General features: G+C 69.8%; 104 protein-coding genes (2 of these 104 running past the window's edge). 46 read left to right on the forward strand and 58 right to left on the reverse strand.

What is annotated here, in order from left to right; all coding sequences use genetic code 11:
- Positions 1–1,091, reverse strand: the 5' portion of a protein-coding gene (locus tag U5K29_05450) for an MFS transporter (GenBank protein MDZ7677974.1). The gene continues 88 nt to the left of window position 1, outside the view; 1,091 of the gene's 1,179 nt are visible here — the first part of the coding sequence; its start codon is at positions 1,089–1,091; its stop codon lies beyond the left edge, outside the window.
- Between the two features lie 16 nt (positions 1,092–1,107).
- Positions 1,108–2,118, reverse strand: coding sequence for a hypothetical protein (locus U5K29_05455; GenBank protein ID MDZ7677975.1), 1,011 nt, complete (start codon positions 2,116–2,118; stop codon positions 1,108–1,110).
- A gap of 113 nt (positions 2,119–2,231) precedes the next feature.
- Between U5K29_05455 and U5K29_05460 the strand changes: the two genes are divergently transcribed.
- From U5K29_05460 to U5K29_05470, 3 genes are read left to right on the forward strand one after another with little or no spacing between them, the layout of a single operon-like run.
- Positions 2,232–3,107, forward strand: a complete 876-nt coding sequence (locus tag U5K29_05460; protein MDZ7677976.1) for an alpha/beta hydrolase — start codon at positions 2,232–2,234, stop codon at positions 3,105–3,107.
- 15 nt (positions 3,108–3,122) lie between these two features.
- Positions 3,123–3,647 (forward strand): orotate phosphoribosyltransferase, encoded by a 525-nt coding sequence (pyrE, locus tag U5K29_05465; GenBank protein ID MDZ7677977.1) that lies wholly within the window; start codon positions 3,123–3,125, stop codon positions 3,645–3,647.
- A 37-nt stretch (positions 3,648–3,684) separates the two neighbouring features.
- A complete protein-coding gene (locus tag U5K29_05470; GenBank protein ID MDZ7677978.1) occupies positions 3,685–4,425 on the forward strand; it encodes a class I SAM-dependent methyltransferase in 741 nt (246 codons plus the stop codon).
- 18 nt (positions 4,426–4,443) lie between these two features.
- Here U5K29_05470 and U5K29_05475 read toward each other — a convergent pair whose 3' ends face one another.
- Genes U5K29_05475 through U5K29_05485 form a run of 3 tightly spaced genes read right to left on the reverse strand, consistent with a single transcriptional unit; the run spans position 4,444 to position 7,448 of the window.
- Positions 4,444–5,631: a DUF222 domain-containing protein gene (locus tag U5K29_05475; protein ID MDZ7677979.1), complete on the reverse strand. Its 1,188-nt coding sequence runs from the start codon at positions 5,629–5,631 to the stop codon at positions 4,444–4,446.
- A gap of 29 nt (positions 5,632–5,660) precedes the next feature.
- The gene (locus tag U5K29_05480; protein ID MDZ7677980.1) at positions 5,661–6,464 is read right to left on the reverse strand and encodes a crotonase/enoyl-CoA hydratase family protein; all 804 of its coding nucleotides are present in this window, start codon (positions 6,462–6,464) and stop codon (positions 5,661–5,663) included.
- 6 nt (positions 6,465–6,470) lie between these two features.
- Positions 6,471–7,448 (reverse strand): fatty acid desaturase family protein, encoded by a 978-nt coding sequence (locus U5K29_05485; GenBank protein MDZ7677981.1) that lies wholly within the window; start codon positions 7,446–7,448, stop codon positions 6,471–6,473.
- A 35-nt stretch (positions 7,449–7,483) separates the two neighbouring features.
- Between U5K29_05485 and U5K29_05490 the strand changes: the two genes are divergently transcribed.
- The 8 genes from U5K29_05490 to U5K29_05525 all read left to right on the forward strand — a co-directional run bounded on the left by U5K29_05490 (position 7,484) and on the right by U5K29_05525 (position 17,862).
- Positions 7,484–8,260, forward strand: coding sequence for a PaaX family transcriptional regulator C-terminal domain-containing protein (locus tag U5K29_05490; protein ID MDZ7677982.1), 777 nt, complete (start codon positions 7,484–7,486; stop codon positions 8,258–8,260).
- Between the two features lie 46 nt (positions 8,261–8,306).
- Positions 8,307–9,392: an ABC transporter ATP-binding protein gene (locus U5K29_05495; GenBank protein ID MDZ7677983.1), complete on the forward strand. Its 1,086-nt coding sequence runs from the start codon at positions 8,307–8,309 to the stop codon at positions 9,390–9,392.
- Complete coding sequence (locus U5K29_05500) at positions 9,389–10,345, forward strand: sugar ABC transporter permease (protein ID MDZ7677984.1); 957 nt, start codon at positions 9,389–9,391, stop codon at positions 10,343–10,345. The genes U5K29_05495 and U5K29_05500 overlap by 4 nt, the downstream gene beginning before the upstream one ends.
- Complete coding sequence (locus tag U5K29_05505) at positions 10,335–11,195, forward strand: carbohydrate ABC transporter permease (GenBank protein ID MDZ7677985.1); 861 nt, start codon at positions 10,335–10,337, stop codon at positions 11,193–11,195. Before U5K29_05500 ends, U5K29_05505 begins: the two co-directional genes overlap by 11 nt.
- 41 nt (positions 11,196–11,236) lie before the next feature.
- Entirely contained in the window at positions 11,237–12,673 is a 1,437-nt protein-coding gene (locus U5K29_05510; protein MDZ7677986.1) for an ABC transporter substrate-binding protein, read from the forward strand.
- 90 nt (positions 12,674–12,763) lie between these two features.
- A complete protein-coding gene (locus tag U5K29_05515) occupies positions 12,764–13,645 on the forward strand; it encodes a DUF4328 domain-containing protein (GenBank protein ID MDZ7677987.1) in 882 nt (293 codons plus the stop codon).
- An 81-nt stretch (positions 13,646–13,726) separates the two neighbouring features.
- Positions 13,727–17,506, forward strand: a complete 3,780-nt coding sequence (locus U5K29_05520; GenBank protein MDZ7677988.1) for a diguanylate cyclase — start codon at positions 13,727–13,729, stop codon at positions 17,504–17,506.
- A 35-nt stretch (positions 17,507–17,541) separates the two neighbouring features.
- Entirely contained in the window at positions 17,542–17,862 is a 321-nt protein-coding gene (locus tag U5K29_05525) for a chorismate mutase (protein ID MDZ7677989.1), read from the forward strand.
- A gap of 30 nt (positions 17,863–17,892) precedes the next feature.
- Here the strand turns inward: U5K29_05525 and U5K29_05530 are convergent, their stop codons facing one another.
- The 3 genes from U5K29_05530 to U5K29_05540 are packed head-to-tail and all read right to left on the reverse strand — an operon-like array spanning position 17,893 to position 21,025.
- Positions 17,893–18,396, reverse strand: a complete 504-nt coding sequence (locus U5K29_05530) for a DUF4395 domain-containing protein (GenBank protein MDZ7677990.1) — start codon at positions 18,394–18,396, stop codon at positions 17,893–17,895.
- Between the two features lie 33 nt (positions 18,397–18,429).
- Complete coding sequence (locus U5K29_05535; GenBank protein MDZ7677991.1) at positions 18,430–20,142, reverse strand: Na/Pi cotransporter family protein; 1,713 nt, start codon at positions 20,140–20,142, stop codon at positions 18,430–18,432.
- Positions 20,143–20,176: 34 nt separating this feature from the next.
- Positions 20,177–21,025 (reverse strand): hypothetical protein, encoded by an 849-nt coding sequence (locus tag U5K29_05540; protein MDZ7677992.1) that lies wholly within the window; start codon positions 21,023–21,025, stop codon positions 20,177–20,179.
- A gap of 102 nt (positions 21,026–21,127) precedes the next feature.
- Here U5K29_05540 and U5K29_05545 point away from each other — a divergent pair, with 102 nt between their 5' ends.
- The gene (locus tag U5K29_05545; GenBank protein ID MDZ7677993.1) at positions 21,128–22,579 is read left to right on the forward strand and encodes a DUF389 domain-containing protein; all 1,452 of its coding nucleotides are present in this window, start codon (positions 21,128–21,130) and stop codon (positions 22,577–22,579) included.
- Here the strand turns inward: U5K29_05545 and U5K29_05550 are convergent.
- Complete coding sequence (locus U5K29_05550) at positions 22,566–23,324, reverse strand: 5'/3'-nucleotidase SurE (GenBank protein ID MDZ7677994.1); 759 nt, start codon at positions 23,322–23,324, stop codon at positions 22,566–22,568. The genes U5K29_05545 and U5K29_05550 overlap by 14 nt on opposite strands.
- Positions 23,321–24,283: a PfkB family carbohydrate kinase gene (locus U5K29_05555; GenBank protein MDZ7677995.1), complete on the reverse strand. Its 963-nt coding sequence runs from the start codon at positions 24,281–24,283 to the stop codon at positions 23,321–23,323. Before U5K29_05555 ends, U5K29_05550 begins: the two co-directional genes overlap by 4 nt.
- A gap of 137 nt (positions 24,284–24,420) precedes the next feature.
- Here U5K29_05555 and U5K29_05560 point away from each other — a divergent pair, with 137 nt between their 5' ends.
- A complete protein-coding gene (locus tag U5K29_05560; protein MDZ7677996.1) occupies positions 24,421–25,182 on the forward strand; it encodes a GntR family transcriptional regulator in 762 nt (253 codons plus the stop codon).
- Between the two features lie 33 nt (positions 25,183–25,215).
- Here U5K29_05560 and U5K29_05565 read toward each other — a convergent pair whose 3' ends face one another.
- The 3 genes from U5K29_05565 to U5K29_05575 are packed head-to-tail and all read right to left on the reverse strand — an operon-like array spanning position 25,216 to position 27,902.
- On the reverse strand, positions 25,216–25,848 hold the full coding sequence (locus U5K29_05565) for a class I SAM-dependent methyltransferase (protein MDZ7677997.1): 633 nt from the start codon (positions 25,846–25,848) through the stop codon (positions 25,216–25,218).
- Positions 25,849–25,850: 2 nt separating this feature from the next.
- On the reverse strand, positions 25,851–27,230 hold the full coding sequence (locus tag U5K29_05570) for an MBL fold metallo-hydrolase (GenBank protein MDZ7677998.1): 1,380 nt from the start codon (positions 27,228–27,230) through the stop codon (positions 25,851–25,853).
- A 45-nt stretch (positions 27,231–27,275) separates the two neighbouring features.
- On the reverse strand, positions 27,276–27,902 hold the full coding sequence (locus tag U5K29_05575) for a rhodanese-like domain-containing protein (GenBank protein ID MDZ7677999.1): 627 nt from the start codon (positions 27,900–27,902) through the stop codon (positions 27,276–27,278).
- 134 nt (positions 27,903–28,036) lie between these two features.
- Between U5K29_05575 and sulP the strand changes: the two genes are divergently transcribed.
- Positions 28,037–29,722, forward strand: a complete 1,686-nt coding sequence (gene sulP, locus U5K29_05580) for a sulfate permease (protein ID MDZ7678000.1) — start codon at positions 28,037–28,039, stop codon at positions 29,720–29,722.
- A gap of 55 nt (positions 29,723–29,777) precedes the next feature.
- A complete protein-coding gene (locus U5K29_05585) occupies positions 29,778–30,128 on the forward strand; it encodes a cupin domain-containing protein (protein ID MDZ7678001.1) in 351 nt (116 codons plus the stop codon).
- Positions 30,129–30,344: 216 nt separating this feature from the next.
- Here U5K29_05585 and U5K29_05590 read toward each other — a convergent pair whose 3' ends face one another.
- Positions 30,345–30,467 (reverse strand): hypothetical protein, encoded by a 123-nt coding sequence (locus U5K29_05590; GenBank protein MDZ7678002.1) that lies wholly within the window; start codon positions 30,465–30,467, stop codon positions 30,345–30,347.
- A gap of 486 nt (positions 30,468–30,953) precedes the next feature.
- On the opposite strand from U5K29_05590, the gene U5K29_05595 reads away from it, so the two are divergent.
- From U5K29_05595 to U5K29_05605, 3 genes are all read left to right on the forward strand, one after another.
- Entirely contained in the window at positions 30,954–31,664 is a 711-nt protein-coding gene (locus U5K29_05595; protein MDZ7678003.1) for a hypothetical protein, read from the forward strand.
- Between the two features lie 123 nt (positions 31,665–31,787).
- The gene (locus U5K29_05600; GenBank protein ID MDZ7678004.1) at positions 31,788–32,627 is read left to right on the forward strand and encodes a GGDEF domain-containing protein; all 840 of its coding nucleotides are present in this window, start codon (positions 31,788–31,790) and stop codon (positions 32,625–32,627) included.
- A 36-nt stretch (positions 32,628–32,663) separates the two neighbouring features.
- Entirely contained in the window at positions 32,664–33,245 is a 582-nt protein-coding gene (locus U5K29_05605; protein ID MDZ7678005.1) for a DUF4389 domain-containing protein, read from the forward strand.
- On the opposite strand, the gene U5K29_05610 is transcribed toward U5K29_05605, so the two are convergent.
- From U5K29_05610 to U5K29_05620, 3 genes are all read right to left on the reverse strand, one after another.
- A complete protein-coding gene (locus U5K29_05610) occupies positions 33,221–36,634 on the reverse strand; it encodes an AAA family ATPase (protein MDZ7678006.1) in 3,414 nt (1,137 codons plus the stop codon). The two genes, U5K29_05605 and U5K29_05610, sit on opposite strands and share 25 nt — an antisense overlap.
- Positions 36,634–37,875: a DNA repair exonuclease gene (locus U5K29_05615; GenBank protein MDZ7678007.1), complete on the reverse strand. Its 1,242-nt coding sequence runs from the start codon at positions 37,873–37,875 to the stop codon at positions 36,634–36,636. The genes U5K29_05610 and U5K29_05615 overlap by 1 nt, the downstream gene beginning before the upstream one ends.
- Positions 37,876–38,034: 159 nt before the next feature.
- Entirely contained in the window at positions 38,035–38,814 is a 780-nt protein-coding gene (locus U5K29_05620) for a hypothetical protein (GenBank protein ID MDZ7678008.1), read from the reverse strand.
- Positions 38,815–38,894: 80 nt separating this feature from the next.
- On the opposite strand from U5K29_05620, the gene U5K29_05625 reads away from it, so the two are divergent.
- Entirely contained in the window at positions 38,895–39,977 is a 1,083-nt protein-coding gene (locus U5K29_05625; GenBank protein ID MDZ7678009.1) for a calcium/sodium antiporter, read from the forward strand.
- Between the two features lie 16 nt (positions 39,978–39,993).
- On the opposite strand, the gene U5K29_05630 is transcribed toward U5K29_05625, so the two are convergent.
- On the reverse strand, positions 39,994–41,631 hold the full coding sequence (locus U5K29_05630) for a LuxR C-terminal-related transcriptional regulator (protein ID MDZ7678010.1): 1,638 nt from the start codon (positions 41,629–41,631) through the stop codon (positions 39,994–39,996).
- Between the two features lie 168 nt (positions 41,632–41,799).
- On the opposite strand from U5K29_05630, the gene U5K29_05635 reads away from it, so the two are divergent.
- Together U5K29_05635 and U5K29_05640 are read left to right on the forward strand one after the other, a co-directional pair.
- Positions 41,800–42,639 carry a class I SAM-dependent methyltransferase gene (locus U5K29_05635; protein MDZ7678011.1) on the forward strand — a complete coding sequence of 280 codons (840 nt, stop codon included), beginning with the start codon at positions 41,800–41,802 and terminating at the stop codon, positions 42,637–42,639.
- Positions 42,640–42,727: 88 nt separating this feature from the next.
- On the forward strand, positions 42,728–43,981 hold the full coding sequence (locus tag U5K29_05640) for a TrpB-like pyridoxal phosphate-dependent enzyme (protein ID MDZ7678012.1): 1,254 nt from the start codon (positions 42,728–42,730) through the stop codon (positions 43,979–43,981).
- A gap of 115 nt (positions 43,982–44,096) precedes the next feature.
- Here the strand turns inward: U5K29_05640 and U5K29_05645 are convergent, their stop codons facing one another.
- Positions 44,097–44,738, reverse strand: coding sequence for a class I SAM-dependent methyltransferase (locus U5K29_05645; GenBank protein MDZ7678013.1), 642 nt, complete (start codon positions 44,736–44,738; stop codon positions 44,097–44,099).
- 93 nt (positions 44,739–44,831) lie between these two features.
- On the opposite strand from U5K29_05645, the gene U5K29_05650 reads away from it, so the two are divergent.
- Together U5K29_05650 and U5K29_05655 are read left to right on the forward strand one after the other, a co-directional pair.
- Complete coding sequence (locus U5K29_05650; GenBank protein ID MDZ7678014.1) at positions 44,832–46,154, forward strand: D-arabinono-1,4-lactone oxidase; 1,323 nt, start codon at positions 44,832–44,834, stop codon at positions 46,152–46,154.
- A gap of 4 nt (positions 46,155–46,158) precedes the next feature.
- On the forward strand, positions 46,159–47,166 hold the full coding sequence (locus U5K29_05655) for an alanine racemase (protein MDZ7678015.1): 1,008 nt from the start codon (positions 46,159–46,161) through the stop codon (positions 47,164–47,166).
- A gap of 32 nt (positions 47,167–47,198) precedes the next feature.
- Here U5K29_05655 and U5K29_05660 read toward each other — a convergent pair whose 3' ends face one another.
- Positions 47,199–47,399 carry a (2Fe-2S)-binding protein gene (locus U5K29_05660; protein ID MDZ7678016.1) on the reverse strand — a complete coding sequence of 67 codons (201 nt, stop codon included), beginning with the start codon at positions 47,397–47,399 and terminating at the stop codon, positions 47,199–47,201.
- Between the two features lies 1 nt (position 47,400).
- Positions 47,401–47,622: a hypothetical protein gene (locus U5K29_05665; protein ID MDZ7678017.1), complete on the reverse strand. Its 222-nt coding sequence runs from the start codon at positions 47,620–47,622 to the stop codon at positions 47,401–47,403.
- A 120-nt stretch (positions 47,623–47,742) separates the two neighbouring features.
- Between U5K29_05665 and bfr the strand changes: the two genes are divergently transcribed.
- A complete protein-coding gene (gene bfr, locus U5K29_05670; protein MDZ7678018.1) occupies positions 47,743–48,213 on the forward strand; it encodes a bacterioferritin in 471 nt (156 codons plus the stop codon).
- A 67-nt stretch (positions 48,214–48,280) separates the two neighbouring features.
- Positions 48,281–48,664, forward strand: coding sequence for a lipopolysaccharide assembly protein LapA domain-containing protein (locus tag U5K29_05675; GenBank protein MDZ7678019.1), 384 nt, complete (start codon positions 48,281–48,283; stop codon positions 48,662–48,664).
- Here the strand turns inward: U5K29_05675 and U5K29_05680 are convergent.
- A complete protein-coding gene (locus tag U5K29_05680; protein MDZ7678020.1) occupies positions 48,638–51,214 on the reverse strand; it encodes a cation-transporting P-type ATPase in 2,577 nt (858 codons plus the stop codon). The two genes, U5K29_05675 and U5K29_05680, sit on opposite strands and share 27 nt — an antisense overlap.
- 110 nt (positions 51,215–51,324) lie before the next feature.
- On the opposite strand from U5K29_05680, the gene U5K29_05685 reads away from it, so the two are divergent.
- From U5K29_05685 to U5K29_05705, 5 genes are all read left to right on the forward strand, one after another.
- On the forward strand, positions 51,325–52,341 hold the full coding sequence (locus U5K29_05685) for an LLM class flavin-dependent oxidoreductase (GenBank protein MDZ7678021.1): 1,017 nt from the start codon (positions 51,325–51,327) through the stop codon (positions 52,339–52,341).
- A 65-nt stretch (positions 52,342–52,406) separates the two neighbouring features.
- The gene (gene pta / locus U5K29_05690; protein MDZ7678022.1) at positions 52,407–54,494 is read left to right on the forward strand and encodes a phosphate acetyltransferase; all 2,088 of its coding nucleotides are present in this window, start codon (positions 52,407–52,409) and stop codon (positions 54,492–54,494) included.
- Positions 54,491–55,678 (forward strand): acetate kinase, encoded by a 1,188-nt coding sequence (locus U5K29_05695; protein ID MDZ7678023.1) that lies wholly within the window; start codon positions 54,491–54,493, stop codon positions 55,676–55,678. Before pta ends, U5K29_05695 begins: the two co-directional genes overlap by 4 nt.
- 62 nt (positions 55,679–55,740) lie before the next feature.
- Entirely contained in the window at positions 55,741–55,884 is a 144-nt protein-coding gene (locus tag U5K29_05700) for a hypothetical protein (protein MDZ7678024.1), read from the forward strand.
- Between the two features lie 34 nt (positions 55,885–55,918).
- Entirely contained in the window at positions 55,919–57,019 is a 1,101-nt protein-coding gene (locus U5K29_05705) for a CapA family protein (GenBank protein ID MDZ7678025.1), read from the forward strand.
- Between the two features lie 6 nt (positions 57,020–57,025).
- On the opposite strand, the gene U5K29_05710 is transcribed toward U5K29_05705, so the two are convergent.
- From U5K29_05710 to U5K29_05735, 6 genes are read right to left on the reverse strand one after another with little or no spacing between them, the layout of a single operon-like run.
- A complete protein-coding gene (locus tag U5K29_05710; protein MDZ7678026.1) occupies positions 57,026–57,658 on the reverse strand; it encodes an HPP family protein in 633 nt (210 codons plus the stop codon).
- A complete protein-coding gene (locus tag U5K29_05715) occupies positions 57,655–57,912 on the reverse strand; it encodes a hypothetical protein (protein MDZ7678027.1) in 258 nt (85 codons plus the stop codon). The genes U5K29_05710 and U5K29_05715 overlap by 4 nt, the downstream gene beginning before the upstream one ends.
- Positions 57,909–58,472, reverse strand: a complete 564-nt coding sequence (locus tag U5K29_05720; GenBank protein ID MDZ7678028.1) for a Rieske 2Fe-2S domain-containing protein — start codon at positions 58,470–58,472, stop codon at positions 57,909–57,911. Before U5K29_05720 ends, U5K29_05715 begins: the two co-directional genes overlap by 4 nt.
- Entirely contained in the window at positions 58,469–59,164 is a 696-nt protein-coding gene (locus U5K29_05725) for a 4Fe-4S dicluster domain-containing protein (GenBank protein ID MDZ7678029.1), read from the reverse strand. The genes U5K29_05720 and U5K29_05725 overlap by 4 nt, the downstream gene beginning before the upstream one ends.
- Positions 59,161–61,476: a molybdopterin oxidoreductase family protein gene (locus U5K29_05730; GenBank protein MDZ7678030.1), complete on the reverse strand. Its 2,316-nt coding sequence runs from the start codon at positions 61,474–61,476 to the stop codon at positions 59,161–59,163. Before U5K29_05730 ends, U5K29_05725 begins: the two co-directional genes overlap by 4 nt.
- Positions 61,476–62,516, reverse strand: coding sequence for a hypothetical protein (locus U5K29_05735; protein MDZ7678031.1), 1,041 nt, complete (start codon positions 62,514–62,516; stop codon positions 61,476–61,478). Before U5K29_05735 ends, U5K29_05730 begins: the two co-directional genes overlap by 1 nt.
- Before the next feature lie 102 nt (positions 62,517–62,618).
- Here U5K29_05735 and U5K29_05740 point away from each other — a divergent pair, with 102 nt between their 5' ends.
- Positions 62,619–62,972 carry a DUF1801 domain-containing protein gene (locus tag U5K29_05740; protein ID MDZ7678032.1) on the forward strand — a complete coding sequence of 118 codons (354 nt, stop codon included), beginning with the start codon at positions 62,619–62,621 and terminating at the stop codon, positions 62,970–62,972.
- Between the two features lie 32 nt (positions 62,973–63,004).
- Here U5K29_05740 and U5K29_05745 read toward each other — a convergent pair whose 3' ends face one another.
- Complete coding sequence (locus tag U5K29_05745) at positions 63,005–63,184, reverse strand: hypothetical protein (protein MDZ7678033.1); 180 nt, start codon at positions 63,182–63,184, stop codon at positions 63,005–63,007.
- A gap of 180 nt (positions 63,185–63,364) precedes the next feature.
- Here U5K29_05745 and U5K29_05750 point away from each other — a divergent pair, with 180 nt between their 5' ends.
- Together U5K29_05750 and U5K29_05755 are read left to right on the forward strand one after the other, a co-directional pair.
- Positions 63,365–63,565: a cold-shock protein gene (locus U5K29_05750; protein ID MDZ7678034.1), complete on the forward strand. Its 201-nt coding sequence runs from the start codon at positions 63,365–63,367 to the stop codon at positions 63,563–63,565.
- 170 nt (positions 63,566–63,735) lie between these two features.
- Entirely contained in the window at positions 63,736–64,197 is a 462-nt protein-coding gene (locus U5K29_05755; GenBank protein ID MDZ7678035.1) for a hypothetical protein, read from the forward strand.
- A gap of 39 nt (positions 64,198–64,236) precedes the next feature.
- On the opposite strand, the gene U5K29_05760 is transcribed toward U5K29_05755, so the two are convergent.
- Positions 64,237–64,629 (reverse strand): nuclear transport factor 2 family protein, encoded by a 393-nt coding sequence (locus U5K29_05760; GenBank protein ID MDZ7678036.1) that lies wholly within the window; start codon positions 64,627–64,629, stop codon positions 64,237–64,239.
- A 126-nt stretch (positions 64,630–64,755) separates the two neighbouring features.
- Complete coding sequence (locus U5K29_05765) at positions 64,756–66,849, reverse strand: FAD-binding oxidoreductase (protein ID MDZ7678037.1); 2,094 nt, start codon at positions 66,847–66,849, stop codon at positions 64,756–64,758.
- Positions 66,850–66,988: 139 nt separating this feature from the next.
- Between U5K29_05765 and U5K29_05770 the strand changes: the two genes are divergently transcribed.
- Complete coding sequence (locus U5K29_05770) at positions 66,989–69,808, forward strand: BTAD domain-containing putative transcriptional regulator (GenBank protein MDZ7678038.1); 2,820 nt, start codon at positions 66,989–66,991, stop codon at positions 69,806–69,808.
- 57 nt (positions 69,809–69,865) lie between these two features.
- Here U5K29_05770 and U5K29_05775 read toward each other — a convergent pair whose 3' ends face one another.
- From U5K29_05775 to U5K29_05790, 4 genes are all read right to left on the reverse strand, one after another.
- Positions 69,866–70,702, reverse strand: a complete 837-nt coding sequence (locus U5K29_05775; GenBank protein MDZ7678039.1) for an alpha/beta hydrolase — start codon at positions 70,700–70,702, stop codon at positions 69,866–69,868.
- A gap of 87 nt (positions 70,703–70,789) precedes the next feature.
- Positions 70,790–71,185, reverse strand: coding sequence for a PIN domain nuclease (locus U5K29_05780; GenBank protein ID MDZ7678040.1), 396 nt, complete (start codon positions 71,183–71,185; stop codon positions 70,790–70,792).
- Complete coding sequence (locus tag U5K29_05785; GenBank protein MDZ7678041.1) at positions 71,182–71,385, reverse strand: type II toxin-antitoxin system VapB family antitoxin; 204 nt, start codon at positions 71,383–71,385, stop codon at positions 71,182–71,184. Before U5K29_05785 ends, U5K29_05780 begins: the two co-directional genes overlap by 4 nt.
- 40 nt (positions 71,386–71,425) lie before the next feature.
- Positions 71,426–72,610 (reverse strand): hypothetical protein, encoded by a 1,185-nt coding sequence (locus tag U5K29_05790; protein MDZ7678042.1) that lies wholly within the window; start codon positions 72,608–72,610, stop codon positions 71,426–71,428.
- A gap of 153 nt (positions 72,611–72,763) precedes the next feature.
- Between U5K29_05790 and U5K29_05795 the strand changes: the two genes are divergently transcribed.
- The gene (locus U5K29_05795) at positions 72,764–73,186 is read left to right on the forward strand and encodes a Fur family transcriptional regulator (protein MDZ7678043.1); all 423 of its coding nucleotides are present in this window, start codon (positions 72,764–72,766) and stop codon (positions 73,184–73,186) included.
- 55 nt (positions 73,187–73,241) lie between these two features.
- A complete protein-coding gene (gene katG / locus U5K29_05800) occupies positions 73,242–75,446 on the forward strand; it encodes a catalase/peroxidase HPI (GenBank protein ID MDZ7678044.1) in 2,205 nt (734 codons plus the stop codon).
- A gap of 77 nt (positions 75,447–75,523) precedes the next feature.
- Here katG (U5K29_05800) and U5K29_05805 read toward each other — a convergent pair whose 3' ends face one another.
- Both U5K29_05805 and U5K29_05810 read right to left on the reverse strand, forming a co-directional pair.
- Positions 75,524–76,219, reverse strand: a complete 696-nt coding sequence (locus tag U5K29_05805; protein MDZ7678045.1) for a ZIP family metal transporter — start codon at positions 76,217–76,219, stop codon at positions 75,524–75,526.
- A gap of 86 nt (positions 76,220–76,305) precedes the next feature.
- Positions 76,306–77,112: a hypothetical protein gene (locus U5K29_05810; GenBank protein MDZ7678046.1), complete on the reverse strand. Its 807-nt coding sequence runs from the start codon at positions 77,110–77,112 to the stop codon at positions 76,306–76,308.
- Positions 77,113–77,189: 77 nt separating this feature from the next.
- Here U5K29_05810 and katG (U5K29_05815) point away from each other — a divergent pair, with 77 nt between their 5' ends.
- Positions 77,190–79,184 (forward strand): catalase/peroxidase HPI, encoded by a 1,995-nt coding sequence (gene katG / locus U5K29_05815; GenBank protein MDZ7678047.1) that lies wholly within the window; start codon positions 77,190–77,192, stop codon positions 79,182–79,184.
- 76 nt (positions 79,185–79,260) lie between these two features.
- Here the strand turns inward: katG (U5K29_05815) and U5K29_05820 are convergent, their stop codons facing one another.
- Together U5K29_05820 and U5K29_05825 are read right to left on the reverse strand one after the other, a co-directional pair.
- Complete coding sequence (locus U5K29_05820) at positions 79,261–79,956, reverse strand: ZIP family metal transporter (protein ID MDZ7678048.1); 696 nt, start codon at positions 79,954–79,956, stop codon at positions 79,261–79,263.
- 86 nt (positions 79,957–80,042) lie between these two features.
- A complete protein-coding gene (locus U5K29_05825; GenBank protein ID MDZ7678049.1) occupies positions 80,043–80,849 on the reverse strand; it encodes a hypothetical protein in 807 nt (268 codons plus the stop codon).
- A gap of 97 nt (positions 80,850–80,946) precedes the next feature.
- Here U5K29_05825 and U5K29_05830 point away from each other — a divergent pair, with 97 nt between their 5' ends.
- Positions 80,947–81,582 (forward strand): hypothetical protein, encoded by a 636-nt coding sequence (locus U5K29_05830; protein ID MDZ7678050.1) that lies wholly within the window; start codon positions 80,947–80,949, stop codon positions 81,580–81,582.
- A gap of 35 nt (positions 81,583–81,617) precedes the next feature.
- Here the strand turns inward: U5K29_05830 and U5K29_05835 are convergent, their stop codons facing one another.
- From U5K29_05835 to U5K29_05850, 4 genes are all read right to left on the reverse strand, one after another.
- Entirely contained in the window at positions 81,618–82,553 is a 936-nt protein-coding gene (locus U5K29_05835; GenBank protein ID MDZ7678051.1) for a septum formation family protein, read from the reverse strand.
- 278 nt (positions 82,554–82,831) lie between these two features.
- Positions 82,832–83,779, reverse strand: coding sequence for a hypothetical protein (locus U5K29_05840; protein MDZ7678052.1), 948 nt, complete (start codon positions 83,777–83,779; stop codon positions 82,832–82,834).
- Between the two features lie 456 nt (positions 83,780–84,235).
- Complete coding sequence (locus U5K29_05845; GenBank protein MDZ7678053.1) at positions 84,236–85,762, reverse strand: RNA-directed DNA polymerase; 1,527 nt, start codon at positions 85,760–85,762, stop codon at positions 84,236–84,238.
- 157 nt (positions 85,763–85,919) lie between these two features.
- Complete coding sequence (locus tag U5K29_05850; protein ID MDZ7678054.1) at positions 85,920–92,414, reverse strand: LAGLIDADG family homing endonuclease; 6,495 nt, start codon at positions 92,412–92,414, stop codon at positions 85,920–85,922.
- 388 nt (positions 92,415–92,802) lie between these two features.
- Between U5K29_05850 and U5K29_05855 the strand changes: the two genes are divergently transcribed.
- Positions 92,803–93,525 (forward strand): sulfite exporter TauE/SafE family protein, encoded by a 723-nt coding sequence (locus U5K29_05855; GenBank protein MDZ7678055.1) that lies wholly within the window; start codon positions 92,803–92,805, stop codon positions 93,523–93,525.
- A 285-nt stretch (positions 93,526–93,810) separates the two neighbouring features.
- On the opposite strand, the gene U5K29_05860 is transcribed toward U5K29_05855, so the two are convergent.
- Complete coding sequence (locus tag U5K29_05860) at positions 93,811–94,083, reverse strand: YceI family protein (GenBank protein MDZ7678056.1); 273 nt, start codon at positions 94,081–94,083, stop codon at positions 93,811–93,813.
- Between the two features lie 222 nt (positions 94,084–94,305).
- On the opposite strand from U5K29_05860, the gene U5K29_05865 reads away from it, so the two are divergent.
- Entirely contained in the window at positions 94,306–95,622 is a 1,317-nt protein-coding gene (locus tag U5K29_05865) for a YibE/F family protein (GenBank protein MDZ7678057.1), read from the forward strand.
- 38 nt (positions 95,623–95,660) lie between these two features.
- Positions 95,661–96,440 carry a dihydrofolate reductase family protein gene (locus U5K29_05870; GenBank protein ID MDZ7678058.1) on the forward strand — a complete coding sequence of 260 codons (780 nt, stop codon included), beginning with the start codon at positions 95,661–95,663 and terminating at the stop codon, positions 96,438–96,440.
- A 276-nt stretch (positions 96,441–96,716) separates the two neighbouring features.
- Here the strand turns inward: U5K29_05870 and U5K29_05875 are convergent, their stop codons facing one another.
- Positions 96,717–97,046, reverse strand: coding sequence for a toxin-antitoxin system HicB family antitoxin (locus tag U5K29_05875; protein ID MDZ7678059.1), 330 nt, complete (start codon positions 97,044–97,046; stop codon positions 96,717–96,719).
- A complete protein-coding gene (locus tag U5K29_05880) occupies positions 97,043–97,297 on the reverse strand; it encodes a hypothetical protein (protein ID MDZ7678060.1) in 255 nt (84 codons plus the stop codon). Before U5K29_05880 ends, U5K29_05875 begins: the two co-directional genes overlap by 4 nt.
- A 447-nt stretch (positions 97,298–97,744) precedes the next feature.
- Here U5K29_05880 and U5K29_05885 point away from each other — a divergent pair, with 447 nt between their 5' ends.
- Positions 97,745–98,701: an alpha/beta hydrolase gene (locus U5K29_05885; GenBank protein ID MDZ7678061.1), complete on the forward strand. Its 957-nt coding sequence runs from the start codon at positions 97,745–97,747 to the stop codon at positions 98,699–98,701.
- A gap of 27 nt (positions 98,702–98,728) precedes the next feature.
- Here the strand turns inward: U5K29_05885 and nrdR are convergent, their stop codons facing one another.
- Positions 98,729–99,196 (reverse strand): transcriptional regulator NrdR, encoded by a 468-nt coding sequence (gene nrdR, locus U5K29_05890; GenBank protein MDZ7678062.1) that lies wholly within the window; start codon positions 99,194–99,196, stop codon positions 98,729–98,731.
- Positions 99,197–99,246: 50 nt separating this feature from the next.
- On the reverse strand, positions 99,247–99,528 hold the full coding sequence (locus tag U5K29_05895) for a hypothetical protein (GenBank protein MDZ7678063.1): 282 nt from the start codon (positions 99,526–99,528) through the stop codon (positions 99,247–99,249).
- Positions 99,529–99,775: 247 nt separating this feature from the next.
- Between U5K29_05895 and lexA the strand changes: the two genes are divergently transcribed.
- Genes lexA through purE form a run of 3 tightly spaced genes read left to right on the forward strand, consistent with a single transcriptional unit; the run spans position 99,776 to position 102,187 of the window.
- Positions 99,776–100,408: a transcriptional repressor LexA gene (lexA, locus tag U5K29_05900; protein MDZ7678064.1), complete on the forward strand. Its 633-nt coding sequence runs from the start codon at positions 99,776–99,778 to the stop codon at positions 100,406–100,408.
- Between the two features lie 48 nt (positions 100,409–100,456).
- The gene (locus tag U5K29_05905; protein MDZ7678065.1) at positions 100,457–101,638 is read left to right on the forward strand and encodes a 5-(carboxyamino)imidazole ribonucleotide synthase; all 1,182 of its coding nucleotides are present in this window, start codon (positions 100,457–100,459) and stop codon (positions 101,636–101,638) included.
- A 51-nt stretch (positions 101,639–101,689) separates the two neighbouring features.
- On the forward strand, positions 101,690–102,187 hold the full coding sequence (purE, locus tag U5K29_05910; protein MDZ7678066.1) for a 5-(carboxyamino)imidazole ribonucleotide mutase: 498 nt from the start codon (positions 101,690–101,692) through the stop codon (positions 102,185–102,187).
- A 57-nt stretch (positions 102,188–102,244) separates the two neighbouring features.
- Here purE and dapE read toward each other — a convergent pair whose 3' ends face one another.
- Both dapE and U5K29_05920 read right to left on the reverse strand, forming a co-directional pair.
- Positions 102,245–103,318 carry a succinyl-diaminopimelate desuccinylase gene (gene dapE, locus U5K29_05915; GenBank protein MDZ7678067.1) on the reverse strand — a complete coding sequence of 358 codons (1,074 nt, stop codon included), beginning with the start codon at positions 103,316–103,318 and terminating at the stop codon, positions 102,245–102,247.
- A complete protein-coding gene (locus tag U5K29_05920) occupies positions 103,315–104,151 on the reverse strand; it encodes a 2,3,4,5-tetrahydropyridine-2,6-dicarboxylate N-succinyltransferase (protein MDZ7678068.1) in 837 nt (278 codons plus the stop codon). Before U5K29_05920 ends, dapE begins: the two co-directional genes overlap by 4 nt.
- An 84-nt stretch (positions 104,152–104,235) precedes the next feature.
- On the opposite strand from U5K29_05920, the gene U5K29_05925 reads away from it, so the two are divergent.
- Entirely contained in the window at positions 104,236–105,531 is a 1,296-nt protein-coding gene (locus U5K29_05925; GenBank protein ID MDZ7678069.1) for an acetyl-CoA hydrolase/transferase C-terminal domain-containing protein, read from the forward strand.
- Between the two features lie 28 nt (positions 105,532–105,559).
- Here the strand turns inward: U5K29_05925 and U5K29_05930 are convergent, their stop codons facing one another.
- The 8 genes from U5K29_05930 to U5K29_05965 all read right to left on the reverse strand — a co-directional run.
- A complete protein-coding gene (locus tag U5K29_05930; GenBank protein ID MDZ7678070.1) occupies positions 105,560–107,833 on the reverse strand; it encodes an EAL domain-containing protein in 2,274 nt (757 codons plus the stop codon).
- Positions 107,834–107,954: 121 nt separating this feature from the next.
- The gene (locus U5K29_05935) at positions 107,955–109,067 is read right to left on the reverse strand and encodes an aminotransferase class I/II-fold pyridoxal phosphate-dependent enzyme (GenBank protein ID MDZ7678071.1); all 1,113 of its coding nucleotides are present in this window, start codon (positions 109,065–109,067) and stop codon (positions 107,955–107,957) included.
- 29 nt (positions 109,068–109,096) lie between these two features.
- Positions 109,097–110,443, reverse strand: coding sequence for a GTPase HflX (gene hflX / locus U5K29_05940; protein ID MDZ7678072.1), 1,347 nt, complete (start codon positions 110,441–110,443; stop codon positions 109,097–109,099).
- Positions 110,436–111,266: a diaminopimelate epimerase gene (dapF, locus tag U5K29_05945; GenBank protein ID MDZ7678073.1), complete on the reverse strand. Its 831-nt coding sequence runs from the start codon at positions 111,264–111,266 to the stop codon at positions 110,436–110,438. The genes hflX and dapF overlap by 8 nt, the downstream gene beginning before the upstream one ends.
- Before the next feature lie 44 nt (positions 111,267–111,310).
- A complete protein-coding gene (gene miaA / locus U5K29_05950) occupies positions 111,311–112,222 on the reverse strand; it encodes a tRNA (adenosine(37)-N6)-dimethylallyltransferase MiaA (GenBank protein MDZ7678074.1) in 912 nt (303 codons plus the stop codon).
- Between the two features lie 4 nt (positions 112,223–112,226).
- The gene (locus U5K29_05955) at positions 112,227–113,018 is read right to left on the reverse strand and encodes an APH(3') family aminoglycoside O-phosphotransferase (GenBank protein MDZ7678075.1); all 792 of its coding nucleotides are present in this window, start codon (positions 113,016–113,018) and stop codon (positions 112,227–112,229) included.
- A gap of 6 nt (positions 113,019–113,024) precedes the next feature.
- The gene (locus U5K29_05960) at positions 113,025–114,491 is read right to left on the reverse strand and encodes a MiaB/RimO family radical SAM methylthiotransferase (GenBank protein MDZ7678076.1); all 1,467 of its coding nucleotides are present in this window, start codon (positions 114,489–114,491) and stop codon (positions 113,025–113,027) included.
- A protein-coding gene (locus U5K29_05965; GenBank protein MDZ7678077.1) for an SDR family oxidoreductase crosses the window boundary here: on the reverse strand, positions 114,488–115,343 show its 3' portion. Its footprint extends 50 nt past the window's final position; the window shows 856 of its 906 coding nt (coding positions 51–906); its start codon lies off the right edge, out of view; it ends in the stop codon at positions 114,488–114,490. Before U5K29_05965 ends, U5K29_05960 begins: the two co-directional genes overlap by 4 nt.

Raw genomic sequence — 115,343 nt, forward strand, 5'->3', positions numbered from 1 at the left:
GCCGTCCATGCCAGCGAGTACGACCAGCGGTCGGCGATGACGCCGAACAGGGCCGGGCCTCCCGCTCCCCCGGTGGCCAACCCGGTGAGGACGATCCCCGCCGCGACGGCCGGGGCGTGGGGCCTGGCCCTGACGGCGCTGAGGAACGCGAGCCCGCTCCAGCCCCAGCCGGCTCCGAGCACGAGGATCGCCCCCGCAACCACGAGGACCGCGACCTCTCCGATGATCAGCATCACCGCGCCCACCGCGCCCAGCGCCAGCGATCCGGTCAGCATCAACCAGGTGGCCGACGGCGCCTTGTCGCTCAACCAGCCGAGCGCGAACCTGGCGATGACACTGGCTACGCTGGCCACCGCGAGCAGGGTGCCCGCTGCCCCCGCGCTCCAGGTTCCGTCGTCGGTGACCGCCGGGACGAACAGCGTGGCCGCAGCCGACGAGGCGGCCGACCCGGCGGCCACCCCGACCGCGAACAGCACCAGCCCACCCCGGTTGTCGGGCTGATCGGATGTGGCAGGAGCAGCGGGCGGGCGGCCCCCACGAAGCTGCGGGGGCACCACGAACAGCACCAGCGCAGCCATGCCCGCGCCCACGAGGAACGCCGAGCTCCAGCCGGAACGCTCGACGAGCAACGGGATCGACAGACCGGCGAGCATCGACGCCGCCGGGACGCTGGCCTCCTTGGCGCCGAAGGCGGTGCCGTGGCGTTCGGCGCGGATCGCGTCGGCGAACGAACGGGCCCCGCCGGTGTCGATCAGCCCGATGGCGCTCCCGCCCACCGCGAGGAGCGCCGCGAGGTGCCACCAGGCGTCGGCGACAGTGCCGAGCGCGAGCAGCACCACGGCGCTCATGATGACCCCGAGCCGCATGGCGCTGGTGGCACCGATGCGTTCGGTGACCCCGCCCATGACGACGGCGGTCAGAGCGCCGCTGGCGAAGAAGATGGTGATGGCCAGCCCCGCGCCCGCCGACCCGAAGCCCATGTCGTCGCCGATGTCGCCCGACAGCGCGCCGACGAGGAACACCGGCATGACCCCCATGGTGAGGGTGGCGCTGGCCGCCGCGGTGATGCGGAGCTGGTAGGGAGTGGGCACAGGATCCCCGATGGTGTCAGGCGCGAAGCCCGCGACGTGAACCCATTGCACCGACGGCGCCGCCGACGAGACCGCCGGACACCAGGACCAACATCGCGATCCGCAGCGGACCCATGAGCTCGGCGATGACCACCCTCGCAGCGCGCCGGAGGCCCGGATCGTCGATCAGGTGCTCGATGTCGACCGCCACCCGCCACCAGTAGAGGAAGGCCAGGGCGGCCAGCACCGCCACCGCCAACCCGAACACCGCTCCCGAGCGCCACCGGTCCGGATCCATCAGTGCGGCGGCGGTTCCGGACACGGCGAGGAGCAGCACCCACGCGAACAGTGGAAGATCGCCGGCACCGGCGGCCCCTCGCGCCGATCGCAGCGCGAGGCCTCCGTCGTCGACCGTCGACGTCTCGTAGACGACGACGGTGCCGACGTCTGCGCCCACGTCAATCCCCGCGTTGTCGGCCAGCCAGGAGCGCAGCTCGTCGAGACCGTCGCGAAGCGCGTCCTGGAGACCACCGAGCGCCCTGGGGGCGAGCCCCCGACCCACGAGGCCGTCGAGACCGGCGGCAACCACGCCGGTCAGGTCGAGCCGCACGACCTCGTCATCCAGGGCGAGCATCCCCGACGGGGAACGGCCGTCCCTGATGACGGTGACCACCTCCGAGTGGGTCTGGCGCACCGCTCCCCGGAGCCAGCCCTGGACCGTGTCGGTCTCGACCACCCGTTCCATCTGCTCGGCCAGCTGGTCGCGGACGAACCGTTCGGCGCCTTCGCCGATCCCGCTGAGGGGCCAGGGGAGCAGATCGCCGGGATCGACCACCAGCAGCATCAGATCGACGGTCTGGTCGGTGGCTGCCCGCGAGACAGCGGTGACCACCTCGGGATCGTCGAGCACCCCTGCCACCGTGTCGGCGAAGCGGTCGCTGTCGAGCGGGTGGCGTTCGGCCCAGATCGAGGTCACCACGGCGACAAGGCTCACCGCCGCGACCACGGCGAGCACGTCGACCAAGCGGGGCGGGACTCGTCGTGGCATCGTCACAGTCTGTCCACCCGAGGCGACCGACGCGCCGTCACGACGACCTCAGCTGCGATGATCACCGCAGTGCCCGGACTCGGCTGGCTGGGCAGTTCCGAAGGAGTCCGATCATGACCAGCCCGACGACCTGGAAGCAGTGGAGCGAGACAGCTCGGTTCGTGCGCAGCGGGCCGGTGCAGGTGGCTGTCCACCAGCGTGGCGCCGACGACGGGCCGGTCCTGACCTTCCTGCACGGGTATCCGTCGTCCTCGTTCGACATCGAACCTGTGCTCGGCCACCTCGATCCCGCCTGGCGGGTGGTCGCCGTGGACCTGCCCGGCTTCGGGGCCTCGGACAAGCCCGCGGATCACCCCTACTCGATCCCCGGCGCGACCGACGCCGTCGAGGACGTCTGGCGAGATCTCGACATCTCGACCACGGTCGTGGCGGCCCACGACTACTCGGTGTCGGTCGCCCAGGAGCTCCTCGCCCGCCACACCGAAGGATCAGGCGGCGGCACGGCCCTCGATGCCGTGGTCCTCATGAACGGTGGCCTCTATCCCGATCTGCACCGGCCGACGCGTGGCCAGCAGGCCCTGCTCGATCCCGAGCACGGCGCCGAGTTCGCGGCAGCGATCGACGAGGCCGCCTTCGTCAAGGGGATCGAGCGCACCTGGGGACAGCGGGTGCCGCTCGATGTGCACGCCGCGACCGAGATGTACGCCTCGATGGCCGAGCACGGCGGCGTCGCCATGATGCACACCCTGTTGCATTACATCGCCGATCGCCGCGAGCACGCCGATCGGTGGAGCCGTGCGCTCGAACACACGGAAGTCCCGCTCTCCTTCGTGTGGGGCGATCTCGATCCCGTCTCCGGTGCACACATGATCGAGCGGGTCGAAGATCGGTGCTCCACCGCCCGCGTCGTGCGCCTGGCCGACGTCGCCCACTGGCCACCGCTCGAGGCCCCAGACGTGGTCGCCGCCGAGATCGACCGTTTGCTGTAGAGGGAGACTGCTGCCGTGACCGACCCCACCATCGATCTGGCCAGGCAGGTGAACGAGCGCTGCCGGCTGACCGGCTCCTTCGCCCTGCGCTCGGGCCAGGGGGCCACGACCTACTTCGACAAGTACCTGTTCGAGGGCGACCCGGCGATCCTGCGCGAGGTGGTCGAACAGATGGTTCCTCTCATCCCCGACGGCTCCGAGGTGCTGGGCGGGCTCGAGCTCGGCGGCATACCGGTGGCGACCGCTCTGTCGCTGGCCACCGGCCTGCCGGCGGCATTCGTACGAAAGGAAGCCAAGACCTACGGGACCGCCAAACTGGCCGAGGGCGCAGACATCGCCGGCAAGCGCGTGCTCATCGTCGAGGACGTCATCACCACCGGCGGCCAGGTTGTGGCCTCGACGCTCGAACTACGGCGCCGGGGCGCGACCATCGACGACGTGCTGTGCGTGATCGACCGCACCGACGGCGACCACTCCAAGCTCGACCAGATCTCCCTGCAGGTCCGTTCGCTCTTCACCAAGGCGGACCTTGGCGACTGAGGTGCATGGCGCTCGTCTGGCCGCAGCACGATCGACCATGATGCTGGGCATGGTGTCCTTCGACACGGTCGCCGACGAGTACGACGCGGCGCGGCCCTCATATCCCCCGGCGCTGTTCGACGCCCTCGGGGATCTCGACGGGCTGCGCGTGCTCGACATCGGCGCCGGGACCGGTATCGCGACCCGGGATCTGCTGGACCGTGGAGCGAGCGTCATCGCGGTGGACACCGGTGCCGAGGTGCTCCGCCGCGCCGTGACCCGATCCCCGGACCTTCCGGCGGTGGTCGCGGACGGTGCCGTCCTGTCGGTGCGCGCCGGCAGCATCGACCTCGCCTGCTTCGCCCAGGCCTGGCACTGGTTGGATCCGGCGACCCGGGTTGCCGAGATGCATCGGGTTCTGCGCCCGAGCGGCCGATGGGCCGGCTGGTGGTCACATGCCCGAGCCGACGACGAGGCGTGGTTCGACCAGTACTGGTCGACGATCGAGCGATCCTGCCCTGGCACCCATCGCGACCAGCGCGACACCGACTGGGGAGCGACGCTCGCCGACGCCGAGCTGTTCGACGTCGAGGCGCGCCGCGACCTCGCGTGGACACGTACGATCACCACCGACGATTGGATGGCCGACCAGGCGAGCCACAGCTACGTCATCGGCCTCGACGCCGCAGCGCGAGCCCAGCTCCTCGGCGAGCTGCGCGCCATCGTCGCCGCGTCCTTCCCGGCGGGCACGATGTCGGTGCGATACGAGACCTGGCTCTGGATCGCGACCAGGGCCTGAACCTTGCCCACCTCTCAGTCACCAGTCGTCGTCTTGGTCGTCGGGGTTGGGTGGGCGTCGTCGGCGTCGGCCGCTGTGGTGGGCGGGACATCGGAGGCGTCCGTTGGTCTGGATGGTGAGCCCGTCGGGTTCGTAGGGTTCGATGTGGTCGACGTCGCAGCGATGGGCGGGGGTGGTGCAGGTGTCGGTGTCGCAGCGCCGGTCCCGGACCTGGACGGCGCGGCGGGTGGCGCCGGTGAACAATCGTTGGCGTTCACCGACATCGAGGACTCGTGATGGGCCGTCGAACACGACCCGTTCGACATCGGCACCGTTGAGCAGGGGCAGGATCTCACCGGGGGTGACCACCGGGCCGGTGGAGAGCTCACACACCCGGCCGGCCAGGGTCGGGTAGTCGACCAGCACGGTGATGAGTGGCCGGGGTTGTTTCGCGCCCTTGGGGGCACTGGTGGCCCGGCGGGCCATCTCGATCAGCGCGTCATAGCGGCGCTGGGCGCCGCTGCGGGCCAGATCCGTGTCGGTGGCCGCCTCGCCCAGGCGGTCGCGGGCCTCGGCCCAATCGTGCTTCCACAGTTCGTTCTCGATGCGTTCCAGCGCGGTGCGGAACTCGGCGAGGCCGATCGGGTCGAACCAGGCGTCGAGGGCCCCGGTGCCATCGAGGGTCTCGGACAGATGCAGCCGCCGGGCCTCGTACCGATCCCTCGCCTGGTCCTCGGTGCCGTCGGGATCATGGAGCTGACACCAATAGGCGATGGCCCGACAGAAGTCGTCGAAGCGCAAGCTGCGGGCCTGGTCGACCAGCATCTCCTCGTCGACTGCGAACGCGTCGCGATCGACCCTGGCCGCACCGATCAACCGCTGCACATGAGCCACCGCGATCTCCCCCGCCCCATGGGCCCGGTCGGTGACCGGCATGTGCCGCAGGCGCCGGGCGCGACGCACCACCGAGCGGGCTTCGCCCACCGGCCGACCAGCAGCACGGCCCAACCAGCCCGAACACGACTTGGACCCGTCACCAGCCCAGATCCGCCGCGCATCGGCCTCCCCCGCCAGATGCGCCACCGCCGCATCCAACGCCGACCCCGCCCGCATCGCCGCCACCAACGCCCCGGCCAGCTCGTCGTCACCCAACCCGGCAGGGTCGAGCTCGCCCAACCCGGCCAGGGTGGTGTTCAGTTCGTCGAGCAGCTCTCGAACCATCTCCATGCATCGAGTATCTCATGGGGGTGTGACAGTCAAGACCGCCCCGAATCGTGCCATGCCGGCTCTCCATGGCGGCCCTCGCCGGCGGCGAAGCGGGCGGCGCCCTCGAGCGTCTCGCCCGACCGGATCACCTCGAGCCCCAGGCGGGTCTCGTTCGCCATCGCCGAGGCGTGGTCGAGCGACCACTGGTCGATCGCCGAACGCCGGTCGCTGCGCAAGCAGTTCTGGGGACGCGCGGCCAGCTCGTGAGCGAGGGCAACCGCGGCCGACCGCGCCTCGCCGGGCTCGACCACCCGGTCGGCCAAGCCGATCGTGTGGGCCTCGTCGGCTCCGACCCCACGACCGGTCAGGATCATGTCCATGGCCCGCCCGTGGCCGACCAAGCGGGGGAGGCGAACCGTGCCACCGTCGATGAGGGGCACACCCCACCGGCGGCAGTAGACCCCGAAGGTGGCGTCGCGGGCCGCGACCCGGAGATCGCACCACACCGCCAGCTCGAGCCCGCCGGCGACCGCGAACCCCTCGACCGCGGCGATCACCGGCTTGGAGAGATCCATCCGCGTGGGACCCATCGGGCCGTCGACCGCCATGTCGGGGTCGACCCGGTTGCCCCGCCCATCGGAGACGCCACGGAGGTCGGCACCCGAACAAAACGTGTCACCGGTCCCGGTGAGCACCGCCACCGCCAGCGAGTCGTCGCCCTCGAAGTTGCCGAAGGCCTCGGCCAGGGCATCGGCGGTGGGCCGGTCGACCGCGTTGCGCACCTCGGGCCGGTCGATGGCGACGACCATCACCGGGCCGTCGGTGGCGACCACGACCGTCGGGTGATCGGACACCGATGCCTACTCCTGGTCGGAGGGGCGCGACGCCAGCGCCTGCCACAGCGACCGGTAGGTGCGGTACTCGAGGTCGGGGGTGACCCAGCCCGAGGTCACCAGCTCGTGGTGGAGGGCCGGGAGCTGGGTCCACGGCACCCCCATGTCGACGTGGTGGGCCAGGTGCCACCCGGTGTTGTAGGGCACGATGGTGAGCCGGGGCAGCAGCGACTGGCGGACGTGGTGGGTGGTGCGACGACGATCGTCGCTGCGCTCCATGCCCGCGTGCTCGGCGATGGCCCGCAGACGGTTCATGACCCGCCACGAGGTCATCCACGGCAACAGCCACAGCAGGAGGTACAGCTCGGGTCGGCCGGCCAGAGCGAACGCGGTCGCCAGCACCACCTGCACCCCGAGGATGCGCAGCGCCAACGGCCGGGCCGTCGGCGACAGGGTGGCGCGCAACAGCGGGGTGAGGTTCTTCCATCCCGAGATGCCGACGGCGTCGCGCACCAGCTTGCGGCGCAGGCTCGACCGGGTGACGGGATAGCCGGCATAGAGGCCGAGGTCGGGCTCGTTGGGACCGAACTCGTCCTTGTGGTGGGCGAAGTGGCTGCGGCGGTAGGCCTCGAGGGGGATGAACGCCGGGTACGCCAGCAGCCAGCGACCCACCAGGTCGTTGACCGACTTGTTGGTGAACAGAAGCTTGTGGGCGGCCTCGTGGGCGAGGATGGCCAGACGGGCGAAGGTGGCGCCCATGGCGACGACTGCAACGAGGTAGGCGACCGGGTGCGCCAGCCAGGCGGCCAGCGCGATCACGACCAGCGCCTGCAGCCACGCGACGGCGACGGCCCACACGTTGCGGCCGTTGGAGATCCGTCGCAGCTCGGCCCGCAGGGCGGGCACCGGCATGCCCGATGCGGTGAGCCGCTCGGTGGGCAACACCTCGGGCAGGTGCTCGACTGGGGGCACCATCGTCGGGGCCGGCGGGGTCGTCGTGGTCATACCTCGACTGTAGTACAACTATTGGACAGATGTCGATGGAACGTAATGCCACCGCCGGTGCCCGCACCCTGACCGCCCGCTCGGTCCTGCTGTCGGTCCTGTTGGGTACCGATCCGCCTCGGTTGCCCGTTGGCCTGCTGGTGCGCACCACCGAGCTGTTCGGCATCGCCGAGGGCACCACCCGCACCGCGCTGTCGCGCATGGTGGCCACCGGCGAGCTCACCACCACCGACGGCTGGTACGAGATCGCCTCCCCCCGCCTCCTGCAGCGCCAGAGCCGCCAGGCCCAGAGCCGCGTGGGCGCGACGAAGCCATGGCCCGGCGAGTGGGTGCAAGCCACGGTGGTCACCGACCGGCGGCGCCCGGCGGCGGAACGGGCCGCGTTGAGGGTCGAGCTCACCGAGGGTCGCTTCGCCGAGCTGCGCGAAGGCGTGTGGCTGCGACCGGACAACCTCGACCACGCGCCATCCGCCCACGGGGGCGACCTGGTCTGGTTCCGTTCCCGCCCAACCGGCGACGCGACCGAGCTCGCCCGGCGTCTCTGGGGCCTCGACGGCTGGGCCGCCCAGGCCGACCGGCTGCGACGACGCATCGCTGACCTGGTGACCCCGCTCGAGGCGGGCGACCGCACCGCGCTCGCCGACGGGTTCGTCCTGTCGGCCGAGGTGCTCCGCCAGCTGCAGGCCGATCCGCTCCTCCCCGACGAGCTGCTCCCCGACCGGTGGCCGGGCACCGAACTGCGAGCGGACTACGAGCGGTACGACACGGCCTACCGGGGCGTTCTCCGCACATGGTTCGCCGAGCACCGGTGAGCAGCGCCTAGCGTGTTGGCGTGTCGAACCAGACGGGGTGTCCACCGTGGCGGATGTGACCTTCGAGGCGGTCTCCAAGCACTTCGGTGAGGTGGTGGCGGTCGACGACCTCACCCTGGCCGCCGGCGATGACGACTTCCTGGTGCTGCTCGGCCCGTCGGGGTGCGGGAAGTCGACCGCACTGCGGATGCTGGCTGGGCTCGAGACCCCGACGGCGGGCACGATCCGCATCGGTGGTGAGGTGGTCAACCACATCGAGCCCAAGCAGCGCGACGTGTCGATGGTGTTCCAGAGCTACGCGCTCTATCCCCACAAGAGCGTGTTCGCCAACATCGCGTTCCCCCTCCGGGCCCGCGGCGCGTCGAAGGCGGAGCAACGCAGCCAGGTCGAGTCCGCCGCCACGATGCTGGGGCTCGACGAACTGCTCGACCGCAGGCCCGGCCAGCTGTCGGGCGGTCAGCGCCAGCGGGTCGCGCTGGCCCGAGCAATCGTGCGCCACCCACAGGTGTTCCTCATGGACGAGCCGCTGTCCAACCTCGACGCCAAGATGCGGACCCAGACCCGCGCCGAGCTCGTCGAGCTGCACCAGCGGCTGCGCACCACCTTCATCTACGTCACCCACGACCAGGTCGAGGCCATGACCATGGGAACCAAGGTCGCGGTGATGGAGTCCGGACGGCTGCAACAGCTCGGGCCGCCCCAAGAGGTGTACGAACGCCCGGCCAACGTGTTCGTCGCCCGGTTCATCGGCAGCCCACCGATGAACACCCTGGGCGGTGCGATCATCGACCGCGACGGCCAGCGCGTGCTCGTGCTCCCCTCGTTCGAGATCGTGCTCCCAGAGGAGCTGGCCCACCAGCTCGAGGTGGGCGACCACGCCGAGGTGATCGTCGGGGTGCGGCCCGAGCACCTCCGGATCGCCGACGAGGGGCTACCCGCCAAGCTGCGGGTCGTCGAGTCGCTCGGCCACGAACGCCACCTGGTGTGCGAGTCCGGCGACGGCGAGATGCTGATCGCCCGCGTCCCCGCCGACGCGCCGCTTCCCGCCGAGGGAACGACGGTGCACCTGTCCACCACCGTCGAAGCGCTGCACCTCTTCGATGCCGCGACCGGCGACCGGATCATCCCGTGAGCACCACCGGCTCCTCGATCCCCGGGACCGCGCCACTCCGCGGGGCGGGCGGGATCGAGGACCGGTCCGTCTCTCCGGCAGGATCGAGGCCGCGCCGCGAGTGGCCGCTGGCACTGCTCATGTTGTCGCCGTCGATCGCCGTGTTCGGGGTCTTCATCTTCTACCCCCTCCTGCGCACGATCTGGCTGGGGTTCTACGAGATCAACATCTTCGGCGATGCGCGGTGGGTGGGGTTCTCCCAGTACGCCGAGGTGCTCACCTCGCCCCAGTTCCGCGAGAGCCTGTGGGCCACCGTCCTGTTCACCTTTCTCACGGTGCCGCTCGGCATGGTCGCCGGGCTGGCGCTCGCGGTGCTGGCCCACCAGCGCCTCCGCGGGATCGGGGTGTTCCGCACGATGTTCTCGTCCACCGTCGCCACCTCGGTCGCGGTGGCGTCGCTGATGTGGCTCACGCTGCTGAACCCCTCGGTCGGCATCATCAACCAGTTCCTGCGCGGCGTCGGCCAGGACCCGATCAACTTCCTGCAGCACCCCACCTGGGCGTTGCCGTCGGTGGCGCTGGCCACCGTGTGGCTGCACCTCGGGTTCACCTTCATCATCATGAGCGCGGGCCTGCAATCGGTCCCCGACGAGCTGCTCGAGAGCGCCGTGGTCGACGGCGCCAGCCCCTGGATGCGCTTCCGCGAGGTGACCCTGCCGCTGCTTTCTCCCACCATGTTGTTCGCGCTCGTGGTGCTGACGATCAACGCCTTCCAGTCGTTCGGCCAGATCGACCTGCTCACCCAGGGAGGGCCGCTGGGCCGCACCAACGTGTTGGTGTACTCGATCTTCCGCCAGGTGCCCACCAACCCCGGTGTGGCATCGGTGCAGGCCTTCGCCCTGTTCGGGATCGTGCTCACCCTCACCCTCGTCCAGTTCAAGGTGCTCGAACGGCGGGTGTTCTATGGCGATTGACGTCGACAACCTGCCACCGCCGTCGCCGCTGTCGGCGAAATGGCGGATCGCCGGTCGCTACGCGCTCCTCGTCGTCGCGGCGGTGGTTGTGGTCTTCCCGATCTACGTCGCGATCGCGGTGGCCATCCAACCGTCCTACCGGTTGCTCGACTTTCCCGCGGTCCTGTTCCCCAGCGACGTCGACCTCGGGGTGTTCGAGCGGGCGTTCTCCCAGGCGAACCTGGGCGGGTACCTGTTGAACAGCGCGATCGTGGCGGTGGTCATCACCGCCGGCCAGGTCGTCACCTCGATCCTGGCGGCCTATGCCTTTGCCTTCCTGCGGTTCCCGGCCAAGAACCTGATCTTCGTGGCGTTCCTCGCCACGCTCATGGTGCCCACCGAGGTCACGATCGTCGCCAACTTCGAGACCATCCAGCACCTCGGCTGGCTCGATTCGTACCAGGCGCTCACCGTGCCGTTCCTCGCGTTCGCCTTCGGCACCTTCCTGCTGCGCCAGACGTTCCTGCAGGTGCCCCAGGACCTGCGCGACGCCGCCGCGCTCGACGGATACGGCCACTGGGGCTTCCTCTTCGGCGTCGCGGTCCCCCTCGCCCGCCCCATGATCGCCGCCCTGTCGGTCTTTTCGTTCCTCATGGCGTGGAACCAGTACCTGTGGCCGCTGCTGGTCACCAACGACGACCGCTTCCGCACCGTGCAGATCGGCCTGAAGGCGCTGTCGTCGGCCAACATCGACCAGCTCAACCTCATCATGGCGGGCACCATCGTGGCGGCGGTGCCCATCTTCGTGCTCCTGATCGCCTTCCAGCGCCAGCTCGTCCGGGGTCTGACCTCGGGGGCGGTCAAGGGCTGAGTAGCGTTCGTCCCAACACCCTGGTCACCAAGGAGTCCCACGTGCTTCGACCCAGCAACGCCCGGCGAACGCTCGCCATCGTCTCGGCGCTCGCGCTCACGCTGGTGGCGTGCGGCAACGACGACGGCGACGGCGACGCAGCCCCGCCCGCCGACGGCGACGGCTCCACGACCACCGAGGCGACCGTCGACCCCGAGCGGTGCCCCGTCGATGCGCTCGAGGACGCCTCCGGCCCCGTCACCATCGACTTCTGGCACGGCATGACCGCCGAGAACGAGACCACACTCGAAGCGCTCACCGACGAGTACAACGCGTCGCAGGATCGGGTGCAGGTCAACCTCGTCTACCAGGGCAGCTACGACGAGACCGCCCAGCAGTACTTCGCCGCCGCCCGTGGTGGCGAGCTCCCGTCGCTGGTGCAGATGGAAGAGACCCGCCTGCAGATGGCGATCGACAGCCAGACGATGCTGCCGGTGCAGGCCTGCATCGAAGCCGACGGCTACGACACCTCCGACCACCTCCCGGTGGTGATCGACCAGTACACCGTCGAGGGCCAGCTCTGGCCGATGCCGTTCAACACCTCGGGGCCGGTGCTCTACTACAACACCACGATGTTCGACACGGTCGGACTGACCGACGACGACGTGCCCACCACCCTCGAAGAGCTCCGCACCGTGTCCGAACAGGTCGTGAGCTCGGGCGCCGCCCCCTACGGGTTCGCGCTGGAGCTCTCGCCCTGGTACCTGGAGCAGTGGTTCGCCATGGCCGGCGAGCCACTGGTCGACAACGACAACGGTCGCACCGGTCGCGCCGCCACCACCAACCTCGACAGCGAGACCGGCCAGATGATCTTCGCCTTCGTCGACGACATGGTCGAGGACGGGTTGGCCACCAACATCGGCCGCAACACCTCGGCGGTCGACGCGCTCCTCGCCATCGCCAACGAGGACGTGGCCATGACCTTCGGCACCTCGGCCGCCCTCGGCTCGATCCTCTCGGTGCTCGAGTCCGGTCAGTTCCCCGACGTCGGCGTCGGCGTCGCCCCCCTCCCCGGCCCGACCGGAGGCGGCATCCTGGTCGGTGGTGCCGCCATCTGGCTGGTCGAGCGCGAGCAGACCGACGCCGAGCGGGCGGCGGCGTGGGACTACGTCCGCTTCCTCAACGAGCCCGAGCAGCAGGCCACGTGGCACACCGGCACCGGCTACATGCCCATCCGTCAGGCGGCCATCGACCTCCCCGAGGTCGCCGAGCTGTGGGCCGACCAACCGTTCTTCCGGGTTGCCTACGACCAGCTCCTCGCCTCCGAAGCCGACTTCGGCGGCCCGGTCGTCGGCGACTACGCGGGCATGCGCGACGCCATCGTCCAGGGCCTGGAACGCATGCTGTTGCAGGACATCGCTCCCGAGGTCGTCACCGCCGAGGTCGCCGAACAGGCCGAGGCCGCCATCGAGGCCTACAACAGCAGTGTGGACCGCTGACACCGGGTGGCCGACTGCTAGGTTGCCGGTCGTCGATGCACCGTCGCGCCCAGCGAGCGGCGGGGTCGATGGCGGGAAGGAGCCCCAGCGTTGAGTGACAATCCCATGGGCCCCGACTGGTGGCTGGCCTCGGACGGCAAGTGGTACCCACCGACGTCGCGGCCCGGTGCCGGCCCCACTCCGATGGTCGAGCAGGGTCCCGCCGATTCGCCGCCCTCGCCCGACTGGTGGTTGGCGTCGGACGGCAAGTGGTACCCACCGTCGCTGCGTCCGGGCGCGTCGATGCCGGGCTACGGGGCACCAGCCTCGGTCAACCCCATGCTGGCGGGCTGGCTCCAGGGCCTGCTCTATGCCTCGGCGGCATTGGCGGTGTTGGCCCTGGTCTTCACCCTGCGCGCCCTCTCGACCTTCAACGACTACCAGGACGGCCAGAGCCGGTTCAGCGCCTGGTCCGACGCCCATGACGGCCAGGTGGCGGGCCTGGGACTGCTCTACCTCGTGATGCTCGCCACCGGCATCCTCATGATCATCTGGACCTACAAGGCCAGCCAGACCGCCGACCGGCTGGGCCCCGGTGGCCGCACGTGGGGACCGGGGTGGGCCATCGGTGGCTGGTTCATCCCCTTCGCCAGCCTGGTCATCCCCAAGCTGGTGCTCAACGAGATCGAACGCGTCGCCACCGCTCCCCGCTCGGGTGCACAGGTCGTGGCCGCGTGGCGTCGCCAGTCGACCTCGGTGCTCGGTTGGATCTGGTGGCTCACCTTCGTGGCCGCTTCGGTCCTGCTGGCCGCCTCGTTCGCCTTCGAGGACCCCGACACGCTCCTGCGCAGCGCCTCGGACATCCGTGCCGGCTACACCCTTGCCGCCCTGGCAACCGGGTGCTTCGCGGTGTCGGGGGTGCTCGGCGCCCTGTTCGTGCGCAGGCTCAGCCAGTACCTCTCACCACACTCCGTCGATCACGACTGGTCGTGACCTTCGGCTCCACGGGGGCCGTTCGCACCATTCTGTGCACCGGGGTCATGGCGATTGCGGCGACGCCGATGCACTACCTGCATGTCTGCCATCGCCCACCGCCGCCGATCGAAGGGGTCCGCTGCCGGCGCGCGGACCCGGTTCGGTCTCCTGGTACCACTCCTCGCCGGCGCCGCCATCCTCGCGGTGGTGGTCGCCGGCGCCCTCGCGACGGGGCGGTCCAACCTGGCGGCCGCCAAGGAGGCCCGGCTCCGGGACCGGACCGAGATGGTCGCCCGCTTCGACCAGACCGGGTCCCAGACCTACCGCAACGAGGTCGGGGGTCGGTACGAGGCGGTCGCCCCGTTCTCGCCCACCGACATCGACCAGAACGAGATGCTGCTGAGAGCGGTCCGGGCCAGTCCGGCCGGCCAGGAGCTGGTCGCAGCCGCGGTCGTCGACCGCGACGGAACGGTGGTGGGATCCCGTCCCAGCGACCTGGACCTGCCCACGGGAGCGATCGACGAGGCCATCGACCGCGCGCTCACCGGCGGCACCGCCGTGACCAACGTGTTCACCCTCGACGGCGAACCGGTGTGGGCGGTCCTGAACCCCGTCGGCTTGGACCAACCCTGGGGCGCGCTGGTGATGATCGAACCGCTCACCACCGGATGGTTGCACCACCTCTACGACGCGCTGGGCCCACTCGGAACCGGCGCCGGCGGCCTCACCGCGATCGACCGCAACGGTGTGGTCGTGGCCTCCTGGGACGGGAGCTCGATCGGCGAGCCGTTCGGCGACATCCCCCCTACGGGGATCACCCCTGAACCGCTGACCACCGTCACCGAGGTCGACGGCGAGACCGTCGTGCGGATCGCCACCTCGACCCCCGGACATGCCACCACCCTCATCTACGAGCAGTCCGAGGACGCGCTGTACGCGGATCTCGTCGAAGCCCAGCAGCGCCACGACCGGCTGGTCATCGGTGCGGCGCTGCTCGCGATCCTGTTGCTCGTCGCGTTCAGTTCGGCCCGCCAGCGGGCACTGCGACGCTCCGAAGCCCGGACCACCGAGCTGCTCAGCCACGCCCGTGACGTGGTGCTGGTGGTCGACGGCGACGGGACCCTGCGGTTCGTGAGCCCAGCGCTCACCACCATGCTCGGCTACGACCCCGACGACCTGGTCGGCGCCCGACTTCCGGATCTGTTGACCCCTCATGCCGCGGATGCGGTCAGCGCCGGGATCGCGGAGGCGGTGGCGACCGGACACTGCTCGGTCCTGGGGGTCGAGGTTGCCCATGCCAACGGTCGTCCCCTCTGGTTCGACCTCCACCTCGCCGACCGGCCCCATCCCGACATCGACGGGGTGCTGGTCACCTGCCACGAGATCGGGGATCGTCGCCAGCTCGAGGAGGAGCTCAGCTTCCGGGCGCGCCACGACGCGCTGACCGGCCTCGGCAACCGCGCCACCTTCGACGCTGCGCTGGCCGACCTCGCCTCCGGTGACGGACCACTGGCGGTCATGATGATCGACCTGGACCGGTTCAAGCAGCTCAACGACAACCTGGGCCACGACGCCGGCGACGCCGCGCTGCGAGTCATCGCCGACGCCCTCCGCCAGGGGGTGCGGGCGAGCGATGTGGTGTGCCGTCTCGGTGGCGACGAGTTCGGCGTGATCACCCCGAACACCGACGTGGCTCAGGCGGTGCAGCTGGCGGAGCGCCTGGTCGACCGGGTGGAGGATGCCTGGCCGCCGATCGAGGACACGGTCCGGCTCGGGGCGAGCATCGGCGTGGTGACGGCTCACGCGCCGATACATCACCCCGAGCGTCTGCTCCGCGACGCCGACAGCGCGATGTACCAGGCCAAGCTGCGAGGCGGTAGCCAGGTGGAGAGCGTCGAGGCTTCGCCGGAGCCACCGGGGAGGTCCCATCGGTCGTCGAGCACCGACGACGACGCCGACGCCGACGCCGATCACGCCGACGCCGACGCCGATCACGCCACCAACGACGCCGATCACACCACCAACGACGCCGAGGTCGAGACCGTCGTCGAGCACTCACGGACAGCCGCCGCGGGTCCGGTGCAGCCGCATCGACGTCGTCGCCGCCACGGTGCGGTCACCTGGGGACTCACCCTCGTGGTGGCGGTGGCGGTGGTGGCCGCCGGCGTCTCCCGCAGCGAGGCCCGCATCGACGAGCTCGAACAGGACCGGATCTCGGACCGCACGGCGGTGAGCTCGGCCATCGCCGAGAACGTCGCCGCCCTGGTCGATCTGGAAGCGCTCATCCCGCTGGTGGCGTCCACGCCCTGGCCCTTCGAGGAGTCACCGGCGATCGTCGACTACGTGTTGAGCCGCTACGCCGACACCGGCGCGCTGGGCGACGGGGCGCTCGCAGCGGTCGCCACCCGCGACGGCACCGTGGTCGCCTCGCACCCCTCTGGCACCCACCTCGCCATCGAGCCCGACGACGAGCTGTGGCAAGAGGCCTTCGACGGAACGCCCTACGCCAGCCCGCTCACCCACGACGGCACCAACCCCCGCATCTACTACGTCATACCGATCACGACCGACGACCCGATCGAGCTGGTGCTGGTCATGGGGGCCGACCCGACCCAGACGTCGTGGTCGGAACCGCTCGCCACCCTCGGCGCCCTGTCCCCGGGGCCCGGCGGCCTGTCGATCGTGGACGTCAACGGCGTGGCGGCCAGCTCGTGGGACGAGAGCCTGGTCGGCGAGCAGCTGATCGATCCCGCAGACCTGACCACCGTGGACCGGGATGTTCCCTTCGTCGACCGCGACGGAGGCGACGACGGCGACCAGGTCCACATCGCCGTCGAGATCCCCGACTCTCACAGCCCCACCTTCGCGGTCTGGACCCAGTCCCACGCCTCACTGTTCGGCGACCTGCACGCCGGGCAGCGGCCCCGCGACGTGGCGTTGGTGGTGGTGCTGCTCATCGCCTTCGCGGGGCTCACGTTCGTGAACCATCGCCGGGAGCGACAGCTTCGGCGCAGCGACGAGCTGATCGACACCTTGTTGCAGGAGGCCCACGACGTGCTGGTCGTCACCAGCCCGGAGCTGAAGGTCCGCTTCGTGAGCGCAGCCGCGTCGCGTCACCTCGGCGTCGACCGTCACTCCCTCGTCGATCGGCCCCTCGACGACCTGCTGGGTGCCGAGGCCAGCGAGGCGGTGGCCGCCCAGGTGGCCGACGCCTCGCCCGGCCAGTCGTTCGCGGTCGACCGGGTCATGGTCCCCGCGTCCGACGGCACCGAGCGTCACTTCGACATCGACATCGCCGATCTGTGCCGCCATCCCGGCATCGGCGGCTACCTCCTGACCTGTCACGAGGTGGGTGACCGCACCAAGCTGGAGGTCCTGCTGTCGCGCCTCGCCAGCCGTGACCCCCTGACCGGTCTGGTGAACCGGGCCCAGTTCGGGGTCCACCTGGACGAGCTCTCGGGTCGGCGGGAGACCCAGACCGGCACCGACGCGGTGGTCTTCGTCGACCTCGACCACTTCAAGCCGGTGAACGACGAGTTCGGCCACCAGGCCGGCGACCACCTGCTGCAGATCATCGCCACCCGGTTCGAGGAGGCGGTGCGCGCCGAGGACATCGTGTGTCGCCTGGGTGGTGACGAGTTCGCACTGCTGCTCACCGACTGCGATCTCGAGACCGCCGAGGCCACGGTCCAACGGCTCCTGGCGACGATCCGTCACCCGGTGGCGCTCGACCAGGGCGTGGTCGCCCTCGATGCCAGCATCGGAGTGGCGCTGTCGCACCACGACATCACCAACGCCGAGCAGCTGGTCCGCGAAGCCGACCAGGCGATGTACGCCGCCAAGCGGGCGGGACGGGGGCGCTACGTCCTCGAACCGTGATCCTCGCCACCGCGCTGGTGCCCTATCGTGAGACGATGGGCCCTGAGCTGAACCGGCGTCCCGATGGTCTCACCGCCGACCCCGACGAGTCTCTCGAATCGTTCCGCGCCAGCATCGACAACATCGACGCGGCGATCATCCACTTGCTGGCCGAGCGGTTCAAGATCACCCGCCGGGTGGGCGAGTACAAGCGTCGCCACGACCTGTCGCCCGCCGATCCCGAGCGCGAGACCCAACAGATCGAACGGCTCCGAGCCCTGGCCCAGGACGCCGACCTCGATCCCGAGTTCGGCGAGGCCGTGATCCGGTTCATCATCTCCGAGGTGATCCGCCACCACGAGAAGGGCCGTTCCTGAAGCGGGACCGACCACGCTCCCGGGTCAGGGTCAGGCCGCGGAATCCACCGGCGTGGCGATGCGATTGCTGATGTCGGCGCAGTCGGCACAGACTGCCTCGGGGACGACGCCGAGGCGCATCAGCAGCGCGAAGATGCGACAACCCAGGCACAGGGCGAACACCGCTTCGAGTCCGGCGGCGGCGACGAGGCCGGCGATGAGCACCGTGGCCGCACCGGTGGCACCGGCGAGGTGCGCGACCAGCGCGCCCACGCTGAACACCGCACCGATCGACTGAGCGAAGCGCTTGGGTGGCCCGGGCACCAGCTTGGTTCGATGCGGCAGGCGGGGAGCGATCACCCGGGTCGCGAGCAGTCCCAAGGGGCTGAACCGGGGTCCGCTGGCGACGCGAGCGACGAAGCCGTAGGCCAACACCACCAGCACGGCGGGGTGGCCCGTGACGAGGTAGAGCACCGACAGGACGACCACCCCGGCGGCGACGGCGCGAGCCGCGACCTCGTTGACGGGGTTGGGGAAAGTGAAGAACCGAGCCACGACCAATACCTTACCAAGCTGGTCGGGATTCGGCTACCCGGGGTCCCGGCCGGGAACCGGCTCGTCCTCGGTGATGATCGAACGCCGAGCGGCACGGGCGATGCGACGACACCCGCCATGGGCCCGGCGAAGCCCCTCGACGAGCTCGACCTCGACGCTGTAGGCCGCGACCCGCTGGGGTTCGGGTGCAGCCAGGCGCTCGGCCAGGTGGCTGATCATGACCTCCTCGAGATCCTTGAACCGGGCCTTGGAGTCGACCACCCGATCGGCGGCTGCCGCATCGCGCTCGCCGAGGGCGGCCAGCGAGTCGTCGATGGCGCCGATCACGACTCCGTGCAGCTCACCCAGGATCGCCATGGTCTGCTCGCTGACCGACACCCGGCCGCCCAGCCGGGCCCGACCGGTCGCCACCAGGTTGGTCTCGACCAGGTCGGCCAGCTGCTCCAGCTCGTTGGCCATCTCCAGCAGGCCGAGCAGCTCTCCCCGCTGGTCGTCGTCGAGCGGTCCGCGGCTGACCTCGCGCAGGTAGTCGACCAGCGCGGCGTGGGAATCGTCGACCCAGTCGTCCATGGCTTCGAGATCATCGAGCTGGTTCTTGGTGCCGCCGGTGGCGACGGGCAGCGCACGTTCGACCATGTCACGGACCCACATGCCCACCTGCAGCGTCGCCCGTCGGGCGCTCTCCAGTGCCAGCACCGGCGTGCCGACCGCTCCCCAGTCGAGCGCGAGCGGTTCGTGCACCTCCGGCGCGGCGGGCCCGACCGTCTCGGGGACCACCCGGCGGGCGAAGCGGACGACCGGACCGAGCAGCACCAGGAACACCACGGTGTTGACGGCGTGGAAGACGGTGGCCGCGTGGGCGATCTGGCGGGGCGTGGCCCCCGGCCCCTCACCCCCCGACACCGCGGGCGACGGGCTCAACCAGGTCACCACCGAAGCGATCTCGGCGATGAGCACCACCGCGACGAGCGCCCCGACGGTGTTGACGACCACGTGCACCACCGCCGCTCTCACCGCGTCGGGCGGACGGCCGATCGCGGCGAGCAGCGCGGTGACACAGGTTCCGATGGCGGCACCGAGCACGATGGCGATGCCGGTCTCGAGCCCGACCAGACCCTGGGCGGCCATCACCACGACGATGCCGGTGGTGGCGCTCGACGACTGCACGAGCGCGGTGAAGCCCGCTCCCGCCAACAACGCCATGAGCGGCGTCTGGTCGTCGGCCAACAGGTCGAGGAACGGCTGATAGGAGCCGAGGGGCTCCATGGCCTCGGACATGACCCCCAGGCCGAAGAACACGAACCCGAGGCCGGCGACCATCGCTCCGAGCTGACGCCACTGCTCGCGATCGGCCACCGCGCCGACGAGGGCTCCGATGCCGAGCATCCCGAGCGCGTAGCGGGTGACGTCGAACGCGATGACCTGGGCGGTGACGGTGGTGCCGAGGTGCGAGCCGACGATGACCGACGACGCCTGGGTGAGCGACAGCAGGTTGGCCGAGACGAAGCCGACGACCAGGACGCTGGTGACCGACGACGACTGGATCACCGCGGTCACCCCCGCTCCGGTTGCGGCGCCGGCGATCCGGTTCGAGGACAGGCGAGCGAGGGCACCCCGGAGGCGGTCTCCCGCGATCGTCTTGAGCGACGCCGTGACCCGCCCCATGCCGATGAGGAACAGGGCAAGCCCCCCGGCCAGTCCCATGACGAGGGACAACCAATCGAGCTGGGAGACGGTGTCGGGCACGGGTCAATCGTGCCATCCGACAGCAGCGGAGGGCTCAGGTGCGGGCGAGCAGCGTCCGGTCAGCGAGCGGTGCGTCGAGCTCGATGGTGTGGGCGACCTCGACGGCCATGGCGACACAGATTTCGTCGAGGGCGTCGGGTGGCGTTCCCGCGAGCACCTCGACCACCACGGTGGTGTCGTCCTCGATGACAGTGACCGAGTGCAGCACCCAGCAGGGCTCGACCCCGCCCCACAGGTGCAGCTCGACGGTGGCCTCCCCCACCAGGACCGCCCGGTGCGGCACCACCGGGTGCTGCCGGACCGCCTCGGGATCGATCGGTGCGCGAGGCACCTCGAAGCCATCCGCCGGCACGACCTCGATCGCTTCCTCGGTGACGGTGGTGGGATCCGCATCTGTGGTGGATGGCGGCGGGGCGGGTTCGGACAAGGTGGGCTGCAACCCGTCGGGACCGCGGCGATGCCCCGTGAGCACCACCGGGTCGTCGGACCAGGAGACCGAGCCCTCGCGGGAGAGCTCGTCGCCGGCAGCCCGAAGCTGGTCGAGCATGGCGGCTCCGTCGACGATGAACATCACCTCACCCGCGCACTGGGGCGGATGCGACTCGGCCAGCTCCGAACAGAGCCGGTAGGCATCGCCGTCGGAGTGCTCGCCGACGACGTAGGCCTCGACGCTGACCACGGTGCCGTCCGGGACCTCGAGCGCGGTGGAAATGTCGAGCGCATCCGATCCCGGACCGTCTGCCGCCGCGTCGTCGGTCGCGTCGTCGGTCGGTCCATCACCGTCAGGCTCGGCCGCGTCAGGATCGGAGCCGCCGCATCCTGCGGCGACCGACACGACGACCAGGGCGATGGCCACCAACCGGATCGGGCCACGGGTGGGCATGTGGTTCGCTCCTGCACGTCGAGTCGTTGCCCACACCGTAGCCAGGGTCGTCGGCTCGCCGGCTCCGCGCTGCCAGGCCGACCGCGATGTAGGTTCACTCAGATGGCCAGTGCCGCCCCGGGGCCCGACGCGCCTGACAAGACCGTTGGCGACGGCGAGGACGAGGACGAGGACGAGAACGGGACCCACGCCGCGGGCTCCGGCGACGGACCCCCACCCGACACCGGGCTCGAAGGGCGCGAGGACGACGAGCCGAGCACCGCCCTGGGCAGGATCGTCGAGTGGTGGCGGACCCGACACCAGGGAACCACCCCTGAGGAGCGGCGGCGGGTCATCGACACCATGTTCACCACCGGCGGTGGCACCAAGACGGGGCGCTTCTGGGCGTTGCAGGCCCTGGCGATGGTCATCGCCACCATGGGCATGTCGGCCAACTCGGCAGCGGTGGTCATCGGCGCGATGCTGGTGGCACCGCTGATGATCCCGATCATGGCGGTGGCGACGTCGCTGGCGCTGGGGTGGCCGCAACGGGCGATCGTGCCCCTGATCGGGGTGGCGGCTGCATCGGCCGGATCGGTGGTCCTGGCGTTCGCCATGCACTCGCTGGTCGCCGCACCCACCGTCACCGAGGAGATCCTGGCCCGCACCAGTCCCGACCTTCGGGACCTGTTCATCGCGCTCGCGGCAGGGGCGGCAGGCGCGCTCGGCACCGCCCGAGAGGACGTGTCGGCATCGCTGCCAGGCGTCGCGGTCGCGGTCGCTCTCGTGCCGCCGCTGGCGGCGATCGGCATGTGCCTGGAGATGGGTGAGATCGACCTGGCGAGCGGCGCGTTCCTGCTCTTCGCCACCAACCTGGTGGCGATCGTCCTGGCCGGCATCCTCGTGCTGTTGTGGTTCGGATTCGTGCCCGCCCGGCTGCTCGAGCGGGGACGCGTTGCGGTCTGGGGTGGGGCCACCGCGACCCTTGCCGCGCTGGTGGTGGTCGGTGTGCCGCTCACCATCCGCACCGTGGAGGCCGCCGAGATCGCCGAGAACAACCGTGCTGTCACCGAGGCCGTCATCGGGTGGCTCGATGATCAACCCCAGATGGAGCTGACCGATCTCAGCGTGAGCGAGACACGGGTCAGGGTCGAGGTGTCCGGGCCCAGCGAGCCGGTCGAGGTCGCCGGCCTCTCCCGCCGGATCCAGAGCATCCTCTCCGACGAGGCGAGGACCACGGTTCGCTGGTCGGTGGGCTCCACGGCGGGGGGCGACGAGGACAGCGGCGAGCGTGAGCTGGTCGATCGCCGCTCGGCGATCGCGGCGGCGGCCCGTCAGGTGTCCGGCGACGAGGTGGAGGTCGAGGCGGTGCGCTTCGGCGAAGCCGACGACGGCTCGACCTACGAGGTGGTGCTCGACCTCGCAGGCGAGGACCCGCCCGAAGACCCGGAGGCACTGGTGCTGGCCGTCCTCGAGGCCACTGCCGGGCTCGACGGCTTCGTCGACGACCCCGAGATCGTGATCCGCTTCACCGAACGTCGGGTCCTCCCGACGGCATCACTCACCGCAGAGTGAGGTCGCCGAGGTCCACGTCGCCGGCCTCGGAGATCGCCAACAAGGGGGTGACGCTGGCCCACCGGTGGGCCAGCATGGCCGCGTCGCTGTCGGGCTCGGCGGTGACGTCGACCTCGCGGTACTCGAGGCGCACGTACCCGTGGCCACGCTCGCTGACCTTGGTCTGCACCGCGCCGAAGGTGGCCAGCGGCGCCCGGCGCAGTCCACGCACGGCGTCGGCGCCCACGTTGGGCACGTTGAGGTTGAGCACCACCGGCGTGTCGTGTCGCATCAACCATCGCACCAGTGGCTCGGCCATCCCGGTGGCGGTCTCCCAGTGCCACAGGTCGCCACCGGTGTCGAGCGACACCGCCAGCGCCGGACGACCGAAGGCACGGGCGGTGAAGGCAGCACCCACCGTTCCCGAGTGCAGCACGGCGTGTCCGGTGTTGGCGCCCTGGTTGATCCCAGACAGGACCAGGTCGGGTTCGGGACCGAAGGCACCGTGCACCGCGGCGCGGACGATGAGCGCCGGCGCGGCCTGCACCGCCAGCACCCGGGCCGGTTCGAGCCCCTCGATCGTTCGGGACTCGGTCACGATGTGGCCGTGGTCCTCCACCGCGCCGAGCGACGCGCTGGCCCCGCTGCTCTCCCGGCTCGGCGCCGCCACCACCACGTCCAGTCCGAGGTCGAGCGCCAGGCGGGCCAGCGCATGGAGCCCGGCGCTGTCGATGCCGTCGTCGTTGGTGATGAGTGCCCGGGTCATCGATCCAGCTCCGTGATGGTGACGTGGCGGGCCAGCAGCTCGATCTCGCGGCGGCTGCCGCTGCCCATCCCCCGCCGGGCGACGTTGAGCGTCCCTGCGGCGGACCCGAGCCGGACCGCGTCGGCGAGCGAGCTGCCACGGGCCAGGGCCGAGACCATGCCCGCGGTGAACGAGTCGCCTGCTCCGCGAGGATCGACCGGGTCGAGATGTGGCGTGTGGATCTCGTGCGGGGTGCCGTCGAGCAGCACCAGCGCGGGGCGTTCGGCCCTGGTCACCACCACCGCCTCCGCACCTTCGGAGGCGAGCCGACGGGCGACGGCGACCAGCTCGTCCACCGAGGTCTCCTCGACGTCTCCGCAGGCGAGGAGGTCCTCGTCGCTGACCTTCACCAGGTCGAGCCCGCCACGGACCGCGGCGGCAAGCGTCGGGCCCGACAGGTCGGCGACCACCGTCACCGAGTTGGCCCGCAGGTCACGGGCCAGGCGCGTGTAGACCTCGGTGGGGATCAGCTCGGGCACATCGCCACGGGCCATCGCCGAGGTCTCCGGGCCACCGAGCACCGCCGTTCCCGCATCGATGCCGGCAACGACTGCGGTGCCGTAGAGCTCGTCGACCTCGTGGCGGGTGCGGCTGGATGCGTCGGTCTCGGCGATGGGGAGGCGGGTGCCGGATCGGCGGTCGTGGATGTAGACACCGTTCGCCCCGGCGGCCTGGACCGCCCGCAGGTCGAAGTCCCACTCCGCGACCAGGGCCTGCACGACGCCGCCGCTCTCTCCCCCGAACGAGGCGCAGAGCACCACGTCGGTGTCGAGGCTGGCGAGGAGGCGCGCGATCCACACCCCCTGGCCGCCGGGGTGCAGATGCACCTCCTCCTGCTGGGCGCCCGCTTCGACGGTGATGGTGAGCAACGGCGCGGGAGCCAGCACCGCGACCGACGGCGACGCGGTGGGAGAGGACACTCCCCCAGGGTGTTCGGGCATGACACGCTCCGGTCGTTGCGATGGGCGTCGGACTCCACGATGCGCCGCCCCCGCGAGCGCGGCAAGTCCACGGCGTCGGTTGCCCACCCGGGACGACCTTCCCTACATTCGGGGCGGTGACGATCGACCGGTCGGGCTCGGAACCCCTGTGGACCCAGGTCCTGGCCGATCTCCGTCGTCGGATCGATGCCGGCGAGCTCCGCGACACCTTTCCCACCGATCTGGAGCTGACCGAGCACTACGGGGTGTCGCGGCACACCGTTCGCGAAGCGGTGAGGCACCTGAGCGCCGAGGGCATCATCAGCCGCGAACGGGGACGGGGCACCTTCATCACCAGCCCCACCATCGAACAGGCCACCGGCGCGATCTACAGCCTCTACCGCTCGATCGAGGAGTCGGGACTGCGCCAGCGCAGCGAGGTGCTCGACCTGTCGGTGGTGACCGATGCCGAGATCGCCGACCGGCTCGACCTGGATGCGACCGATCCACTCGTGCGGCTCGAGCGGGTCCGGTTCGCCGGCGACGATCCACTGGCGCACGACACCGCGTGGCTGCCGGCGTCGATCGCCCGGCCCCTGCTGTCGGTCGACTTCGCCGACACCGCGCTCTACGACGAGCTGTCGGCCCGCTGCGGGGTGCGCCCCTCCTCGGGCACCGAGTGGATCAACACCGAGGTGCCCTCCCCGACCGAGCAGGGCTTGCTCCGCATCGACGAGCAGACGGCGGTGTTCCGGATCTGTCGGTCGAGCCGTGCGGGCGACCGGGCGATCGAGTGGCGCGAGACGCTGGTGCGGGGCGATCGCTACACCTTCGTGGCCAACTGGTCGCCGACCGGCACCTACCAGGCGGTGCTCACCGCCGGCGACCACCCCCGCTGAGTCCTGGGATCAAGCAGCAGGTCAAGCGGCGGGTCAGGTGCCGGGACCGACGGCGACGACGAGTGAGTCGATGGCGGTGCGGGGCCCGTCGTCGGTGTCGACGACGCGATGGACGGTTTCGACGAGTGTGGTGCGGAGCCCGGGATCGGATCGGGTGAGGTGGGCCGCCACGGCGTCGGGGACGTGGAGCACCTCGGGCTGCTGGGGCCCGCCGTGGCCCCCCTCGAGGTTGTCGAGGTGGTGGCCGATGACCAGGATCGTGCCACCGGGAGCGAGCAGGGTCGCGGCCCGGGCGAGGGCGACGGCCAGCTGGTCATCGGGCAGCTGCAGGTAGGCGACCACGATGAGGTCGAACGGTTCGACCCCATCGCCGTCGGGGTCGAACCCGTCGCCGGTGACGGCGTCGGCCACGCGCAGGTCGATGGTGACGCCACGGTGCTCGGCGATCCGGCGGGCCTTGTCGATGGCAACGTCGGAGAAGTCGGTGGCGACCACGTCCCAACCCTGCTCGGCCAGCCACACGGCGTTGCGTCCCTCGCCGCAGGCCACGTCGAGCGCACGCCCGGGGGTCAACCCGGCCGTGTGCTCGACCACGAACTGGTTCGGTCCGGCGGACCAGACCAGCTCGCGCTGGCGATAGCGGTCGTTCCAGGCCTGATGATCCATGCTCACACCGGCTGGACCGTGGTGACCCAGGCGTCGTACCCGCCGATGAGGTCGCTCACATCGGCAAAGCCACGGTCGCGCAACAGGCTGGCCGCCACCGACGAGCGGTAGCCGCCGGCGCAGAACACCACGGTGGGGGCGACGGGATCGAGCTCGACCAGGCGGTCGGGCAGCTGCCCGACCGGGATCGCCACCGCACCGGGGATGGTGCCGAGGGCGACCTCGCCGGGGTTGCGGACGTCGACGACCTGGATGTCGACCAGCTCGGCGCGACGATCCTCGAAGCCGACCGGGTTGAGCCGCGACGCGACCTGCACCTGGTCGCGGTGGTCGAGCAGGGTCCGGTAGGGCTCGGCGACGGTGCCGACGACGGTGTCGAAGCCGATGCGACCGAGGCGGTTCTTCGCCTCGAGCTCGGCGCCGGGATCGACGAAGAGCACGATGTCGCGGCCGGTGGGCAGGATCGATCCGGCGAACTCGGCGTAGCGCCCCTCGAGGCCCACGTTGATGGCGCCTCGCAGGTGTCCGCGTGCGAACTCCTCGGGCTCGCGCCCATCGACCAGCACCGCCCCGGCGGCCAGCGCGTCCTGCACCTGGTCCCAGTCGAGGGACGGAGGCATCTCGGTCTCGTCCATCAGCTCGCGGGACTGGCGGTTGAGCACGGCGTCGTAGGCGAAGTACCCGGGAGCGGGCGGTTGACCCTCGGTGACCAGCTCGAGGAACGTGGTCTTGTCCGGGGCCATCAGCGCGTAGTTGGTGCTGCGCTGGTCGCCGATGGTGGACGAGAGCTCGGTGGACAGGTTCTTGCCACAGGCCGAGCCCGCACCATGAGCGGGGAACACCCGGGTGTCGTCGGGCAGCGTGAGCAGCTTGGTGTGCAGGCTGTCGTAGAGCATCTCGCCCAGCTCGTCGCGCGTGAACCCGAGCGAGGCGAGCAGGTCGGGCCGTCCGACGTCGCCGACGAAGAGGGCGTCGCCGGTGAGCACCCCGTAGGGGATGCTGTCGGTGGCGTGTTCGAAGATGACGATGCTGATCGACTCGGGGGTGTGGCCGGGGGTGTGGCGAATCTCGAGCACCACCTCACCCAGCTCGATCCGCTCGCCGTCGGCCAGCTTGCGGCTCTCGAACTCGGTCTCGGCGACCGACGAGAACCCGATCTCAGCGCCGGTCGCGTCGGCCAGCTCGAGGTGACCGGACAGGAAGTCGGCGTGGAAGTGGGTCTCGAGCACGAGCTCGATGTCGAGGCCGGCCTCCTCGGCGTCACGGACGTACTCGGAGATGTCGCGCTGCGGGTCGACGACCACGGCCCGACCGGTGGTGGGGTCACCGATCAGGTACGACGCGTGGGACAGACAGTCGAGGTAGTACTGGTTGAAGATCATGGTGCGGTCCCTCCTTCGGGATCCGGGATCCAGTGTGCCGTCTGGTCAGGCGGCTTGCTGGGAGAGCTGGCGGACGATGGCGTCGACGTCGCAGGTGGCGCCGCGGTTGTAGGGGAGCTTGGTGAGCACCATCCCCATGGCGCAGGTGTTGGTGAGGGCGGCGAAGGTGAGCCCGGCGCCGACGAAGCCGGCGACGTAGCGGGCGGCGGGAACGAAGACGCTGGCGATGATCGACAACAAGACGATGCTGCCGGCGACGAGCCGGACCTGGCGCTCGAGGCTCCAGCGTTCGGACTGGCGGACCACGTCGCACCCGGCGTTCTGCCAGGCACCGATCCCGCCGACCAACAGGCGCATGTTGCCCTTGCCGGCCGATGCGAGCTGTTCCATGGCCTTGGTCGCCCGGGCACCGGACTGACACACCAGCACCACCGGGTGGTCGAGGGAGGCGAGCTCGCCGGCGTGCTCGGGAAGCTGGTCGAGGGGCACGTTGTAGGAGCCCTGGATGTGGGCGGTCTCGTACTCACCGGGCGTGCGGACGTCGATGATGCGGACCTCGGGATCGGCCTGGCGGATCCGGCGGAGCTCGTCGGCGTCGACGGTGGCGGCGGTGGCGGGACTGGAGGTGGTCATGCGGTGATGCTCCTGGTGGGCCTGGTTCGGGCTGGGCATGACCGTCAATGTACGGACATTCGAAGCAAACGTCAACTACCCCCAGGGGTATGTGACGGATACCCCATCCCGTATCTGGTCATTTGTACGGACATTCGCTAGGATCGCTCCAGACCACCTCGTCAGGAGCAGCCGTGCGACTCGCGATCCCCACCCTCCCCGAGCGCAGCACCCTCACCGCCGACCTCGTCGCCGGCCTCACCGTCGCGGCCATGCTGGTGCCCCAGGCCATGGCCTACGCCCTGCTGGCCGGGTTGCCGCCCGAGGTCGGGCTCTACGCCTCGACGGTGCCGCTGATGCTCTACGCCCTGATCGGCACCTCCCGCCAGCTGGCGGTCGGGCCGGTGGCGATCGTCTCGCTGCTGACCGCGTCGGCGCTGGGCACCGTCGCCCAGGAAGGCACCGCCGGGTACGTGAGCGCCGCGGCGACGCTGGCGCTCTTGGTCGGAGCGGTCCACCTGGTGCTGGGGGTCGGTCGGCTCGGGTTCCTCGTGCGACTGCTCTCGCACCCGGTGCTGGTCGGCTTCACCACCGCGGCCGCGCTGATCATCGGGGCCAGCCAGGTGAAGCACGTGCTCGGGGTGTCGATCCCCCGCACCAACCACTTTCACGACACGGTGTGGGAGCTGGTCCAGGCGGTTCCCTCGGCCCACCTGTCGACCTTCACTGTGGGCGTGGGAGCGATCGCGTTGATGGTGGGCCTCAAACGCTGGGTACGGGCGGTGCCGGCCGCCCTGTCCGCCGTGGCGGTCACCACGGTGGCGTCGGTGCTGTTCGACCTCCAGGATCGCGGCGTCGCCGTCGTCGGCGAGATCCCCCAGGGGCTCCCGCCGCTCACCCTGCCGAGCGACCTCGGTCTGGTCGGCACCCTGCTGCCGGCCGCGCTGGTGATCACCATGGTCGGGTTCATGGAGTCGATCGCGGTGGGCAAGGTCTACGCCCGGCGCAACCGCTACGAGCTCGACTCGAACCGGGAGCTGTTCGGCCTCGGCTTGGCCAACATCGGCGCGGGCCTCGCCGGTGGGTACCCGGTGACCGGCGGGTTCAGCCGCACCGCGGTGAACGCCGAGGCCGGGGCCAGGACCAAGCTCGCGGGAGTCATCGCCGCCGCCCTCGTCCTCGTGGTGATCGTCGCCTTCACCCCCCTGTTCCGCCAGCTCCCAGCCGCCACCCTCGGCGCCATCGTCCTGGTGGCGGTGGCCAAGCTCGTCGACATCCGCGAGATGCGCCACGTCCGCGCCGTCAAGACCAGCGACCTCATCACCATGATCGTCGCCTTCGTGGCCACCCTCGCCCTGGGCATCGAGCTCGGCATCGCCGTCGCCGTGGCGGCGTCGCTGGTAGTGGTCGCCGCCCGGATGATGGCCCCTCACACCGCTGTCCTGGGCCGGCTTCCGGGCACCACCATCTACCGCAACCTCGAGCGGTTCCCCGACGCCCAGCGGGTTCCCGGCATCGAGGTGATCCGCTTCGACGTCTCGCTGTCGCACCTCAACGTCGAGTTCATGAAGCGCCGGGTCGCCAGGCTGGTGGACGAGGCCCCACCAGGGCTCGCCGCGGTGGTGATCGACGCCTCCGGGGTCAACGACATCGACACCTCGGCCGTGGAGGCCCTCGACGAGCTCATCACCGAGTTGGGGTGCAAGGGCGTCGCTGTGCACCTGGCCTCGGCGAAGGGCCCCGTCCGCGACGTGTTGATGCGCGCCGGCCTCTACCAACGCCTCGGCGAGCGCGTCCATCCCGACGTCGACCACGCCGTCGTGGCACTCACCGGGCCCGCCGACGAGGCCGAACCCACCGAGCACGCCGAGCAGACCTGACGATTCGGGACATTCGCCCCTTCTCCGATCGTCGCCGTGGCCTCATGGTGAAGGCGTGGAACCCGACCTGACCATCCAACCGACCGTGCTCTCCCCGGCCGAGATCGACCAGCTCCCCGTCGTGCCCCTGGGCGACATCGAAGGCGTCAGCCACCGCGTGCTGTGGCAGGACGGCACCTCGATGGCCGGGGTGCTCACGGTGGCGGCCGGCCACGAGCTCGGAGCCCACACCCACCGCCAGAACCACCACCACATCTGGGTGCTTGCCGGCGAGGCCGAGATGCTCGGCCAGGTCGTGGGGCCCGGGTCATACGTGCATGTCCCCGCCGGGGTCGAGCACAACACCGATGCCCGCGCCACCGAGGGATGCACGATCTACTACCTCTACATCCGACCGGCCACCTGACCGCGCGCCGCGGCGGCTGAGATCCTTCGACTGTACGCTGTACTGAAAATGATCGATACCGCGCCTTGTGCTCGTGCGCTCGTTGACCTACCGTGTCGCCATGCGAAGCGGCGGACGGCGGCGCACCGCACAAGTCAGTGCGTTGCACGGCATTGCGGTCTTGGTGGCGGCGGGATCCCTGGCGGGTGGATGTTCGTCGGCCCCTGCTGAGCAAGCTCAGCAGCGGGCCGATGGGCCCAGCGAGTCCTCCACCAGCACCTCCACCTCGACGACCACCACCACTCCCACGACCACCACGACGACGGTCGATCCCGACGCCCGGGTGTTCGAACCCCTCATCGCCGACCCCGACCTCCCCCTCCGCGACCAGGTCGAGCAGGCGTACCTCTTCCACTGGGAGGTGCTGATGGATGCATACGCGAACGGCCGGACAGACCAGCTCTACCTCTGGTCTACACCGGACGACAGCACTCGCCATCGCGAACCGACGAGATCACAGCGCTCGTGGCCGACAACCTCCGAGTCGGCGGGCATGTCGAGCACAACTACGAGATCTCGGTGCACAACGAGACCGAAGCGACAGTGATGGACGGGTACCGGAACCACCTGGTGACCATCGACGCCTCATCGGGCGAGCCCACCGATGAGCCCAGTGGTCAGCAAGTCCTCTATGAGTATCGAGATGCGGAAGGAGGATGGCCAATGGCGGATCTACCTACGTCGTGCGGCATCAGTTGCCGGACTCAGCCCTTGCAGTTCTGTCGTCGCTGCTGCGTCTCCGCGGCTCCGCGTCACTGACGCTTGAAGGGAACGACTCCGAGGTCCATGCCAACGGTCACCTCTGGGGGATCGTCGGTGGGGGTGGTGCTGGTCGATGGGCGGTGGGTCTCGGGCAGCGGTGGCGGCAGCGGGTCGTCGGACCGCGACTGCGAGATGACGGTGACGAGGATCCCGGTCCTCGAGGAGATCCACATCGCCACCGACGTCATCGAGGGCGGCATCCCCGTGCGCGTCACCTGCAACCCCAACGGCGTCGACGGCGACTTCTGGGTGCCCGACGCCGACGTGTCCGCACGCGCCGAGGCCCAGCGTTACGCCGAGGAGGTCCTCGCCCCCGGACTGGCGCTCGAGGTCAACCCACCGGCGAACATCCTCGTCGGGCTCCCCACCTGGTTCTGGCTCGACGGCTGGGACGGCTCCCCCATCACCACCACGGTCACCGCCCCGTGGGGCGACGCCGTCGACCTCGAGCTCACCCTCGAGCGGGTGGACTGGACCTTCGGAGACGGCTCCCCCACCGAGTCCGGCGACCTCGGCGCCGCCTATCCGCAGGAATCCAACATCCAGCACGTGTACACCCACCGCTCCACCAGCCCCGGTGCACCCGACGGCAGCTACGCGGTCACCGCGGAGCTCCACCTCGGGGTCCGCTACTGGTACGGCGGCGGTGGGCCCTACACCGTCGATCCCATCTCGGTCACCACCAGCGACGACATCGTCGTCCGCCAGCTGCAGGCAGTGCTCTCGCGCCCCTGAGCAACAGATCCGGCAATAGCCACATCTGCAGGCCACAACTGCCGATGAGACACCAGGCAGATACCGTGTAGGTGCCACCGTCGGCCCCGCAAAGGCCGAGCCGCCAGACAGTGATGAGGCGCCGTGACCGACGACGTGGAAGACCCCGAACCGAGCGAGGACCAGGTGCCCGCCGCGGTCTTCGACGCGACCCGCGCCCTGCTGTGGGTCGACGCGGCGTCCGATGCCCGCCATGTGGCCGCGGATCTGGTGAACGGCCTCGGCGGCGAGGTCGTGCCCGCCAGTGCGGAGCATCCCCACTCGATTCCAGCCGACATCTCCTTTGGCGACGGCGAACCACTGCTGCCCGCCGCTCCCGCGGGTAGCACCGCCCGCACCGCACTCGACCGGTACCTGGCGAGGTTCCTCCTCGACGCCCACCGGGCGATCGAGCTGGCGTCACGCACCCAACGCCTCACCGAGGCAGCCACCACCGACCTGTTGACCGGGCTTCCGAACCGGCGCATCCTCACCCGGGCCCTCGGCCGCCTCGAAGGCGACGACACCGTGATCATGATCGACCTCGACGAGTTCAAGGAGGTCAACGACACGCTGGGGCACGAAGTGGGCGACGACGTGCTCCGGGCGTTCGGCGCGGTGCTGATGTCGACGGTACGGGCCCGCGACCTGGTCGGCCGCTTCGGGGGCGAGGAGTTCATGGTGGTGGTTGCACCGCCAGTGGGAGCCGACGCGTTCCTGCACCGGCTCCGGGCCGAGTGGACCGCATCACGACCACTGACCGTCACCTTCTCGGCCGGCATCGCCCATCACACCGGCGACGCCCACACCACCATCCGCAGGGCCGACGACGCCCTCTACCAAGCCAAGCGCGAGGGCCGCGACCGCTGGGTGTGGGCGACCCCGCTTCCGGCGGCGACCGCGTCGACCGGCATCGACGAGGATCCCGACCCGACAGACAGGTGAGCGGCTAGCGTTCGCCGGCACACCTGGAGGTGGTCGATGGAACCGCGCACCGATCTGAAGCTGGACGCTCCCCTGGAGATGGCCAACTGGCGCCCGGTGGTGCACTGGCTGCTGGTGCTCCCCCACATGATCATCGCCGGCGCGCTCAGTTCGCTCGGCAGCGCGGTGGCGCTGGTCAGCTGGTTCATCATCGTGTTCACCGGAGAGCTCCCCGACGGGCTGGCCAAGCTCCAGTGCCTGGTGATCCGGTACCAGGCGCGCGCCTACAGCTACCTGCTGTGGCTGCGCGAGCCATACCCCGCCTTCGACTTCTCGATGACCGAGGACGAACCAGGGGGCGACCCGCTGTCGGTCACGATCCGGCCGCAGCTGACCGACCGCAACCGCCTCACCGTGGGTCTGCGGTTCATCTGGGTGATCCCCATCGCCATCTTCCTCGCGCTGGTCATCCTCGTGGGCTACGTGGTGGCCTTCGTCGGGTTCTTCGTCGTGCTCTTCACCGGGCGCTGGCCCGAGGGGCTGCGCGACTTCCTCGTGGGCGTGATGCGTGTGGGTACACGGGTGACCGCCTACTGCTACCTGCTCGACGACGACTACCCGCCGTTCTCGCTCGACTGATCGCCCGTCGGCACCAACCGATACCTCGCGCCCCGCTTGATGCCGTCCTGTTCCACCACGCCATCGGCGACGAGGGACCTGATGAGGGCTCCCCAACGGCGCTCGTTGACGCCACTGCGGTCGAGGACCTCGGACTTGGCCCGCCACTCGGTCGTGGAGAGCGCCCGGACGAGTCGGTCGCGGTCGTCGTCGGCGAGACCGGGGAGCCGTTCCGCCGAGGCGTCGTCGCTCCCCGCTCGGCGCGCCGCCGGCGTGCCTGGGGGCGGAGCAGGCACCGATGGCGGCGGGGAGGCGGCAGCATCGGCCTGGCCGATGTAGGTGACCGTGGCCGGCGCCTCGGCCGGTCGTGAGGCCAGCTGGGTGACCAGCACCTGCTGGTCACCCAGACGGGCCCGGGCAAGCTCGACGGTGTGGGGATGGTGGGTGAGCACAACGACCTGGGTGTGCTGGGCGAGCTCGCCCAGCGCCTCGAGCGCGGCGGAGCTGCGGTGGTCGTCGAAGTGCACGAGCACGTCGTCGACGACGACCGGGACGGGCCCGAGGGAGTGGAGGTGGTGCTCGATGCCCGCCAGCCGAAGGGCCAGCCAGAGCTGGTCGAGGGTGCCATCGGACAGGGCAGCGGGATAGAGGCGCGAGCCGTCGGCCCGGAGCGCGACGGCGTGGTTCTGGTCGCCGTGAGCCTCGACCTCGAGCCCGGTGTAGCTGCCGTTGGTGAGCACGGCGAAGTAGTGGCTGGCACGAGCCAGCAGCTGGTCGTGCCGACCAGACCCCGCGTCGGCCACCACCTGTTCGAGCAGGCCGTGGGCCACCCGCAGAACGGCGTACTCCTCGACGGCCTCGCCCAGCTCGGCGAGGATCTCCTGTCGGCGGGTTTCGATGTCGGTCGCGGCATCGCCGCCGTCGATCCGGTCGAGGTCGACCTCGAGCTGGCCGAGCTGGCGGCTGAACCGTTCGACCTCGGTGTCGTGCCGCTGCAGCTGCTCGTCGAGGTCGGTCAACCGCCCCGCGAGCGCGGCGTCGTCGCCTGCGGCTCGGCTCCGGTCGAGCAGTGCATCGAGATCGAGGCCACCGCCCGACTCGACGACCAGCGCCTCGTTGTCGTCGAGCTGCCGGCGCAGCTCGACGACCTGCGCCGAGCGTTCACTGACGTCGGGGAGCGCGTCCGCGTCGACGCCGAGCTGTCGCGCCAGCTCGTCGAGCTCGTGCTGGTGGCGGTCGCGCTCGGCACCGGCCACCTGAAGCTGTTCCTCGAGCTGGTCGAGTTGCGACGAGAGGTCGTCGCGCAGCTGGCGATCGCGACGTTGGCGGTCACGCAGGTCGCGCAGCGCCGCGATGGCGTCGTCGGCGCGGCGGTGGGCGGCGGACCCGAGCAGTGACAGCAACGGTTCGAGCCGTTCGCGAACCTCGGCGACCCGGTGCCTGGCCTCGCCCAGGCGGGCCTCGTCGGCTCGCCGCTCATCGGCCGCGGTCAGTAGCTCCTGGGCCCGGGCCCGCAGCGAGGGCAGGGCAGCGTCGGGACCTGCCGTCTCGCCGATGCCCGCCAGCGCGGCGCGGATCCGCTCGGTGGCGACGCCGACCGCGTCGCGGCGGGTGCCGGCTTCGGCTCCGACCTGGTTCCAGGACGCGATGAGCTCGCAGACCTTCCCCCACTCGCTGCGCCACGCCACACCCTCGCCCGGATCCTCCGGGGTGGTGCCGACCGACCGCCACAGGCCGGTCCACGCGTGAGCAGCTTCGCGGACCTCGGCGTCGAGGGCGTCGATGTCGCCTTCGAGGCGCGCGACCTCCGAGCGAGCACCGGCCTCGGTGGCCTGCAGCGCGCCCAGCTGGGTGGCCCGGTCGGTGTCGGCCATGAGGTCGTCGACCACGGTGTCGCTCGCTGCGATCCGGTCGGCGACCAGGTCGGCCACCTCCTCGGCGTTGCGGGCGGGGTCGTCGCCGGGATGGACCTCGCCGACGAGGCGGGCCCTGGCCAACGCCCACGCCTGGTCGCGCTCGGCGCGGACGGCGTGCAGGTGGTCGATGCTGGGAACGTCGCCGCCGGCGCGCAGCTCGGCGATCTCCGCGGTGGTGGTGTCGAGGTGCCGGCGGGTCTTGTCGAGCTGGGCGAGGAGGTGCTGGCGCTGTGCCCGACGCTGTTCGGCGCCGGACCTGGCCTCGTCGATGGCGGCCTCGCTGGGGACGTCGAGGGCGAGCACCTCGTCGCGATCGCCCGCGGCGAGCCCGAGGCGGGTGAGGCGGGTGGTGATGTCGGCGTCGAGGCTGGCGAGGCGCCGGTCGGTCTCGGCGAGGCCATCGAGGGCCGCGGCGGCGCCCTCGGTGTCGGTCATCGCTTCGCGGAGCACGCGGAGGTCGCCCGCGCTGGGGGCATCGGCGAGGGCACGGTCGAGTCGGTCGATGTCGGCCAGGTCGGTGCGGAGCTGGGTGAGGCGTTCGGCCAGGTGCTCGATCTCGGCCTCGACCCCGAGCGCCGAGTCGTCGGCGGGCACCTCGTCGTGCTGGCGGCGGACACGGGCGACCTCGGCGCGCAGCTCGTCGATGCGGTTGACCGCGCCGCTCCGGCCGTCGAGCGCGGCATCGATGGCCTGGGCCTGGGCCGAGGTCGCGACCGGACCGGCAGCCAGGAGGTCGACGAGTTGGTGTTCGAGTCCGGATCGCTTGACCAGCATCGGTGCGATGGATCGCAGCCGCTGGATGTCGTGGCGCTCGGTGGCGACCCCGACCTTGGCCCGACGAAGCTCCTCGAGGCGGTCGAGGGCGTGTCGCCGCTGGTCGGTGAGCTCGGCCCAGGTGTCGGCCGAGACCGCCACCGCTTGGAGCTCGGTCTCGACCTCGCGCAGATCGGCCAACAGCTCGTTGATCCTGCGCCGCTTCGCCTTGGGGGCGAACAGGGCCTCGTACCCACGCTGGAGCACGTCGAGGGTGTCGTGGACGGCTCGACCCCCCAGCGCGGCGCCGAAGAGGATCGCGCCGAGCGAACCGTCGGCCTGGAGCAGCTGCGACCCGTAGGCACGCAGTTCGTGGTGTCCGAGACTGAACAGGGTGTCGAACAGCTCCGGGGTGACCTCGAACAGCTTGGCCAGCTCGTCGGCATCGATCGCCCGACCGTGTGCGTCGCGTGGCTCGCGCCCCCCGTGGCGGACGAGCCGGCCGGGATCACCGACACCCGAGGTGTAGTCGAGCCGGAGCCGCACCGCTGCCTTGGGCGTGCCCTGGACCGAGGCCCCGGCGACCCCGAACAGGGCGGCCCGCACCCCCGCCCGGATCGTGGACTTGCCGGCCTCGTTGGGCCCGACCACGAACCTGAGCGCCCCCGGTGGCGTGCCCAGCTCGACCCGGTGGTCGCGGAGGTGCCCGAAGTGCTCGAGGGTCAACGTCTCGAGGCGCATCAGCCACGCCCCTGGAGGTGGGCGACGAGCCGCTCGCGCGCGGCGGGAAGGTAGCGGCGGACCACGGCGGGGCTGGTGAGCGACGACGGCACCTCGTCGTCGGGCATCAGCGCGAGGGCCCCGCTGACCCGCTGTTGCAGCGGCGACAGCAGCTCGGCGAGGTGCGCCACCGCGTCGTCGTCGGTGGCCGCGGCGTCGACCGAGCCGACGACGGCGGCGATCGCCTCGCTGGAGATCGGCGGTGGTTCGCCCAGCAGATTCGTTCGCACGGCGAGCTTCTCGAGCCAGATGTCGCCGTCGGAGCGGTGGGCGAGGTCGGCCACGACCTGGGTGCGGAGGTGCTCGATGCGAGGGGGCGGCCCGTCGCCGGCGAGCTCGACCCGCACCGCCAGCGGTCGTCCCGCCTGCTCCCACTCGTCGACGACCCGATCGACCACCGCCGCGGCCATGGCATCGAGGTCGTCGAGGCCGCCGCGGTCGACCGTCACCCGGGCCCACCGGACCACGTCGACGGGCACGTGCTCGACCGACCGCACGGCCTCGCCGTCGGTGTCGATGATGCTCACCGTCTTCTCGCCGGGCTCGCGGGCGTGGCGACCCTGGGTGTTGCCGGGAACGAGGAGGTGAGTGCCGTCGACCTCGAGATGCTCGCGGGCGTGCACGTGACCCAGCGCCCACAAGGCGTAGCCCTTGGCGGCGAGCTCACCGGGGGTGCAGGGCGCGTAGCGGGCATGGCCCTCGCGACCATCGAGAGAGGTGTGCAACAACCCGACGTTGACCACCCCAGGGACCGGAGCCGGGTAGCCGGCAGCGAGGTCGGTGGTGGTGGCCGCGGTGGCATAGCTCTGGCCGTGGACGGCGAGGGGCAGATCGTCGGACACCACGGTGGTGGGTCCGTCGACGCCGAAGACGTGCACCCCGGGAGGGGGTTGGATCCGATGGGTGATGACCGAATCGGCGTCGTGGTTCCCGTGGACGATGAACACCTCGATGCCCGAGTCGACCAGACGACCGAGCTGGCGGTTCCACCACAGGCCGGTGTTGGCGTCCTTCCAGCGGCCATCGAAGATGTCGCCCCCGACGAGGACGACATCGACCTGACGGTCGAGGGCCAGCTGCACCAGGTTCTCGGCCGCGCGCCGGGTCGCCGAGCGCATCCGCTCGACGGGTGCACCCTCGTAGCGGGTGAGACCGACCATGGGGCTGTCGATGTGCAGGTCGGCGCAGTGCAACAGCTTCATGATCACAATCCTCCATGACCGGGTGGTCCGGGCGGGTGATGCCCATGGACGAACCCTACGGAGGGGGTGTGACAGCCAAGATGACGCTGGGGAAGTACTCGGCTCGGCTCGGCCCGACCGACCGACCGACCGACCGGCCGGACCGGGCGGATCGGACCGTCAGTGCTCGAGGAGGGTCTCGAGGCGGGCGGCGACCCGCTGGTAGGCGGCGATGGGGATGAGGTGGGCACCGGTGAAGCCGCCGTGGTCGCGGATGGCCGCGAGATGCTCGCAGGCCAGGTCCACCCCGGCGGTGGGATCGCGGTCGAGGGCGGCGAGCCAGGACTCGGGGGCTGCCAGTTGGGGGACCCGCTCGCCGAGCTTTCGCGCCTGGGCCGCGCTGGCGGGAACCATGACCCCGGCATAGATCGGGCCGTCGTAGTCGACGGTGTCCCGCCATGCCGCCAGGTCGTCGATCGAGTAGGACACCTGCACGAAGAGCGCGTCCGCCTCCTTCTTCCAGGCAGGAACTGGTCCGAGCCCGGTGGCGACACCGGCGCGCATGTTGCGACCCTCCATCGCTGGGGTGTCGGCGAAGGTCCGCAACTCGTCGAGCATCGACCGGACGGTGAGCTGTGCGGTGCGCTGTCCCGTGGTGGGTCGGTCGCCGAACACGAAGAGGAACTCGTCGACGCCGTAGGCCGAGGCGGTGAGCAGATCACGCCGGAACCCCAGCAGGTTCCGGTCGCGGGCGTTGATGGCGGCGACAGCTCGGCTCCCCATGCGCTCCACCTCGTGGGCCACGGCGATGCTCGACACGGTGGCCCGACCGATGTGGTTGTCCGGGATCAGGAACCGCGACGACACGCTGTTCATCACCCCGGCCTCTCTCCGCACGTGGGTGAGGTCGGGCTTGGTCGCTGGTTCCAGTTCACAGATGATCTCGAAGGTTCGCGCCATCGGGCCAGGGTAACGAGTGGGACCCACCCCGCCGGAACCCTCCGACACCCGGCCAAACGGGACATGATCTACTGAAGGCCGTGAACCCGGGCTCGATGCTCACCTTCGCCGCGGGGGTCGCGGTCCTGATCCTCGGCGCCGAGCTGCTGGTGCGGGGGGCGACCAGGATCGCGACCCGCACCGGCCTGTCGTCGGTGGTGATCGGCCTCACCGTGGTGGCCTTCGGCACCTCGACCCCCGAGCTGGCGGTGAGCGCCAGCGCCGCCCTCGACGGCAACGGCGACATCGCCATCGGCAACGTGGTCGGCAGCAACATCGTCAACGTGCTGCTGATCCTGGGGATCTCGGCGGTGATCGGCGGCGGCCTCGTCGTGGCCCAGCGGATCGTGCGCATCGACGTGCCCCTGATGATCGGCGCAGCCCTGCTGGTGATGGGGCTGTCCACCGGCGGGGTCATCTCCCGACCCGAGGGGCTGATCCTCGCGGGACTCCTGCTCGCCTACACCGTCTGGACGGTGCGCAGCGCCCGGCGGGAAGACCCGGCGATCGTCGCCGAGTACGACGACGCGTTCGATCCCGACACCTTGCGGCGAGCTCCGGTGGTGGCCGATGTGGCGTTGGTGCTCGTCGGCCTGACCGCCCTCATCACCGGTGGGCGCTGGCTGGTGAGCGCCGCGAGCACCATCGCCACCGACCTCGGGGCCAGCGATCTCATCATCGGCCTCACCGTCGTCGCCGCCGGCACCTCCATGCCGGAGCTGGCCACGTCGGTCATCGCCGCGCTCCGGGGCGAGCGCGACATCGCGGTCGGCAACGTCGTGGGCTCGAACCTGTTCAACCTGCTGGGCGTGCTCGGCGTCAGCGCCGCGCTGGCACCGCAGGGCCTCGCGGTCCTCGACTCGGCCCGCTCGTTCGACCTGCCGGTGATGACCGTGGTCGCGGTCGCCTGCCTGCCGGTGTTCGTCAGCGGGCACCTCCTCACCCGCTGGGAGGGCGCGGTCTTCGTCGCCTACTACCTCGCCTACGTGACCTACCTGGTGCTCGACGCGGTCGACGCCACCTCCTTCGAGCCGTTCCGGATCGCGCTCGTGGCCTTCGTCGCTCCCCTCACGGTCTTGACCCTGGTGGTGGTCGCGGTGCGCGGCCGACGACCCGTGATCTGACCGGAAGGCCCGGGACTCAGCGCCGGGCGTCGACCAGGTGGTGCTCGAAGGCGAACGCGGTGGCCGCCGAGCGCGACGACACGTCGATCTTGGCGAAGATGTTCGACAGGTGCCGCGACACGGTCTTGGAGCTGACCTGTAGCTCGGCGGCGATCCCCTTGTTGGTGCAGCCCGCGGCCACCAGGCGCAGCACCTCGATCTCACGACCCGTGAGGCCTGCCGGCACCTCCGCCGACGCGGGCCGGTCGTCGGACTGCGACAGGTCGAACCGGGCACCGATGTCGGCGAACATCGCCGCGGCGGCGTCGAGGGCGACCGCCGCCGCGCCCTCGTCGCCGGACGCACGCAGCGCCCGCGCCAGCAGGACACGGGCGGTCGCCTCCTCGTAGGGGACCTCCAAGCCCTGCCACCGCTCGACGGCCCGCCGGGCGGTCACGCACGCCGCGTCGAGATCACCCTCGGCGAGCTGGATCCGCGCCCGGGCCGACTCCGCGGCGGCTCCAAGCCACGCCACATCGAAGTCCTCCCCCACCGACTCGAGGTCGCGGAGCGCGGCGGCGGCCGTGGCCAGGTCGCCGACCTCCACCGCGATCTCGACCTGGGCCGGGAGCAGCTCGGCTCGGGCGAGCCGGTTCCAGGGCTGTTCCTCGAGCGCCCGCTGGATCGTCCGGGCCGCGACGTCGGACCGACCGTCGGTGAGCTGCAGCAGCGCGAGGCCGCCACAGGGGCGGCCGCACAGCTCCTCGGCGGAGGCGAAAGCCCGTTCGGCACCATCGAGATCACCGAGCCGGCGGCGGATGTCGCCGACGGTGGCGTAGGCGGCGGCCGCGTTGGGGACGTGGATGTCGATCAGCTCGGTGCAGGCCTTGTCGGCCTCCTGCTCGGCGACGGCCAGCTCGCCCCGCCATCCGAGGGCCGCGGCCCGGTGCACCCGGCAGATCCCGGGGAAGATGGTGAAGGGATGTTGTTGAGCCCACCTCGCGGTGGCCTCGGTCCACTCCGCCGCCCGCCGCATGTCACCGAGCTCCTCGCAGGCGGTGACGAGGCTGCAGTACACCTTCCCCGTGGCGTAGGGGCCGAGACGACCCTCGACGGCAGAGAGCATGGCCTCGTCGAGCTGGGCCAGGCCGTCGATGACCTCGCCCCGGTCGATGAGGAGGCGCCCGAGCGCCTGCAGCGCCTCGGCCTCGAGGTTCCTCCACTGCTGCTGCCGGCTGACGTCGACGACGTGTCGCGCCACCTCGGTCGCCTCCTCCAGCCGGCCCTCGCCGTGGGTCACCTCGACCTCGCGCAGCAGCAGCGCGTGATACTCGGGGCTGTCGGGAAGCTCGACAAGCGAGCGGCGGGCCCGGCGCAGCCATGCACCGGCGATCGTGGGCCGGCACTGCATCCCGTAGTGCTCGTAGAGCCACACCGCGCACTGACCGGCACGCCGGACGTCGCCCAGATCGTCGAAGATCCGGTGGGCCTGCTCGCGTGCCTCGGTGCACTCGGCGAGTCGGCCCAACCACCACGACGCCTCGGCCAGCAGCTCCAGGCGCTCGGCCTCGGCGGCACCTGCGAGCGGGGAAGCGGCGACCGCGGCCTCGTGGGCGGCCCGCCAGTCGTGGCGAGCCAACGCATCTCGCGGTGTGGTGAGGGCATCGACGCCCAACGGACCGGCCTCCTCCCCCGGAGTCGGTGCTGGTCTCTCGTCTCGGGTTCCGACCCGAGGATACCAACAGGGTCGGTCGGGCGTGGGGCGATCGCCCCACGCGCGCCCGCCGGGTGGATGGTACGGATGCCCGATGACGCGACTCGATCGCGGCGCGACGATCCGGGTATGAGCACCGACACCACCAGCACCGACACCAGCACCGACTTCGCCACGGTCAAACAGCGTCAGCAGTCCAGTTGGTCCGCCGGCGACTACGCCCGGATCGGTGTCACCCTCCAGATCGTCGGCGAGCGCCTCGCCGAGTCGGTCGAGGTCGTCGCCGGCTCCCGGGTCCTCGACGCGGCCGCCGGCAACGGGAACGCGGCGCTCGCCGCTGCCCGGCGCGGCTGCCAGGTGACCGCGGTCGACTACGTCCCCGAACTGCTCGACCACCTCCGCCAGCGCGCGGCCGCCGACCAGCTCGATGTCGAGACCCGTGTCGAGGACATCGAGTCGCTCCCCCTGGACGACGGGAGCTTCGACTCGGTGCTGTCCACCTTCGGCGTCGCCTTCACCCCCGACCACGAGCGGGCCGCGGCCGAGCTGACCCGCCTCTGTCGACCCGGGGGACGGATCGGGCTGGCCAACTGGACCCCCGACAGCTTCGTGGCGGCGATGCTGCGCACCATCGGCGGCTACGTCGCCCCACCCGCGGGCGTCCGGTCCCCGATCGAGTGGGGAACCGAAGCTCACCTTCAGGAGCTCTTCGCCAACTCGCTGCAAGACCTGGAGACCGTCGAGCGCACCTTCGTCTTCCGGTACCGCTCTCCCGAACACTTCGTCGACGTGTTCCGCACCTTGTACGGCCCGATGGTCAAGGCCTTCGAGTCCCTCGACACCGACGGAGCGGCCGCCCTCACCTCGGACCTGATCGCGCTCTGCGAGGCCAGCGACACCTCCGACGAGCGCGGCGGCCTGCGCATCCCCAGCCCGTATCTCGAAGCCGTGCTCACGACCAGCGCCTGACCCGATCCCCACCCGGGCTCGACCGACGCGCGCGGTTGGTGCCCGGACGGGCTGAGCATCGTCCCGCCAGCGGTGCCAGAATCCGACCATGCGCTGGAACCTGACCTCCGATCAACTGCCCGAAGCCTGGTTCAACGTCCTGCCCCGGCTCGACGTCCCGCTCGACCCGCCGCTGCACCCCGCCACCCGCGAGCCGGTCGGCCCCGACGACCTCGCCCCCCTGTTCCCGATGGCGCTCATCGGCCAGGAGATGAGCCCCGAGCCGTGGATCGACATCCCCGGCGAGGTGCTCGACATCCTGCGGCTGTGGCGACCCACTCCGCTGGTGCGGGCCACCCGTCTCGAAGCGGCCCTCGGCACCCCGGCACGCATCTACTACAAGGACGAGTCGGTGTCGCCGGCCGGTTCGCACAAGCCCAACACCGCGGTGGCCCAGGCCTTCTACAACAAGGCCGAGGGCACGACCCGGCTCGCCACCGAGACCGGTGCCGGCCAGTGGGGAAGCGCCTTGTCGTTCGCCAGCGCGCTGTTGGGGCTCGAGTGCAAGGTGTACATGGTGCGGGCGTCGTACAACCAGAAGCCGTACCGCCGGGTGATGATGGAGACCTGGGGCGGATCGGTCGTGCCGTCTCCGATCGACGATCCCGACCACCCCGGATCGCTCGGCGCCGCCATCACCGATGCGGTGCGCGACGCGGTCGCTCGCGACGACACCCACTACGCCCTCGGTTCGGTGCTCAACCACGTGCTGTTGCACCAGACCGTCATCGGACTCGAGGCCAAGGACCAGCTGGGAGCCGCCGGCGAGGACCTGCCCAACGTGGTGATCGCCTCCTGCGGCGGCGGCTCCAACCTCGGCGGCATCGCGTTGCCGTTCGTGCCCGACGACGAGGTGCGCCTGGTGGCGGTCGAGCCGTCGTCGTGTCCGACCCTGACCGAGGGCAACTTCGACTACGACTTCGGCGACGTGGCCGGCATGACCCCGCTGCTGCCGATGTTCACCTTGGGCCACGAGTTCGTGCCGCCGAGCATCCACGCCGGCGGGCTGCGCTACCACGGTGACTCACCGATCATCTCCCATCTGGTGCGCGACAAGCGGATGGAGGCGGTGGCCTACCCACAGGGCAAGGTCTTCGACGCCGCCGTCCAGTTCGCCCGCACCGAGGGGCCGATCGCCGCCCCCGAGACCAGCCACGCCATTCGCGCCGTCATCGACGAAGCGCTGGCCGCCAAGGAGACCGGCGAGGAACGGGTCATTCTCTTCTGCTACTCGGGTCACGGGCTGCTCGACCTGTCGGCCTACGACGACTACCTCCACGACCGCCTCGAGCCCGGCAGCTGAGGCGAACCGGAGCGCGTCGGCCTCACCTCGCGGCCCGCCAGCACGACGAACCCCTCGTCGTCGATCGAGGCCAGGTCGCCGGTGTGCAGCCAACCGTCCCGAAAGGTGGCGGCGGTCACCCTCGACAGGTCGTGGTCGGCGAAGGATCGGGATCACGGCGACCGAGGACCGCGACGAGGAAGCCCGAGTCGTCGGTGAACGGGCGCAGGTCCCAGGTGCCGAGCAGCACCTCGGGAACCAGGTCGGCACCCTCCACGTCGGCCAGGAACTCGTCGAAGGTGTAGTCGCGCCCCGCGCCGAACCCCACGGCGACCCGGCCGCCGTCGCGGAGGTGTCGACCGAGCCTGGTGAGCACCTCCCGGCGTGTGCTCGGGGCGAGGAACGTCATCACGTTGCCCGCGCACACGATGGCGTCGAACCCGTCGGTGACGCCCCGCGAGCCAAGGTCGAGCTCGGCGAGGTCGTCGACGAGCCAGAGCGGACCGGGATGATCCTCCTCGGCCGCATCGATCAGGACCGGGTCGACGTCGACACCCACCACCTCGTGGCCGAGCCGGGCCAGCATCCCACCGACGCGGCCGGGGCCACACCCGGCGTCGAGGATCCGTGCCCCACGGGGCACCATCGCATCCACGAAGCGAGCCTCGCCGCCCAGGTCGTCGCCGGCAGCAGCCATCTTGCGGAAGCGCTCCACGTACCAGGTGGAGTGATCGGGGTTGGCCTCGGTGATCGAGGTCCACTTGCTCTGCTCGGCCATGCGCCATCTCCGGCGGGTCGTGGGCGGCTGGATCCACCGCCAGGCTACGGCCGCGGGTACCCGCCGACGACGACCCCCATTAGGATCGCCCACGTGGCACCTTCAGCATCCGATGGTCACCGGTGGACGAACTGGGCCGGCAACCAGGTCTGTGCCCCCGCCGCGGTCGACCACCCCGCCACCGAGGAGGACCTGGTCGCCAGCATCCGGCGGGCGGCCGCCGACGGTCAGCGGGTCAAGGTCGTGGGATCCGGCCACTCCTTCACCGGCACCGCGCTCACCGACGGTCGCCAGATCGTGCTCGACCGCTATCACCGCCTGCTGTCGGTCGATCCCAACAGCGGTCTCGTCACCGTCCAGGCCGGCATCACACTTCGCCGCCTCAACGCCGAGCTCGCCCAGCACGGCCTGGCGATGCCCAACCTCGGCGACGTCGCCTACCAGACCATCTCCGGCGCTCTGGCCACCGCCACCCACGGCACCGGCATCTCCCACGGAAACCTCGCCACCCAGATCCGGGGCATGCGCCTGATCTCCGGCGACGGCTCGGTGGTGTCGTGCTCGGCCGACGAGGAACCCGAGGTGTTCGCCGCCGCCCGCGTCGGCCTCGGAGCGCTCGGGGTCGTCTCCACGGTCACCCTCCAGTGCGTGCCCGCCTTCGACCTCCACGCCGTCGAGGCACCCGAACGCATCGATCCCCTCCTCGCCGACATCGACACCCACGTCGAGGGCAACGACCACTTCGAGCTCTACTGGGTGCCCCACACCCGTTGGGCACTCACCAAGCGCAACAACCGCACCGACCTGCCCCGGTCCCGCCGCCCGGTGTGGCGCGAGCTCTACGAGGACGTCGTCGTGTCGAACCTGGCGTTCGGTGCGCTGTGCCGGCTCGGCCGCCTGTCGCCCCAGGCCATCCCCCGCCTCATGCGGACCCTGCCCAGCACCGGTCCGACCGACTACGTGGATCGCAGCGACCGGGTGTTCACCAGTCCCCGTCTGGTCCGGTTCTACGAGATGGAGTACGCCGTGCCACGCGAAGCGGGACCCGAGGCCCTGAACCGGGTGCGTGACCTCGTGGGTCGCAGCGGGCTGCGTCTCAGCTTCCCCGTCGAGGTCCGCTTCGTCGCCGGTGACGACATCCCCCTGAGCCCCGCATTCGGACGCGAGACCTGCTACATCGCCGTGCACGTCTACCAGGGGACGGACTTCCACCAGTACTTCAGCGGGGTCGAGTCGATCATGGATGACTACGACGGTCGCCCCCACTGGGGCAAGCTCCACTTCCAGACCGCCGAGACCCTGGCGCCGCGGTACCCCGAGTGGTCGCGCGTCCAGGCGGTGCGGGCCCGGCTCGACCCCGACGGCCGGTTCGCGAACGAGTACCTCGACCGGGTGCTCGGCCCGGTGAGGGCCTGAGTCGATGCGGGTCGACGATCTCACCACCCCGGCCCTGGTGGTCGACGCCGACCGGCTCGACCGCAACCTCGCCACCATGTCCGAGCGCCTGCCCGGCTCGCGACTGCGCCCCCACGTCAAGGCCCACAAGTGCACGTCGCTCGCGAGGCGACAGGCCGAGCTCGGGAACCAGGGGTTCACCTGCGCCACCATCCGCGAGGTCGAGGGCATGGCCGAGGCCGGCCTCGGGACCGACCTGTTGCTCGCCAACGAGGTGGTCGACGCCCGCCGCCTCGGCGCGGTCGCCGACCTGACGGGGGCCCGCATCACCGTCGCGGTCGACTCCGCCGAGACCGTCGCCGCCGCGGCCGACGGCGGGGTGCGCGAGGTCCTGATCGACGTGGCGGTGGGTCTTCCGCGCTGCGGCTGCCGCCCCGCCGACGCCGGCCCCCTGGCCGAGCTGGCGCGTTCGCGCGGCCTCGAGGTGCGCGGCGTGATGGGCTACGAGGGCCACGTGACCGTCATCGGCGACCGCGCCGAGCGGGCAGCGGCAGTCGAGTCAGCCATGGCCAAGCTGGTCGACGCCCACGCCGCGGTCGGTGGCAACGTCATCTCGGGCGGCGCCACCGTGAGCTGGGACCTCAACACCTGGGTCACCGAGCTCCAGGCCGGGTCCTACGCGCTCATGGACACCACCTTTGCCCCCATGACCCCTGAGTTCGCTCCCGCCCTCAACGTGTTGGCCACCGTGATCTCGGTGTCGCCCAAGTGGGCGGTGTGCGATGCCGGTCTCAAGTCGCTCGGCATGGATCACGGGAACCCCACCCTGGCCGGGGGCCGGGGCGAGGTGTTGCTGGTGTCGGACGAGCACGTCGTGTTCACCCCGGGCGACGGTCCGCCGCCCCGGGTCGGAGACCGCGTGCGGCTCGTTCCCGCCCACATCGATCCGACCGTCGCCTATCACGAGCAGATGCACGTCGAGCGCGACGGCGAGGTCCTCGAGACCTGGGCGGTCGACCTGCGGGGTTGGTGACTGCGGGGTTGGTGACCCCGGGGAGACGCCGCTCAGGCGGCCCCGGCCAGATCGGACGAGACCTGCTCCCGCTCGGGCCATGTGTCGAGCAACGCGGTGAGCGTGGGCCAGCATCCACCGCAGCGCGAGCCGGCACCGCAGTCGCGTGCGATCTCGTCGATCGAGGCTGCGCCGGAGGCGATCGCGGCGCCGACGTCGTTGCTGGTCACCACGCGGCAGGAACAGACGTACACCTCAGATCTCCTCGCTGATCGACGGGGTGGAGTGATCGTGCACGACGAGCGGGATGCCCTCGGAACCGAGGCGGGCGGCGACCCCCAGCGGCACCCGCCGACTCACCGGGCGGCGATGGCCGACGCCGACGACCTCGGCCATCGGGGCACCGTCGCCGACGGTGACGCGCACCCAGTCGACCCTGCGAAGCCCCAGATACCCGGTGTCCCGGCCTCGTGCCATGGTTCCCTCTCCATGCCGATTAGGTGTTCCTAATAGAAGGTACTCCTAACTGGTGACGGATACAAGACCCAACGTCGAGCGCCGACAGCACCTGTCGCCCACACCACCTATGATCGGACCATGCAGGGCGACCCAGACATCATCGAGCTGCTGAACGAGATCCTCACGGCCGAGCTCACTGCCATCAACCAGTACTTCATCCACGCCAAGATGCAGGAGAACTGGGGCTATCACCGGCTCGCGAGCGCGACCCGCGCCGAGTCGATGGACGAGATGAAGCACGCCGATCAGCTGATCGAGCGAATCCTCTACCTCGAAGGTGTCCCCAACCTCCAGCGCCTCGGCGCGGTCATGGTCGGCCAGACCGTCGCCGAGCAGTTCCGGCTCGACCTCGATGTCGAACGAAGCGCACTCGAGCGCTTCAACCGCGGGGTCGCCCAGGCACGCGACGCCGGCGACAACGGAACCCGGGAGCTGCTCGAACGGCTGCTGGTGTCCGAGGAGGAGCACGCCGACTGGCTCGAGACCCAGCTGGGCCTCATCGACACGATGGGCGACCAGCTCTACCTGTCCACCCAGCTCGGGACCTGATCTCGCGGTCGCGGTGACTGCTCCCCGGGAGGATTGACCTCGCTCCCCAACGGGTATCACCCACCACATGAACGATCCTGCTACCCACGAGGCCGGAACCGACAAGTCCGGAACCGACAAGTCGGGAACCGACAAGTCCGGAACCGACAAGTCGGGGACCGGCACCCCGGACGAACCCATCCGCGAGTACCGCGGGGCGGGGATCATGTGGAGCGCCATCGCCGTGGTGGTGGTGCTCGCCGCCTTCATCATCGTGGTGATCCAGAACTCCGAGTCCGTGCCGTTCGAGTTCCTGTGGATGACCGTCGACACGCCGCTGGCACTGATCATCGCCGTCGCGGTCGCCGCCAGTCTCGCCATCGGCGAGATCATCGGCTGGGCCTGGCGACGGCACCGCCGCGGCGACCTCCAGCGGCGAGAGGAGCTACGCCGCCTCAAGCGGTCGAAGTGACCGGTCCGGCCCGAGTCCCCTGGCGGCCTGGACGACGATCAGCGGGACGAATCCGAGCCCCGCGGCGATCAGATATCCCTCGATTGGAAGCGACGTCAGTCCCAACAGGGAGGTGAGCGGGCCGAACGTCAGCGCCACCAGCTCGAGCACCACGGTGATCGTCAGTGCCGCCCACAGCCACGGATTCGCGGCCGCACCAGTGAACCCCGACCCGTGCTCGGTGCGGGCGTTGAACACGCCGAGGGTCTGTCCCAGGGTCATCCCGATGAAGGTCATCGTCTGGGTACCCGCGACCGACAGGTCGAGCGACCAGCGTCCGATGGCGTAGGCCACCAGCCCCGCCCCGGCGACCAGCGTGGCGTGGGTGACCATGCGCTGCAGCAGGCCGCGATCGATGACCGGCTCCGACGGATCGCGTGGTGGCTGTTCCATCACGTCGGCCCGACCCGGCTCCAGGGCGAGGGCGAAGGAGGGGAGGACGTCGATGATGAGGTTGTTCCACAGGATCATGAGTCCGGCAAGGGGTGGATCGACGCCGGCGGCGAGAGCGATGGTGATGACCGCGACCTCGGCCAGGTGCCAGGAGAACAGGAACTGGGCGAACCGGCGGATGTTGGTGAAGATCCGCCTGCCCTCGGCCACGGCGGTGGCGATCGTCTCGAACTCATCATCCAACAAGACGATGTCGGCGGCGTCACGCGCGACGTCGGTGCCCGAGCCCATGGCCACGCCGACATCGGCCTGGCTGAGTGCCGGGGCATCGTTGACCCCGTCACCGGTGACCGCGACGACCTCGCCTGCGGCCTGCAACGACTCGACGATCCGCAGCTTGTCCTCCGGGGCCACGCGGGCGAACAACGCGGCGCTGGACGCGTGGCCCACCAACTCGTCCTCGGAGAGCTCGTGCAGCTCCTTGCCAGAGATCGCCTCGCCGTCGGAGATGCCCATCTCCGATCCGATGGCCGACGCGGTGTCGGCCCGGTCGCCGGTGATCATCACGGTGCGGATCCCTGCTCTCCGCAGCAGTTCGATCGCCTCGACCGCCGACTCCCGCGGTGGGTCGTGCATGCCGACGATCCCGAGCACCTCGGCCCGGTCGAAGACGGCGTCGTCGTCGCTGTCCATGTCGCTGTCGCCGGCGGGGGCCGGGCCCCGGGCGAAGGCCAGGACCCGCAGCGCCCGTTCGGCCATCTCCTCGGCCAGCTCCAACAGGTCCGAACACCGCTCGGGGTCGAGGATCACCTCGGGTGCACCCTTCACGTGTGCGGTCCCATCGACGATGACCGCCATGCGCTTGGTCTCGGAGCTGAACGGCACCTCGCCGTCGCGGGGCGCGTCCTCACGGAGTCGGCGCCAGTCGATCCCACGGGCCGACGCACCCCGCAACAACGCCACCTCGGTCGGATCTCCCACCGGATCTCCGTCGGGGTCGACGTCGGCATCGTTGCAGAGCACCGCTGCCACCCACAGCGTCTCCTCGTCGACGTCCTCGGCGGTCACGACCTCGACGACCTGCATCTCGTTGCGGGTCAGGGTCCCGGTCTTGTCCGAGCAGATCACCGTCGTCGAACCGAGCGTCTCCACCGCCGGCAGGCGCCTCACCAGGGCGTTGTCCGCCGCCATGCGACGCATGCCCACCGCCAGGGTGAGAGTCGCGACCGCGGGAAGCCCCTCCGGCACCACGGCGATGGCCAGCGCCACCGCCACCTCGATCGCCTCGGCGGTCTCCAACCCGCGCGCCACGCCGAGGCCGAGCAGACCGATCGCCCCGACGACCACGGCGACGGCGAGCCGACGGCTCAGATGGCTCAGTCCCTCCTGCAGCGGCGCCTTCGTCTCCTCCGCCGACTCGGCGAGGTCGGAGATGCGACCCATCTCGGTGTGGCGACCCGTGGCCACGACGATCCCCCGCCCCCGCCCGGCCACGACCGTGGTGCCGGTGAAGAGCATCGACGTGCGCTCGGCCAGCGGCGCGGCGGCATCGATGACCTCCGGGGTCTTGTCCACCGGCTCGTTCTCACCGGTCAGACCGGCCTCGTCGACCCGTAGGTCCTCCGCGTCGAGCACCCGGAGATCGGCCGGGACCTGTTCACCAGCCTCGATCCCGACGATGTCACCGGGCACCAGCTCAGAGGCGTGGATCTCGTCCCGTCGGTCGTCTCGCTCCACCTCCGCGGTGGTGGTCATGAGGGCCCGCAGCGACTCCATCGATCTCGCGGCACGCAACTCGGTGACGAACCCGACGACGGTGTTCACCACCAGAACCACTCCGATCGCCGCCGCCTCGACCACCTCGCCCGCCAGAAAGCCGGCAACCGCGGCACCGAGCAGCAGCACGATCACCGCATCGGCGACCTGTGCCCACACCACCTTCCACCACTGCGCACGCTTGCCCGATCCCAGGTCGTTCGACCCGTGGATGCCGCGCCGCCGTTCCACCTCGGCCGTGCTGAGCCCGATGTCGGGGTCGACACCGAGCGCCTCGGCGACCCTCTGCACCTCGACAGCATGCGGCGCGTCGGGACTCGCAACCACCGACTGCTCGGACATGGCCAAACCGTAGGGCCTGGCGGGAACATGTCAGCGTTGGTGCGCGTTGGACCCAGTGCAGCCATCATGTGAAGGCATCGCCCCCACACCCGACCTGGAGTTCGCCCGCCGTGACCGTTCCGCTGTCCGTACTCGATCTCGCCACCGTCGACCGTGGCACGAGCATCGGGGAGAGCCTGGCCAACAGCGTGACCCTCGCCCAGCGGGCGGAGGCGCTCGGGTACCGCAGGGTCTGGTACGCCGAGCACCACAACATGAGATCGATCGCCTCGTCGGCCACAAGCGTGCTCATCGCCCACGTGGCCGCGCACACCACCACGATCCGGCTCGGCTCCGGTGGCGTGATGTTGCCGAACCACTCGCCGCTCACCATCGCCGAGCAGTTCGGCATGCTCGAGTCGCTCCACCCCGGACGAATCGATCTCGGGCTCGGACGGGCACCCGGCACCGACCAGCCGACGATGCACGCGCTGCGTCGCGACGCCACCTCCTCGGACACGTTCCCCCAGGACGTCCAGGAGCTGCAGGGCTATCTGTCGGGTGAGACGCTCGTGACCGGGGTGCAGGCCGTCCCCGGTGCCGGCACCAACGTGCCGATCTACATCCTGGGGTCGTCGCTGTTCGGAGCCCAGCTGGCGGCGCTGCTCGGGTTGCCCTTCGGGTTCGCGTCGCACTTCGCTCCCGACGCGCTCCACCAAGCCGTCTCGTTGTACCGGCGCGAGTTCCGGCCCTCGGCCCAGCTCGACGCACCCCACGTGATCGCGGGTGTCGGGTGCATCGCCGCCGACACCGACGACGAGGCCCAGGATCAGCTCCTCACCGCCAAGCGCCGACGGGCGCGCTGGATGCTCGGATCGGGTCGCGACCTCACCGACGAACAGAGCGACACCCTGCTCGCCTCGCCCCAGGGTCAGCAGCTCATGCGGATGATGACCTACACCGCGGTGGGCTCACCCGACGCGGTGAAGGCGTACCTCGACTGGTTCGCCGGCCACGCCGACGCCGATGAGCTCATCGTCGCCCACCAGGCACCATCCGCCGTGGCCCGCTTGCGTTCGCTCGAGCTGGTGGCGGAGGTCGCCGGTCTCGCGGCGGCACCGACCGCCTCCCCCACCGGACCGAGCTGAGCCGTCGCCGGCCACCGTCGACCTGGTGGCCGCCGCCGATCATCGCCAACGGGCAGACTGCACCCATGGCCAAGAGCATCTACGTGGCGTCGCTCGAGGAGCACTCGGGGAAGTCGCTCGTCGCGCTGGGCCTGGTGGATGCGCTCACCCGTCGGGTCGAGTCCACCGGGATCTTCCGTCCGGTCACCCGCTCGCGCGCCGGCGACGACCACGTCGTCGAGCTGCTCCTGAGCCGCGATGGCGTCGACCAGGACTACGACGAGTGCGTCGCCGTCACCTACGACGACGTCCATGCCGATCCCGACGCCGCGCTGGCCACGATCGTCGAGCGGTACCGCGCCATCGACCGTGACCACGAAGCGGTCGTCATCGTCGGGTCCGACTACACCGACATCGCCTCCCCCACCGAGCTGTCGTTCAACGCCCGCGTCGCGGCCAACCTCGGCGCGCCCGTGCTGCTCGTGGCCAGCGGGTTCGAACGAACGCCCGACGACGTGGCCCAGGTGGTCGACCTCGCCGTCGCCGAGATCAGCGGGGGCCACGCCACCACCATCGGGGTGCTCGCCAACCGCTGTGACCCCGAACAGCTCGATGCCATGTGCGACCACCTCGCCGCGCCGGACCGTCCCGCGTGGGCCCTTCCCGAGATCCCGCTGCTGTCCGCGCCCACCGTGGCCGAGGTGATGACCGCCCTCGACGGCGAGCTGCTCCTCGGCGACGAGGCACTCCTCGGTCGCGAAGCCGAGCACATGCTCGTGTCCGGCATGAACATCGAGCATGTGCTCGAACGGCTGAGGGACGGTCAGCTCTGCATCGCCGCCAGCGACCGCCCCGAGGCGCTCATCACCCTCGCCACCGCCCATGCGGCCCACAGCTTCCCTTCACTCGCGGCGATCGTGCTCAACGGCGGCTACCAGCCGTCGGCGTCGGTGATCGAGCTGGTCCGGGGATTGGGCCGGAGCCTGCCGGTGGTCCTCACGCCCCACAACACCTATGACACGGCGCGCATCGTGGCCTCCACCCGCGGTGTGCTCGGGCGTGGCACCCAACGCAAGATCGACACCGCGCTCGAGGTGTTCGAGCGCCACATCGACCCCGACGACCTGCTCGCCCGCCTCGACGTTCCCCGCACCGAGGTCATCACCCCGCTCATGTTCGAGTCGATGCTGGTCGAGCGGGCGCGGTCGGGCACCCAACGGATCGTGCTGACCGAAGGGAGCGACGAGCGCATCCTGCGGGCGGCGTCCACACTGCTGTCCCGACAGGCCGCCGAGCTGATCCTGCTCGGGGTCGAGTCGGACCTGGTGGCCCGGGCGGCCGAGCTCGGACTCGACATCGCCGGCGCCCGCATCATCGACCCCGCGGCGTCGGATCTGGTCGAACCCTTCGCCGCCGAGTACGCCCGGCTCCGCGCCCACCGGGGAGTCACCCCCGACCGCGCCAGGGAGATCGTCCGCGACGTGTCCTACTTCGGGACCCTGATGGTCCACCTCGGCGAGGCCGACGGCATGGTCTCGGGCGCGGCCCACACCACCGCGCACACCATCACCCCCGCGTTCGAGATCATCAAGACGACCCAGGGCACCTCGGTCGTGTCGTCGGTCTTCTTCATGTGCCTCGACGATCGGGTGCTGGTGTACGGCGACTGCGCCGTGATCCGCGACCCGACGGCGGAACAGCTCGCCGACATCGCCATCTCGTCTGCGAGCACGGCATCGCAGTTCGGCATCGAACCCAGGGTGGCGATGCTGTCGTACTCCACCGGTGAGTCCAGCTCGGGTGCCGACGTCGAGAAGGTCCGCATCGCCACCGAGCTCGTCGGGTCGCGTCGCCCCGACCTCTCGGTCGTCGGTCCGATCCAATACGACGCCGCGGTCGACGCGTCGGTCGCGCAGGCCAAGCTCCCCGACTCCTCGGTCGCCGGCCGGGCGACGGTGTTCATCTTCCCCGACCTCAACACCGGCAACAACACCTACAAGGCCGTGCAACGCAGCGCCGGAGCGGTCGCCGTGGGCCCGGTGCTGCAGGGGCTGAACAAGCCGGTGAACGACCTGTCGCGGGGCGCCACGGTGCGCGACATCGTCAACACCGTCGCCATCACCGCGGTCCAGGCCCAGGCCGCCGGCGCCGACCGTGCCCCGGAGCGGCCGTGAGCGAGACGGTGCTGGTCATCAACTCCGGGTCATCGTCGATCAAGTACCAGCTGATCGACACCCGGGCCGACACGGCGATCGCCGGCGGTGTCGTCGAGCGCATCGGCGAGGAGGAGTCGCGGCTCGAGCACACCCACGGCGACACGACCACCGAGCGGGTCGAACCGGTCGCCGACCACCGCAACGGCATGGACCGGCTGCTGGCCGCCTTCGACCAGGTCGGGCCCCGGCTCCACGATGCCGGGGTGGTGGCGGTCGGCCATCGGGTGGTCATGGGTGGTCGCGCCTTCGACGGTCCCACCCTCATCGACGACGAGGTCATCGCCACCATCGACCGGCTCTCACCCCTCGCGCCGCTGCACAATCCCCCGAACCTCACCGCCATCAGGGTGGGGACCGAGCTGCTGCCCGATGTCCCCCACGTGGCGGTGTTCGACACCGCGTTCTTCCACCACCTGCCCGCGGCGGCCGCCACCTACGCCATCGACCGCGAGATCGCCGATGCTCACGACATACGCCGGTTCGGCTTCCACGGCACCTCCCACCAGTACGTGTCGGCCCGGACCGCCGAGCTCCTGGGGCGCGACCGGTCGGGGCTGCGCCAGATCGTCCTGCACCTCGGCAACGGGGCGTCGGCCTCGGCGGTCGTCGGCGGAGCGGCGGTCGAGACCTCCATGGGGATGACCCCGCTCGAGGGACTGGTCATGGGTACCCGCAGCGGCGACATCGACCCCGCGGTGGTGCTGCACCTGGCCCGCAACGCCGCCATGGACATCGACGAGCTCGACGAGCTGCTCAACCAGCGCTCGGGCATGCTCGGCCTCACCGGCCGCAACGACATGCGCGAGGTCCACGAGCTCATCGCCGACGGCGATCCCGCCGCTCGACTCGGCCTCGACGTCTATGTCCACCGCCTCAAGAAGTACATCGGCGCCTACGCCGCGATCATGGGTGGACTGGACACGCTCACCTTCACCGCCGGCGTCGGCGAGCACGACGCCGTCGTCCGGGCCGAGGCGACCGGCGGGCTCGGACACCTCGGCATCGAGGTCGACCCGGGTCGCAACGAGCGCGTGTCCGACCAGGCCCGGCTGATCTCCCCGGACGACTCGGCCGTGGCGGTGATGGTCGTCCCAACCGACGAGGAGCTGGCCATCGCCCGCCAGGCGGTGTCGATCCTCTGAGCCGACCCGTTTCCCCCCGACCACGTGCGGGTAGCTGCAGTGGCAGTCCCGACGATGGGGAGGTGTCCGCCATGGCGGTCTGCGAGCACTGCGCGTGCAAGGTGATCGGTCACGGCATCGAGGTCGACGACCGGTTCTTCTGTTGCGCGAACTGCGCCCGAGCGGCGACCGGCACCGACAAGGTGAGCGACCGCGTCGCGTCCTGACGCGCTCGCAAGACTTCGCCGTCGAGGCGTCTGAGTGGTGAAGCTCTGCCTCACCGGTGACGTCATGTGCGGTCGGGGTGTCGACCAGATCCTCGCCCATCCCGGTGACCCCAGGATCGACGAGCAGTGGTTGCGGTCGGCGGTCGGCTACGTGGAACTGGCCGAGGAACGGTCGGGTCCCATCCCGCGCGGGGTGCCGCCCCGCTATGTGTGGGGAGACCTCCTCCCCGAGATCGACGTCATCGCCCTCGATGCGTTCGTGGTCAACCTCGAGACCGCCGTGACCGACAGGGGTGCGCCATGGCCGGGGAAGGGCATCCAGTACCGGATGCACCCGGCCAACGTGGATGTCTTGTCGGCCGCGGGGATCGACGTGGCGGTGCTGGCCAACAACCACGTGCTCGACTGGTCGGTCCCCGGCCTGGAACAGACCCTCGACACCCTCCGAGCGGCCGGTCTCGCGACCGCGGGAGCAGGACGCACCGACGACGAGGCATGGATGCCCGCTGTCGTCGACCGGCCATCGGGTTCGCGGACTCTTGTCGTCGCGGCAGGAACGACCTCGAGCGGGATCCCCCCGGACTGGGATGCCGGACACGGGCGTCCCGGGGTCGCGATGCTGGCCGACCTCTCCGAGACCCAGGTCGAGCGCATCGCCGGTCTGGTCCGGGAGTCGGCGCGTCCCGGCGACGTTGTCGTGGCGTCGCTGCACTGGGGCGGGAACTGGGGTCACCGGATCCCGCCCGAGCACCGGCGCTTCGCCCACGCACTGATCGAGCGTGCCGGGGTCCATGTGGTGCACGGGCACTCGTCGCACCACCCGCTCGGCATCGAGGTCCACCGGGGTCGGCTCATCCTGTACGGCTGTGGTGACCTGCTCACCGACTACGAGGGGATCGGCGGTCACGGGGAGTACCGGGGAGACCTCGGAGCCCTCTATGTCGCCGGCATCGACCCCACGTCAGGTCTGGTGCAGGACCTCACGCTCGTTCCCAGCAAGGTCGAGCGGTTCCGACTCACCCGGCCCTCGGTCGACGACATCGAGTGGTTGGCCACAACCCTGACCCGGGAGGGCTCAGCGCTCGGCACGGCTGTCGGCGTGGGAGACGACGGGCTCCTCCACCTGCGGTGGTGAGCTCGGTCAGGGGGAAGCGGGAGGGGCCGCGCGCCACAACGGATAGGGGATCCCGGCGAGACGGTTGATGACCAACCCCTGCCCGACGAGCAGCACCACCGCCACCATCAGCACCACCAGTTGCTCGGGTTCGCGGAGGATGCCGAGCGACACGATGAGGGTGGTCGCACCCGCCGGCGGGTGGGGCACCTTGGCCCACGCCATCGCTCCACTGGTGAGCCCCAGCGAGAGTGCGGCGGCGCCCACCCGACCACCGGTGACCTCCGAGGCCAGAGCCGGCGCGGCGTCGGTCAGCCCGAACACCACGAGCGCAAGGTAGCCCGCGGCAGCCCCGATGGCATGACCGAGGACGGTGTTACGCGGTGAGGATGCCGGCGCCATCGGGGTGTAGAAGAGCAGGAACGCGGTGGGTCCGAGCGAGGGGAAGATGAACGGATCGCCGGTGATCAGCGCGACCGCGGCCATGATCCCGATGGCGATGAGTCCGTTCACGAACGCGAACAGACCCAGCACCGCGGTCGACGAGTGCCGCTGGGTGAGCGCGTCGAGGCGGAACCGAGCGGTCAACCCGAACACGATCGCGGCCATGTCGCCGCCGATCGGCCCGGGGCGTCGCGGGCCCTCCGTCGGTTCGGTCACCGCAGGTATCGGTAGAACGAGGCGCTGCCGGCGGCGAGCAGCACCGAGAAGCCGGCGGTGATCCAGGCGAGCGAGTCCTCGTCGGCGTGGAAGGCGTCGAGCCCCACGGTGAGGAGGAACAGCTGGAGGCTGATCAGCACCACGACGAAGAGGCCGATGGCCACCGGCGCCTCGCGCTGGGATCGCACTCTCCGGGGTCCGGTGCGGTGAGGCGGCGGGGTGTGCGGGGGCACCCGCCGGTGGTCGGTGCTCATGCCTGACCTCCGCCGGGGTCGGCCGCCGCCTGCTCACCGAGGTTCTCGACCGCCCAGACAACACCGTCTCGCACCTCGACCTCGATGCGGCCGAGGGGTCGCTGGGGCGGGCCGGCGGTGACCTCCCCGGTGTTGACGTCGAAGAAGCCCTCGTGACAGGGGCACTCGAGTTCGGGGTGGCCGGATGTGTAGAACACCACGCAGCCCAGGTGAGTGCACTTCTGGCTGTAGGCCCGCAGCTCACCGCCTGGCAGGTGCAACAAGATGGCCGGATCGGCGTTGGTGGGGTACTTGAACAGATGGGCCGAGTCCTCGGGGAACTGGTCGAGGGCGATGATGGGTCGGGGTTGGCCGGGGTTCACCGACCGGAGCGACGACCAGATGGCCACGCCGACGTTGCCGGCCGCGAACCCGCCGGAGGCCAGCACCAGGTAGCGCACGAACTCGCGGCGGGTGACCTCGTCCTCGCCGGCCGAGGTGAGGGGGAAGTCCTGCCGCCAGACCGGGTCGGCGTCGCCCTCCCCGACTCCTCCGCCGCTGCGGTGTGTGGATCCGCTCACCTCCGTGCTCCCATCTCGGTGCTGTCGGCCACCTCGTCGAGGCCGAACGGGTCCTCCTGCCAAGGCTGTCCACCAATCGAGGCCATCACGTCGATGGGGCCTTCGTGGTGGGCGACGGTGCGCACCTTGGTGTTGACCCTTTGGTTTCCGAACTGCCACTCGTTGACCAGCTCACCCGAGCGGGTCTCGTCGAACTCGTGCGGAGAGCCGAACCAGAGGGCTTGGCTGGGACAGACCGAGGCGCACATGGGCTTGAGGCCGACCGAGGTGCGGTCGTAGCACATGTCGCACTTCATCATCTGGTCGATGGCGGTCATGTACTTGGGCACCCCGAAGGGACAGCCGTAGACACAGTTCGAACAGCCGATGCAACGAGGCTTGAGCGAGGACTGCACGACGCCGTCCTCGTTCTGCTTGATGGCATCAGCGGGGCACACCTCGGCGCAGGTGGGGTCCTCGCAGTGCATGCACACCATCGGCGCGGTCTGGGTCGAGGTGGCCCGGTCGATCTGGTCGAGGTGGATGAGCGAGGTGCCGCGATGGGTCCCGCACTCGGCACACGCCTGCACGCAGGCCTCGCAGCCGATGCAGCGGCTCGCGTCGATCACGAAGATGCTGTCGTCGAAGGAGCCGGCGACGGGACGGGTCGCCGGCGATCGCGTGGCGCCGAGGGCGACGCGGGTGGTGGTCATTGGCGCTCCTCCCTGGCTGCCTTCTCCGCGGCTCTCACCGCGATCGGGTCCACGCCCTGCTCGTCCATCGCCGCCGATGCATCGCTCGCTCCGACGACCTCCATGTCGCGGTGGTCGGTCAGCGTGACGTCCCGCTGCTGGACGCGCTCCAGCCGCACGGCGGACACCTTGTACTCGGGGATCTTCGAGACCGGGTCGAGGGCCCGATTGGTGAGCTGGTTGGCGGCCTGGCGGCCCGGCCAGTGGTAGGGGATGAACACCGTGTCGGGCCGGATCGTGGAGACCACCTTGGCCGGAACCACCATGGACCCCCGCCGGGAGGTCACCCGCACCAGGTCGCCCTCGGTGATGCCGTGCTGGGCCGCCAGGTTGGGGTGCATCTCGCACAGCGGTTCGGGATACTGGGCGACCAGCGGGCCGATTCGTCGGGTCTGGGTCCCCGACAGGTACTGGCTGATGACCCGGCCGGTGGTGAGCCACACCGGGTACTCGTCGTCGACCACCTCGGCGGGTGGCCGGTGCTCGACGGGGTGGAACCGGCCGCGCCCGGTGTCGGTGTAGAACCTGCCGCCCTCGTACAGGCGGGGGGTGCCAGGGTGGCCTTCTTCGGGGCAGGGCCAGAAGACCCCCATCTCCTCCTCGACGCGGTCCCAGGTGATGCCCGAGTAGTCGGCGGTGCCGCCCTTGGACGCCACCCGCAGCTCCTCGAAGATCTCCTCGGCGCTGTTGTAGGGGAAGTAGTGGCCCTTGCCGAGGCGCTCGGCGATGTCGAGGAGGATGTGCCAGTCGAGCCGGGCGTTTCCAGGCGGCGTCTTCGAGGGGTTGAGCTTGATGACGCGGCCTTCGACGCTGGTCGAGGTCCCCTCGTCCTCCTCGTGCAACGAGCCGGGGAAGACGACATCGGCATGGAACGCGGTCTCGGAGAGGAAGAAGTCGATGACCCCGTAGTACTCGAGCTTGTCGAGCGCCTCGCGGGTGTAGGCGGTGTCGGGCAGCGACACGACCGGGTTGAAGCAGATCGACAGCAACCCCTTGATCTCGCCTCGGTGGATCGCCTCGACGATCTCCTGGGCGGTGATGCCCTTGCCGGGTATCTCATCGACGTCACATCCCCACACCGAGGCGATGTACTCGCGGTGCTCGGGGTTGGTGATGTCTCGGTTGCCGGGCAACTGGTCGCACTTGTGGCCATGTTCGCGACCACCCTGGCCGTTGCCCTGGCCGGTGATGGTGCTGACCCCACAGCCGGGCTTGCCGTACTTGCCGGTGGCAAGACCGAGGTTGATGCACGACAGGACGTTCTCCACACCCTTGGTGTGGTGCTCGATGCCGCGAGCGTGCAACAACATGCCCGTCTCGGTGGTCCCCCAGATCTCGGCTGCCTGTTCGATGCGGGCGGCGGGCACGCCGGTGATCGACTCGCCCCAGGCCGGGGTGTAGTCGCGGACGGCCTCGGCGGCCCCTTCGAACCCCTCGGTGTGGTTCTCGATGAAGTCGTGGTCGAGCCAGTCGCGCTCGATGAGGATGTGCAGGATCGTGCCCATCAGCGCCGAATCGGTGCCGGGCCGCAAGCCGAGAAACACGTCGGCGGTTCGAGCGAGTGGGGTGACCCTGGGGTCGGCGACGATCAGCTTGGCGCCGCGGTCGCGAGCCCGCCACACGTAGCTGGTCGTGATCGGGGCACACTCGGCGACGTTGGCGCCGGCGACGAAGACCACGTCGGCGAGCGGGATGTCGCTCCAGGGGTTCGATGCCCGGTCGATGCCCAGGGCCTTCTTGTTGGCCGCGCCGGCTGAGACCATGCAAAGGCGGCCGTTGTAGTCGAGGTTGGCGGTCCCGAGCGCGAGTCGGGCGAACTTGCCGATGAGGTAGGACTTCTCGTTGTCGAGCGAGACGCCCGACAACATGGCGACCGAGTCCTTGCCGTAGGTGTCCTGGATGCGCTGGATCTCCGACACGGTGCGGTCGAGGGCATGGTCCCAGGACACGGGTCGGAACCCGTTCGGGTTGGCAGAGTCGCGCACGAGCGGCTCGGTGAGACGGTCCTCGTGCGCGTTCTGCAGGTAGCGCTTCACCCCCTTGGGGCACAGCTTTCCCTCGTTGAAGGGGAACTCGTACCACGGCTCGAAGCCGACGACCTCTTCCTCCTTGACCTTGAGGATGATGCCGCACTGCTGGCCGCAGAAGCAGCAGTGGGTCTTCACCTCGTGGTCGTGATCGACACCGGCGTTCCACCCGCCGGGCGGGGTCCGGTTGAGATGTGGACCGTACCGGGCGACGAGCTCCTCGTCGGTGAGCGGGGGTGTTGCCATCAGCCGAAGCCTCCGACGCGTTGGGATTGGGCGAGCGCGACCACTGCACGCCGACATCGTGGGCAGTGGTCCTGGTAGTGGCCCTCGGAGCTCGACGAGTAGTCGAAGCCCACCTGGGGCAGCACCGTCTTGAGGTCGGCTACCTGCATCGCGGACGCGAACGGCTCGTCGCAGCGACGGCAGCGCTGCTGGTCGCCTTCGGCACCTGCTCGCTTGTAGTAGGCGACACCCAGGTTGGCGGGCCGTTGGAAGATGTGGAAGAGCTTCCCGAACGGGATGTACATGAGCCCGAGGATCACGGTCATGGCGTGGATCGTGTTGAGGAAGATGTAGAAGCGCCCCTCCATCCAGAGACTGGACGCGGTCAGCGCCAAGCCGGTGACCGACACGGCGAACAGCCCTGCCAGGGCGAGGAAGTCGTTGGAGCGCTCGACGGCGAGGGCGCCCGGATCGCGCAGCCGGCGCGACAGGAAGATGAACACCCCGGCGAGCACGAGGAAGGCCGCGATGTTGAGGGCGTGGATGAGGAGCCACCCGACGATGCTGCGGCTGTCGAAGCTCATGGTGCCGATACCGGCGACCATCGCCTGGTAGCGACGCCCGTTGTCGCCGACCGACTGGAAGTGCAACAACCCCATGACGAGCGGGAAGGTCACGAGCGCGGCGAGGATACAGCCCCAGAACACGAGTTGGTGGGCGAGCCAGCGAGCGGTCGAACGGTTCTTGATGAAACGCTGCAGGAGCAGGTTCGACACGATGAGCCCTGGCAGGCTCCGGAGGTTGCGACCGGTGGAACCGCGGTGGCGGAACGACTCCCATCCCCGCTTGTTGAGCATGGCGGTGGGAGGCCGGCGGATCCACACGAGGTAGCGGTAGACGATGCCGAACGCGGCGAAGAGGGTGCCGAACAGGTAGCCGACGAGTGCGGCGTCGAACCAACGGAGGTTGCCGCTGCCGAGGATGGTGACGGCCAGCAGGACGAACACCGCGACCACACCCCAGGTGGCGGCCCGTCGATCGATCGTCGCCAGCTCTCCCACGGCTGCCCCTCCTCAGGTCGGCAGAACCCAGCTGACGTCAATTCTTACCATCCGAGGCCCGGGCACCGACCATCGTGGCGTGTGGGGCGCGATGATGATGGTGTGAAGAGCGACGCGACGACGGTCGAGGACTACCTCGGGACCTTGCCCGACGACCGGCGGGAGGTGATCGAGGCAGTGCGGGAGACCATGCTCGCCCACCTCCCCGAGGGCTTCGAGGAGACCATGCAGTACGGGATGGTCAGCTACGTGGTGCCGCTCGAGCGCTACAGCGAGGAGGGCGCGGAGGACTGGCTGCGGCAACGATGGACGGCAACGGGCCGCAAGCTCGACATGGGCAAGAGCTGTGTCCGCTTCAAGCGTCTCGACGAGGTGGCCCTCGACCTGGTCGGTGAGGCGATCGCCCCTACCTCGGTGGACGACCTCATCGAGCACTATGAGCGCTCGCGGACCTGAGCCCGCCGCCCGGGAGCCTCACCCGCTCGTGGTCAACGCTTCGCGGAACGGCGAGGCCCGACGCGGGACACGACGCGACGCCACGTGCGCTGAGCCAGACGCCGCACCTTCGACCGGATCCGTCGCTGGTCGGCCCGATCCTGGTTCCAGAGTCGCTTGAACGCGTTGACGGTGGTCTGGGTGAACCCCGCCTTGGAAGTGCCTCCGTACATGGCTCCAGGGTGCCAGCTACCTGACCGGATCTCCCACACCTGGCGCAATCGCGAGTCCCTACCGGCGAAGCTACCTCCCTGGGGTGGAGCGACCTCGAGCATTGGTTCGGCGCGGCTGGCGGCTACGATGGAACGAGCGTTCGGTCACATGGATCGTCGCACTAACGAGAAGAGAAGTCTTTGACTACAGGTACCGTGAAGTTTTTCAACGCAGAGAAGGGGTTCGGCTTCATCTCGCGTGAGCAGGGCGACGACGTGTTCGTCCACTACTCCAACATCCAGGGCTCCGGCTACAAGAGCCTCGACGAGGGCCAGCACGTCGAGTTCGACGTGGCCCCCGGCCGCAAGGGTGAAGAAGCCCAGAACGTTCGAGTCGTCTAACTCGCCCGACGGCGAGCGCGACCGACGAGGAGCCACCGGCACCGCCGGTGGCTCCTCTCGCGTCTCCGGCCAGGTCCGGGTTCCGAACGACGCGCACGGGTAGACCGCCGCTGATGGGGGTAGGAGGGCACCGTGCGCCGACGCGGCGCCCCGAAGGAGACGCGCTTCCAATGGACATCGTTCGCAACGACGATGGCACCCTGACGGTGCCGGTCGAGCCCGCTCGCACCCATGACGAGGAGGGCGACGCCGAGAAGGCAGAAGCGGCGCCGGAGGCTCCGACCACCCGGACCATCCATCCGGGCGAAGGTGGATACGACGAGGCACTGGCGCAGTGGGACGAGCAGCAGAACCCCGACCGCGAGCCAGTGGTCTCCACCGCCGGTGGGCGCGACGAGGCGATGTCGGTCGTCCACGCGGTGGCGAACGACCCCGATGGCGACGTTGCGGCTGCGGTCGAAGGGCTGAACGACCCGGAAGCCAGCGGCGAGGCGTTGCGCCACGTGCTCGTCGGTGGAGTCCCGTCGGTCGAGGCGTTCGCCGCCGAGGTGGCCGATGCCGAGGGCGGCGAGCCGCTCCCCGCCCACCAGGCCACCACGATCATCGGGGAGATCCTCGCCGAGCTCGACTGAGTTGTCGGCCGCCGTCGTCGATGCGGCCATCCGGTTCGCCTACTCCCCCGCGGATCTCTCTCGGTCGAGGGACTCGACCGTGTAGTGGATCGTCTGGGCGACGATCCGCCCGTCGCGGACGAGGAAGGAGTCGGCGCCGTCACGCACACGCGCCCCGTCGGCATCCGCATGCCATTCGAGGAACCCCATCTCGCCCCGTACGACGACCGTGGTGTACTCGAAGGTGGCGTTGGGCAGTTGAGCGTCGAGCAGCTCGGCCAGGACCCGTACCTCGTCGACGCCCTCGAACACCCCGAACCCGGTGAGCACGATGATGTGTTCGGCGACGTTGCGTTCGAGGTCGGTCCGCCAGTCGCCCTCGGCAGCGAGCCGCAGGTGGTCGTGGAGCACCTCGGTCGGTGAGCGACCTGACAACTGATCGTCCTGGCCCATTGGACCTCCTTCGCATGGCAGGCCTGACTTCCCGTGGGCAGCCTGAACTCTGCCACTTCTCGACATCGATCGTGGATCCAGGCCGGTTCGTGCGCGACGCGGGCCGAGCCGGTCCTCGCTCCGGGGTCAGCGCGAGGCGGGCGGGACGTTCTGGTGGAGACAGAAGCGGTTGTCGGGGTCGAGTCGGGCCTTGACGCGGGCCAGGCGCTCGTAGTTCGACTCGCCGTGGGCCGAGCGCAGCGCGGACTCGCCATCTTCGAGGAACCCAGGGAAGTTCAGGTACTCGCGTCCGGTCGACAGCGAGCGGAACGCCTCGAAGCAGCGACGGGTCCACTCCACGTTCGCCTCATCGTGTTCGGGCTCCTCCCAGTTGGACTCGATGCCGAGGAGGTAGGGGGCGCTGCGGTCGCCGTAGGCGGTCGCGTCCGGCGCCACCTTCGCCATCGCCCCACCCAGGTGCCACACGTCGACGGTGGTGAGCGGCGACGGTCGGGTCCCGGCCCACTCCGCCAGCCGATCGACGATCTCCGCGCCCATTCCCGGCAGGTGCAGCGACTTCCAGTAGTAGCGGAGCCCGTTGGGGTAGTCCTCGTCGAAGAGGGTCTGCAGCTCGGTGTAGGGCATGGGCCCGCTCAGATCGGCGATCGGGTCGGCCAGGTCGCGGATCGGCGCCGTCAGCTCCTGGCCGGCGACGAGGTCGGTCGCGGCGCAGGCGACGACCATCACCCCCGACTCGCCCCGCCAGGCCTCGGGCACCTCGTCGACCTCGGGGATCGCTCCGCACAGCGCAAGCGCCGTCACCTCCTCGGCCAGGTCGGTGGTCCAGGCACCGAAGGCCTCGAGGACCTCGGTGGTGCGCTCGCCCCGATGGACGACGAAGGCGACGAACACCTCGGGACCGACCGGGTGGAGCCGGTAGGTGAGCTCGGTGGCCACTCCGAGGTTCCCGCCACCGCCTCGCAGTGACCACATGAGCTCGGGGTCCGAACCGTCATCCACGTCGAGGACCTCCCCGGTGGCGGTCACCAGGCGCGCCCCCACGAGGTTGTCGCAGCTCATGCCGTGCTTTCGACGCAACCAGCCGATCCCGCCGGTGAGGGTCAGCCCGCCGATCCCGGTCGCTGACACCAACCCGCCCGGCGCGGCCAGCCCGTGAGGCTGGGTGGCTCCGTCGAGGTCGGCCCAGGTGGCGCCGCCGCCAGCCCTGGCGGTCCGCGCCTCGGGGTCGACCACCACCTCGTTCATCGCCGAGAGGTCGATCACCAGGCCGTCATCGACCCCCGCTGTCCCGGCCACGTTGTGGCCACCGCCGCGGACGGCGAACACCAGGTCGTGGTCGACGGCAAAGCGCACGGTCGCCGACACGTCGTCGGTGTCGGCGCAGCGCACGATCATCGCCGGGCGCCGGTCGAGCATCCCGTTCCACAGGGCCCGGGCGTCGTCATAGCCGGCGTCGCCCGCACGGATCACCTCGCCGCGCAGCGCAGCCGCGAGGTCCTCAGCGGCGTCGTCGAGCGCCGTCACCTCTCCACTGGTCGTCAACAGATCGGTCATCGTGGTCCTCCAACTCGTGGGATGGGGGGGGGTGAGCAACATGACGCTCACTCCCCCGCCGGCGACCAGCAACCCGGCCACCACACCGCGCCCGTCGACCCGGCCGAGGAGCAGACAGAACCGCTCGTCGTCGAGGACTCCGGGCCCCAGCGGAGCGTGTGCGGGGTCGACACCGCTCAGGGGGAAGGCCTCGGACACGACGGTGTTCCACTCCTCGAGCTCGGTGGGGTCGGTCACCTCCACCACCTCCAGCTCGTCGGGCGCCGCGACCTCCAACGGACCGGTCGGCTGCCGAAACAGCAGCGGCGGATGACCCGCCAGCTCCCAGCCCCGCCGGTACAGGTCAGGTATCGGCCACGGCGACCACAACAAGGCCTCGCCACCACCTTCGGCGCGGTAGAACGCCTCGATCTCGGCGATGGCGGCTTCGAGCTCCTCGCCGAGGCGCGGCACGGTGAGCACAGCGCAGTTCATGATCCCGGCCGGTCGCCCGGTGTCGACCGCGACGAAGCCACTCCCCCGGCGGATCCGACCTCCAGAGGCGGATGCCACCGCCTCCCATGCTGCGACGGTCGCATCCACACCGAGGCGCACGATCGTGTCGCCAGGTGGGGTGGTCGCATCCCAGCCGGTCTCGAGATGGGTGGTCGGAGCGGTCGCTGGCATCGTCGGGCTCCTCTCGGGAGTCGCTGTGCCCGTTCACCATCACCCGCTGGGGTTGCCGCTCGGTGACATCCCGGTTGCACGCCGGTCACCGCGCTCTGGACCGCACCCGGTCGTGATCGGTGCCGTACCCTCGTGTGGCGTGATCGAAGTGTCGGTCCTGGGGCGGGTGGAGGCTCACGTCGACGGCCGGCGCATCGAGATCACCAGCCGCACCCAGCGCATCCTGCTCGCGGCGCTGGCCCATGCACGGGGTGCCACGGTGCCGACCGACCGCCTCATCTGGTTCGTGTGGGGCGACGATCCGCCCGACCGTGCCCGCCCGTCGCTCAAGAGCCATCTGTCGCGGTTGCGGCGCACCTTGCGCGACGACGTCGTGGTCTCCCGGCCCCCTGGCTATGTCCTGACCATCGACCCCGAACACCTCGACCTGCACCGCTTCGAGCAGGGGATGTACGCCGACTCCCTCCCCGAGCTCGATGAGGCACTGGCCTTGTGGCGGGGGGAGCCCTTCGGGGAGCTTGGCGACCACGAGCACCTGGCCGGGGAGGTGGCGCGCCTCACCGAGCTGCACCTGGCCGCACGCGTTCGCCGGGCCGAGCTCCTTGCCGACGCCGGGCGCCACGCCGAGGCCATCAGCGAGCTGCGATCTCTGGCTGCCGAGCGTCCCCTGCTCGAACGGGCCCGTGTCGCGCTCGTCGCCACCCTGCACCGGGCCGGTCGGCAAGCCGACGCCATCGCCGAGGCCGACCGCTATCGGGCCCAGGTCGCCGATGTCGGTCTCGAGCCGTCGTCAGCGTTCGTGGCCACCGAGCGTGCCGTGTTCGCCGAGCCCTCACCGCCCCCACCGACGCCCGCGGTCCGTTCGACCCCGCCAGCCCGCGTCGGCAGCCTTGTCGGCCGCGACGACGAGATCGACCACATCTGCGGGCTGCTGGCCGAGCGGAGGTTGGTGACGATGGTCGGACCCGGCGGGGTGGGCAAGACCGCGCTCGCCATCGAGGTCACCCGCCGGATGGTCGATCTCGTCCCCGACGGTGTGTGGATCGCCGAGCTCACCGAGGTGGAGGACGATGCCGGCGTGCTCCCCACGGTGGTGCGAGCGGTCGGGGCGCCCACCACGAATCCGATGGAGGTCTCGCTCGCGGGCTACCTGAGCGGCCGCGACGGGCTCGTCGTGCTCGACAACACCGAACACGTCACCTCCACGGCGGGCGCGATCGCCGACCGCATCCTGGCCGCAGCCGGAGGGATCCGGATCCTCACCACCAGCCGCCGGCCGCTCGGACTCGCGGGAGAGGTGGTCGTGGCGGTCGATCCGCTCACCATCGACGCTGCGCTCCGGCTGCTGGAGGAGCGGTGCCGGGACGCGGGGGCCACCATCGAACCGCACCAGATCGACCTCGCGACCCGCATCTGCGAGCGCCTCGACCGGCTCCCCCTCGCCATCGAGATGGCTGCCGCCCGCCTGCGCGCCCTGTCGCTCGAGGACCTCGACCGTCACCTCGACCAGCGCCTCCGCCTGTTGCGTTCTGGCCGCGACGGTCGCCACGAGACGCTCGAGGACGTGGTTGCCTGGTCCTCTGACCTGCTCGATCCCGACCAGCGGGGGCTGTTCGAGCATCTCGCGGTGTTTGCCGGACCGTTCGATCTCGACGCGGCCATGGCGGTGCACGGATCGGAGCACACCGCCGGGCTCTTGGCCGACCTCGTCGACCGATCGCTGGTCCAGACCCGCAACGACATGGGATCGGTCCGCTATCAGATGCTCGAGACGGTCCGGTCCTTCGCCAGCGAGCGCCTGGAGGAGTCACCCACCCGCGACGCGACGCTGGACCGCTTCATCAGACACCACGTGGCCTTGGCCGAGCAGGTCGCCGAAGGGCTCCGCGGCCCCGATGAGCGTCGCTGGACCGACCTCTTCGACCTGAGCACCCCCAACTTCGAGGTGGCCCACGCCCGGGCGCTCGAACGAGGCGACATCGACGCCGCGGTCCGAATCGCCGCCGCGACGTACGTGCTCGTCTACCAGCGTCTGCGGGGCGACATCGGCGCGTGGGCCGAGGCCACGCTCGAGCCGGCACGGCGTACCGATCACCCCGCCACCGCCACGGTGCTGGCCATCTGCGCCCTCGACCGGATCAACCGCGGCCTCCACGAGGAGGCGGCCGCCCTGCTCACCGACCTGCCCGACGACCCCGTCGCTGCTCATGCTCACGAGACCCTCGGCGACCTCTACACCTATCAGGGGGAGCTCGCGGCCGCCGTCGAGCACTTCGCCCTCGCCGCCGAGCTGGCCCTCGCCGGCGGGGACCAGACCACCGCCGCCCACGCCCGCATGAGCCAGGCAGTCGCGCTCGGCTACGCCGGCCATCGGGACGAGGCGCTGAGCAAGCTGCGGTGGGCGCGGTCGACCGGCGAACGGGTAGGTGCCGGCTTCGTGTCGGCCTGGTGTGACTACGCCGAGGCCGAGCTGCTCGTCGACATGGACCCGGCGCGCTCGCTCGAACTGGTGGACCAGGCCGTGGCCGCCGCCGACCGCGAGGGCTGGCGCATGCTCGCCGGCGTGGGCCGTCTCACCGCCAGCTCGCTGCGGGCACGCTCCGCAGAGCCGTCCGATGCCATCGCCGGGTTCGACCGACTCATCCGGCACTGGGACCGACTCGGCGACACCAACCACCAGTGGACGACCCTGCGCAACCTGGTCGAGCTGCTCGTGCGACTCGACGATCCAGAGCGTGCCGCCCAGGTCCTCGGGGCGGTCACCAACAGCCCTCGACCCACGTTCGGGCTCGAGGAGGAACGCATGCGCGGCGCTGAGGCGACGATCCGCGCCACGCTCGGCACGCGGGCTGACGAGCTCGTCGAGCAAGGTGCCATCCTCGACCTCGACGCCACGATCGGGTTGGCGCTGGAGGCCCTCGCAGAGCTCGGATCGAAGGAGAACGCTGCCCCGGAGTGATCTCGACGCGAATCGAGGAGCAGCACGAGCGGTAGGCCTCGGGCCCTGTGTTCGACATCAATCGTGGGCGGCAAGGTGTTCGAGCAACAGGGCGCCGAAGCGGTCGGATGCCAGCTCGGGGATCCAGTGGTTCACGCCTTCGAGCACCTCGAAGCGGTAGGGGCCGGTCACCAGTGCCGCCGTAGCCTCCGCCGCGTCGCGACCCAGGGCCGGGTCCTGGTCGCTCCAGACGTACAGGGTGGGCATCGGCGAGGGCGGGGTCGCGGCACTCGAGGCGCCCGACATTGCTCGGTACCAGTCGACTGCGGCCACCAGGGCCCCCGGCTCGGAGAGGTCGGTGACGTACTCGTCAACCACCTCTGCTGGGAGTCCGTCGTAGGCGGCCCGCAACAGCGCGGCATCGTCGGCGAGGAGCTGGGCCTCGGGTTCTCCCCTCGGAGCCTCCCGGAACGTGCGCATGTACCCGGACCGCTGGTGCTGGTCCCCTTCACCGCTGCGGTAGCTGGCCCGGAACGCGGCGGGATGCGGGGTCGACGCCACCGACACGGTGTGGACCCGGTCAGGGTGGTGGCCCGCAACCATCCAGGCGATGGCCCCGCCGAAGTCGTGACCAACCAGATCGAACCGGTCCCACCCCAGTGCGTCGGCCACCTCGAGCACGTCGCCGACGAGCAGCTCGGGTGCGTAGGCCGCGGGGTCGTCCGGTCGGGCGCGGGGCGAGTAGCCGCGCTGGTCGAAGGCCACGGCCCGCTGACCGGCCCCGGCGAGCGCGTCCATCACCGGGACCCACGCTCGCGAGGTCTGGGGGAACCCGTGCAACAGCAGCACGGGACGCCCGTCCTCGGGTCCCGCCGCCCGTGCCCGGAAGGTCCACTGCTCGGTCCTGATCTCCACCGGCGGTCCTCCCTTCTCGGTCGTCCCATCGTAGGGCGCCTCGCCGGCATCGCTGTTCCTGGCAACGGCGCGCAGCGGTCGTGGCGGTCACTGCGGGGGCGTGTGCAACTCGATCCCCGCGTGCCGAGCGAGCGCGCCGAAGTCGCGGTCGGCATGGAGGATCGGTGTGGCGTGCCGGGCCGCGACCGCCCCGATGAGGCAGTCGATCAGCCTGCGTACGGTGTCGCCGCGGGTGCGACACGCCCGGTACAGCGCTGCGGCCTGCTCGTAGTCGACCGGGTCCGTGGGAAGGACGGTTGCCCGTGCCAACAGCCCCCGCAGGTCGCGCAGGTGGGTCTCGTCTCGCGCCCCGGCGAGCACCTCCATGCGGATCGCGTCGCAGATGGCGATGTCGCCAGCAAGCACTCGGTCCACCTCAGTACACACCGGACTGCCGGTATCTCGGAGGAACTCGACCCAGGCCGAGGTGTCGACGAGGATCACTCGGCTCGGCTTGCTCGCATCTCGTCGAGATCGCCATCCCAGCCCGAGCCGCGAAGCTGGCGAGCCTGCTCGAGGTCGAGTGCCTCCCCCGCAACCAGCCGGAGTGCCAAGTTGACCGCATCGCGCTTCGACCGGAGGTGGTAGCGGGCCATCACCCGCTCGCACGCTTCGTCATCGATGTCGATGTTGGTACGTGCCATACACCAAGGATACACCACTGCGGCAGGGGCCTCGTCAGCCTCACCGGCTCTTGCCGGGCGGGTTCGTCCGGATCCTGGAGTAGAGGTGGATCGAGACCTCCAGCGGGTCGTCGGGATCGTCGATCCAACTCGCCACCAACGGCGCCGCCGACGGCGACACCCCCAGGTGATGGCAGGGCATGAACCATCCCGCGCCGGTCGGGACCACGGCCGCGTACGCGATCTCGCCCGGTTGGGTGCACCGGCTGACCGAACCGTTCATCGCCTCGACGCAGCGGCCGGTGTCGTGGTCGATGAGGGTGAGCGAGTGACCGGGGTCGGTCGCCTCGACACGCCACAGCCGATGACGTGTGCCGACCCACTCGGCGAGTAGCTCGCGCTCATCGGCGGGCAGCAACGCGCCGAGCGTGTCGACGAACCAGGCGATGAGGTCGGCGTCGAGCAGGGCGATGGCCTCGGTCGCAGACTCGTGGAGCACCTCGGCGACCGCCTCGTGGTCGTCGTCGAACTGCTCGACGTCGGCCAGGTCAGCCACCACCTCGAGGAACGCCCACTGCTGTGGTGGACGGCGGAGCCACCACGCGGCCTTCTCCCACAGCCAGGCGACCCGCTCGTGCAGCGGATGGTCGTCGACCATGACGCCACAGCATCGCTTGGTCTTCACCTCCGACCCGCAGCGACAGGGATCGTTGCGCCCCGAGCCCGATCGCCGGGGCGGGTAGTGGGACAGCGTGTGGAGCATCACGTCGGTTCTGGGGTCGTCGACCCGTCCGAGCAGGCGCGTCGCGGTGGCGATGTCGCCCTCGACAAAGGCCAGGAATCCTCGGTCGAACAGTGCCGGTTCGAAGCCGTCGTCACGGGCGATGCTGAGATCGAGCTGTGCTCGCCACTGGTCGAATCGGCCGCGCAGCTCGGCCGTACGCGCCAGGACGTATCGGACCCCGGCGCTGTCGCCGTCGCCGGTCAGCGCCCGGTCGGCTTGGGCATCGAGCAGGCCGACTCCACTGCTCACCCCCGCCATCTCGACCATCGACTCGACGTATCTGGTGGCGACCTCGGGATCGCCGAGGAACGTGTGAGCATCGGGCTCCGAGCCGGGGTGCACAGCATCGTGGCCGAGATCGGCCAGGCAACGAGCCTGGGGCAGGCTCAGGTCGTACTCGTAGGCGAGGTCGACGAGGAGATCGTCATAGACCTTCGACCCAGCCAGCGGGTGGGTGGACATGGCTTCCTCCGGGATTCATGGATCACCGAGGGGGAAGCTCAGGCGTCACTGTACGCCGCGCCACCGACAGTGGGAAGGCCCTCGGGCTCGGCCAACGTTCCTACCTCGTGGCCGACTCTTGACTCTGTCCAGAATCGGCGCGATGGTCAACTCGTGTCCATCGAACCCGCCGAGACGCTTCGCCAGCACGACCTGCAGGTGACCGCCCAACGGATCGCGGTCCTGCGAGCCGTGGCGTCCGACCCCCACACCACGGCCAACGCGATCGTCGAGGTCGCACGGGACCAGATCGGAACCATCTCGCGGCAGGCGGTGTACGACACGCTCTCGCTGCTGACCGAGCGCGACATCATCCGTCGGATCCAGCCTGCTGGCTCGCCGGCGCGCTACGAGGGCCGGGTGGGCGACAACCACCACCACCTCGTGTGCCGGCACTGCGACCGTCTCGTCGACGTCGACTGCGCCGTGGGCGAGACGCCATGCCTCGTCCCCGTCAGCAACGGGAACTTCGTCGTCGACGAGGCCGAGGTCATCTACTGGGGCCTCTGCCCCGACTGCCAGTCCGCCGACTCCTGACCGACCCCACGCGCTCCCGACAACGCACCCTCCAACCGACACAAGGGGACACCCGATGGCCGAGAACCAGACCCAGAAGCCCGAGTGGGGTTCGCTCACCTCCAACGTGTTCAGGTCCAACGAGGACTGGTGGCCGAACGCACTGAACCTGCGGATCCTGCACCAGCACCATCCCGACTCCACGCCGATCGGCGTCGACTTCGACTACCGCAAGAACCTGGCGAACGTCGACATCGACGAGCTCACCCGCGACGTCGACGCGCTGATGACCGACTCGCAGTCGTGGTGGCCGGCCGACTGGGGCCACTACGGCCCGTTCTTCATCCGCATGTCCTGGCACGCCGCCGGCACCTACCGCGTGGTCGACGGCCGCGGCGGCGCCGGGACCGGCGCCCAGCGCTACGCGCCGCTGAACTCGTGGCCCGACAACGGCAACCTCGACAAGGCGCGCCGCCTGCTGCTGCCGATCAAACAGAAGTACGGCAGGGACATCTCGTGGGCCGACCTGTTCGTCTTCGCCGGGAACCGGGCGCTGGAGACCATGGGGTTCACCACCTTCGGCTTCTCCTTCGGCCGCAACGACATCTGGGCGCCCGAGGACGACATCTACTGGGGCCCCGAGAACGAGTGGCTGGCCGAGCACGACGAGCGCTACACGGGCAGCTGGGAAGACGGAAGCCGGACCCTCGACAACCCGCTCGCTGCGGTGCAGATGGGCCTCATCTACGTGAACCCCGAGGGTCCAAACGGCGTGCCCGACGCGATGAAGTCGGCCCAGGACGTGCGGGAGACGTTCGCCCGGATGGCCATGAACGACGAGGAGACCGTCGCGCTGACCGTCGGTGGCCACACGTTCGGCAAGATGCACGGCGCCGTCGCTGCGGAGAACGTCGGCCCCGAACCGGAGGGCTCGAGCTTCGCCGACCAGGGCCTGGGATGGACCAACAAGCACGAGACCGGCTTCGGCCAGTACACCATGACCTCTGGTCTCGAGGGTGCGTGGACCCCCACGCCCACCAAGTGGGACAACACCTACCTCGACACGATCTTCGCCCACGAGTGGGAGGTGGTGGAGTCCCCCGCCGGTGCCAAGCAGTGGCAGCCGCGCGAGGTGCAGGAGGGCTACTGGGTGCCCGACGCCCACGTCGAGGGCAAGGTGAACCCGCCGACGATGACGGCGGCCGACATGGCCATGATCGTCGACCCGGCGTACCTGGAGATCTCCAAGCGCTTCCACGAGAACCCCGACCAGCTGGCCGACGCGTTCGCCCGGGCCTGGTTCAAGCTCCTGCACCGCGACATGGGTCCGGCCACCCGCTACGTGGGCCCGCAGGCGCCCGACGAGAAGCTGCTGTGGCAGGACAACGTGCCGGCCCACGAGGGTCCCATGATCGGCGACGCCGAGATCGCCGAGTTGAAGTCGACGATCCTCGACTCCGGCCTCAGCATCGACCAGCTGGTCAAGACGGCGTGGGCGTCGGCGTCGACCTACCGCCACACCGACTACCGCGGCGGCGCCAACGGCGCTCGCATCCGCCTGTCGCCGATGAGCGAGTGGGACGTCCACGTGCAGTCTGGTGTCGGCGAGGTCATCCGCAAGCTGGAGGAGATCCAGGGCGATTTCAACGGCAAGGGCGGACCGCAGGTGTCGGTGGCCGATCTGATCGTGCTCGGCGGCAGCGCGGCCGTCGAGGCTGGGGCCAAGGCTGCCGGCTACGACATCACGGTGCCGTTCACTCCCGGCCGGACCGACGCCAGCCAGGACGAGACCGACGTCGACTCCTTCCAGTGGCTCGAGCCCAACGCCGATGGGTTCCGCAACTACGTCCGCAAGTTCGGGGCGGTGCCCACCGAGCATCTGCTCATCGACAAGGCGTTCATGTTGAACCTGACCGCTCCGGAGATGACCGCCCTCGTCGGCGGGCTCCGGCTGCTCGGCAACAACGTCGGCGACGAGGGCTACGGCGTGCTCACCGACCGTCCGGGCCAGCTGACCAACGACTTCTTCGTGAACCTGATCGACATGGGGACCAAGTGGTCGTCGGTCGACGAGAGCGAGGACGTCTTCGAGGGCCGCGATCGGGCCACCGACGACCTGAAGTGGAAGGCCACCCGCGTCGACCTCGTGTTCGGTGCCAACAGCCAGCTCCGGGCGATCGCCGAGGAGTACGGCTCCGCCGGCGGCGACGAGCTGATGCTCGATGCCTTCGTCCGCGGTTGGGTCAAGGTGATGGAGAACGACCGCTTCGACCTCGAGTGAGCGCACAGCCCGTCTGACGGTGGGGCGCCGCATCTCGCGGCGCCCTACCGGCGTCCGGGTCCCGATGGCCGCGGCGATCAGGCCATCAACGCGACGGTGAACAGGAGCAGGAGACCGACCGCGAAGCCGGTGCTCAGGATCGCCTTGGCGCCGGCGGTGCGTGAGGTGGTGATCTCGGGCAGCAGGTCGGTGGCAGCGATGTAGATGAAGTTGCCGGCGGCGAAGGGGACGAGGACGGCGACGTCGATGTGACCGCTGACGCCGTAGGCGAGGAGACCACCGACGAGGAAGGTGAGACCCGAGAGCACGTTGAACAACAGCGCCCGGCGGCGATCCCAGCCGCTGTGGACGAGGATCCCGAAGTCGCCGAGCTCCTGAGGAACCTCATGGGCCGCGGCCACCAGCCAGGTGACGATCCCGACCCGATGGTCGAGCACGAACGCGCTACCGACGGCGAGACCTCCGATGAAGTTGTGGAGACCGTCAGCAACGAGGATCAGGTAGCCGAGAGGGCGATGCGCGGCGACCGGACGATGGCAGTGGTGCCAGTGCAGGTACTGCTCGAGCAGGAAGAACGAGAAGATTCCGGCGGCCACCCAGGCCCAGACGGTGAGCTCGTTGCCCAGCGCATCGATCGACCCGGGCAACATGTGGAAGAGGGCGCCTCCGAGCAGTGCGCCGGCGGCGAGGGCCACCAGTGGCAGGACGAGCCTCTTGAAGGTCTCGGTCGGAACGATGAGGGTGAGACTGCCGGTGAGTGCGAGCGCGCTCATGGCGAATCCGGAGACGGTGATCCACCCGAGGGTCGTCACGCCGTCAGGTCACGCCGTAGCGGTCGGTGCAGGCCCATCGTCCGCGGTCAGGTCGACTGCAGGGTGCCGCCGTGGCGCTGGAGCACCTCGCGTGTCGCCCCCGGTTGGCCGTGACTGCAGACCGCGACCAACACCTGACCGGGCTCGAGCTGGGTGTGGGCGATCTGTTCGTGCGCGCTGAGCGCGCGCTCCTCCGTCGCCATGCCGACGAAGCCGCCGAGCATGGCGCCGCCGGGAACGGTTGCCGCACCCACGGCGAGCAATCCGCCAACGCCGACAGCGCCGATGACCGGGACGAGGGCACCCATGAGCACGAACCCGGCAAGGAACCCGACGACCACTCCGGTGCCCGCACCGGCTTCGAGGCGGTGGCCGAGGTCGACGTCGAGGTCGTGCTCGAACGCGAGCTGCCCCGACCCGTGCACCGCGACCCCGAGACTGTCGCTGCCCAGTCCGAGCTGGCGCAGCTCGTCCACTGCGGCCTCGGCACCGGACCGCTTCCCGAACACAGCAACGATGTGATCGTGCTCCTGGTGCGCCCGGATGTCGGCCTCGTCGAACGGCGGTCGGTGCAGGCGCTGCACGATGTAGGCATCGTCTCCCCCGGCAGCTTGCCCATAGGGCATCGTCAGCGTGCCGACCGGCTCGCCCGCCGCGGTGGTCAGGGCGAACACCACCGCTTCGTCCGCGGGATCGGTGGGCCCCTCGAAGCGAACCACCTCGACCACCGACAGCGCAGCCGGGTCGTGCCGCACCCCGGTCTCCACCGCCCGCAACGCGGGCCCGTCCGGCACGAGGTCGTCGCCGAAGCCCGCCTTGGCCAGCCGATCGAGCGCTTCGCTCATCGTCTCCATGGGCCAATCCTCCCAGCGTTCGGTTGCCGGCGACAGTGCCGAAGGACCCAGGATAACGGCCCTGGGCCGACGCGCTGATGACCGACTCGCAGTCGTGGTGGCCCGCCGACTGGGGCCACTACGGCCCGTTCTTCATCCGCATGTCCTGGCACGCCGCCGGCACCTACCGCGTGGTCGACGGCCGCGGCGGCGCCGGGACCGGCGCCCAGCGCTACGCGCCGCTGAACTCGTGGCCCGACAACGGCAACCTCGACAAGGCGCGCCGCCTGCTGCTGCCGATCAAACAGAAGTACGGCAGGGACATCTCGTGGGCCGACCTGTTCGTCTTCGCCGGGAACCGGGCGCTGGAGACCATGGGGTTCACCACCTTCGGCTTCTCCTTCGGCCGCAACGACATCTGGGCGCCCGAGGACGACATCTACTGGGGCCCCGAGAACGAGTGGCTGGCCGAGCACGACGAGCGCTACACGGGCAGCTGGGAAGACGGAAGCCGGACCCTCGACAACCCGCTCGCTGCGGTGCAGATGGGCCTCATCTACGTGAACCCCGAGGGTCCAAACGGCGTGCCCGACGCGATGAAGTCGGCCCAGGACGTGCGGGAGACGTTCGCCCGGATGGCCATGAACGACGAGGAGACCGTCGCGCTGACCGTCGGTGGCCACACGTTCGGCAAGATGCACGGCGCCGTCGCTGCGGAGAACGTCGGCCCCGAACCGGAGGGCTCGAGCTTCGCCGACCAGGGCCTGGGATGGACCAACAAGCACGAGACCGGCTTCGGCCAGTACACCATGACCTCTGGTCTCGAGGGTGCGTGGACCCCCACGCCCACCAAGTGGGACAACACCTACCTCGACACGATCTTCGCCCACGAGTGGGAGGTGGTGGAGTCCCCCGCCGGTGCCAAGCAGTGGCAGCCGCGCGAGGTGCAGGAGGGCTACTGGGTGCCCGACGCCCACGTCGAGGGCAAGGTGAACCCGCCGACGATGACGGCGGCCGACATGGCCATGATCGTCGACCCGGCGTACCTGGAGATCTCCAAGCGCTTCCACGAGAACCCCGACCAGCTGGCCGACGCGTTCGCCCGGGCCTGGTTCAAGCTCCTGCACCGCGACATGGGTCCGGCCGAGCGCTACGTAGGCCCGCAGGCGCCCGACGAGAAGCTGCTGTGGCAGGACAACGTGCCGGCCCACGAGGGTCCCATGATCGGCGACGCCGAGATCGCCGAGTTGAAGTCGACGATCCTCGACTCCGGCCTCACCCTCGAGCAGCTGGTCAAGACGGCGTGGGCGTCGGCGTCGACCTACCGCCACACCGACTTCCGGGGCGGCGCCAACGGCGCTCGCATTCGCCTGTCGCCCATGAGCGAGTGGGACGTCCACGTGCAGTCTGGTGTCGGCGAGGTCATCCGCAAGCTCGAGGAGATCCAGAGCGGCTTCAACGGCAAGGGTGGTCCGCAGGTGTCGGTGGCCGATCTGATCGTGCTCGGCGGCAGCGCGGCCGTCGAGGCTGGGGCCAAGGCTGCGGGCTACGACATCACGGTGCCGTTCACTCCCGGCCGGACCGACGCCAGCCAGGACGAGACCGACGTCGACTCCTTCCAGTGGCTCGAGCCCAACGCCGATGGGTTCCGCAACTACGTCCGCAAGTTCGGGGCGGTGCCCACCGAGCATCTGCTCATCGACAAGGCGTTCATGTTGAACCTGACCGCTCCGGAGATGACCGCCCTCGTCGGCGGGCTCCGGCTGCTCGGCAACAACGTCGGCGACGAGGGCTACGGCGTGCTCACCGACCGCCCGGGCCAGCTCACCAACGACTTCTTCGTGAACCTGATCGACATGGGCACCAAGTGGTCGTCGGTCGACGAGAGCGAGGACGTCTTCGAGGGCCGCGATCGGGCCACCGACGACCTGAAGTGGAAGGCCACCCGCGTCGACCTCGTGTTCGGTGCCAACAGCCAGCTCCGGGCGATCGCCGAGGAGTACGGCTCCGCCGGCGGCGACGAGCTGATGCTCGATGCCTTCGTCCGCGGTTGGGTCAAGGTGATGGAGAACGACCGCTTCGACCTCGAGTAGGCGAACGATCCTCGGACGGTGGGGCGCCGCATCTCGCGGCGCCCTACCGGCGTCCGGGTCCCGATGGTCGAGGCGATCAGGCCATCAACGCGACGGTGAACAGGAGCAGGAGACCGACCGCGAAGCCGGTGCTCAGGATCGCCTTGGCGCCGGCGGTGCGTGAGGTGGTGATCTCGGGCAGCAGGTCGGTGGCAGCGATGTAGATGAAGTTGCCGGCGGCGAAGGGGACGAGGACGGCGACGTCGATGTGACCGCTGACGCCGTAGGCGAGGAGACCACCGACGAGGAAGGTGAGACCCGAGAGCACGTTGAACAACAGCGCCCGGCGGCGATCCCAGCCGCTGTGGACGAGGATCCCGAAGTCGCCGAGCTCCTGAGGAACCTCATGGGTCGCGGCCACCAGCCAGGTGACGATCCCGACCCGGTGGTCGAGCACGAACGCGCTACCGACGGCGAGACCTCCGATGAAGTTGTGGAGACCGTCAGCAACGAGGATCAGGTAGCCGAGAGGGCGATGCGCGGCGACCGGACGATGGCAGTGGTGCCAGTGCAGGTACTGCTCGAGCAGGAAGAACGAGAAGATTCCGGCGGCCACCCAGGCCCAGACGGTGAGCTCGTTGCCCAGCGCATCGATCGACCCGGGCAACATGTGGAAGAGGGCGCCTCCGAGCAGTGCGCCGGCGGCGAGGGCCACCAGTGGCAGGACGAGCCTCTTGAAGGTCTCGGTCGGAACGATGAGGGTGAGACTGCCGGTGAGTGCGAGCGCGCTCATGGCGAATCCGGAGACGGTGATCCACCCGAGGGTCGTCACGCCGTCAGGTCACGCCGTAGCGGTCGGTGCAGGCCCATCGTCCGCGGTCAGGTCGACTGCAGGGTGCCGCCGTGGCGCTGGAGCACCTCGCGTGTCGCCCCCGGTTGGCCGTGACTGCAGACCGCGACCAACACCTGACCGGGCTCGAGCTGGGTGTGGGCGATCTGTTCGTGCGCGCTGAGCGCGCGCTCCTCCGTCGCCATGCCGACGAAGCCGCCGAGCATGGCGCCGCCGGGAACGGTTGCCGCACCCACGGCGAGCAATCCGCCAACGCCGACAGCGCCGATGACCGGGACGAGGGCACCCATGAGCACGAACCCGGCAAGGAACCCGACGACCACTCCGGTGCCCGCACCGGCTTCGAGGCGGTGGCCGAGGTCGACGTCGAGGTCGTGCTCGAACGCGAGCTGCCCCGACCCGTGCACCGCGACCCCGAGACTGTCGCTGCCCAGTCCGAGCTGGCGCAGCTCGTCCACTGCGGCCTCGGCACCGGACCGCTTCCCGAACACAGCAACGATGTGATCGTGCTCCTGGTGCGCCCGGATGTCGGCCTCGTCGAACGGCGGTCGGTGCAGGCGCTGCACGATGTAGGCATCGTCTCCCCCGGCAGCTTGCCCATAGGGCATCGTCAGCGTGCCGACCGGCTCGCCCGCCGCGGTGGTCAGGGCGAACACCACCGCTTCGTCCGCGGGATCGGTGGGCCCCTCGAAGCGAACCACCTCGACCACCGACAGCGCAGCCGGGTCGTGCCGCACCCCGGTCTCCACCGCCCGCAACGCGGGCCCGTCCGGCACGAGGTCGTCGCCGAAGCCCGCCTTGGCCAGCCGATCGAGCGCTTCGCTCATCGTCTCCATGGGCCAATCCTCCCAGCGTTCGGTTGCCGGCGACAGTGCCGAAGGACCCAGGATAACGGCCCTGGGCAAACGACGGTCGGGGGCGGATCATGGGCTCATGGAACGCGTCATCGCCACCCACCACCATGACGGCCACCAGCTCGACGTCGTCGAGCTCGTCGATGACGACGACCTCACCGTCCGCTTCGTCGTCGACGGCCAGCTTCTGCCAGCTGATGCCCACCCCGGCCACGTTCCCACAGCCGAGGAGGCGAGGTCCCTCTTGGCGACCCGGTCCAAGGGGGCCGACTCCAACCGGGTCGCCGAGCACGAAGCGAAACACAGCGTGCTCAGCCCTCAGGAGGTCATCGCTCTGCTCGACGCGCTCGACGACCAGCATCGGGCGCATGCCACCTATGCGCAGGTCGTCTCCGACTTCGGCGAGGTGATGCCCTTCGCGAACATCGTCGGATCGAAGAGTCGCCACATCGAGTCCCTCACCGAGCTGATGCAACGATACGAGGTGCCGGTACCCACCGACCCGTGGCCGACGAAGGTGGAGCGGTACGAATCGGTTGCCGATGCCTGTGCCGAAGCCGCCGAGGCCGAGCGCGCGAGCGCAACGCTCTGCTCCCGGCTCCTCGCCCACGCCGGGCGATCCGAGGTCCGCGACGTGCTCCACGAGCTCGAGGAGGCCTCGCGACAGCGGCACCTCCCCGCCTTCCAACGCTGCGTCGAGCAGGGGCAGCGATGAAACGGGGCGTCGAGCGGCCGCCGGACAGGCTCGGGTCAGTCGGGTAGATAGAAGTAGTGCACGCGGGAGTGGCCACCCTCCAGCTCCCAGGTCTCGACGATCAGCTCCGCGTCCTGCTTGTGCAGCGCGTAGAACGCGGTGGCGACATCACCGCTCCACGCATCCTCGAGCGTCACCTCCCAGTCGGATGCAGCGAACGTCTCTTCGAGTGCCGCCTTCGTGTCACCGGCGTCGCCACCCTCGAAGGTCGCGCCGAAGAACCCCTCGGTGTCGATGCCGGCCTCTCGCGCGAAGCGCTCAGTCGGTGAGTAGGAGTCCTCGATGTCCGCGGCGCTCGTGAGGACGAGCCCCTCCGGCACAGGCGCATCGGCAGGGAACGAGGCCGGAAGGACGTCCTGACCGACTCCACGCAGGCTCCCGGCCAGTTGGGCGTCGGGGAGGTACAGCACGCACGCCTTCGTCCGTGCACCGTCGTCCCATTCCTCCTCTGTGGGCTGCACGCGGAAGCCGCCCAGTGCACTCGGCGAGCCGTCGATCCCGAGGAACTCGTTGAACGCGGGGACACAGACCTCCTGGAAGAGATCGTCCCAGACGTCCTCATCGGGGTAGGCGGCGTCGGCTCCCTCCTCGAGTGTGTGGACGGTGACGACCTCCCTGTCGTGGGGTGGTTCGCAGTCGACGATCAGCGGTGGACGTGAGTAGTCGGGATCGCCGCCATCGTCGAACCGGTGGTCGAAGCAGTCACCGTCGGAGAGGTATCCGGTGAAACTCGCCGGCGTCGCGTCGGGGTTCGAGGAGCCATCCTGCGACCCCGTCGTTTCGGACGATCCCGTGTCGGCGTCCTCGGCATCGGCGTCGACCGGTGCCGAGCCATCGGGCGAGGGGCTTGCTGCGGTGTCATCGTCCCCACCGCCGCAGCCAGCCAGGAGCACCACCACCAGCGCGCCAACGCCAAGCAACCTTCGGGTCATCGATCCACCTCCGGCGTCGCTGACGTCCGAGTGTGGCATTTCGTCGCGGCCATTTCCGCGAATCGTGCGCTCGGCTATGGGGCGGCTCCTCCCTTCACCCACCGAATGTCGACGCGGCCGTTTCGCACTCAGGACCGACATCGGGGCTGCGCAGGCGCCCCACTCAGGAGATGAACCACGCTCGAGGTACCTGCGCTTTGCCTGGTCGTCAGTCGTGATCTGGCGCGGACGGGGCCCACCGAGGGTCCGGTGATCGCACCCCCAGCTCCTCGGCCACCTCAGCCGGTGGGCGTGAGCTCGAACTCCAGCTCGACGAGGGGATCGGTGAGGCCCGGACCCTGAGGGCTGATGTGCAGGATGTAGGTATCCTCGCCCAGCTCGTCGGGATCGAAGACGACACCATCGAGCTCGAAGCTCACCATGACCCCGCGGAGCGTCTCGCCGCCGGAGATGATCTCGTTCGGTCCCCCTTCTGGCGAGATCTGCGTCCCGTCGGGTAGGACGAGGCGGAAGGAGTCACCCATCACGTTCGCGTCGTACCTCGAGTCGACCAGCATCGTCACGTCGACGGTCACGAGCAGGATCGGGGCATCGACCGGCTGCTGGGCCACCGTCGAAATGCGGCTGAGGGGGTCGTGGGCGAACAGTTCGAGACCGGTGATCGCGGCTTCGATCTGGCCGTCGTCCACCATCTGCTCCGGCGCCTCGAGGGTGATCGGAGCGGCGGGAACCGTGGCGTCGGGGTCGCTCAGGGGAACCATCGCCTGGATCTGGCGCTCCGTACCCGCGTACAGGGCGGCGTCGTCGAAGGCGAACGACTCGTCGACCATGAACTCGGCGGTCAACCGACCGCTCGCGCCCGGTCGGACGACGTCACCGAACGACGAGGTCATCGCCGATCTGTCACCCCAGCGAAGCTCGAACTCGTCGGCTGGGAAGACGCCATCGCTCTCCCGAAGGTTCTCGGTCACCAGGTCGACCTCGACGGTCGACCCATCACCGACGTCGTCGGCGCCGAGGCGAGCCTCGACGATGTCGACCCGGAACCCCGCGTAGTAGATCTCGGCCCCGACCTCGACCACCTCGGGCTCGAGCGCCGGTTCATCCTCGGGAGCGATCGTGGTCGCCTCCGAGGTCATCGTGGTGGTGACCTGTGACGCATCGTCGTCGCTACCGCAGGCCACCACGGCCAAGCCGAGAGCAGCGACAGCAGCGACTGCGAACATGCGGTGAACGCGCGACAGCAAGGAAACCATGGCACTTCCTTTCCTCCGTCTCCCCAGAATCGTCCTACTTCCGGTGGCGGTGGCCCAGGGCCGAAGGTCACCATCGCCATGCGGACCGGAACTCAGGGACCTCCCTGACCGTCCTTCAACTGGGAAATGTCACCGGGTGAGGTTTTCCATCAGCTGTGAACGGTCATCCAATGTCCATCCAACGGCGAGAAGCGTCCGGAACACCCCGGGGTACACCCGGCCCAGGTCCTGAGTACAGGTGTCCGTCAACCCGGGGTAGGTCCATCACACCCGCACCGTGATCGACGGCCACCGGCGCGACCCGAGGACCGCTACCGAATGCGTCGACTCACCGCCGACGAGATGGCAAGGCTCTGCCGGCTCGCCAGGCTAGGCCCGCCCGAGCACCAGCAGGTGCGCCATCTCACAAGAACCAGACTCTGCGCGCTAGCCGGACGTAACGAGCGTGACCGCAGGTGCGATCTCCCGATACTGATTCGCGAGTGGCTTCAGGCGACGTTGAGCAACGTCACGAGGCTGCGACGCATAGCCGGAGACTGCGGCCCGACGGTACCCGACATGGGAGAGCGTATCGACGAGGTGATCGGCATCGTTCGGCTTCCAGGCGCGGCTCGATGACCACGCCTTGACTGCCCAAGCACCGACCGAAGGCTGACGGTGCGTAGCTTGCTCCCACGCGAAATCATGCAGGCGCTGCCCGTTCTGCTTGTCGACACGGTATTCAGCCAGGGCCCGAAATGCGTGTAGCTGGCCAGCTGAGGTGTGCTTATCGGGGGTGCGGCCCACCGCCCGGTCCATCAGCCATGTGACGTCGATCGCCTCTCGGGCGTCGCGGTCAGCTGCGATCGCCACTAGGTAGTCACCGACGGAGCGGGGCTCCCGGTCGAACCAGTGGGGGTTCGCCTGGAGAAACTCGAGAGCTCCCGGGTCCTTGTGAATACGGAACCGCCCGAGCACGGACCGAAGGTGTGCGGCGGGAAGCTGCCCGTCAAGGCCGAGCGACTGCATCATCGTCTCGGCCTCGAGCAGATCGCAGAGTCCGTCAGTGCCCTCGACGGCGAATAGTGAATCGCGAGACGGGTCGAGCAGCTTCTGCTCTGCGACGGGCGCCTTCAGCAGCATGCCGGTCTTGCGGCCATTGAGATGCAAGCCGACCCCACCCAAGAGCTCGCCGATCATTCCGTGCAACTCGGGCCACAAGGCGGGGTCGGTGAGGAACACGTCAAGGTCGTCAGTCCATCGCACGAACTTCCGGCCCTGGGCTACTAGTTCTTGATCAACTGCACCTACGAACAGGTTCGCAATCGGCCCTGAACCCTCGAAACCGATCGGCAGTCCCGTTCCTCCCGGGAACAGCACGGCGAGCAGCTGCACGATCACCTCAACCGCACCGGCGGGTGCACCCGCTTGGAGGAGCAGCTCAGCAGCGTGATGATGACCGCAGGACGGGAAGAAGTTCTCGATGTCGAAGAAGCCGACTGCCGCGGTCCGATCATCGTCGTAGTAAGCGCGCTGAAGCTCCCGCCGACGTCGGTGCTGCTCGACGAAGGCGGCTGAGAACCATCCTGGACCGGTGGTTCCGATCAGCCCGTTGAGAACATGGCGACTATCGGTCGCAGCCTTGATCGCAGCGGAGCACCGGCCAACATAGGACCGCAACCCCAGCTCATCGTAGGGATCAAGGACCGTCAGCCCCCGCGTGGCCGAACCGTCCGATTTCGGAAGCGGGAACCTCTCGGTGCGCTGAAGAGCAACGCCGCCCTCAAGCTGCCCCCGGACGAGCTCGTAAGTCGCGCCGGGGTCGCAGTAAAGATCCTCAAAGCCAAGGACGTCGGGTACGTCACGGGCTTGGGCGAAGCGCCGCGCTGCGGCAACACCCTCTCGGATGTCGGATCGGAGTGGTCGGAGACCACCGGGGTCAGAATTGAAGGTGTTCGATGGGTCAGCCCTCACACGTCGTGCGGTCGGTTGTCGGCTCGGTAGGCACGGATTCGCCTGGGAACGCAGCTGGGCCGGGTGCTCGCGATAGTTAGCAGTTGCGCCTTTCCCTGGCGCGAAGTCAGGCCTTCCCTGGCCGCGAAATCAGGGGTTTCCCTGGTGACATTTTCCATCAGCTGCAGCCGCTGGTGTTGCCGCAGCTGGGGCAGGCGTGGCACGAGCCGGCCCGCTGCATCTGGACACCGCACTGCATGCACATCGGCGCGTCGCTCGACTGCTGCATCGGGGTCGAACCCGACTCCCGCTGCATCTGGGCCGACAGCTCCGAGGCCGAGGGGATCGACTTGGGATCGGGTTGGACATCGGAACCGGTGCTGGTCTCGGTGGTCGACTCCTCGACCCCGGGCAGCGTGGGCTGGGTGCGCTCTTCGATGGTGAAGATCCCGAGCTCGGCCCTCTCCTCGTAGCTGAGGTACTCGATCGCCAGCTTGCGGAACAGGTAGTCCATGAGGCTGGAGGCGATCCGCACATCGGGATCGTCGGTCATGCCCGCAGGCTCGAAGCGCATGCCGGTGAAGGCTTCGATGAAACCGCGCAGAGGCACGCCGTACTGCAGGCCGTGGCTGAGCGAGATGGCGAAGGCGTCCATGATCCCCGCCAGGGTCGAACCCTGCTTGGACACCCGAACGAAGATCTCGCCGGGGCGACCGTCGGTGTACTCGCCGACGGTGACGAAGCCCTTGCAGTCGGCCACCCGAAACTCGAAGGTCTTGGAGGAGCGAGTGCGGGGCAGGCGCTCGCGCACCGGCACCTCGACGACCCGCTCGACCACCTTCTCGACGACCTCGGCCGGCGACTCGGCCACGTCCTTCTTCACCGTGGACAACGGCTGGGAGTTCTTGCAGTTGTCGCGGTAGATGGCGACGGCCTTGACCCCGAGCTTCCACGCCTCGATGTGGAGCGCCTCGACGTCTTCGATCGTGGCCTCCTCGGGCAGGTTCACGGTGTTGTGGTTCATGATGCCGTTGCCGACGAAGGCATGGGTCGCCGGCACCGACAGGTCGTACACCTCACGCAGTCCAGCGTCGGCGACCGACTCCACGGGGCTGAAGTGCAGCCCGTCGTCGACGATCTGGTGCAGCCAGGAGGGCACGGCGTCTCCGGCAACCGCGATGACACGTTCGAGGGTCTCGCGGGTGACCCGCCTGGTGCGGCGATCGCACAGGTACGCGAACTCTGCCCGCACCCCGTAGCCGTTGCGTCCGCTCTTTCCCCTCGGCAGCATCTCGTAGAGGTCCCGTGGGGCGATCGGCACCACATCGGAGGTCGCATGTCGGCTGCCGAACGTGCGAGCGCTGAGCAGCGCAGCGGCGGCTGCCTTGTCCGGCTCGAGGAACGGCACGAGCTCGATCAACCGCTGGGCATCGCCGCCGGTGACGTACACCTCGCCGTAGTGCTTGTCGTAGTCGCGGTTGTACTTCTCGACTCGACCGCTCCGGATCCCCAGGTTCGTGAGCACGGCCTGGAGGTCGTCGAGCAGGCCCGCCGAGTCGAGGCAGATCGCCCACTTCGGAGCGGTCGACACGGTGGTGTAGGCGTCGAGCCACAGCCCCTGCAGGAAGGCCAGAACGTGGTGGCGAGGCGAACGCAACACCGCATCGGGGATGCGCTTCTCACGTGCACGGTGTCCCAAGCCGAGGTGATCGAGGAACTCGACCACGGTCTTGGATGCCACCGTCACCGAGGGGCAGCGGACACCGTCATCGACGACTCGAGCCTCGAGTCCGAACAGCGAACGCCACGCCGACACCACGCGGTCGCGAACCGCCGGCACCGAGTTGGTGACGTGAACGGTGTAGGTGCTGGCGGTGACGTGTCCTTCCGACGCGATCGCCCCCAGCAGGAACGCCAGTTCGGAGCTCATCTCATCGGGGATCGTCACCTTGGTCTGGGAGCCATATGGGGCCGACGGCTCGAAGTCATCGAAGCGAGCAGGCAGAGGCGACCACATCTGTGAGCCGTACTGCTGGGCCACGAGATCTGTCGGCTCGATCTCGTCGAGCCGCTTCCAGGCGATCCCCTGCTCGCTGCCAACGAGCAGCCGGTGGTTGGGCGTGCCGGTGATGGTGTGGCCCGACCGCAGCGTGACGGTGATCGTGGGCCGCAGACCGCCGTAGTAGAAGGCGTCGGTCTTCTGTGGACCGTCGATCGAAGCAACCTCGACGATCTCGTCACGGAAGCTGTCGGGCGCCTCGCTCTGGTGAAGCGAACCGATGCGGACGAGACCGTCAGCGGTCGGCACCAACGTGTCGCCCACCACGCACTTGCTGATCGCGCCGCTGATGAAGGGCTGGACCGCGCCCATCATGCGCACGTGGCCGTTGTGGTGGATGGCGTTGTCGCCCATCGAGCAGGCGAACACCTCGAGGTGCTCGGCCTTGAGCTGTGGGCAACCGAGGATGGTCTTGTTCTCCTCGAGGTAGGCCATGATGTCGGCCTGCTCGTCGGCGGTGTAGCCGAGGTTGCGCAGCGCCCGGGGCACCGTCTGGTTGATGATCGACATGGTGCCGCCGCCGACCAGCTTCTTCATCTTGAACAAGCTGAGGTCGGGCTCGACCCCGGTGGTGTCACAGTCCATCATCAGCCCGATGGTGTTGTGGCTGATGAACCCGTTGGCCACATAGGTGACGTTCTCGGGCACCGAGATGTCGTAGGTGAACTCCTCGTCGCCCAGCTCGGCAGATTCGACGGTGTCGAAGAAGAATCCGAGCAGGTGGCCGAGTTCGGCATCGCCGCTGAGCTCGTGGAGCTCGGTGGCCAGTCGACGGGTGATGGTGCCCGAACGGTTCAACTCCATGAGCGCCACCCTGCGGTTGCGACCGTTGGTCGGCGCCACCCGGTCGATCAGCTCGCGACTGGCCGGGATGTGGTCGTAGCGTGCGGCCTGGGGAGCGTCGCTGGTGTCGACCCTGGCCGACTTGGAGCCTCCGATGAAGCCGACCTCGTCGAGCCACCGCTGGTTGACCGCACGGTTGAGCAGGCGCACGACCGACAGGTCCGAGCCCCGGCCGCTGGTCTGGTGCGACAACGTGGTGACGAACCCGAGGGCCAGCATGAGGCTCTGGACCTCGGTGGCGAAGTCGGCGTTGGCCGTGGTCCACGACGGGTAGCCAACCGTGACGGTGCCATCGGCCTCGAACAGACCCCGCAAGAACGCCCGATACACCTCGGCGTCGTTGCTGTGGAGCACCGCATCGGGGATGTGGGGGGCATACCCCTTGCCCGAGTGGCCTTGGTGGGGAGCGTGCTTGGCGAAACCACATGCCTCCCACCACTCGACGAGGCGGACCGAGTGGAACGCGACCTCGGTGTAGCCCTCCTTGGGCGAGGTGCGGGCACCGATGCCGAACAGCTCCTTGCCGAGATGCTCGAGGCGCTCGACTACGTCGAAGTCGCCGGCGGCGACACAGAGCCGCAGGCCACGGGAGTGCAGTGAGCCGTCGCCCATGAAGTACCCGACCAGCTCGGCGAGCTCGGCCGACATCTCACGGGGCACCCGCACGTGGTGCTCGCCCGCCCAGTAGGACTCCGAGATGGGCGGCAGGTTGACGGCCTGGGGCTCTCCGACGAGCGAGTCGAGTGCCAGCGGAACCTGGTCGCCGGGACGCACGTCGGCGAAGTGCCGCCACACCCAGTCTCCCGACTCGTCGACGACCTTGATGCGGTGCTGGGTGGTGCCCGAGATGCGATAGCCGCGGCGGGTGCGCACATCGACGACCGGCTCGAGCCCGTTGATGTAGAACTTGGTGGCCTCACGCACGCCTTCGTCGGTGGCGACGTCGACGTCGAGGTCCTGCCACTGCTGACCATCGGTGTCGCCGAGGGAGCGCAGCCGGACCAGGCCACGCGAGGTGGGGATCAGCGAGCCACCGACCAGACATCCGGTCGGTGCAAGCACACTGGCCTGGGAGTTGCGGACACCGTGGTCGGCGCCGAGCTCGCAGGCCTCGTCCCATGCCCGCTGGGCGGCCGACAACAGGTCGGCGGGCACCAGCTCCTCGTCGATCTCCGAGGCTGCCTCGCGGTGCATCTCGAGCACCCGCAGCATGGGCTCGGCGTTCTCCTCGTAGCCGGCGAAGGGACCCATGCGAGCCGCGGTGCGGGCCGAGGTGGCATAGGCGTGGCCGGTCATCAGCGAGGTGATCGCCGCGGCCGTGGCCCGGCCGCCGTCGGAGTCGTAGCCATAGCCCAGCGCCATGAGCAGGGCACCGAGGTTGGCGTAGCCGAGGCCGAGCTGGCGGAACTTGCGGGAGTTGTCGCCGATGGGCTCGGTCGGGTAGTCGGCCCGGCCGACGAGGATCTCCTGGGCGGTGAAGACGACCTCGACCGCGGCCTTGAAGCCCTCGACGTCGAACACGCCGCCCTCGGGGCTGAACTTCAACAGGTTGAGGCTGGCCAGGTTGCACGCCGAGTTGTCGATGTGCATGTACTCCGAGCAGTTGCGCACCACCACGCCGTTCACGACATAGGAGTGGTTGCGGGGCTCGGACAGGTTGTAGGTGGTCTCGACGCCGTCGTCGGTGCGGCTGGCAAGACGAGTGGTGGTGTCGGTGTCGTAGAACCGGTGCTCGCCCACCATGGCGGCCAGCGCCTCGGCCTTGGCCGGCGCGTCGAAGCCGATCTGTGAGGCGAACGCCTGAAGGTCCTCCACCTGGAGCTCGTTGGAACCGATGCGACTCGAGACGCCGAAGGTGGTGAGCAGGTGCTGGACGTCCTGCAGCAACGGCTCGGACGTGGAACCGAGCCCGACGTAGCGGCTCTTGTCGCCGTCGTAGACGCAACCGTCGGCGTCGAAGAGGCCACGGAGGAACGAGGCCACGACATCGGCGGGCGCTTCGTTGACCGACCACGGCACCCGCTTGGTGTGAGCCGGCCCGTCGGAGACGCCGAGGGCCTCGAGGAACCGGGCCACGATGCGCCGCGACTGACGGAGCTGCACCGTGCCGTTGGCCTGGGGCGACGGCGTGGGCTCGCGCCCGTCGTTGATGTCGGTGATCAGGGCCCGGTGCCGGGGCAGGGCGTGCTTGCGGTCGTCGTCGCTGCCATAGACGGTCGAGGCGACATCGCCCGAGAGGCAGCCGTCACCGACGAGCCATCCGAGGTAGTGGGCGAAGTCGTCGGTCCACTTCTCGGGCAGGTTGAGCGCACTGGACCAGTCGCCGGTGCTGGCATAGGCGAGCGCATCGGTGGCCACCGGCAGCGAGCGGCTGGCCGAGATGGCCGGCGCCGGGAGGTTGAGGGTGGCGATGCGGTCGTCGGCGGTGAGCTCTGACGCGGGGACATAGCCACGATTGCGGGTGAAGATCTTGTGGCCGGCGGTGCAGCGCAGCTCCATGCCGTTGGAGAACCGCAGCTTCACGATCTCGTTGACGCCGGTGACCATGAAGGCGTCGGGAGTGGTGATCTCCATGGCCTCGGCCGGGGCGTCGGGGTTGGTGGCGTCGTGGGTGTAGACGCCGAAGGTCTCGCCGTCGTTCACCCGGTCGATGAGGTCGACGAAGCTGATGAGGCCCTTGTCGGTGTGCACCAGCGAGTCGCCGGTGAAGCACGGGTTGGATCCGTTGATGCGGTCGGTGTTGGCCGCGGTGTGCCAGCGGTTGATGGTGGTGTCGAACTGCATGCCCGGATCGGCGCACTCCCATGCCGCCTGGGAGATGTCGCGGAACAGGTCGCGGGCCCGGACCGTCTTGACGATGCTGTCGTCGGTGACCGCCCGCAGGTGCCAGTCGGCGTCGTCGACGACGGCCTGCATGAACTCGTCGGTGACCCGAATGGAGTTGTTGGCGTTCTGGTACTGCACCGAGGCCATGTCGGCGCCGTCGAGGCTCATGTCGAACCCGGCCTCGGCCAGGGCCCGGATCTTGCGTTCCTCGCGGGCCTTGACCCAGATGAACTCCTCGATGTCGGGGTGACCGGCGTCGAGGATCACCATCTTGGCGGCGCGACGGGTCTTGCCGCCGGACTTGATGGTGCCGGCCGAGGCGTCGGCGCCGCGCATGAAGCTGACCGGGCCCGACGCGGTGCCACCGCCCTTGAGGTGCTCCTTGGACGAGCGGATCTTGGACAGGTTGATGCCCGCGCCCGAGCCGCCCTTGAAGATGGTGCCCTCCTCGACGTACCAGTTGAGGATCGAGTCCATCGTGTCGTCGACCGACAGGATGAAGCACGCTGAGGCTTGCTGGGGCACGCCCTCGACGCCGATGTTGAACCACACCGGCGAGTTGAACGCCGCCTTCTGGGTGACCACCAGGTGCTTGAGCTCGGCCCGGAAGATCTCGGCCTCGCGATCGTCGAGGAAGTAGCCGCCCTCGATGCCCCACTGGGTGATGGTGTCGACCACGCGGTCGATGACCTGCTTGAGCGACGACTCGCGCTCGGGGGAACCGGGGGTGCCCCGGAAGTACTTCTGGGTGACGATGTTGGTGGCATTGACCGACCAGGTGGTGGGGAACTCGACCCCGAGCTGCTCGAAGGCGACCGACCCGTCCTGGTAGTTGGTGATGCGACTGTCTCGTTGCTCCCACTCGACCTCGTCGTAGGGGTGCACGCCCTCGGTGGTGAAGTAACGGCGGATGCCGATGCCGGTCTGCTCCGGGGCAAGTGCCATGCGATGAGCTCCTCGAGAGGTGGTGGCCAGGCGGTCTGGCCGGGGCCGTTGATGGGTCTGGGATGGGTCGGGCGCAACGCTGCGAGACCCGCTGCAAACACGAGATGTTGTGTGATCCCCCACGCCGCCGGGGCCCGTCACCACAAGATGTTGGGTCCGAGGCGTCTGACAATTACACCATCGTAATTCCACCGCTGTCAACGGATTGATCGAAGATCTCGGTGACCAGGCCGGTGGCGCACCCCTCACCCTATGGACCCCTCCCTGTGGAGCATAAGAGGGAACATCCTGGGCACAACGACGATCCCCCTGGGCACAAACTGTGGAAATCGACGGCGTGGGTGTGGGTGGGGTCTAACCTGCCGCCGATGCCGGTGCCACCGCCCCCATGGAGCTGACCCTCGTCGCCGTCGTGGCCGCAGCGATCGCCACCCTCGTCGGCGCCACCATCCAGGGCTCGATCGGGTTCGGCATGAACCTGGTGACGGTCCCGGTCCTGGCGCTGGTGCTGCCCGAATCGCTTCCGGCCGCGGTGATCGTGCTCGGGATCCCGGTGTCGATCACCATGTTGCGCCACGAGTGGGCCTCGCTGGACCGCACCGGCCTCGGCTGGATCATCGGTGGGCGACTCCCCGGCACCGCCCTCGGCGCCTGGATCGTCGCGACCGTCGCGACCAGCACCCTGCAGGCGGTGATCGGCTCGATGATCCTGTTGGTGGTGCTGGCCAGCATCGCCGCCCCACCGGTACCGGTGCGGCCCGGCACCCAGGCGGCCACCGGCGCGGTGTCGGGCATCACCGGCACCGCCGGGGGCATCGGCGGCCCGCCCCTCGCCCTGCTCTACCAGTACAGCAGCGGTCCGACGATCCGAGCCACGCTGTCGGCGTCGTTTCTCATCGGGACCGTCGTGTCCCTCTTCGCCCTGGGCGTCACCGGGTCGCTCACCGCCGGCCAGCTCGGGTTGGGCGCGGGGCTCGCACCGCTGGTCGTGGCCGGGGTGATCATCGGTCGACGCTCGCACTCGGTGCTCGACCAGGGCTGGATGCGACCCGCGGTGCTGGCCTTCGCCGCGGTGTCGGCCACCGTCGTCATCGTCGACGCGGTGGTCTGAAGCGGGCCGCCGGGCCACCCCGAAGGCGACAGGCCGGACAGGTTCGAAGCAAGGTCGCGGCCACCCCGTCAGGTGTTCGATCCTGCTTCACAGCGTCTTGTCCGACTCGCCAGCGACAACCGGGGACGCTCCCACTGTTCCGTCCGGCCTATCGCCTTGGGGTATCTGGTACCCAGGCTAGAGAACCTTGCCTGTGGAACGTAAGGGGGGTGATCCTGTGAATTGCCTGTGGACGACGGGGGTTCATCCACAGGACACCTCCCCACAACCATGGCGGTCGATGTGTCAGGCCTGCCGGACGCCCTGGACGTCGATGTCGATCTTGACCGTCTTGGAGACGAGCACGCCACCGGTCTCGAGCGCCTGGTTCCAGGTGAGGCCGAACGCCTCGCGGTCGATCTCGATCTGGGTCGAGAACCCGACCCGCTCGTTGCCCCACGGGTCCTTGGCGACACCTTCGAGCTCGGCGGGCAGGGTGATGGCCTGGGTGACACCCCGGACGGTGAGCTCGCCGTCGACGTCGCCGGCGGGGCGCACCGCGATGGACCGGAAGGTGATCTCGGGGTGCCGGTCGACCGCGAAGAAGTCCTCGCTGAGGAGGTGAGTGGATCCTCGGCGATGGTGATCGTGTCCGAGTAGGAGCCGAAGCGGCCCCGGACCTTGGACACCATGAGGTGACGGGCGGCGAACTCGAGGGTGGAGTGGCGTTCAACCATCTCCACCGCCCATCCATTCCGACCCTCCCCCAGCCGGCGGCCGGATTCCGCTATCACATCGGGGGTGGACGACGACGACCGCGAGCGCGAGCACCCACCGGAGCCCCGCCGCGCCGACCACGCGCACGGCCACCTCGACGACACCGCCCTGGTCGACGGGGGCCGCCAGCACCTCGCGGTGCGCATCATCCTCGGGATCGTCGCCGCGGTGGCCGTCACCACCATCGCGGGACTCATCGTCTGGTGGCCACGGGGCGATGCCCCCGACACCGGAGCGTCGATCGCCGGCCTCGCCTACCCCCGTGCCACCGTCGTCGACATCGACCACGGCGAGTGCCCCACCTTCGAGTTCGACGCCCCCAGTGACTGCGATCTCGTCAGCGCCGAGCTGACCAGTGGGCCCGACGAAGGCTCGATCATCACCTTCCAGGTCGCAGCCATCGACTTCGACGTCCCCACCCTGTCGGTCGGCGACCGACTCGTCCTCCAGCACAACCCGCTCGCCCCACCCGAGTTCGCCTACACCTACTGGGAGCACCAGCGCGACACGCCCCTCATCGCCCTCACCGCGCTCTTCGTGATCGTGATCCTGATCTTCGGCCGCTGGCACGGCGCCAGGGCGCTGGTCGGACTCGTCGTCACCTTCGGCATCATCGTCTGGTTCCTGCTGCCGTCGCTGCTTCGCGACGAGCCGGCGGTGGCCGTCGCCCTCGTCGCCACCTCGCTCATCGCGTTCGCGACCCTGTACCTGGCCCACGGCGTCAGCCTCAACACCACCGTCGCCCTCGTCGGCACCATGGCCAGCCTCGTGGTGATCGCCACCCTCGCGGCCGTCTTCGTCGGACTCGCCCACCTCACCGGCCTGTCCAGCGCCGACGTCCAGCTGATCAGGGTCAGCGCCGAGGCTCTCGATCCCGCCGGCCTGCTCCTGGCGGGGATCATCATCGGTGCCCTCGGCGTGCTCGACGACGTGACCGTGACCCAGGTCGCCGCCGTCGCCGAGATCAGAGCGGCCGACCCCACCATGAGCCCCCGCCGCCTCTATCAGGGGGGCCTGCGCGTCGGCCGGGACCACATCGCCGCCACCGTCAACACCCTCGTGCTGGCCTACGTGGGGGCCTCGCTGTCGCTCATGCTGTTCTTCGCCCAATCCGACCGCCCCATCGGCCAGCTCCTCGGCCAAGAGGCGGTCGCCATCGAGATCGTACGGACCCTGGTCGGCAGCATCGGTCTCGTCGCCGCCGTCCCCATCACCACCGCCCTCGCCGTGCTCGTCAGCACCGCCGGCCGACCCCCGGCGGGTCACCCCCCGGACCCCGAACCGGCCGATGCCACACCGAGCTGGGAGGACTTCGCCCCCGACGACGAGCCCCGATTCTGACCGCCCCTTCTCGCGATCGTCCCGCTAGGGTCGCCTCGATGCTGCGCCGGCTTCCCCTCCACCCTGGCGAGACCACCGCCGAACCGATCGATCCCGACGACGTGGCGGCGCTGATCGCCGCCGAGGCCCGACCCGCGCCGCCACACCGACCGTGGGTCGCGGTCAACATGGTCACCTCGGCCGACGGAGCCACCACCACCTCCGCAGGGGTGTCCGGCGACCTGGGCAGCGACACCGACATGGCCGTCTTCGGTGCCCTGCGGTCGATCGCCGACGTGGTACTCGCCGGGTCGGGCACCGTCACCGCCGAGCGCTACCGGCCACCCAAGGCCGGCCCTGCCCGCCGCGACCAACGCATCGCCCGCGGCCAGGCTCCCCTCCCGCGCCTCGCGGTGGTGTCCAACCGCGGCGACGTCGATCTCGACCTCCCCCTGTTCAGCGAGGCCACCCCGGAGTCGCGCCCGATCGTGCTGGTCGCCACCAACGCCGTCGACGACGAGCGACGCCACCGCCTCGACCAGGTGGCCGAGGTGATCGACGCCGGCGACAGCCTGGTCGACCCCGCCATCGCCGTGCGCCTGCTCGGCGACCGGACCGGGGCCTCGGTGGTGGTCTGTGAGGGCGGACCCACCCTCAACGGCTTGCTGCTCGCCGGCGACCTCATCGACGAGTGGTGTCTCACCATCGGCCCCATCCTCGCCGGCGGGGAGTCGCACCGCGGCTCGCACGGGCCCACCCTCGCCGAACCCCTCACGCTCGACCTCGCTCGGGCCTGGCAGCACGACGGCGAGCTGCTCCTTCGCTACGTGCGCCACTGACCGCCAAGCGGGGCGACGCCACGGCCCCGCCCGCGACGAACTTGCATCACACGGGGCGGCTGGCCGCACGCGTCCTCGAGCTGGGACGCGGATCGGTGGGCGGCTTTCGATCGTGCAATGCTGAACCACAGATGGGCCACGCCCGACGAGGTGCCGGGCGACCTTCCTCTGCCCAGCTGGAGGATTGGGAGGGGACCGACGGCTGGTAGGACACAGAACAGCGTCAGCCGGCGGTGGGGGCATCTGCTCTCAGGTGGTCGCGGCGAAGGGACTGGGTCAGCTGCGAGCAAGCCGGTCGCTGACGAGCCTGTTCAAACTCACGCCCTCCTGTGCGGCGGACAGAGCCAGTTCACGATGAAGGGACTCGGGAACGCGAACGTTGAACCTTCCAGAGAAGCGCCGCTCGGCGATCGGCTCCGGGACCGGGTCACCGTTCGCCTCCAGGTCGGCGACGACGTCGGCGACCAGATCGACCAGTCCCCGTAGTGCCTTGGCCTGGTCCACGTGGAGCCATGACAGTGACGGGAACTCAGCCACGGTAGCGACGAACTCGCCGTCCTCAGCCGACCACAGAACTCGGTAGGCGTAGTGCTTGATGTCGGTCACTTCTGCTCCTCCTGCAGCTTGTCGATGGCCTTGAGTACTTGCCGGACTTGGTAGGCCTTCGCCTCGCCGTCTTTGGACTTCTGGATGTTCACCCGTGGGTCGCCCGGCCAGGGGGTCTTGAACACAGCGTGGGATGTCCCGCTCTGACGTGGTTCCCCGAAGAAGTGGGCACACACCGAGTGAAGATCGTGGTACGAGATGTTCTGCGGTGCGTTACGCATCGCAGCCACGGTCTCGTCGAGCTTGGCCACTCATCGATGGTACCAATAGCGGTACCGTTCGGCAACAGGTCCAGAACTCACGATCGAATCGAGGATGCTGAGCGAGTCGCCGGAGAGAGCTGCAGCGGCGACAACTCGGGCCGACAGACACTCCGGTTCTGGGCGATGGCGGAGGTGGCTGCCGACGGCCATCGACATCGTGGGCGCCACACTGAGACCGCCCTCCAAGTGCCACACGGCGACGGTGTGCGACCGAGCGGAAGCCACCAGCCGCTGTTATACGGGTGGGGTCACGGCACCCCTCCGTGGAGGCCGCCCAACGTCGAGCGAAGGAACTCTGCCGGCGAGATGTGCCGTTCTGGAGCGTTCTGTGCCGGCAGAGTGGATTCACCTGGAGGTCGTCCTGCAACCGCTGCCACCGACGTGCCGTTGGAAGATACGGCGAATGGTGCCTGACGCGGCGCTAACCTCCCAGCGATGATCGAATGGGTGGAGGTACCTGACGAGGCCGCCGAGGAGATGCGGGCGGTCAACACCGCGGTCGAGGAGCTGATCGCGGGACAGCCGCCGATCGAGCAGGTGGGGGCCGAGGTCACCAGGCGGGCCCGGCTCGACGGCGACAGCTGGATGGGACCGGTGGTGACCAGCGACGACGCAACCACCCGGACCATCGACACCGACATCGGCCCGATCGATGTTCGGGTGGTGGCGCCCGACGACCCGCGCGCGGTGTACCTCCACCTCCACGGCGGCGGATTCGTCCTCGGCGCCGCCGACCAACAGGACCTGCTCCTGTCGACCATCGCCCACCGGTGCGGCGTCGCGGTGGTGAGCGTCGAGTACCGGCTGGCTCCCGAGCACCCGTTCCCGGCGGGTCCCGACGACTGCGAGGCGGCGGCGACCTGGCTCATCGAGCACGCGGCCGCCGAGTTCGGCACCGATCGCCTGATGATCGGCGGCGAATCCGCCGGCGCCCACCTCGCCGCCCTCACCCTGTTGCGCCTGCGCGACCGCAACGCGACCGTGGCTCCGTTCGTCGCCGCCAACCTGGTCTTCGGCGTCTTCGACCTGACCCAGACGCCGAGCGCCCGCAACTGGGGTGAGCGCGCCCTCATCCTGTCCCGGGCCACATTGGCCTGGTTCAGCGACTGCTTCACCCTCGACCTGTCCGACGAGCAGCGCCGCGACCCCACGGTGTCACCGCTCTATGCCGACCTGGCCGGGCTGGTACCCGCCCTGTTCACCGTTGGCGATCAGGATCCGCTCCTCGACGACTCGCTGTTCATGGGCGCGCGCTGGCGAGCTGCCGGCAACCCCGCCGAGGTCCTCGTGTTCCCCGAAGGCCCCCACGGCTTCGTGGCGTTCCCCACCGCCATCGCCACCATGGCCACCGACCGTCAACTGGAGTTCATCGCCCGCCACGCCGCGACCTGATGCGGGCTGAGGGGGCGACGCCGCGGATCAGTGGCGCTTGGGCTCGGTCGCCTTGGTGAGCACCGCGACCTCGCGCTCGAAGTCGGCGGGTTCGTCGAAGCCCTTGTAGACGCTGGCGAAGCGCAGGTAGGCGACCTGGTCGAGCTCGCGGAGCGACTCGAGCACGCTGAGCCCCACCTGCTCGGTCGTGACCTCGGTACCGAGCAGCCGCAGCTGGTCCTCGACCTGGGTGGCCAGCGCCTGGACCGCGTCCTCGGTGACGGGACGGGCCTTGGCCGCCGCCATCACCCCGGCGATGACCTTGGTGCGGTCGAAGGGCATGCGGTCGCCCGAGCGCTTCACGATCACCAGCGGCAGCTCCTCGAGCCGCTCGAAGGTGGTGAACCGCCGGCCACATTCGAGGCACTGGCGACGTCGGCGGATGGTGCTGCCGTCATCGGACTGGCGCGAGTCGACGACCTTGTCGTCGAGGTTCGCGCAGCCGGGGCACTTCACCGGCTGGACGCTAGTGGTCGAACCAGCCACCGCGCACCTCGGTTGCCCCGCTACCCCCCGACCGGCGAGGACGGGTCGGCCTCGGCGGCGACCGATGCCGAAGCCGGGATGCCGCGCTGGGAGTCGAGGACTCGCCCAAGGGTGATCGTGCCCGCCGCCACGACCACCGCCAGGGCCACGACGGCCATGACCGCCAGCAGGCGCGACACGGCGTTGACGGGCTCGACACGTTCGCCGCCGGAGGCCAGCCGCAGCGGTGGGGGGTCGATGACGGTGGCCTCGCGATGATGGGGCTCGAGCCAGCGGGGTGAGTCGGTGGAGATGGCAACCATGGTTCTGATCTTCTCCAGGGGGTGTGACAGCGAAGGGTGTGACAGCGAGCGCTCGACCCCGCCTTCGCGGCCATCCGCGCCCGGCAGAGGTTCAAGTGGTAGAACGATCGTTCGACGAACGGCTGTTCGACCTCCACCCAAACACGAACAGGCGTTCGTGTCAAGCACGGGTCGAACAGATGTTTGTCTCCCGCCACCGCTGGTGGTACCGTGACACAAACAGGCGTTCGACCGAAGGGGACCTGCCGTGACCGAATCCATGCTGACCATCCGCCAGCGAGAAGTGCTCGAGACCATCGACGCCCACATGCGCGACCGCGGCTACCCGCCATCGGTGCGCGAGATCGGCGAGGCGGTCGGGCTCAGCTCGCCGTCCACCGTGCACTCGCACCTCCGCACGCTCCAGAAGCTCGGCTACCTGCGCCGCGACCCCACCAAGCCACGCGCCATCGAGGTGCGCTGGGACGCCAGCTCGGGCCCCAACATCGAACGCCGGCCCGTGCGCCACGTTCCCCTGGTCGGCGACGTCGCCGCCGGCACCGACGTGCTGGCCCACGAGAACATCGAAGAGGTGGTCCCCCTGCCCGCCGACCTCACCGGCGACGGCGACCTGTTCATGCTCCGGGTCCGGGGAGACTCCATGATCGATGCCGGCATCCTCGACGGCGACTTCGTCGTCGCCCGCTCCCAAGCCCAGGCCGACCCCGGCGATGTGGTGGTGGCAGGCATTCCCGGCGACGAAGCCACGGTCAAGACCTGGACCCGCGATGGCGACCAGGTCGTGCTGGTCCCCGCCAACGCCGAGCTCGAGCCCATGGCCTTCGACCCCGCCGACGTCGTGGTCTACGGCAAGGTCGTCACGGTGATGCGCAAGCTCTGAGACGCCGGTGCGCGAGGCGCCCCCGCCGATGTGCGACGCTTCTTGGCGATGCCTGAGACCGCTGCCGGCTCCACGCCACACCCACCGCCCACCATCGGCATGGTCGGTGGTGGACAGCTCGCCCGCATGACCCACCAGGCGGCCATCGCCCTCGGCATCCCCTTCAGGGTGATGGTCGCCTCGCCCACCGACTCCGCTGCCCTCGTCAGCCCCGACACCACCACCGGCGATCCACACTCGGCCGCCGATCTCGCCGCGTTCGCGACCACCTGCGACGTGATGACCTTCGACCACGAGCTGGTCGACCTCGACGCCCTCGACACCATCGAATCCGCCGGTGCGGCCGTCGCCCGGCCTCCGGCCACCGCCTTGCGGTTCGCCACCGACAAGGCCCACCAGCGGCGCGCCTTCGCCGCGGCCGGGCTCCCCCTCCCCCATCACCGCATCGTCGACGATGCCCCGGGTGCCGCCGCGGCGGGCACCGACCTCGGATGGCCGGTGGTGGTCAAGACCGCCCGCGGCGGATACGACGGGCGGGGCGTGTGGATCCTCGACGACCAGGCAGCGCTCGACGCGCTCCTCGCCCAGATGGGCGATCCCTGCCCCACCCTCGTGCTCGAGGAACGCATCTCGCTCGAACGCGAGCTGGCCGTGGTCATCGCCCGCAGCCCGGATGGGGCCACCGTGTCCTACCCGGTCGTCGAGACGGTGCAGGCCGACGGGATCTGCCGCGAGACGATCGTGCCCGCCCGGATCGAACCCCATGTGGCCTCCGAGGCCGTCGAGGTCGCGACCGCTGCCGCCGAGGTGGTCGGCGCCGTCGGCATCATCGCCGTCGAGCTGTTCTGGGACGGTCGCCGGGTCACGGTCAACGAGGTCGCCACCCGCCCCCACAACTCCGGTCACTGGACGATCGAGGGCGCGGTCACCTCGCAGTTCGCCAACCACCTGCGGGCCGTGGCCGGGCTGCCGCTCGGGGCCACCGCCGCGGTCGCTCCCGCAGTGGTCATGGCCAACATCCTCGGCCACGCCGACGGCCGCGACCCCCTCGACCACCTCCACACCGCCCTGGGCGTGCCGGGTGCCGCGGTGCACCTCTACGGCAAGGGACCCAGACCCGGCCGTAAGCTCGGCCACGTGACCGTGCTGGCCGACACCGTCGCCGACGCCAGGAGCCGGGCCCGGGCTGGCGTGGCAGCACTCGGCGACCCGGTCCCCGACCGGCCATGAACCCCGACCGGCCATGAACCCCGACCCGCCATCAGCACAGGAGCCGAACCAGTGAGCGTCGCCGTCGTGATGGGTAGCGACTCGGACTACCCGACCATGCAGGGAGCGGTCGAGGTGCTCGACGAGTTCGGCATCGACCGCGAGGTGCGGGTCGTGTCGGCCCATCGCACCCCCGACGCCATGATCGCCTACGGTCACGAGGCCGCCGACCGCGGGGTGCAGGTCATCATCGCCGGCGCCGGAGGCGCCGCCCACCTGCCCGGCATGCTCGCCTCGGTGACACCGCTGCCGGTCATCGGGGTACCGGTCCCCCTGGCGCACCTCGACGGCATGGACTCGCTGCTGTCCATCGTGCAGATGCCCGCGGGAGTGCCAGTGGCCACCGTGTCGGTGGGCGGGTCCCGCAACGCCGGCCTGCTCGCGGTGCGAATCCTCGCTGCCACCGACCCCGACCTGCGAGCCGCCATGGAACGGTTCCAGGGCACTCTCGCCGAGACCGCCCGGGCCAAGGACGCGGCCCTCACCGAACGGCTGGCCAACCCGGACTGACCTCGGTCCCCGCCGCCACCTCGACACCGGGTGCCAGGTCTGCGCCTTCGACGCTCCTCAGGCGCCGCCGGTCACCAGATCGTGCAGGGCGGCGTAGGCGATCTCGAGATCGTGGCGTTCGACGTGTTCGTCGGGGGCGTGGGCGATGGTGGCGTCGCCCGGTCCGAAGTTGGCCGCAGGGATGCCCGCCGCGGCGAAACGGGCGACGTCGGTCCAACCCAGCTTGGCCCGCACCTCCAAGCCGTTGCGCTCGATCAGTCTCTGCACCAGCGGGTGGTCGGTAGCGGGCCAGGCCGCCCCGGCCTCATCGACCCGCTCGATGGTGTCCTCGGGACCGAACAGCCCGTCGAAGACCTCCATCACATGGGCCTCGGCCTCCTCGAGATCCCGATCGGGCGCGAACCGATGGTTGATCGTGAGGTGCGCCGAGTCGGGCACCACGTTGCCGGCGACCCCACCTTCTACGGCGGTGGCCAGGAGCGCCTCGTGGAACTCGCACCCGCCGATGACCGGACGGCGCGGCTCGTACAGCTCCAACACGGCCAGCAGCCGGCTCAGCCGGTGGATGGCGTTCACCCCCATCCACGCCCGGGCGGGATGGGCCCGACGGCCGGCCAGGCCGATGACATAGCGCAGGGTCCCCTGGCACCCGGCCTCGATCGCGGCCGACGTCGGTTCGCCCAACAAGGCCACATCACCCTCGAGCAGGTCGGGCCGCTGCTCGAACAGCTCGTTCAGGCCGCTGTGGACCCTGGCCACCTCTTCGCGGGCGTAGAACACGTAGGTGACATCGACCACGGGCTCGGTCACGGTGCGACCCAGCTCGAGCATGACCGCCAAGCCGCCCTTCATGTCGGTGGAGCCGACACCCCAGAGCGTGTCCCCATCGAGGCGGGCGGTCTCGTTCCCGTTGGGCAGGACCGTGTCGGTGTGACCGGCCAGGATGAGTCGGGTGTCGCGGCCCAACGACGTGCGGGCCACCAGGTTGTCGCCCACGCGATCTACCTGAAGCGACGGCACCGCCTCGAGCTCGCGCTGGAGATGGTCGACCACCGGTCCCTCGGCGAACGACGGCGACGGCAGGTCGACCAGCTCGGCGGTGAGCTGGAGCAGATCGGTGTCAGAGCTCACATCGAGACGCCGTGCTCCCGGAGCACGTCGTTGAGCGTGGCCTTGTCGTGACGCTCACCCTCGGCGAACCGCTTGATGATGAGCGCACAGGGCAAGCCGAAGGTGCCGCCCCGGAACACCTTCGCACGCGTGGCGTTGATCACCAGGCACCACGGCGGCACGATCCCCCGCGACACCTCGTCGCCGGTCTCGGCGTCGATCACCGGGATCGACGGGTTGAGCACCACCCCGGCGCCGAGCATCGCACCCTCGCCGACCCGGGCACCTTCGGTCACCATCGACCGGCTCCCGATGAACGCCTCGTCCTCGATCACCACCGGCGCGGCCTGCGGCGGCTCGAGGACGCCACCGATGCCGACGCCACCGGACAGGTGGACGTTCTCGCCGACCTGGGCGCACGACCCGACCGTGGCCCAGGTGTCGACCATCGAGTTGGCCCCCACCCGGGCACCGATGTTCACATAGCTCGGCATCAGCACCACGCCACGGTCGAGGAACGACCCCCACCGGGCCGACGCGCCCGGGACCACGCGCACACCGGACGCCTCGTAGGCGGCCTTGAGCGGGATCTTGTCGGCGTACTCGAACGGCCCCAGCTCGATGGTCTTCATCTGCGAGATCTTGAACAGCAGCAACACCGCGTGCTTGAGCCACTGGTTCACCAGCACCTCGCCCATCTCGCTCCCGTCGGGCACCACCTCGGCGATGCGCTCCTCACCCGCGTCGAGGCGGGCGATGGCGTCGCGGATGGTGGCGCCGGCCTCGGGATCGGCGACATCGAAGGTGTCGCGCTCGTCCCAGATCCGTTCGATTCGAGCCTTCAGGTCTGCCATGGAGGCCGAGACTATCGCCGCTGGGCCGGCGCGCCCGACCCCGACCGGGCGCGATCGGCTGCGATTCCTGCTACGACTGACACCGTGAGCGCCACGACTCCACGACCTCCGTCGCTGTCACCCACCAGCCCGGAGGCGGTCCTCTCGCACGTCTCGCCCGGCACCAGCATCATCGTGCCCCTCGCCAACGGCGAACCACGAACGGTGCTCGACGCCATCGAGTCCGGAGCTGACGGCCTCCGCGGCGTGCGGGTGCACCAGATGCACGCCCTGTACGACCGCGACTACCTCAACGGGCGCTGGGCCGGCCGCCTCGACCACACCTCGTACTTTCTATCCCACATCACCAGGCCGTACTTCCACAAGGGCACGGTCGATCTGGTGCCGTGCAACTTCAGCGAGCTTCCCCGCCTGCTGCGCCGGCTCCCCGAACCCCGGCTGGTCATCGCCGCGGTGTCCCCTCCCGACCGCCACGGCTACTTCTCGCTCGGCACCAACGCCGACTACGTCTCGCCGTTCATCGGCCGGGTCCCGTTCTTCGTCGAGGCCAACCCCGCGATGCCGCGGACCTTCGGGCGCAACTCGATCCATGTCAGCCAGACCATCGGCTGGACCGAGGCCGACTACCCCCTGTTCGAGATCGAGCCAGCAGAACCAGGTGAGACCGACCGCACCATCGCCCGGTTCGTCGCCGAGCGCATCCCCGATGGCGCCACCATCCAGGCCGGCATCGGATCGATCCCCAACGCCGTGCTGGGCGAGCTGTCGGGCCACCGCGACCTCGGCCTGCACACCGAGCTGCTGTCCGACGGCATCATCGACCTGGTCCACCGCGGGGTGCTCACCGGCACCCGAAAGCTCCGCCGACCGGGCAAACACGTCACGACCTTCGCCATGGGAAGCCGGGCGCTCTATGACTTCATGCACGAGAACCCCGCGGTCGAGCTCTTGCCGGTCGACTACGTGAACGACCCACGGGTCATCGGCACCGAGCCGAACTTCGTCTCGATCAACGCCACGACCGAGGTCGACTTCCTCGGCCAGTGCGCCTCCGAGACGATCGGTGGACGGTACTGGTCAGGCAGCGGTGGACAGGCCGACTTCGCCCGGGGATCGACCTACGCCGACGGTGGTCAAGGGTTCGTGGTGCTGCACTCCACCACCAGCGACGGCAGCTTCTCGCGCATCCGGTCGCGGCTCACCACCGGCTCCGCGGTCACCACCCTCAAGAACACCGTCGACAAGGTCGTGACCGAGCATGGGGTCGCCGAGCTGCGAGGCCGCTCGATCCGCGAGCGGTCGCGTGCGCTGATCGCGATCGCCCACCCCGCCTTCCGCGAGGAGCTCGAGCGCGAAGCGTCCGAGCTCGGCTACCTGTAGCGCCGGCTACCGGTAGAAGACGGTGGGCTTACCGCCGGTGTCGAGGATCTCGTCGATCCTCGCCGCGGAACCGGGACGGCCCAACAGATAGCCCTGGACCTGGTCGCACCCCAGCCGCCGGAGATGGTGGAGCTGATCGGCGGTCTCGACGCCCTTCGGCGAGGGTGGTCAACGACATCCCCTTGGCCATGCCGATCACCGCCTTGATGATCTGGGCGTCCTCCTCGGACTCACCCACGTTGGCGACGAAGGACCGGTCGATCTTCACGACCGACAAGGGAAACGACTTCAGGGTCTGCAACGACGACCACCCGGTGCCGAAGTCGTCGAGCGCCAGCTCCACCCCGGCGGCGGCGAGCTCCTCCATCGCCGCCACCCCCGGCCCCATGTCGGCGACGAACGCGGTCTCGGTGACCTCGATCCCCACCGCCGACGGTGGCAGCCCGTGAGCGGCGATGGCCTTGGCGACCCGGGTCGCGACATCGTCGGTGTCGAGCTCGCGCCGCGACAGGTTGACCCACACCCGCGGCGCGGCGGTGCCGTAGCGGCGACGCCAGTCGGCGGCCTGCCGGCAGGCCTGGTCGAGGATCTCGGCTCCGAGATCGATGATGAGGCCGCTGCGTTCGGCCACCTCGATGAACTCGGCCGCCGGCACCAGACCCCGCTGGGGGTGCTGCCACCGGGCCAGCACCTCGACCCCCACCACCCGGTCGGTGCTCAGCGAGACGAGCGGCTGGTACACCGCCCTCAGCTCGCCGTCGGCGACCGCCCGGCGAAGCTCGCCTTCGACCTTGACCTGCTCGGTGACCAGGGCGCGGTGTGCAGGGTGGAAGTACTCGACGCCGCCGGCGCGGGCCTTGGCTGCGGTCATCGCCAGGTGAGCATCGCGGAGCATGTTCTCCGCGTCGCGAGCCTCGTCGCTCTCGGCCAGTCCCACGCTCATCGTGACGAAGAACTCGTAGTCGTCGATGGTGAACACTCCGTCGACCGCGTTCTGCAGCAGGGTGACGAGCTCGTCGGCGGCCATCGTGCCGGGTGGGCTGAACACCGCGAACTCGTCGCCACCGACCCGAGCGGCCATCATCCCGGGAGACAGCACGGCGGTGACCCGTTCGGCCACGGCCAAGAGCACCGCATCGCCCGCGTGGTGGCCGGCGGACTGGTTCACCGCCCCGAACCGGTCGAGGTCGAAGAGCGCGACCACTGGTGGCTGGGTCTCGGTGGAGCCCCCGGCCAGCACCGCGTCCACCGCAGCCACGAACGCCAGCCGGTTGGGCAGCCCGGTGAGGTGGTCGAACGACCGCTGGTGCTCGACCAGCTCGTCCAGCTCCTCGCGGTGGGTCATGTCGACCCCGACCCCGTCGACCTGCTCGACCCGCCCCGACGGACCGACCACCCCACGCGCCCTGATGTGCAGGGTCCGCGGGGAGCCATCGGGCTGCTCGATGCGGAACTCGGTGTCGATCCAGCCCTCGGTCACCACGTCGCGCATGGCTTGGTAGTAGATGTCGCGGTCCTCGTCGTGGACGAACCGACTGAAGTCGTCGACGGTGACGAACAGGTCGCGGGGGTCGCGACCGAGCACCTCGCCCGCCACCTCGTTGAGGTAGGCGATGCGGCCGGTGATGAGGTCGATCGAGAAGGCCATCTCCTGCATGGAGGTGAGCACCCCCGCCAGCCGCCGTTCGCTCGCACGGAGCGCGTCCTCGGCCCGCTTCTGGGCGGTGATGTCACGGCTCAGCGCCAACATGGCCACTCGGCCGTGCCACTCGATGGGGTGGGCGACCACCTCGACCCACCGGTGCTCGCCGTGCGGACCGAAGTGCAGCAGCAGGCTCGGTTCGCTCCGCCGATCACCGCCGGAGACGAAGTGGACGATGCGATCCGAGCCCGGCATCGGACCGAGATCGGTGGTGCGTAGCGAGAGCAGCTCCTCGCGACGTCGACCGTAGCGGCGCACCATGGTGTCGTTGACCTCGAGCAGCTCGAGGGTCTCGGGGTCGTACACCCACATGGCCTCGGGGCTGAGGTTGAACAGCGCCGCCTGGAGCTCGGTCTGGCTGGCCAGCTCCTCGTCGAGCCGGTTCATTCGTCGGTACATGCCGACGATGAGGTGGTAGAGGATGTACCCACTGACCGCGACGAAGCCCAGGCCCTTGACGATGTTTCCCCAGACCGAGCTCAGCGGGTCGCCGACCACCCCGAAGACCGCGTCGCTGAGCAGGATCCACACGGACGCGATGGCCACATAGATCAGCGCGATGCTGCGTGCCGCCGCGCTCGCTCGATCGGGACCGCCCATGATCCTCCCTCTGGCCGGGGCGGGATGAGGGGGTCCCCGCCACACGCCAGAGGCTACTGCCGCTGACGGTGGTTTCCCCTGGATCCTCGCGCGGACGGTGTTCGCCCAGGTGTCTGCTCGGTCAGTTCAGGCGCTGCTCGAGCAGATCGATCCGGTCGTCGGGCTGCACCATGGCGAGCCGGACGTGGCTCGCACCCGTCGGCCCATAGAACTCGCCGGGGCTGACCAGCACGCCGGCATCCTCGGCGAGGCGCCGGGCGAAGGCCCAGGCATCACCGTCGGGGGCTCGCACCCAGAGGTAGAACCCGCCTCCGGGCAACGACACGTCGATGCCGTAGCTGCCCGCGAGCACGGCGGCGCACCGCTGCAGCCGACCCAGATAGGTGTCGCGTTGGGCGTCGACGTGGACGTCGTCGCCGAACGCGACCACCGCCGCGGCCTGGACCGGTCCCGGCAGCATGAACCCCGCGTGCTTGCGCACCTCCTGCAGGTAGTGGACCAGATCGGCGTCGCCGGTGTAGAAGCCCGCCCGCATCCCCGCCAGGTTTGAGCGCTTCGAGAGGGAGTGCACGGCGAGGACCCCATCGGGTCCCGAGGCGAGGATCGTGCGGGCAGGACCGTCCCAGGTGAACTCGGCGTAGCACTCGTCGGAGAGCACCGTCACCCCTCGCTCGCGACCCCAGGCCGCGGCGGCACCGAGGTCGTCGAGACCTCCGGCGGGATTCCCAGGGGTGTTCACCCACAGACACAACGCCCGGGCCGCATCGGCGTCGTCGATGGAAGCCAGGTCGAGCCGCCAGTCGGCGTCGACCGCGACGGGAACGGCGCGGCAACCGGCGAGCACGGCGCCCATCTCATAGGTGGGGTAGCTGATCGCCGGGTACAGCACCGTGTCGCGTGCGGGGGTTCGCAGCTTCAGCCACTGGGGAATGCCGGCCACCAGCTCCTTGGTGCCGATGCACGCCCCCACGGCGCTGGGCTCCACCACAGCACCCAATCGACGTTCGAGCCACGCCGCGGCCGCTTCTCGAAAGGCCGCGGTCCCGATCGAAGGCGGGTATCCCCGCTCGGCGCCCGAACCGGCAAGCATGGCCACCACCGCGTCGGGCGGTGGGTCACAGGGGGTGCCGATCGACAGGTCGATCACACCTCCCTCGTGGGCGGCAGCCACCGCCTTCAACCCGTCGAGGCGGTCGTAGGGATACGGTGGGGGGACGAATCCGGGTGCGGTCACCCCTTCATGGAACCACACCCGGTGAAGAATCAGCCGATGACGAACTCCGACAGCCGGGCCCAGGACGCGTCGCCGAGACGAGCCCGCAGGCGCATGCCGGACTCGGCGGCGTGCTCATCGAGCACCTCGCCCTCGCGATGCACCGCGGCCAGCACATCGCCCCGTTCGAAGGGAACCATCAGCTCGACCAGGTGGGTCAACGACCGGAGCCGCTCGGACATGGTGGCGAGGCAGGCATCGATCCCGTCAGCAGTGGTCGCCGAGACCGCGACCGACCCGGGATGGGCGGCCACGAGCTGGCGGGCGGCGACCGGAGCCAGGTCGGACTTGTTGAACACCAGCAGCTCGGGTACGTCGCCGGCGCCGATCGCGCCCAGCACGTCGTGCACCGCCTCGATCTGGGCGCCGGGATCCGGAGCCGAGGAATCGACCACGTGTACCAACAGATCGGACTCGCCAACCACCTCGAGGGTGGACTTGAACGCTTCGACGAGCTGGTGGGGAAGCTTGCGGACGAAGCCCACCGTGTCGGTGACCAGCACGGTCTCACCGCCCGGAAGCTGGAGCCGGCGGGTGGTGGCATCGAGGGTGGCGAAGAGACGATCCTCCACCAGCACTCCGGCATCGGTGAGCTGGTTGAGCAGCGTGGACTTGCCGGCATTGGTGTAGCCGACGATCGACGCCTTCTGGAACGGGGAGCGGCGGCGGGACTTGCGCTGGTTGTCCCGGTGCCGTGCGATCTCGCGGAGATTGGCTTCGAGCTTGTGGATCAGCCGGGTGACGCGGCGCCGATCGACCTCGAGCTGGGTCTCGCCCGGGCCGCGGCGGGCGCCGATGCCACCCATCTGCTGCGAGAGGGTCTTGCCTCGCCCGCGCAAGCGTGGCATCCGGTACCTGAGCAGCGCGAGCTGGACCTGGGCCTTGCCTTCGACGGTGTGGGCGTTCTGGGCGAAGATGTCGAGGATCACCGCCGTGCGATCGATGGCCGACCGGCCGAGGATCGTCTCCAGGTTGCGTTGCTGGGCGGGGCTGAGCTCGTCGTCGAACACCACCGTGTCGGCGTCCACCGACTCGGCGACCTCGAGGATCTCCTGGGCCTTGCCCTTGCCGACATAGGTCGCGGGATCGGGAGCGCCACGCCGCTGGACCACCCTGGCCACCTCGTCGGCACCTGCGGTGTCGACCAGCAGGGCCAGCTCGTCGAGACTCGCCTCGGTGTCGTCGTCGGTCTCGCCGGGAGCGGTGACGCCCACGAGCACGATCCGCTCACGAAAGGCACGCTCGATGAACGCACCCTGCTCGCCGCCGTGCTCGCCGAACGCACCCCGGTGGGTCTCGTCGGGCTGGGCGCCCCGATCGTCGCGCCGCTCACCCACCGGCGAGCTCCCGGTCGTCGATCTCGATGTCGGCGATGTGCACCGCGGGTCCGTGCAGCATCGCCCGCCCGTCGACCAGCTCGACCAGCACCGTCCCGCCGGGCATGGCCACCTCGGCGGCGGCGTTCACCAGACCCCACTGGTGGGCGACGAACGCGGCGGCGCAGGCACCGGTACCACAGGCCTCGGTGACGCCGACCCCTCGCTCCCACACCCGAAACGACAGCGTGCCGTGGACGATGCCCGGGGCGATCACCTCGAGGTTGATGCCGTCGGGGAACGCCGACTCGACCACAGGGCCCACCGATTCGAGGTCGATGTCGGCCGGATCTTCGACCCAGGCGACCAAGTGCGGGTTCCCGAGGTCGGCGGTGGCCACGTCCTTGGTGACGAACGGGAGCTCGATGCCGGTTGCCCCGGGCCCGGCGCCGACCTCGCCCATGTCGACCCGCACGGTGACCTCACGCGGGGAGGGGCCTTCGGTCACCTCCAGCTGCCGGGGACCGGCATCGGTGGCGGCGACGATCGTGCCGCTGGCCCAGCCTCGAGCCCTGGACACCGCCTGGGCCAGGCACCGGATGCCGTTGCCGCTCATCTCGGCCCGGCTCCCATCCGCGTTCCACAGCCGCATCACCACATCGGACCCGGGCTCGTCACCGGGCCCGGGGGCAGCGCCGTGGATGAGGCCGTCGGCACCGATCCCGGACCGGCGGTCGCACAGCACGCGCGCCAGCTCGGGGCCGGCGGTCACCGGCGCGTCGTTGGTCTCGTCGAGGACGACGAGGAAGTCGTTGCGCAACCCGTGGTGCTTGGTGAGCTTCATCTCGGTCCAGTCTCGCCCGTTGCGGCCCGACTCCACCATCGGGTTCACTCGCCGTCTGAGATCGACAGCAGCTGGTCGAGCAACGACGCCGGGTCGGCGATCGTGTCCAGCCACCGGATGCGGGGATCGCGGCGGAACCACCGTTCCTGGCGTCGGGCGAAGCGACGGGTGCGCCGCAGGGCGAGCTCGAGCGCCTCGTCGAGGGTGCACTCGCCCCGCAGGTGGGCGGCCAGCTCCTTGTAGCCGAGCGCCTGGGACGCGGTGGGCGACCAGCCACGAGGGTCGTCGAGCAGGCGTTGCACCTCACCGACGAAGCCCGCCTCGAGCTGGTGCTGGTAGCGCCTGACGATCCGATCGTCGATGACCGAACGGGGCAGGCGGATGCCCACCAGCTGGAACCGGCACGGCGGGTACTCCTCCAGGCCGGGCCCGTAGGAGGAGAAGGGCCGACCGCTGCCGAGGGTCACCTCGAGCGCCCGCAGCACCCGCCGCCGGTTGGTGGGTTCCATGCGGTCGGCAGCCACCGGATCGAGCTCGCGGAGCCGTGCGTGCAGCGCCACGGTGTCGGGCTCAGCGTCGAGCTCGGACGCAACCCCGGGGAACCGGCCGGGGATCTCGAGATCGTCGATCACCGCCCGCAGGTACAACCCGGTACCCCCGACCAGCAACGGTCGCTTCCCGCGCGTCTCGACGTCGGCGATGCCGGATCGCACCGTCTGCTGGAACTGGGCGACGGTGAACTCCTCCCACGGGTCGACGAGGTCGATGCAGTGGTGGGGCACCTCGGCCCGCTCGGCCACGGTGGGCTTCGCGGTTCCGATGTCCATCCCCCGATAGACCTGCATCGAGTCGACCGACACCAGCTCGATGTCGGGCCTCGCCCTGGCCATGGCCAGCGCCAGGCCGGACTTGCCCGACGCAGTGGTGCCGACCAGCGCCAGCGGCTGCGGGTTCATCGCACTAGAAGAACTCGTCGAGCATGACGAAGAAGTCGAGCCGGGCGAGATCGGGTTGATCGATCCCATAGGCGTCGAGGAAGGGACCGACCGCGTGTCCGCCGAAGTTGTTGGCGATGCTCCTGGCGGCGATGCCCAGGTCCCGGTGACGGTCACCCACCCCGACCCGTCCGAGGTCGACATAGCCACTGATGGCCCCGTCCTCGAGGATCACGTTGGGCACGCAGTAGTCGCCGTGGAGCACGACCGTGTCGTCGTCGCCTCCGGGCACCGAGTCGATCATGAGCTGGAACAGCTCGTGGGAGCTCAATCCGGCATGGAGCGGCTCGAAATCGGTCTCGTCGACCCGGCCCGCCTCCATCCGCGCCCGGGCTCGCTCGAGGGCGATGGGTGTCGTCGCGTCGAAGGGGCAGTCGTCGACCGGTGCCCGGTCGTGGAAGGTGCGCAGGCCCTCGCCGAGAACGTGAACAAGGCGCTCGACCTCCATCTGGTGCTCGGGCCGGGTCGCATCGCTGCCCACCAACGCGGTCGTGAGGAGCCATTCGTGCTCGCCATCGCTGCCCGACGCGACCACCTCGGGCACCGGCAGATGCCGAGCGAGCCACCTTGCACGCTCGGCTTCGCCGACCAGGGAGGTCTCGAGGTCGTCGGCCACCTGCACCTTGAGCACCCAGGTGGCGTCGGGGCGGCGGACCCACGCGGTGATCGCCGGGGAACGACCGCCGGTGATGGGGACGACCTCGGCGTCGCCGACGAGGTCGGCGAGCGCCTCAGGAAGGGTTCCGGGTGCGGCCATGTGGCCCTAGCCGGCGGCGACCGGGATGCGGGTGCGATGGCGGGGAGTGGCCACCACCTCGCGGAGGATCCCACGCAGGTGGTGGGGCGCGGCCTCGGTGACCTCGACGGTGGCGATGGTGCCGACCCGCATCGGCGACGCGGCCGGGAAGTGGACGAGCTTGTTCTGGCGGGTGCGGCCGGTGAGCACCGATCGATCGCGCTTGGAGGGCCCTTCGACGATGACCTCCTCGACGCGGCCGATGCGGTCCTGGTTGCGGCGCATGGCCGACCGTTCGACCACGTGGCGGAGCCGGTCGAAGCGATCGACACAGACCGCGTGATCGACGAACTGGTCGACCATGGCCGCCGCCTCGGTCCCTTCGCGCGGCGAGAAGATGAAGGTGTAGGCGGAGTCGTAGTCGGCGGCGGCGGCGACCTCGAGGGTCCGTTCGAAGTCGTCCTCGGTCTCACCTGGGAATCCGACGATGATGTCGGTGCTGACGGCCAGGTCGGGGACGCCGGCGCGGGCCGCGGCCAGCTTCTCGAGGTAGCGATCGGCGGTGTAGCCGCGGTGCATGGCGGCCAGGACACGGTCGGACCCCGACTGCAGCGGCAGGTGCAGGTGCTCGCACACGGCGGGCGTATCGGCCATGGCGGTGATGGTCTCGGGGCGCAGGTCCTTGGGGTGGGGACTGGTGTAGCGGACCCGGGAGATGCCCTCGACCGCGCCGACCGCACGCAGGAGATCGGCGAAGAGGGGGCGCGGGCGCCGCCGATCGTCTCCGGCCCACTCCTGGCCCGCGACCTCGGCATCGGCCACGGGGTCGGGATCGCCCGTACGCAGGCGGGTGGTGAGGTCGCGACCATAGGAGTTGACGTTCTGGCCGAGCAGCGTGACCTCGACCACGCCGTCGGCGGCCAACTGCTCGACCTCGCTCACCAGCTCGCCGAACGGGCGGCTCGCCTCGGCGCCGCGCACCGAGGGGACGATGCAGAAGGCGCACGTGTTGTCACAACCGATCTGGATGGTGACCCACGCCGCATAGTCGACCTCGCGCTTGACCGGCAACGCCGACGGGAACGAGTCGGCGTCATCGAGGGCCGCCTGCTGGAGGATCTCGGTGACCGGTCCCTGCTCGCGCGCCTCGCGCAACAGCTCGGCGGCACGGCTCACGTTGTGGGTGCCGAACACGACATCGACATGCGGTGCGCGCTCGCGGATGAGCTGCTGGTCCTTCTGAGCGAGGCATCCGCCGACCACGATCTCGAGATCGGGCCGTTCTGCCTTCAGAGACTTGAGGTGGCCGAGCTTGCCGTAGAGCTTGTTGTCGGCGTTCTCGCGGATGCAGCAGGTGTTGAGCACGACGACGTCGGCCTCGTCCTCGCTGGGCGCGGGCACCAATCCGTCGGCCTCGAGCAGGCCCGCGATGCGTTCGGAGTCGTGCTCGTTCATCTGGCACCCGTAGGTGCGGATGGAATAGGACCGGGTCACCCTGACAGGTTAGGACCCCTGGGCCGATCTGGCCGACCGCCCGCCGTGACGAGCTGCTCGCTGACCTCCCACAAGCGGGCGGCCGCAGCGTCGTCGCGGGCCGCCCGCGACGGCGTGGCCGGTCGCCGATCGACGTAGTAGCCGCCGGTCAGGTCGGCGATCTCCTCGGCTGCCGCCAGGTACACGATGGTGTCGGCTCCGGTCGCGGCGTCGACGGCGAACGGCCGCGGGAGCATCCTGACGAACTGCTGGGTGATCCGGGTGTCGCCCTCGCCACCGAAGTTGGTCTTGACCAGACCAGGGTGCACGGCGTTGACGGTCACTCCCGTGCCCTGCAGGCGCTTCGACAGCTCCCGCGTGAACAGGATGTTCGCAAGCTTGGTCTTGGCGTAGACGTCGTAGCTGAAATAGCGGCGGGTGCTCTGCAGGTCGTCGAAGGCCAGGCCGCGGTAGGCGAAGCGGTGCATGTCCGAGGAGACCACGACGACGCGGGCGGGAGCCGAGTCGACCAGACGAGGGCGGAGCAGCTCGACCAGCAGGAAGTGGCCCAGGTGGTTGACCCCGAACAGGTACTCGAACCCCTGCGTGGTCTCGGATCGCTTCGACAGGGTCAGCCCGGCGTTGCACACCAACACGTGCAGCTGCTCGACGCGCTCGAGCACCTCGGCAGCGCACCGCCTCACCGAGTCGAGGTCGCCCAGATCGAGCTGCACCAGGTGCGGGCGCGCTCCGCCGCGCCGGGCGACCTCCTCGACGGCGAGCGCACCCTTGGCCAGATCTCGCGCGGTGATGACCACCTCGGCGCCCAGCTCGACGAGCTGGACGGCGGCCTCCTTGCCGATGCCCGAGTTG

The sequence above is a fragment of the Acidimicrobiales bacterium genome (assembly GCA_034521975.1).
In the GTDB taxonomy this organism is placed as follows: Bacteria; Actinomycetota; Acidimicrobiia; order Acidimicrobiales; family SKKL01; genus SKKL01.

What these genes read in the sequence shown, in the direction of transcription:
- U5K29_05455 (MDZ7677975.1), bottom strand. Translation starts at nt 2,118, where the DNA reads ATGCCACGACGAGTCCCGCCCCGCTTGGTCGACGTGCTCGCCGTGGTC.
- U5K29_05460 (MDZ7677976.1), top strand. Translation starts at nt 2,232, where the DNA reads ATGACCAGCCCGACGACCTGGAAGCAGTGGAGCGAGACAGCTCGGTTC.
- U5K29_05470 (MDZ7677978.1), top strand. Translation starts at nt 3,685, where the DNA reads ATGATGCTGGGCATGGTGTCCTTCGACACGGTCGCCGACGAGTACGAC.
- U5K29_05475 (MDZ7677979.1), bottom strand. Translation starts at nt 5,631, where the DNA reads ATGGAGATGGTTCGAGAGCTGCTCGACGAACTGAACACCACCCTGGCC.
- U5K29_05485 (MDZ7677981.1), bottom strand. Translation starts at nt 7,448, where the DNA reads ATGACCACGACGACCCCGCCGGCCCCGACGATGGTGCCCCCAGTCGAG.
- U5K29_05490 (MDZ7677982.1), top strand. Translation starts at nt 7,484, where the DNA reads ATGGAACGTAATGCCACCGCCGGTGCCCGCACCCTGACCGCCCGCTCG.
- U5K29_05505 (MDZ7677985.1), top strand. Translation starts at nt 10,335, where the DNA reads ATGGCGATTGACGTCGACAACCTGCCACCGCCGTCGCCGCTGTCGGCG.
- U5K29_05520 (MDZ7677988.1), top strand. Translation starts at nt 13,727, where the DNA reads ATGTCTGCCATCGCCCACCGCCGCCGATCGAAGGGGTCCGCTGCCGGC.
- U5K29_05525 (MDZ7677989.1), top strand. Translation starts at nt 17,542, where the DNA reads ATGGGCCCTGAGCTGAACCGGCGTCCCGATGGTCTCACCGCCGACCCC.
- U5K29_05540 (MDZ7677992.1), bottom strand. Translation starts at nt 21,025, where the DNA reads ATGCCCACCCGTGGCCCGATCCGGTTGGTGGCCATCGCCCTGGTCGTC.
- U5K29_05545 (MDZ7677993.1), top strand. Translation starts at nt 21,128, where the DNA reads ATGGCCAGTGCCGCCCCGGGGCCCGACGCGCCTGACAAGACCGTTGGC.
- U5K29_05550 (MDZ7677994.1), bottom strand. Translation starts at nt 23,324, where the DNA reads ATGACCCGGGCACTCATCACCAACGACGACGGCATCGACAGCGCCGGG.
- U5K29_05565 (MDZ7677997.1), bottom strand. Translation starts at nt 25,848, where the DNA reads ATGGATCATCAGGCCTGGAACGACCGCTATCGCCAGCGCGAGCTGGTC.
- U5K29_05570 (MDZ7677998.1), bottom strand. Translation starts at nt 27,230, where the DNA reads ATGATCTTCAACCAGTACTACCTCGACTGTCTGTCCCACGCGTCGTAC.
- U5K29_05575 (MDZ7677999.1), bottom strand. Translation starts at nt 27,902, where the DNA reads ATGCCCAGCCCGAACCAGGCCCACCAGGAGCATCACCGCATGACCACC.
- U5K29_05590 (MDZ7678002.1), bottom strand. Translation starts at nt 30,467, where the DNA reads ATGAGGGGTTCGAACACCCGGGCGTCGGGATCGACCGTCGTCGTGGTG.
- U5K29_05595 (MDZ7678003.1), top strand. Translation starts at nt 30,954, where the DNA reads ATGCCAACGGTCACCTCTGGGGGATCGTCGGTGGGGGTGGTGCTGGTC.
- U5K29_05605 (MDZ7678005.1), top strand. Translation starts at nt 32,664, where the DNA reads ATGGAACCGCGCACCGATCTGAAGCTGGACGCTCCCCTGGAGATGGCC.
- U5K29_05610 (MDZ7678006.1), bottom strand. Translation starts at nt 36,634, where the DNA reads ATGCGCCTCGAGACGTTGACCCTCGAGCACTTCGGGCACCTCCGCGAC.
- U5K29_05615 (MDZ7678007.1), bottom strand. Translation starts at nt 37,875, where the DNA reads ATGAAGCTGTTGCACTGCGCCGACCTGCACATCGACAGCCCCATGGTC.
- U5K29_05620 (MDZ7678008.1), bottom strand. Translation starts at nt 38,814, where the DNA reads ATGGCGCGAACCTTCGAGATCATCTGTGAACTGGAACCAGCGACCAAG.
- U5K29_05635 (MDZ7678011.1), top strand. Translation starts at nt 41,800, where the DNA reads ATGAGCACCGACACCACCAGCACCGACACCAGCACCGACTTCGCCACG.
- U5K29_05640 (MDZ7678012.1), top strand. Translation starts at nt 42,728, where the DNA reads ATGCGCTGGAACCTGACCTCCGATCAACTGCCCGAAGCCTGGTTCAAC.
- U5K29_05645 (MDZ7678013.1), bottom strand. Translation starts at nt 44,738, where the DNA reads ATGGCCGAGCAGAGCAAGTGGACCTCGATCACCGAGGCCAACCCCGAT.
- U5K29_05655 (MDZ7678015.1), top strand. Translation starts at nt 46,159, where the DNA reads ATGCGGGTCGACGATCTCACCACCCCGGCCCTGGTGGTCGACGCCGAC.
- U5K29_05665 (MDZ7678017.1), bottom strand. Translation starts at nt 47,622, where the DNA reads ATGGCACGAGGCCGGGACACCGGGTATCTGGGGCTTCGCAGGGTCGAC.
- bfr (MDZ7678018.1), top strand. Translation starts at nt 47,743, where the DNA reads ATGCAGGGCGACCCAGACATCATCGAGCTGCTGAACGAGATCCTCACG.
- U5K29_05675 (MDZ7678019.1), top strand. Translation starts at nt 48,281, where the DNA reads ATGAACGATCCTGCTACCCACGAGGCCGGAACCGACAAGTCCGGAACC.
- U5K29_05680 (MDZ7678020.1), bottom strand. Translation starts at nt 51,214, where the DNA reads ATGTCCGAGCAGTCGGTGGTTGCGAGTCCCGACGCGCCGCATGCTGTC.
- pta (MDZ7678022.1), top strand. Translation starts at nt 52,407, where the DNA reads ATGGCCAAGAGCATCTACGTGGCGTCGCTCGAGGAGCACTCGGGGAAG.
- U5K29_05715 (MDZ7678027.1), bottom strand. Translation starts at nt 57,912, where the DNA reads ATGAGCACCGACCACCGGCGGGTGCCCCCGCACACCCCGCCGCCTCAC.
- U5K29_05725 (MDZ7678029.1), bottom strand. Translation starts at nt 59,164, where the DNA reads ATGACCACCACCCGCGTCGCCCTCGGCGCCACGCGATCGCCGGCGACC.
- U5K29_05730 (MDZ7678030.1), bottom strand. Translation starts at nt 61,476, where the DNA reads ATGGCAACACCCCCGCTCACCGACGAGGAGCTCGTCGCCCGGTACGGT.
- U5K29_05745 (MDZ7678033.1), bottom strand. Translation starts at nt 63,184, where the DNA reads ATGTACGGAGGCACTTCCAAGGCGGGGTTCACCCAGACCACCGTCAAC.
- U5K29_05755 (MDZ7678035.1), top strand. Translation starts at nt 63,736, where the DNA reads ATGGACATCGTTCGCAACGACGATGGCACCCTGACGGTGCCGGTCGAG.
- U5K29_05760 (MDZ7678036.1), bottom strand. Translation starts at nt 64,629, where the DNA reads ATGGGCCAGGACGATCAGTTGTCAGGTCGCTCACCGACCGAGGTGCTC.
- U5K29_05765 (MDZ7678037.1), bottom strand. Translation starts at nt 66,849, where the DNA reads ATGCCAGCGACCGCTCCGACCACCCATCTCGAGACCGGCTGGGATGCG.
- U5K29_05785 (MDZ7678041.1), bottom strand. Translation starts at nt 71,385, where the DNA reads ATGGCACGTACCAACATCGACATCGATGACGAAGCGTGCGAGCGGGTG.
- U5K29_05790 (MDZ7678042.1), bottom strand. Translation starts at nt 72,610, where the DNA reads ATGTCCACCCACCCGCTGGCTGGGTCGAAGGTCTATGACGATCTCCTC.
- katG (MDZ7678044.1), top strand. Translation starts at nt 73,242, where the DNA reads ATGGCCGAGAACCAGACCCAGAAGCCCGAGTGGGGTTCGCTCACCTCC.
- U5K29_05805 (MDZ7678045.1), bottom strand. Translation starts at nt 76,219, where the DNA reads ATGAGCGCGCTCGCACTCACCGGCAGTCTCACCCTCATCGTTCCGACC.
- U5K29_05810 (MDZ7678046.1), bottom strand. Translation starts at nt 77,112, where the DNA reads ATGGAGACGATGAGCGAAGCGCTCGATCGGCTGGCCAAGGCGGGCTTC.
- katG (MDZ7678047.1), top strand. Translation starts at nt 77,190, where the DNA reads ATGACCGACTCGCAGTCGTGGTGGCCCGCCGACTGGGGCCACTACGGC.
- U5K29_05820 (MDZ7678048.1), bottom strand. Translation starts at nt 79,956, where the DNA reads ATGAGCGCGCTCGCACTCACCGGCAGTCTCACCCTCATCGTTCCGACC.
- U5K29_05825 (MDZ7678049.1), bottom strand. Translation starts at nt 80,849, where the DNA reads ATGGAGACGATGAGCGAAGCGCTCGATCGGCTGGCCAAGGCGGGCTTC.
- U5K29_05830 (MDZ7678050.1), top strand. Translation starts at nt 80,947, where the DNA reads ATGGAACGCGTCATCGCCACCCACCACCATGACGGCCACCAGCTCGAC.
- U5K29_05835 (MDZ7678051.1), bottom strand. Translation starts at nt 82,553, where the DNA reads ATGACCCGAAGGTTGCTTGGCGTTGGCGCGCTGGTGGTGGTGCTCCTG.
- U5K29_05840 (MDZ7678052.1), bottom strand. Translation starts at nt 83,779, where the DNA reads ATGTTCGCAGTCGCTGCTGTCGCTGCTCTCGGCTTGGCCGTGGTGGCC.
- U5K29_05850 (MDZ7678054.1), bottom strand. Translation starts at nt 92,414, where the DNA reads ATGGCACTTGCCCCGGAGCAGACCGGCATCGGCATCCGCCGTTACTTC.
- U5K29_05855 (MDZ7678055.1), top strand. Translation starts at nt 92,803, where the DNA reads ATGGAGCTGACCCTCGTCGCCGTCGTGGCCGCAGCGATCGCCACCCTC.
- U5K29_05870 (MDZ7678058.1), top strand. Translation starts at nt 95,661, where the DNA reads ATGCTGCGCCGGCTTCCCCTCCACCCTGGCGAGACCACCGCCGAACCG.
- U5K29_05885 (MDZ7678061.1), top strand. Translation starts at nt 97,745, where the DNA reads ATGATCGAATGGGTGGAGGTACCTGACGAGGCCGCCGAGGAGATGCGG.
- U5K29_05895 (MDZ7678063.1), bottom strand. Translation starts at nt 99,528, where the DNA reads ATGGTTGCCATCTCCACCGACTCACCCCGCTGGCTCGAGCCCCATCAT.
- U5K29_05905 (MDZ7678065.1), top strand. Translation starts at nt 100,457, where the DNA reads ATGCCTGAGACCGCTGCCGGCTCCACGCCACACCCACCGCCCACCATC.
- U5K29_05920 (MDZ7678068.1), bottom strand. Translation starts at nt 104,151, where the DNA reads ATGGCAGACCTGAAGGCTCGAATCGAACGGATCTGGGACGAGCGCGAC.
- U5K29_05930 (MDZ7678070.1), bottom strand. Translation starts at nt 107,833, where the DNA reads ATGGGCGGTCCCGATCGAGCGAGCGCGGCGGCACGCAGCATCGCGCTG.
- dapF (MDZ7678073.1), bottom strand. Translation starts at nt 111,266, where the DNA reads ATGAAGCTCACCAAGCACCACGGGTTGCGCAACGACTTCCTCGTCGTC.
- miaA (MDZ7678074.1), bottom strand. Translation starts at nt 112,222, where the DNA reads ATGAACCCGCAGCCGCTGGCGCTGGTCGGCACCACTGCGTCGGGCAAG.
- U5K29_05955 (MDZ7678075.1), bottom strand. Translation starts at nt 113,018, where the DNA reads ATGGCCGCACCCGGAACCCTTCCTGAGGCGCTCGCCGACCTCGTCGGC.